Source organism: Tissierella sp. (assembly GCF_032104385.1).
Taxonomy (GTDB): Bacteria; Bacillota; Clostridia; order Tissierellales; family Tissierellaceae; genus Tissierella.
Genome location: NZ_DAMCHJ010000003.1, coordinates 1 through 94339 on the forward strand (window position 1 = coordinate 1; position 94339 = coordinate 94339).

General features: G+C 30.1%; 104 protein-coding genes, 3 tRNA genes and 3 pseudogenes. 101 read left to right on the forward strand and 9 right to left on the reverse strand.

Annotated features, from left to right (window positions below):
• The 9 genes from RT714_RS03830 to RT714_RS03870 form a co-directional block, all read left to right on the forward strand.
• Positions 1-246, forward strand: a 246-nt coding sequence (locus RT714_RS03830; RefSeq protein WP_313756279.1) for a hypothetical protein, incomplete at its 5' end; no start/stop codon positions are given.
• 530 nt (positions 247-776) lie between these two features.
• The gene (locus tag RT714_RS03835) at positions 777-968 is read left to right on the forward strand and encodes a hypothetical protein (RefSeq protein WP_313756280.1); all 192 of its coding nucleotides are present in this window, start codon (positions 777-779) and stop codon (positions 966-968) included.
• Positions 965-1717 (forward strand): copper amine oxidase N-terminal domain-containing protein, encoded by a 753-nt coding sequence (locus RT714_RS03840; protein ID WP_313756281.1) that lies wholly within the window; start codon positions 965-967, stop codon positions 1715-1717. The genes RT714_RS03835 and RT714_RS03840 overlap by 4 nt, the downstream gene beginning before the upstream one ends.
• Before the next feature lies 1 nt (position 1718).
• The gene (locus tag RT714_RS03845; RefSeq protein ID WP_313756282.1) at positions 1719-2177 is read left to right on the forward strand and encodes a hypothetical protein; all 459 of its coding nucleotides are present in this window, start codon (positions 1719-1721) and stop codon (positions 2175-2177) included.
• Positions 2178-2480: 303 nt separating this feature from the next.
• Complete coding sequence (locus tag RT714_RS03850; protein WP_313756283.1) at positions 2481-2801, forward strand: hypothetical protein; 321 nt, start codon at positions 2481-2483, stop codon at positions 2799-2801.
• A gap of 72 nt (positions 2802-2873) precedes the next feature.
• Positions 2874-3242: a DUF4316 domain-containing protein gene (locus tag RT714_RS03855; protein ID WP_313756284.1), complete on the forward strand. Its 369-nt coding sequence runs from the start codon at positions 2874-2876 to the stop codon at positions 3240-3242.
• A gap of 69 nt (positions 3243-3311) precedes the next feature.
• Positions 3312-3530 carry a transposon-transfer assisting family protein gene (locus RT714_RS03860; protein ID WP_313756285.1) on the forward strand — a complete coding sequence of 73 codons (219 nt, stop codon included), beginning with the start codon at positions 3312-3314 and terminating at the stop codon, positions 3528-3530.
• Positions 3531-3673: 143 nt separating this feature from the next.
• The gene (locus RT714_RS03865; protein WP_313756286.1) at positions 3674-4261 is read left to right on the forward strand and encodes a hypothetical protein; all 588 of its coding nucleotides are present in this window, start codon (positions 3674-3676) and stop codon (positions 4259-4261) included.
• 249 nt (positions 4262-4510) lie between these two features.
• Positions 4511-4843 (forward strand): hypothetical protein, encoded by a 333-nt coding sequence (locus RT714_RS03870; protein WP_313756287.1) that lies wholly within the window; start codon positions 4511-4513, stop codon positions 4841-4843.
• Between the two features lie 176 nt (positions 4844-5019).
• Here RT714_RS03870 and RT714_RS03875 read toward each other — a convergent pair whose 3' ends face one another.
• Complete coding sequence (locus tag RT714_RS03875; RefSeq protein WP_313756288.1) at positions 5020-5238, reverse strand: hypothetical protein; 219 nt, start codon at positions 5236-5238, stop codon at positions 5020-5022.
• A gap of 32 nt (positions 5239-5270) precedes the next feature.
• On the opposite strand from RT714_RS03875, the pseudogene RT714_RS03880 reads away from it, so the two are divergent.
• Together RT714_RS03880 and RT714_RS03885 are read left to right on the forward strand one after the other, a co-directional pair.
• Positions 5271-5399: pseudogene (locus RT714_RS03880) on the forward strand (TnpV protein); the annotation flags it as partial.
• Between the two features lie 356 nt (positions 5400-5755).
• The gene (locus RT714_RS03885; RefSeq protein ID WP_313756289.1) at positions 5756-5917 is read left to right on the forward strand and encodes a hypothetical protein; all 162 of its coding nucleotides are present in this window, start codon (positions 5756-5758) and stop codon (positions 5915-5917) included.
• A 90-nt stretch (positions 5918-6007) separates the two neighbouring features.
• On the opposite strand, the gene RT714_RS03890 is transcribed toward RT714_RS03885, so the two are convergent.
• Positions 6008-6166, reverse strand: a complete 159-nt coding sequence (locus RT714_RS03890) for a hypothetical protein (protein WP_313756632.1) — start codon at positions 6164-6166, stop codon at positions 6008-6010.
• A gap of 95 nt (positions 6167-6261) precedes the next feature.
• On the opposite strand from RT714_RS03890, the gene RT714_RS03895 reads away from it, so the two are divergent.
• The 4 genes from RT714_RS03895 to RT714_RS03910 are packed head-to-tail and all read left to right on the forward strand — an operon-like array spanning position 6262 to position 9294.
• Positions 6262-7128, forward strand: coding sequence for an AraC family transcriptional regulator (locus RT714_RS03895; RefSeq protein ID WP_313756290.1), 867 nt, complete (start codon positions 6262-6264; stop codon positions 7126-7128).
• A gap of 3 nt (positions 7129-7131) precedes the next feature.
• On the forward strand, positions 7132-7587 hold the full coding sequence (locus RT714_RS03900; RefSeq protein WP_313756291.1) for a GyrI-like domain-containing protein: 456 nt from the start codon (positions 7132-7134) through the stop codon (positions 7585-7587).
• Between the two features lies 1 nt (position 7588).
• Positions 7589-8539, forward strand: a complete 951-nt coding sequence (locus RT714_RS03905) for an ABC transporter ATP-binding protein (RefSeq protein WP_313756292.1) — start codon at positions 7589-7591, stop codon at positions 8537-8539.
• Complete coding sequence (locus RT714_RS03910) at positions 8539-9294, forward strand: ABC transporter permease (protein ID WP_313756293.1); 756 nt, start codon at positions 8539-8541, stop codon at positions 9292-9294. Before RT714_RS03905 ends, RT714_RS03910 begins: the two co-directional genes overlap by 1 nt.
• Positions 9295-9306: 12 nt before the next feature.
• Here the strand turns inward: RT714_RS03910 and RT714_RS03915 are convergent, their stop codons facing one another.
• A complete protein-coding gene (locus RT714_RS03915; protein ID WP_313756294.1) occupies positions 9307-9501 on the reverse strand; it encodes a hypothetical protein in 195 nt (64 codons plus the stop codon).
• A 500-nt stretch (positions 9502-10001) separates the two neighbouring features.
• Here RT714_RS03915 and RT714_RS03920 point away from each other — a divergent pair, with 500 nt between their 5' ends.
• From RT714_RS03920 to RT714_RS03930, 3 genes and pseudogenes are all read left to right on the forward strand, one after another.
• Complete coding sequence (locus RT714_RS03920; RefSeq protein ID WP_313756295.1) at positions 10002-10277, forward strand: sigma factor-like helix-turn-helix DNA-binding protein; 276 nt, start codon at positions 10002-10004, stop codon at positions 10275-10277.
• Positions 10270-10498: pseudogene (locus RT714_RS03925) on the forward strand (helix-turn-helix domain-containing protein). The gene RT714_RS03920 and the pseudogene RT714_RS03925 overlap by 8 nt, the downstream one beginning before the upstream one ends.
• A gap of 264 nt (positions 10499-10762) precedes the next feature.
• Positions 10763-11650 carry a phage integrase SAM-like domain-containing protein gene (locus RT714_RS03930; protein ID WP_313756296.1) on the forward strand — a complete coding sequence of 296 codons (888 nt, stop codon included), beginning with the start codon at positions 10763-10765 and terminating at the stop codon, positions 11648-11650.
• 305 nt (positions 11651-11955) lie between these two features.
• Here RT714_RS03930 and RT714_RS03935 read toward each other — a convergent pair.
• Positions 11956-12041, reverse strand: a tRNA-Leu gene (locus RT714_RS03935).
• Between the two features lie 127 nt (positions 12042-12168).
• Between RT714_RS03935 and polA the strand changes: the two genes are divergently transcribed.
• From polA to RT714_RS04130, 39 genes are all read left to right on the forward strand, one after another.
• Positions 12169-14841, forward strand: coding sequence for a DNA polymerase I (polA, locus tag RT714_RS03940; protein ID WP_313756297.1), 2673 nt, complete (start codon positions 12169-12171; stop codon positions 14839-14841).
• Positions 14828-15445 (forward strand): dephospho-CoA kinase, encoded by a 618-nt coding sequence (gene coaE, locus RT714_RS03945; protein WP_313756298.1) that lies wholly within the window; start codon positions 14828-14830, stop codon positions 15443-15445. Before polA ends, coaE begins: the two co-directional genes overlap by 14 nt.
• A gap of 19 nt (positions 15446-15464) precedes the next feature.
• Positions 15465-16115, forward strand: a complete 651-nt coding sequence (locus RT714_RS03950; RefSeq protein ID WP_313756299.1) for a lytic transglycosylase domain-containing protein — start codon at positions 15465-15467, stop codon at positions 16113-16115.
• Positions 16116-16130: 15 nt separating this feature from the next.
• Positions 16131-17867: a peptide ABC transporter substrate-binding protein gene (locus RT714_RS03955; protein ID WP_313756300.1), complete on the forward strand. Its 1737-nt coding sequence runs from the start codon at positions 16131-16133 to the stop codon at positions 17865-17867.
• 54 nt (positions 17868-17921) lie between these two features.
• Positions 17922-18009, forward strand: a tRNA-Leu gene (locus RT714_RS03960).
• A 143-nt stretch (positions 18010-18152) separates the two neighbouring features.
• Positions 18153-18671: an adenine phosphoribosyltransferase gene (locus RT714_RS03965; RefSeq protein WP_313756301.1), complete on the forward strand. Its 519-nt coding sequence runs from the start codon at positions 18153-18155 to the stop codon at positions 18669-18671.
• 440 nt (positions 18672-19111) lie between these two features.
• The gene (rsxC, locus tag RT714_RS03970) at positions 19112-20440 is read left to right on the forward strand and encodes an electron transport complex subunit RsxC (RefSeq protein WP_313756302.1); all 1329 of its coding nucleotides are present in this window, start codon (positions 19112-19114) and stop codon (positions 20438-20440) included.
• 18 nt (positions 20441-20458) lie between these two features.
• Complete coding sequence (locus RT714_RS03975; RefSeq protein WP_313756303.1) at positions 20459-21469, forward strand: RnfABCDGE type electron transport complex subunit D; 1011 nt, start codon at positions 20459-20461, stop codon at positions 21467-21469.
• A complete protein-coding gene (locus RT714_RS03980) occupies positions 21470-22015 on the forward strand; it encodes an RnfABCDGE type electron transport complex subunit G (RefSeq protein WP_072971564.1) in 546 nt (181 codons plus the stop codon).
• Positions 22016-22035: 20 nt separating this feature from the next.
• The gene (gene rsxE / locus RT714_RS03985) at positions 22036-22641 is read left to right on the forward strand and encodes an electron transport complex subunit RsxE (RefSeq protein ID WP_072971567.1); all 606 of its coding nucleotides are present in this window, start codon (positions 22036-22038) and stop codon (positions 22639-22641) included.
• A gap of 17 nt (positions 22642-22658) precedes the next feature.
• The gene (gene rsxA, locus RT714_RS03990; RefSeq protein ID WP_072971569.1) at positions 22659-23231 is read left to right on the forward strand and encodes an electron transport complex subunit RsxA; all 573 of its coding nucleotides are present in this window, start codon (positions 22659-22661) and stop codon (positions 23229-23231) included.
• Positions 23232-23241: 10 nt separating this feature from the next.
• Complete coding sequence (gene rnfB / locus RT714_RS03995) at positions 23242-24051, forward strand: RnfABCDGE type electron transport complex subunit B (RefSeq protein WP_313756304.1); 810 nt, start codon at positions 23242-23244, stop codon at positions 24049-24051.
• A 112-nt stretch (positions 24052-24163) separates the two neighbouring features.
• On the forward strand, positions 24164-24562 hold the full coding sequence (locus tag RT714_RS04000) for a NusG domain II-containing protein (RefSeq protein ID WP_313756305.1): 399 nt from the start codon (positions 24164-24166) through the stop codon (positions 24560-24562).
• A gap of 14 nt (positions 24563-24576) precedes the next feature.
• Positions 24577-25092, forward strand: a complete 516-nt coding sequence (locus RT714_RS04005; protein WP_313756306.1) for a Gx transporter family protein — start codon at positions 24577-24579, stop codon at positions 25090-25092.
• A gap of 13 nt (positions 25093-25105) precedes the next feature.
• A complete protein-coding gene (locus RT714_RS04010) occupies positions 25106-25687 on the forward strand; it encodes a Maf family protein (protein WP_313756307.1) in 582 nt (193 codons plus the stop codon).
• Positions 25688-25703: 16 nt separating this feature from the next.
• Positions 25704-26411 carry a DNA repair protein RadC gene (radC, locus tag RT714_RS04015; protein WP_313756308.1) on the forward strand — a complete coding sequence of 236 codons (708 nt, stop codon included), beginning with the start codon at positions 25704-25706 and terminating at the stop codon, positions 26409-26411.
• A gap of 26 nt (positions 26412-26437) precedes the next feature.
• Positions 26438-27469 (forward strand): rod shape-determining protein, encoded by a 1032-nt coding sequence (locus tag RT714_RS04020; protein ID WP_313756309.1) that lies wholly within the window; start codon positions 26438-26440, stop codon positions 27467-27469.
• A gap of 11 nt (positions 27470-27480) precedes the next feature.
• Complete coding sequence (mreC, locus tag RT714_RS04025; protein WP_313756310.1) at positions 27481-28317, forward strand: rod shape-determining protein MreC; 837 nt, start codon at positions 27481-27483, stop codon at positions 28315-28317.
• A 15-nt stretch (positions 28318-28332) separates the two neighbouring features.
• Positions 28333-28833 (forward strand): rod shape-determining protein MreD, encoded by a 501-nt coding sequence (mreD, locus tag RT714_RS04030; RefSeq protein WP_313756311.1) that lies wholly within the window; start codon positions 28333-28335, stop codon positions 28831-28833.
• A gap of 11 nt (positions 28834-28844) precedes the next feature.
• Positions 28845-32183, forward strand: coding sequence for a penicillin-binding transpeptidase domain-containing protein (locus tag RT714_RS04035; RefSeq protein WP_313756312.1), 3339 nt, complete (start codon positions 28845-28847; stop codon positions 32181-32183).
• 43 nt (positions 32184-32226) lie between these two features.
• Complete coding sequence (locus RT714_RS04040) at positions 32227-32898, forward strand: septum site-determining protein MinC (protein WP_313756633.1); 672 nt, start codon at positions 32227-32229, stop codon at positions 32896-32898.
• 33 nt (positions 32899-32931) lie between these two features.
• On the forward strand, positions 32932-33729 hold the full coding sequence (gene minD / locus RT714_RS04045) for a septum site-determining protein MinD (protein ID WP_072972844.1): 798 nt from the start codon (positions 32932-32934) through the stop codon (positions 33727-33729).
• A gap of 11 nt (positions 33730-33740) precedes the next feature.
• Positions 33741-34019, forward strand: coding sequence for a cell division topological specificity factor MinE (gene minE / locus RT714_RS04050; protein WP_313756313.1), 279 nt, complete (start codon positions 33741-33743; stop codon positions 34017-34019).
• Between the two features lie 114 nt (positions 34020-34133).
• The gene (locus tag RT714_RS04055) at positions 34134-34940 is read left to right on the forward strand and encodes an FMN-binding protein (RefSeq protein WP_313756314.1); all 807 of its coding nucleotides are present in this window, start codon (positions 34134-34136) and stop codon (positions 34938-34940) included.
• Positions 34941-34997: 57 nt separating this feature from the next.
• A complete protein-coding gene (locus tag RT714_RS04060) occupies positions 34998-36092 on the forward strand; it encodes an FAD:protein FMN transferase (RefSeq protein WP_313756315.1) in 1095 nt (364 codons plus the stop codon).
• Positions 36093-36150: 58 nt separating this feature from the next.
• Entirely contained in the window at positions 36151-36447 is a 297-nt protein-coding gene (locus RT714_RS04065) for a hypothetical protein (protein WP_313756316.1), read from the forward strand.
• A gap of 114 nt (positions 36448-36561) precedes the next feature.
• Positions 36562-38409 (forward strand): TIGR03960 family B12-binding radical SAM protein, encoded by a 1848-nt coding sequence (locus RT714_RS04070; protein WP_313756317.1) that lies wholly within the window; start codon positions 36562-36564, stop codon positions 38407-38409.
• Entirely contained in the window at positions 38406-39101 is a 696-nt protein-coding gene (locus tag RT714_RS04075) for a TIGR03936 family radical SAM-associated protein (RefSeq protein ID WP_313756318.1), read from the forward strand. The genes RT714_RS04070 and RT714_RS04075 overlap by 4 nt, the downstream gene beginning before the upstream one ends.
• 15 nt (positions 39102-39116) lie before the next feature.
• Entirely contained in the window at positions 39117-40340 is a 1224-nt protein-coding gene (locus tag RT714_RS04080) for an Rne/Rng family ribonuclease (protein WP_313756319.1), read from the forward strand.
• 124 nt (positions 40341-40464) lie between these two features.
• Positions 40465-40776, forward strand: a complete 312-nt coding sequence (gene rplU, locus RT714_RS04085) for a 50S ribosomal protein L21 (protein WP_072971621.1) — start codon at positions 40465-40467, stop codon at positions 40774-40776.
• Positions 40777-40780: 4 nt separating this feature from the next.
• On the forward strand, positions 40781-41128 hold the full coding sequence (locus RT714_RS04090) for a ribosomal-processing cysteine protease Prp (protein ID WP_072971625.1): 348 nt from the start codon (positions 40781-40783) through the stop codon (positions 41126-41128).
• A 3-nt stretch (positions 41129-41131) separates the two neighbouring features.
• Positions 41132-41422, forward strand: coding sequence for a 50S ribosomal protein L27 (rpmA, locus tag RT714_RS04095; protein ID WP_072971627.1), 291 nt, complete (start codon positions 41132-41134; stop codon positions 41420-41422).
• A gap of 250 nt (positions 41423-41672) precedes the next feature.
• Positions 41673-42941: a GTPase ObgE gene (gene obgE, locus RT714_RS04100; protein ID WP_313756320.1), complete on the forward strand. Its 1269-nt coding sequence runs from the start codon at positions 41673-41675 to the stop codon at positions 42939-42941.
• Positions 42942-42961: 20 nt separating this feature from the next.
• Entirely contained in the window at positions 42962-43141 is a 180-nt protein-coding gene (locus tag RT714_RS04105; protein WP_313756321.1) for a hypothetical protein, read from the forward strand.
• An 18-nt stretch (positions 43142-43159) separates the two neighbouring features.
• Positions 43160-43453, forward strand: coding sequence for a ribosome assembly RNA-binding protein YhbY (yhbY, locus tag RT714_RS04110; RefSeq protein ID WP_072971638.1), 294 nt, complete (start codon positions 43160-43162; stop codon positions 43451-43453).
• A gap of 68 nt (positions 43454-43521) precedes the next feature.
• Positions 43522-44130 carry a nicotinate-nucleotide adenylyltransferase gene (gene nadD / locus RT714_RS04115; protein ID WP_313756322.1) on the forward strand — a complete coding sequence of 203 codons (609 nt, stop codon included), beginning with the start codon at positions 43522-43524 and terminating at the stop codon, positions 44128-44130.
• Positions 44127-44696 (forward strand): bis(5'-nucleosyl)-tetraphosphatase (symmetrical) YqeK, encoded by a 570-nt coding sequence (gene yqeK, locus RT714_RS04120; protein ID WP_313756323.1) that lies wholly within the window; start codon positions 44127-44129, stop codon positions 44694-44696. Before nadD ends, yqeK begins: the two co-directional genes overlap by 4 nt.
• Before the next feature lie 25 nt (positions 44697-44721).
• The gene (gene rsfS, locus RT714_RS04125) at positions 44722-45069 is read left to right on the forward strand and encodes a ribosome silencing factor (RefSeq protein WP_313756324.1); all 348 of its coding nucleotides are present in this window, start codon (positions 44722-44724) and stop codon (positions 45067-45069) included.
• Between the two features lie 14 nt (positions 45070-45083).
• A complete protein-coding gene (locus RT714_RS04130) occupies positions 45084-45464 on the forward strand; it encodes a RidA family protein (RefSeq protein ID WP_313756325.1) in 381 nt (126 codons plus the stop codon).
• 49 nt (positions 45465-45513) lie between these two features.
• Here RT714_RS04130 and RT714_RS04135 read toward each other — a convergent pair whose 3' ends face one another.
• Positions 45514-46782, reverse strand: coding sequence for a D-alanyl-D-alanine carboxypeptidase family protein (locus RT714_RS04135; protein ID WP_313756326.1), 1269 nt, complete (start codon positions 46780-46782; stop codon positions 45514-45516).
• A gap of 135 nt (positions 46783-46917) precedes the next feature.
• On the opposite strand from RT714_RS04135, the gene RT714_RS04140 reads away from it, so the two are divergent.
• From RT714_RS04140 to RT714_RS04165, 6 genes are all read left to right on the forward strand, one after another.
• Positions 46918-47529: a helix-hairpin-helix domain-containing protein gene (locus RT714_RS04140; RefSeq protein WP_313756327.1), complete on the forward strand. Its 612-nt coding sequence runs from the start codon at positions 46918-46920 to the stop codon at positions 47527-47529.
• 12 nt (positions 47530-47541) lie between these two features.
• Positions 47542-48576, forward strand: a complete 1035-nt coding sequence (gene selD / locus RT714_RS04145) for a selenide, water dikinase SelD (protein WP_313756328.1) — start codon at positions 47542-47544, stop codon at positions 48574-48576.
• Positions 48577-48595: 19 nt separating this feature from the next.
• Positions 48596-50017, forward strand: coding sequence for an L-seryl-tRNA(Sec) selenium transferase (selA, locus tag RT714_RS04150; protein WP_313756329.1), 1422 nt, complete (start codon positions 48596-48598; stop codon positions 50015-50017).
• Between the two features lie 3 nt (positions 50018-50020).
• Complete coding sequence (selB, locus tag RT714_RS04155; RefSeq protein WP_313756330.1) at positions 50021-51931, forward strand: selenocysteine-specific translation elongation factor; 1911 nt, start codon at positions 50021-50023, stop codon at positions 51929-51931.
• A gap of 27 nt (positions 51932-51958) precedes the next feature.
• Positions 51959-52654, forward strand: a complete 696-nt coding sequence (locus RT714_RS04160) for a response regulator transcription factor (protein WP_313756331.1) — start codon at positions 51959-51961, stop codon at positions 52652-52654.
• Positions 52655-52747: 93 nt separating this feature from the next.
• Positions 52748-52844: transfer RNA gene (locus RT714_RS04165), tRNA-Sec, on the forward strand.
• A 186-nt stretch (positions 52845-53030) separates the two neighbouring features.
• On the opposite strand, the gene RT714_RS04170 is transcribed toward RT714_RS04165, so the two are convergent.
• Together RT714_RS04170 and RT714_RS04175 are read right to left on the reverse strand one after the other, a co-directional pair.
• Complete coding sequence (locus RT714_RS04170) at positions 53031-53372, reverse strand: tyrosine-type recombinase/integrase (protein WP_313756634.1); 342 nt, start codon at positions 53370-53372, stop codon at positions 53031-53033.
• Positions 53373-53419: 47 nt separating this feature from the next.
• Positions 53420-53623 carry a hypothetical protein gene (locus RT714_RS04175; protein ID WP_313756332.1) on the reverse strand — a complete coding sequence of 68 codons (204 nt, stop codon included), beginning with the start codon at positions 53621-53623 and terminating at the stop codon, positions 53420-53422.
• Positions 53624-54495: 872 nt separating this feature from the next.
• Here RT714_RS04175 and RT714_RS04180 point away from each other — a divergent pair.
• The 10 genes from RT714_RS04180 (at position 54496) to RT714_RS04225 (ending at position 65495) form a co-directional block, all read left to right on the forward strand.
• Positions 54496-55206 (forward strand): gamma-glutamyl-gamma-aminobutyrate hydrolase family protein, encoded by a 711-nt coding sequence (locus RT714_RS04180; protein WP_313756333.1) that lies wholly within the window; start codon positions 54496-54498, stop codon positions 55204-55206.
• Between the two features lie 39 nt (positions 55207-55245).
• On the forward strand, positions 55246-56412 hold the full coding sequence (alr, locus tag RT714_RS04185; RefSeq protein ID WP_313756334.1) for an alanine racemase: 1167 nt from the start codon (positions 55246-55248) through the stop codon (positions 56410-56412).
• Between the two features lie 30 nt (positions 56413-56442).
• Positions 56443-57285 carry a serine hydrolase gene (locus RT714_RS04190; protein WP_313756335.1) on the forward strand — a complete coding sequence of 281 codons (843 nt, stop codon included), beginning with the start codon at positions 56443-56445 and terminating at the stop codon, positions 57283-57285.
• Between the two features lie 617 nt (positions 57286-57902).
• Positions 57903-59531 (forward strand): ABC transporter substrate-binding protein, encoded by a 1629-nt coding sequence (locus tag RT714_RS04195; RefSeq protein ID WP_313756336.1) that lies wholly within the window; start codon positions 57903-57905, stop codon positions 59529-59531.
• Positions 59532-59611: 80 nt separating this feature from the next.
• A complete protein-coding gene (locus RT714_RS04200) occupies positions 59612-60532 on the forward strand; it encodes an ABC transporter permease (protein ID WP_313756337.1) in 921 nt (306 codons plus the stop codon).
• A 15-nt stretch (positions 60533-60547) separates the two neighbouring features.
• Positions 60548-61435, forward strand: a complete 888-nt coding sequence (locus RT714_RS04205) for an ABC transporter permease (protein ID WP_216544047.1) — start codon at positions 60548-60550, stop codon at positions 61433-61435.
• Positions 61436-61450: 15 nt separating this feature from the next.
• Positions 61451-62431: an ABC transporter ATP-binding protein gene (locus RT714_RS04210; RefSeq protein WP_313756338.1), complete on the forward strand. Its 981-nt coding sequence runs from the start codon at positions 61451-61453 to the stop codon at positions 62429-62431.
• Positions 62432-62447: 16 nt separating this feature from the next.
• A complete protein-coding gene (locus RT714_RS04215; RefSeq protein ID WP_313756339.1) occupies positions 62448-63419 on the forward strand; it encodes a dipeptide ABC transporter ATP-binding protein in 972 nt (323 codons plus the stop codon).
• 80 nt (positions 63420-63499) lie between these two features.
• Positions 63500-64297 carry a M55 family metallopeptidase gene (locus tag RT714_RS04220; RefSeq protein ID WP_313756340.1) on the forward strand — a complete coding sequence of 266 codons (798 nt, stop codon included), beginning with the start codon at positions 63500-63502 and terminating at the stop codon, positions 64295-64297.
• Positions 64298-64433: 136 nt separating this feature from the next.
• Positions 64434-65495, forward strand: a complete 1062-nt coding sequence (locus RT714_RS04225; RefSeq protein ID WP_313756341.1) for an ATP-binding protein — start codon at positions 64434-64436, stop codon at positions 65493-65495.
• A 25-nt stretch (positions 65496-65520) separates the two neighbouring features.
• On the opposite strand, the gene RT714_RS04230 is transcribed toward RT714_RS04225, so the two are convergent.
• Entirely contained in the window at positions 65521-66723 is a 1203-nt protein-coding gene (locus tag RT714_RS04230) for a DHHA1 domain-containing protein (protein ID WP_313756342.1), read from the reverse strand.
• A gap of 210 nt (positions 66724-66933) precedes the next feature.
• Here RT714_RS04230 and RT714_RS04235 point away from each other — a divergent pair, with 210 nt between their 5' ends.
• Together RT714_RS04235 and holA are read left to right on the forward strand one after the other, a co-directional pair.
• The gene (locus tag RT714_RS04235; protein ID WP_313756343.1) at positions 66934-69378 is read left to right on the forward strand and encodes a DNA internalization-related competence protein ComEC/Rec2; all 2445 of its coding nucleotides are present in this window, start codon (positions 66934-66936) and stop codon (positions 69376-69378) included.
• Positions 69368-70399 (forward strand): DNA polymerase III subunit delta, encoded by a 1032-nt coding sequence (gene holA / locus RT714_RS04240; RefSeq protein WP_313756344.1) that lies wholly within the window; start codon positions 69368-69370, stop codon positions 70397-70399. The genes RT714_RS04235 and holA overlap by 11 nt, the downstream gene beginning before the upstream one ends.
• 36 nt (positions 70400-70435) lie before the next feature.
• On the opposite strand, the gene rpsT is transcribed toward holA, so the two are convergent.
• Positions 70436-70699 (reverse strand): 30S ribosomal protein S20, encoded by a 264-nt coding sequence (gene rpsT / locus RT714_RS04245; protein WP_313756345.1) that lies wholly within the window; start codon positions 70697-70699, stop codon positions 70436-70438.
• Positions 70700-70855: 156 nt separating this feature from the next.
• Here rpsT and gpr point away from each other — a divergent pair, with 156 nt between their 5' ends.
• The 26 genes and pseudogenes from gpr to RT714_RS04375 form a co-directional block, all read left to right on the forward strand.
• The gene (gene gpr, locus RT714_RS04250) at positions 70856-71830 is read left to right on the forward strand and encodes a GPR endopeptidase (protein ID WP_313756346.1); all 975 of its coding nucleotides are present in this window, start codon (positions 70856-70858) and stop codon (positions 71828-71830) included.
• 72 nt (positions 71831-71902) lie between these two features.
• Complete coding sequence (gene spoIIP, locus RT714_RS04255; protein ID WP_313756347.1) at positions 71903-72952, forward strand: stage II sporulation protein P; 1050 nt, start codon at positions 71903-71905, stop codon at positions 72950-72952.
• A gap of 68 nt (positions 72953-73020) precedes the next feature.
• Complete coding sequence (gene lepB, locus RT714_RS04260) at positions 73021-73566, forward strand: signal peptidase I (RefSeq protein ID WP_313756348.1); 546 nt, start codon at positions 73021-73023, stop codon at positions 73564-73566.
• A 49-nt stretch (positions 73567-73615) separates the two neighbouring features.
• A complete protein-coding gene (locus RT714_RS04265; RefSeq protein ID WP_313756349.1) occupies positions 73616-73915 on the forward strand; it encodes a hypothetical protein in 300 nt (99 codons plus the stop codon).
• A 40-nt stretch (positions 73916-73955) separates the two neighbouring features.
• Positions 73956-75767: a translation elongation factor 4 gene (gene lepA / locus RT714_RS04270; protein WP_313756350.1), complete on the forward strand. Its 1812-nt coding sequence runs from the start codon at positions 73956-73958 to the stop codon at positions 75765-75767.
• Positions 75768-75853: 86 nt separating this feature from the next.
• Positions 75854-76987: a radical SAM family heme chaperone HemW gene (hemW, locus tag RT714_RS04275; RefSeq protein WP_313756351.1), complete on the forward strand. Its 1134-nt coding sequence runs from the start codon at positions 75854-75856 to the stop codon at positions 76985-76987.
• A gap of 132 nt (positions 76988-77119) precedes the next feature.
• On the forward strand, positions 77120-78172 hold the full coding sequence (gene hrcA / locus RT714_RS04280; protein ID WP_313756352.1) for a heat-inducible transcriptional repressor HrcA: 1053 nt from the start codon (positions 77120-77122) through the stop codon (positions 78170-78172).
• 24 nt (positions 78173-78196) lie between these two features.
• On the forward strand, positions 78197-78733 hold the full coding sequence (gene grpE / locus RT714_RS04285) for a nucleotide exchange factor GrpE (protein WP_313756353.1): 537 nt from the start codon (positions 78197-78199) through the stop codon (positions 78731-78733).
• A 23-nt stretch (positions 78734-78756) separates the two neighbouring features.
• Complete coding sequence (gene dnaK / locus RT714_RS04290) at positions 78757-80571, forward strand: molecular chaperone DnaK (RefSeq protein WP_313756354.1); 1815 nt, start codon at positions 78757-78759, stop codon at positions 80569-80571.
• An 86-nt stretch (positions 80572-80657) separates the two neighbouring features.
• The gene (gene dnaJ, locus RT714_RS04295) at positions 80658-81773 is read left to right on the forward strand and encodes a molecular chaperone DnaJ (RefSeq protein WP_313756355.1); all 1116 of its coding nucleotides are present in this window, start codon (positions 80658-80660) and stop codon (positions 81771-81773) included.
• Between the two features lie 95 nt (positions 81774-81868).
• The gene (gene prmA, locus RT714_RS04300; protein ID WP_313756356.1) at positions 81869-82801 is read left to right on the forward strand and encodes a 50S ribosomal protein L11 methyltransferase; all 933 of its coding nucleotides are present in this window, start codon (positions 81869-81871) and stop codon (positions 82799-82801) included.
• Between the two features lie 10 nt (positions 82802-82811).
• Complete coding sequence (locus RT714_RS04305; protein WP_313756357.1) at positions 82812-83555, forward strand: RsmE family RNA methyltransferase; 744 nt, start codon at positions 82812-82814, stop codon at positions 83553-83555.
• A pseudogene (gene mtaB / locus RT714_RS04310) lies at positions 83555-84842 on the forward strand (tRNA (N(6)-L-threonylcarbamoyladenosine(37)-C(2))-methylthiotransferase MtaB). Before RT714_RS04305 ends, mtaB begins: the two are co-directional and overlap by 1 nt.
• A gap of 57 nt (positions 84843-84899) precedes the next feature.
• A complete protein-coding gene (locus RT714_RS04315; RefSeq protein ID WP_216541773.1) occupies positions 84900-85241 on the forward strand; it encodes a histidine triad nucleotide-binding protein in 342 nt (113 codons plus the stop codon).
• 106 nt (positions 85242-85347) lie between these two features.
• Positions 85348-85530, forward strand: coding sequence for a 30S ribosomal protein S21 (gene rpsU, locus RT714_RS04320; protein ID WP_072971785.1), 183 nt, complete (start codon positions 85348-85350; stop codon positions 85528-85530).
• A gap of 16 nt (positions 85531-85546) precedes the next feature.
• Entirely contained in the window at positions 85547-85990 is a 444-nt protein-coding gene (locus RT714_RS04325) for a GatB/YqeY domain-containing protein (protein ID WP_313756358.1), read from the forward strand.
• A 132-nt stretch (positions 85991-86122) separates the two neighbouring features.
• Positions 86123-87409 carry a nodulation protein NfeD gene (locus RT714_RS04330; RefSeq protein ID WP_313756359.1) on the forward strand — a complete coding sequence of 429 codons (1287 nt, stop codon included), beginning with the start codon at positions 86123-86125 and terminating at the stop codon, positions 87407-87409.
• Between the two features lies 1 nt (position 87410).
• On the forward strand, positions 87411-88388 hold the full coding sequence (gene floA, locus RT714_RS04335; protein WP_313756360.1) for a flotillin-like protein FloA: 978 nt from the start codon (positions 87411-87413) through the stop codon (positions 88386-88388).
• Between the two features lie 11 nt (positions 88389-88399).
• A complete protein-coding gene (locus RT714_RS04340) occupies positions 88400-88852 on the forward strand; it encodes a hypothetical protein (RefSeq protein WP_313756361.1) in 453 nt (150 codons plus the stop codon).
• Positions 88853-88923: 71 nt separating this feature from the next.
• Positions 88924-89202, forward strand: a complete 279-nt coding sequence (yqfC, locus tag RT714_RS04345) for a sporulation protein YqfC (protein ID WP_313756362.1) — start codon at positions 88924-88926, stop codon at positions 89200-89202.
• Between the two features lie 11 nt (positions 89203-89213).
• Positions 89214-90416, forward strand: coding sequence for a sporulation protein YqfD (yqfD, locus tag RT714_RS04350; RefSeq protein WP_313756363.1), 1203 nt, complete (start codon positions 89214-89216; stop codon positions 90414-90416).
• Between the two features lie 2 nt (positions 90417-90418).
• Positions 90419-91390, forward strand: a complete 972-nt coding sequence (locus RT714_RS04355) for a PhoH family protein (protein ID WP_313756364.1) — start codon at positions 90419-90421, stop codon at positions 91388-91390.
• A gap of 274 nt (positions 91391-91664) precedes the next feature.
• Positions 91665-92129 (forward strand): rRNA maturation RNase YbeY, encoded by a 465-nt coding sequence (ybeY, locus tag RT714_RS04360; protein ID WP_313756365.1) that lies wholly within the window; start codon positions 91665-91667, stop codon positions 92127-92129.
• A 4-nt stretch (positions 92130-92133) separates the two neighbouring features.
• Entirely contained in the window at positions 92134-92838 is a 705-nt protein-coding gene (locus RT714_RS04365) for a diacylglycerol kinase (protein WP_313756366.1), read from the forward strand.
• A gap of 11 nt (positions 92839-92849) precedes the next feature.
• Positions 92850-93902 (forward strand): DUF3048 domain-containing protein, encoded by a 1053-nt coding sequence (locus RT714_RS04370; protein WP_313756367.1) that lies wholly within the window; start codon positions 92850-92852, stop codon positions 93900-93902.
• Positions 93903-93957: 55 nt separating this feature from the next.
• The coding region (locus RT714_RS04375; RefSeq protein WP_313756368.1) for a cytidine deaminase at positions 93958-94339 on the forward strand (382 nt) is incomplete at its 3' end.

Below are 94339 nucleotides of genomic sequence, written 5' to 3' on the forward strand. Positions count from 1 at the left end.
TATATGGTTGATAAGGGTTACTTTTACGAAGAAAGTAGCTGGACTAAAGCATTTGCAGGCTCAATAATATATAATACAAAAAAGAGTCATGTTGGGTTAGTTACTGCTGGGGATGGGGCAAGTGTTTACTATGCTGATCACTCTGATGTGAAAAAATCTGGTAGAGAAACACTCCTTCAAACATCCAATGATCCTGCTTTTGAAAAATTTAAGTTCTACTTACCATATAGCAGCATACTAAAATAATAAGGAAATTGGAATAATACGCAAGGAAACCAAATAACTTGCTAAAGCTTTAGTGTTGGCCTCGTAAGCCATTTTTGCTTAGGACCGTATTCAACATTGCCATAAAATGTTGTAAGATAATAACTGTCCTTTAATAAAACGAGGGCAGTTATTTATTTGAAGATTTATGTATTTAGCTGAATTTCCACAAGCCTTGTTGATATTTAAAACTTTATTTTAGTTAAAAAAACTGCAACATAATTCACTGCACCAAGAAGTTGCAGAATGATTTCACTTTGGTCGGCGATACAGTCTGTACTCAGCATCAATAAAGTAGGCAGTATTTTGAAATAAAGGTTAATGAAATAATGATTAAAAAGCAAAGAAATAGAGAATATGAAAAAAACACAACACCTAAGCGTCATTATAAAGTGATAAAGACTTGCTATTATTTTTGTTACAAAATGTATTACAGAATATTTCACATTTGTAGAATCATAATATTATAACATTAATATTATGGATTGCTTTTTAAATGGTAGGCAAAATAATTGGAGGTAGTATTTATGAAAAAAGCTGTTGCGTGTTTAATTATGACAATGTTAATTCTTAGTACAAATATTAGCCTTGTAAATGCTTCGGATATAGAAAAAGGGAATCCGACAGCAACATACGCGGATAGAATTATTTTACCAAATGGCAATGAAGTTGATTTGAACGAATATTCTACGCTCTTATTTTGAACGGAACCATAATAACTGATTATGAAATAATTATTAGAAGTGACAAGGCATTGGTACCTGTAAGGTTAATCGCTCAGGAATTAGGTGCTTCTGTGGATTGGAACGGGAGTAATAGGGTAGTTACCATTACAAAATCTCAAAAAGAGATTGTTCTGGCGATTGATAGCAATGTCGCTTCTGTCAACGGAATAGAAATTGATTTAGATTATCCAGCGATAATATATCAAGATTTAACGTATGTGCCATTAAGGTTTGTTGCAGAAAACTTAGATGCTACGGTTCGTTATTCCCCACGGGAGCTATCTTCTGAATTCACATATTATTACGATACCCAGATGCCAGTATCTCCTCCCGGCACTATAGTTAGAGATTTTGCAAATATCATAATCGATGAAAAATATAATTTTAGCGATTCAATAACAAAAGAAGAAGCTATGAAAAAAACACAGCAAATATGTCTTGAAGGTCTTGAAAATTTTTCAAAAATCCTGAGGGAAAATCTTGTGAAGTCAAACGAAAATCCTAATCAACTTGACGATGATTTTAAAGGCATAAAAAAGGAAATAGATAGAATGATGTATATCGGTGAAGTATCAAGATTCTATAAATTCACTATAGGTCCTTATGATATTTTGTTTGACAGAATTAACCATAAAATATTTTTCGTGATATACTCATCCAGCACAACAGTTAAGGAAGTTAACATTAACGATCCTGGCTTATATTTGCCAATTTTCATTGTAGGTTAATATGTATTTTAGACAAGACAAAATCGGATATCTGATATATCTAATTTTGTCTTGCTATGCCTTTGTTCGAAAAGTCAAGCTGCATGCTCCACATTGTTCGGTTTTTTATGCAAGGTTGCGAAGTATTCTTCTTATCTCGTCAGCGGAACAGAATTTAGCAGGGATTGCCACAGAAGATAATAAAAAACTTGATATAAGTTTTTTATTATCGGCCAGAAAAGGTAAATCATATTATGATACAGAAAATATAGAAATAGAACAATTTGTTTTTAAAGAATCTAATGTTTATATATGGCAAATTGATGAAATGACTTATTTAATATTGTCTCAGGATGATGTTGAATGTCATATTTCAGCATCATGTGCTGCTCTTTATCCAGAGGTATACATAAATGCTAAAAGTCCTTCAGGCTCAATTAGCAGAACAATGTATTTAGAAGAATATACTTCTGGAAAGTAGGCAAATGAAATTTCATGGAATTTCGGTGGAACTGGCAATGTATTTTTATCAAAAAGTTATAACGGAACTTTAGGTACAAAATATCATGTCGGAGTCGTAGTGACTGTGGCTGGAGAGACGTTAGAGGCTGCTTCTGATATATGTGAAATTTGAACTTTGAAATGTAGCATCTAAGTGGCTTATGACTACATTTATTTTGTTATATGAGTCAAAAGGTGAATTTGATATTGCAAAAAAATAGGTAAGGGTAGAATATATTCTATATCTCTAATCATCACTCAATGGTATTGTCTGCTTGAAAATATGGATTTGTTGGATGAGTTAGACATTGAACCAATAAATAGTTATATTAGTTGGGATGAATTTTTATTTAGATTAAAAAATATAGAAGATCGAATTAAATCTGCAAATAAAGATTATAAACCATTATTTATTGAGGTTTACAATAGCATATTAGTAATGAACAAGGTAACTAATTATGAATTTACAGAGCCTGTAACAGGAGAAAACATTGATTTTAATGTACCAATACAAGAACATACCTATCCTCTGCCTGACCCTAATATAAGCATTACAGATCGAAACTCCTACGGATATTTAGATGATGAGATGCTACCACTATGAAGGGAACGTGCAGAAGAACTGTTTGAACAGGATTTGACTGTCTACCTACTCTATGAGGATGATACTGAAGCAATGATATTTGACCTTGAGGATATTGATAATCACAGTGGGATATTCGGGATTCAGCGTACAGATTGGATAGCCTTGCAAGACCATGATAATTATGGGCTTGTCTATACTGCTCCCCTAACCGATTTTAACGAAAATCAAAATCATACCCTAAATAAGCTCTATGAACAGTTTAATATAAATCACCCTCCCGATTTTAAGGAACAAGCTCATTTTCTCCCTGCACATAATTATTTAGAAACTGCTGAAAAAACCGTAGAGCAGAATTATAACCATCTGAACGGTATTATCAATAATAAGCCTACTGTAGCAGATATCGAAAAGACAGTAAAGGCAGAAAGAAAAGAAAGCTTCTGTAGTGGAAAAGCTTAAAACAAAGTTGTTCATTGATAAAGAAAAACAAAAAAAACCATCTCAAATAGCTGTGGAGGAGCGATGATTATGAGTATATTTACCTTAGAGGAAAGGAATTTAATCTGTATCTACAATACTGGCTCAAGAACAGGTTTACTTTCGGAACTTACTCAAATGAAAACTCATTTGGAGCAAGATGAAACTGAACTTTTGGAACTTGCACAATCAGTTATGGATAAGGTAGCCGCTATGACTGAAGGTGAATTTGACAGTATTACAGCAGAATTGATTGCTGATTTTGACTAGAAGTTTATTGTAAACAATTGAATTTTATAGTAAAATAGCATAAACAAATTGAATTGACGATTTTGCGAAGTTTACAGTTTAGCTATATTTAAGAATTGAGCTTTTCTATAATATGAAGCGAAAAATATTTATTGGAGAAAATCATGAAAAATAAAGATATTGTAACAGTTATTATAATTATTACCAGCTTAGTAATTTTAGATTATTTAAATATATTCTCTATTTTGGGTTTTAATATGCCCAATATAAATTTTGATTTTTGGATAGGTGTTTTAAATATAATTGTTATAATAATCCTTTATAAAATCACTTATAAAAAAATAGATGAAAAAGCAATTGAAAGAGAAAAGAATAAATATTCGATTTCTGTTCTATTATTGCAAGAAGTTTACAGAGAATGTAGAACTCACATGAACTTACTCAATCAAGAAACAGTTGAAAAATATATAGTACCTAAAATGGATTTTAATAGTACTGACTTTAATAATTCGATTATTGGCAATTTACAAAGCACCCCATTCTTGAATGAAAATACTATTATGGATTTTGTCAAAGATGGACAAATAAATAAAATGCAGATAGAAGGATATCTTAAAGTAAAAGAAAAATACAGACAATATATTAATATGAGAATTATATTATTTGATAGACCAGACATGTATGAACCACTAAAAATAGATTTAGACGAGGTGATAGAGTATGAAACTAAACAACTTGATACTCAAAGTTAGTAATTATTTTCGAATTTGACTTAAAAGATATAAAAATATTTTACAAATCTATAAAATCGTCTACTAGATGAATTATAGTTTGAGTATTGTATTCTCCATTAATTATGTCTTCGTGGGTTGATATATACTTTGCTTAGTGTTAATTATATAAAACTCAAAAATTTAAATTTACCAGCAAATTTTTTATAGGCAACCTTGTCATCTCGATAAGGTTGTTTTTTAAATTTGAAAAAAGAAAGGAGGAACAATATGTATACGAAATTGCAACTATTATCAGAACGGGCAGAAAATACCGCTAAGCAGATTACAGAAAGTCTTATAGAATGGACGGGTTTTCTCACCACTGTGGGACGGCTTTACAAATATCCTTATTATGAACAGCTCATGATTTCTGCACAACGCCCTGATGCTACGGTTTGTGCAGAATATGACTTGTGGAATAACAAAATCAACCGATATGTCCGTCGTGGATCAAAGGGAATTGCCCTAATAGACCCAACAGGGGACACTCCAAAGATACGGTATGTCTTTGATGTTTCTGATACAGGGGACAGGAAAAATTCACGCCGTCCATATCTTTGAGAAATGCAGGAATATCATAAACAACCGATATTAGCTATGTTAGAAGATAAATATGGTATAGAGGAAAACAATCTTTCCGATGCCTTTTATAACATTGCACAGGATTTAGCAAAAGAGTATTATGATAATCACAAGGTCGATATACCCTATCTCATAGAAGATAGTTTTTTAGAGAACTATGATGAGGATAATATTAAAGTGTCTTTTGAAAATGCAGCCACTGTCAGCATTGCACATACTCTTATGAAAAGATGTGGACTAAATCCAAATGAATTTTTTGAGCAGGAGGACTTTTTAAGTATATTTGATTTTAACACCCAAGATGCTGTTGCACTATTAGGTACGGCAGTAAGTGAACAGTCTGAACAAGTATTTAAGGAGATTGCAATTACCATAATTAAAATAGAGCGTGAAAGGAGAAATGAACATGAACGAAATCACTTACGTGAAGAACGGGGATTATCTAATACCCGACCTGACATTGACACAGGCAGAACAGCCTCTAGGGAAATACGGAAGAATGAGAAAGAGATATCTTCAGGAACACCGAAAAATTTACCAAAGGAAATCATGCTTTTTTTTGTAGCCACCCATATAGATAAGTCCCATATTCACAATCTAAAACTCATATTATTAACTATTCAAAAACTCGGGACATTTATACCGCTTATCGCAAGGCAGGATACTCTAAAAAATTCTACGAAGAACATACTGCTGATTTACTTTTACACAAAGCAGCAAAAGCTGCTTTTGATGAATTAGAAACTAAAAAAATACCCACGGGAAATGCTTTACAAAGAGAAAATTTAAAACTGCTTTCCGGAAAGAAAAAAGCTTATTCAAAGTATCATTCAACAAAAAAAGAAATGAAAAATATACTGACTGCAAAGGCAAATGTTGACCGTCTTTTAGGTGAAGATATATCCGAGAAAGAAAAAGAAAAACACAAAAAATAAAGGTAATATTGCTTATGATTTTTCAGCTCCCAAAGGGAGCATAGCCACACAATTTATTGTGTGTCCAATGGGGATTGGGGATATTCCCCAACAAGCAGATTTGGCAAAAATCCCGTAAGGGAATTTTATGCAAAATCGCAAGGTGTGTACCACCTTGCCCTGCTTGCCACTTTTGTTTGCAAATAAAGTATAAAACAAAAAGGACGGTTCAAATTTTCGTCCTTTTCCCTGATTTAGCTTCTTGTATTCCTTTTGCAGTAGCGGTCATAATGGTTAAATCTTTGTTATCCATTTCATCAATCAAGCTTTCAAGTTGTCTGCGTTGTGTTGACTTTTCCGTTTCTTTATTTGGAAAAAAGATTGATATAAAATTTTTATTACGTTACAGTTTACAAAAGAGGACACAAAAAGCGAGGAATAAATTTGCTTTACATAGTATGATTTTCATAAGGAGGTGAAGAGATGGAGTGGTTGAAGAAATTAAGTAGCGCTATTGAATATATTGAAAATAACTTAGATAACGAGATTTCCTATGATGAAGCGGCAAAAATCGCATGTTGCTCATCCTATTATTTTCAGCGCATGTTTACCTATGTAGCTGGTATTTCGCTGTCTGAATATATTCGCAATCGGAGAATGACACAGGCTGCATTTGAATTACAGTCCACGGATACAAAGGTATTGGATGTTGCACTAAAATATGGATACACTTCTCCAACATCCTTTAACCGTGCATTTCAGAGTGTTCATGGAATTACTCCTTCTTCGGCCAAATATCAAGGGAGTGTGCTTCATGCGTACCCCCCTATTAAATTTTCCGTTAAAGTTATAGGAGGTGATGCTATGCCATATCGTATTGAAGAAAAAGAGTCTATGAGGATTGTAGGTATCCGCATTCCATTAACAGAGGACATGGAGGAAAACCAAAAACTGGTTCCGCCTTTTTGGAACAGAGCATTACAGGATAACCGATTCATAAAAATCTGCGAACTGTCGAATCAAACTCCAGGTGTAGTGTTAGGGGTTACTGTTTATCAAAATCCAGATGAGATTTACTATTATATTGCAGCTGCAACGGATCAGCCTGTTCCTGCAGGAATGTTTGAATATGAAATCCCGGCAGCAACATGGGTGATATTTGAAAGTGATGGACATTTCAAAGAATCCATTCAAAATATTTTCAGACGTTTTCTTACAGAATGGATTCCGTTCTCAGGATATACTTATGCAGAATTTCCAGACATAGAAGTATATCCAATTAGTCAAGAAAGACCGCAAAAAGGGCATTCTGAAGTATGGATTGCTATAAAAAAGGAAAAGGAGAATTAAAAAATGGAATACCAAATTGAAATCAGAGATATTGAACCGATTCGAGTTGCTTTTCTGAGGTACAAGGGAATTGTAACCCAGGCCAACAAGGTTTTTCCTAGCATTTTTCAGTCTATTAAAGGAAAGACAAGCGGCGCACCGTTTTTTTGCTATTATTTGATGAACCCGGAAACAAAAATTGGTGAAATGGACTTGTGCGTACCCACTGAAGAAATACCTATTAAAAATGGAATTGAAATAAAAGAACTTCCACGTATCAAAGCAATCAGTGTTACACATATTGGCTCTTATGAAACCTTGCATAATGCTTATACAGCAATTGACCGATATGCTGCTGAACATAATCTGCAACTTAGCCCGCCATTTAGAGAGGTTTTTATCAAAGGGCCTGGAATGTTTTTAAAAGGAAATCCTGCTCAATATGTTACAGAAGTCCTGTTCCCAATCAAGGAGGAATAATATGATTGCTATTCGAAGCGAGAATTTAATAAAAAAGTATAAAAATGGCATACAGGCATTAAATGGCTTGAACTTGACAGTCAAAGAGGGAGAAATTTTCTCCCTCTTAGGAGAAAATGGTGCGGGAAAATCAACACTTATTCATATACTTACCACTTACCTAGCTCCTACATCTGGTCTTGTTACCATGTTTGGAAAAGACATTTATCGCGAAGCGACTGAGATTCGTACACAAATATCCTGTGTGTCACAGCGGACTTCCATTGATACGCATTTGTCTCTTACAGAAAATATGATGTTTCAAAGCAAGCTATACAAAGTGCTAAAATTTGAAGCAAGGAAACGTATGGAAACCTTGATTGATTGCTTTGGATTAGAGCGATATTTGAAACACCCTGTCTCCTCTTATTCCGGTGGAATAAAAAGACGGCTTGATATTGCACTGAATATGATGTCAAATCCAAAGGTGCTATTCTTAGACGAGCCAACCGTTGGTATGGATATTCAGTCTCGTATGGCAATGTGGGATATGATGAAAAAAATAAGAAACGACTTTGGAACTACTATTTTTTTGACAACTCACTACTTAGAGGAAGCAGATCAGTTAAGCGATACCATCTGCATTATGAAAAATGGAAAAGAAATACTGCAAGGTACACCTCATGCACTTCGAGAATATCTGCGAAAAGATATTCTGAAGATTAGCTTTTTATCAAAAGAAGAAGCAAAAAACTGCTTTCAGCCATTAAAAGGCATCCTTAATCTGGAAGAAACAGATTTACGCCATGATAAAATCATTACCGACTTAAAAAATGGGCATATGGATTTAGAAAAAGCAAATCTTTGGCTTCTGGAGCATGAAGTTCCATTCTTAGGTATAGAAATTATCCAGCCTACTTTGGAAGATGTTTTTATCAGGCTCACAGATGAAAATGGAAAGGAGGCATGCTAATGGATGTTTTCACTCTACTCCACCGCAATATAAAGTGGCGCTTTCACAACACTTTCACTATTGTAATGACAATTTTACAGCCTATACTTTGGCTTGTTTTATACAGTGCCGTTGCAGGACAGTCCATGCAGGGGATTGGGATTGAGAACTATACAGCATTCATTTTGCCCGGACTGATTGTATTAGTGAGTTTTGGAGCTTGTAGCAGCAGTGGCATTATGAATTATCTGATAAAAACAGACGGCAGCTTTTATCGGATATTGATTGCACCGGTGAAAAGAAACTCTATTGTGCTGGGTCAAATATTAGAAGCTGTGCTGTGTACGTTTCTTGAGGTTGCTATTATGTTTATAGTCAGTCTGTTTTTTGGAGTGAAAATTGCTTCTGGATGGATTGGATTAGTTCTTATCGTTTTAATCATATTCCTGACAGCCTTCTTCATGTCCGGATTGACTTACGCAATTAGTCTGTACCTGCCCAATGAGGTAGTATATGAAACGGTAATGAATGCAGTGGTTTTGCCCATCTTTTTTCTAAGCACAGCATTATTTCCGGCAGACACTTTGTCCGGTGGCTTGGAAATTGCAGTCAAGCTGAATCCTTTCACTCATGTAATCAATGCCTTACGTGATTTAATTGTACAGGGAAATATCGTGACAAAAGATATTCTGCTTGTTTTCATGCTACTCGCACTAATGTGCTGTATTAGTTTCATGTGGGCAATTAGAAGATTAAAAAAAGAAACCAGTTTATAATATGGATTGAGTTTACTCGGCAAATAAAAAAACGGTGTTTTGACGGGTTTTCTCTATGTCTGGAATACCTCGATTTTCAACAGATAAGCAAAAATGATATAAAACTGCCATATAAAAAAAGCCGTTAATTGGCAGGCGGATTTTTGTGACTAATAATAAAACTATAGTCAAGGGACGGTTTATAAAAACCGCCGTTTTTCTTTTCAAAAAACTTGAATTATGGAGGGTATATTAAATTCACCCTTTTTTAAGGACACGGTGGTATCGGAGGAGGTATCGCCGTGTCTATTTTTAATTATCATGTGGCACTTAAATATATCCATTAAAAAAAGTCTATATCTTTTAACAGGATATTACTGCTATCAATATGAATACACATATCATCTAATAAATGTTAATAGCTCTAAAAATGCTCGACTGTATTTTCAGTTGAGCATTTTTGCGTTTAATTTGAAATTTTTTAAAAAAACTTCTCAAAAGTTTGGCAGTTTTGCAATTCCCACCGTAGTAGTGGTGAAAGGGGAACAACGAAGTCACCACCCGAAAGGGGGTGAGAATGTGAAACCTAATAGTCATGAGCAAAGTAAGCGACACGTCTTTGACAGCTTTTAAAAAAAATCCTAAAACATGAAGCAAGGGATTATTACAATGAATTACAACGACAACGTAAAAGGGAAAAGACCTTTTCGGATTTGTCTGTAAAGGAAATGGAACAGCTTTACACAGTAGATAAATACTTTGTTACTGAACAGATTTTCAATGTGTTAGGTCTTGATGTCATTGTTACAGATGATATTATTGCAGATACATTACAAAGTTTGCCAGAACCCAAGCGTGATATTATTCTGCTTTCCTATTTCCTTGAGTTATCCGATCGAGAAATTGGGGACAAGCTGAATATGATGCGTTCTACTGTTCAGTACCAAAGATCAAGCACGCTTCAACAGTTGAAAAATCTTATGGAAGGAGATATATATGAATAACAAGACAAGAAATAATTATCTGCTTTCCTACCCCATTATCCTATTAGCCTCTGATGGCGATGTGGATGCAATCAATGCTGTTCTAAAGCATTATAGCAGCATTGTCTATGAGAACATTTTACGATGAAGGCAGTAATCTGCATTTATGCGTAGATGAAGTATTACGTCGTAGATTGGAAACTAAATTGATTACTAAAATTTTAACTTTTAATGCAGCCTAACAGATAGATCTATACGGGAAGTATGCTATCCCCTTTCCATACTTCCCGTTCATGGTTTTGCTGTTGTTCAATAAAAGTTCATTTATGAGGTGAGCTTTTATTGCCTAATAACTTAGGCGGATGTCCTTTGACAAATAAAGCAGGTTAGATAACGGCTTTGCAGTATAAAGTAAAGCGGATACATTCATTTATATTGAGCCAAGAGGCTGATACGCCAAGACCCCTACTTAGGGAGAGCGAACAATATAGGGTCTCAAAGCAAATATGGCAGTTTGTAGGCGAGGACATATAAATAGGACAATGATACTACATGAGGTAATTACTATAGCTCTTGACTATGCAGTGGAACTTGAATGGATTGATAGTAACCCTACAAAGGATATTAATCCAGCTACAGATGAGGTATCTATACTCTTTACAGACTTCATGCTTGAATGGTTGGAAATGATGAAATCATGTGTAGAAAAAACAACACTAGCATCTTACAACAGTACAGTGAAAAAACGTATAGTACCATACTTTTTGGAAAAGAAGTATACACTTATCGAAATGGAGGAAAATCCTAAGTATATTCAAGATTACTATCAATACGAATTAAATTTAGGGTTATCAGCGAAAACAGTGATTTATCGTTATGCAAATATACGAAAAGCATTGCAGTATGCCTTTAAAATTCAATTAATTAAATCCAATCCAGCTGATCGAGTGGAACGTCCAAAGAAAGAGCCCTATGTTTCAAGTTATTATAATGTAGAAGAACTTAATATTTTATTTCAAGGTTCCAAAGGTGACCCTATGGAGCTGGCAATCATTTTAGCTGCCTTTTATGGATTGCGTCGAAGTGAGATAGTTGGTTTGAAGTGGGATGCTATTGACTTTAAACGTAAAGCAATAACAATACAATATACGGTTACAGAAGTAAATCTTGGCGATGGTAATGGAAATATAATTGTAGAAAAAGAGCGTACAAAATCCAAAACAAGTAGACGTACATTACCACTTGTAAAACCTTTAGAAGATTTACTTATCAAAATGTATTTTGAACAAAAAAGAAACAAAAGACTGTGTGGTGATTTCTATTACCAAGATTATTTGGAATTTATTTATGTAAATGAACTTGGTGAAAGAATAAAGCCAGGGTATTTGACATAACATTTTCCAATATTATTAAAGAACAACAATTTAAGGAAAATTAGACTTCATGATTTAAGACATAGTTGTGCAAGTTTGTTATATGCTAACGGTGTAAGCTTAAAGCAAATACAGGAATGATTAGGTCATAGTGATATTTCAACAACTTCAAATATATATACCCATTTAGACTATAGTAGCAAGGTTTCTTCTGCTAATGCAATTTTGCCTGTATTTCCATTGGGAGAACAGATAGAGATTCAAAGTGATGAGGAAATTAAGGCAATAAAAAAACTCTATAGTATAAACTAAAGAGTTTTTAGAAATGGTGCCGGTAGTGGGACTCGAACCCACACACCATTACGGTACTCGATTTTGAGTCGAGGTCGTCTGCCAATTCCGACACACCGGCAAAACTACTACAAAGAATATAATAACATAGAATTAATAATTAATCAATATTTTTATTTCCATTTTGTTTACTCAAACCATCTTTTAAGATATACTAGAAGATATGGAGTATAGAATGGAGTGATAAAATGGATAAGAAAAAGTTAATGATTATAGATGGAAGTTCCTTGTTATATAGAGCATTTTATGCTCTTCCACTACTGTCCACTAAGGATGGGATATATACAAATGGAATATATGGATTTTTGACTATGTTATATAAAGTGCAAGAAGAGAAAAAGCCTGACTATATTTGTGTAGCCTTTGATAAGAAAGGACCTACTTTTAGACATGAGGAATACGATAAATATAAAGCTCATAGACAATCCACACCATCAGAATTAGCACAACAATTTCCAATTATAAGAGAAATCTTAGATGCTATGAAAATTCGTTATATAGAATTAACTGGCTTTGAAGCTGATGATATTGCAGGGACTTTAGCTAACAAAGGAGAAGAAAATTCATTAGAGGTTGTTTTAGTTACTGGAGATAAGGATTATCTTCAATTAGCAACAGATAGAACTAAGGTTTTGATTACAAGAAAGGGAATTACTGAATTAGAAGAGTTTGATAGGAATATAATAATAGATAAATATGGAATTACTCCAGAGCAACTTATAGACCTGAAAGGTTTAATGGGAGATCAATCTGATAATATTCCAGGAGTTCCAGGAATTGGAGAAAAGACAGGGTTAAAGCTATTGAGAGAGTTTCAGACAATTGAAAATATCTATGAAAATATAGATAATATTAGTGGGAAAAAGTTAAAGGAAAACTTAATTCAAAACAGGGATATTGCATTTTTAAGTAAAAAACTTGGAGAAATAGTGACTACTGTGCCTATGGATACAAATCTTGAAGATTTAAAAATTAAAGATCCAGATTGGGAAAAATTAAGAAAGCTTTATAGGGAGTTAGAATTTAATAGTTTACTAGGCAAGGTTTTTGATAACTCAGCATCTAATGCTGAAGAATTAAATGAAACTCTAGAGTTCAATGTATTAGAAAAGATAAATTATAACGATTTAATTGATACTATTAAAAAAGAAAAAAAATTTGGATTTAAATTTATTACATCTGATAATAATTATATTGAAGATGAAATAATAGCATTAGGCATCAAAACTCATGATGCTCCAACTAATATTATTTATCTACAAGATAATCAAAAAAGTTTTATTGATAGTTTTAAACCTATTTTTGAAGATAAAACTATTGATAAAATAGGACATAATCTAAAATCTGATATAGTAATATTATCAAGATTAGGAATTAAGGTTCAAAATATTACTTTTGATTCCATGATAGCTCAATATTTAATTAATCCCTCTCAGTCTTCATACTCTATAAATGAAATTGGTAGAGAGTATTTGAATACCTATGGTGTAGATGAAGAAAGTTTGTTTGGAAAAGGAAAGAATAAAAAAAGGTTTATAGATTTAAGTAAAGAAGAGCTAGGTAATTATCTTTCCTTTATGCTACATACAGTATTAAACTTAGAATCTAAAATGAAAGAAATCATTAAAGAGCAAGAAATGCTGGAACTTTATTATAATGTGGAGTTACCTTTAGTAGAGGTATTAGGTAGTATGGAACATTATGGTTTTAAAATAGATATAGATGAGTTAAAAAGGCTTGGTAAAGAATATGATGAAGAAATAAATTCGCTGACTAAGGAAATATATACTTTGGCTGATATGGAGTTTAATATTAATTCACCTAAACAATTAGGAGAGGTTTTATTTGATAAATTGTCATTGCCAGTTATAAAAAAAACTAAGACAGGATACTCTACAGATGCAGAAGTTTTAGATAAATTGAAAGAACAACATCCTATTATTGATAAAGTCCTTAGATATAGACAAATAGTAAAATTAAAATCAACTTATATAGATGGACTTTTAAATTTAATTAATAAAGATACGAATAGAGTTCATTCAAGCTTTAACCAAACTATAACTACCACAGGAAGAATAAGTAGTACAGAACCTAATTTGCAAAATATACCAATTAGGACAGATGATGGTAGAAAGATTAGAAAAGCTTTTGTTGCAGAAAGCGAGAACTATGTTCTTGTTGATGCTGATTATTCTCAAATTGAACTAAGAGTATTAGCTCATATATCTAAGGATCCAAAATTAATAGAAGCCTTTGTTAATAATGAGGATATTCATAGAAAGACTGCATCAGAAGTATTTAATGTACCTAAAGAAGAAGTCAGTTCTGTAATGAGAGGTAGGGCAAAGGCTGTAAACTTTGGAATAGTTTATGGAATTTCTGACTATGGATTATCTAGAGATTTGAGTATTTCAAGAAAAGAAGCTAAGGAGTATATTGATAATTATTTAAAAAACTATAAGATGGTTAAAGAATATATGGAAAATATAGTTGAAGAGGGTAAAGAGCAGGGATATGTGGAAACTATCCTTCATAGAAGAAGATATGTTCCAGAACTTAAAGCAAAAAATTTTAATATCAAATCTTTCGGTGAGCGTATAGCTATGAATACTCCCATACAAGGTTCAGCAGCAGACATAATAAAGATGTCTATGGTTAAAGTATATAATGAGCTAAAATCAAGAAAACTGAAATCAAGACTGATATTGCAAATTCATGATGAATTAATAATTGAAACACAGAAAAATGAAGTTGAGGAAGTAAAGGATATGATGAAAAATATAATGGAAAACTCAATAAAATTAAATGTGCCTCTTATAGTAGATTTGGAGATAGGTGACAGTTGGTATGACACAAAATAATTGTAGATTGGTAGGATTAACAGGTGGAATATCTACTGGAAAGTCTACGGTTTCTAAGATTATTATGGAAAAAGGATATACTGTAATTGATGCAGATAAAATTGCTAGGGAAGTTGTTGAAGTTAATAAGCCTGCATATCTACAAATAGTTGAAGAATTTGGAAAGGAAATATTATTAGATGATAAAACTATAGATAGAAAAGCATTAGGGAAGATTATCTTTAGCAATAAAGAAAACAGAGAAAGATTGAACAATATCACTCATTCATATATATTTGAAGCTATAAGATTGAAAATAAATGAATTATGTTTTGATAGAGCTATTATATTCTTAGATATTCCTTTATTATTTGAACAATATGAGCTATGGGAGAAATATAATATTATATTTGATGAAATATGGTTAGTATATCTTGATAAAAACACTCAAATAGAAAGATTAATGAAAAGAGATGGTATATTAAAAGAAGAGGCTCTAGGCAAGATAGAATCTCAAATGGATATAAATTATAAAAAAACAAAGTCTTCCAATATAATTGATAATAGTGGAGATATTGAATATTTAAAAGAACAGATAGATAAATTATTAAAAGGATTAATCTAATCTTGGAGGGGTTATTCTATTGTTTAAAATAATAAAAGAAATTAAAAAGCTTATTATATTAACTACTTTTCTGTTCTTGATAATTGTTGTAGGACTTACTTTTTTAACTATAAGGTACCCTATAGGATATAAGAATATTATAGTAAAATATTCTAAGGAATATAAGTTAGATCCATATTTAGTAGCTTCAATAATAAATGTTGAAAGTAAATATGATAAAGACGCTATATCTCAGAAAAATGCCAGAGGGCTGATGCAAATATCACCTTCTACAGGAAAATGGGCTAGTGAGGTTTTGAAAATAGAAAATTATAGTGAAGATATATTATTTGAACCTGAAATAAATATAAAAATAGGTACTTGGTATCTTAGTACTTTATTTAAAGAGTTTAATGATAATGTGGATTCTGTATTAGCAGCATATAATGCAGGAAGTGGAAATGTAAGTAAGTGGTTAAATGATGAAGAATATAGTTGTGATAATAATACCCTGTCAATGATTCCTTATAAAGAAACAGAAGACTATTTAGTAAGAGTTAAGAAAAGCTATAATGTATATAGTAAAATATATAAACAATATATAATGAATTCAAAGGGTAGTGATTCTTTTTATATAAATATACTGAATAATATTAGAAAAATTATAAAAGAAATAATAAGAAGTGTATAATAAGGTGGAATAAAAATGAACTTAAAAAAATTCTGGTATTTAACTCTAATTACTTTGATAATGATTGTAATGATAGGCTGTGATAAAAATGATTTAACTATAGAAAATGATACTAATAGTGAAAATAAAGATGAAGTTGTGGAATATACTCCAGAGGAGGGGGGGCAAATAATTGTTCCTCTAACTAATTTTAACACATTAAATCCGTTAATTACGGAAAATAGTAGTTATTATTTTCTATCTAAGTTAATTTTTGAGGGTTTGTTTGAGTTTGATAAAGATTTAAATGTAAAAAATCAATTAGCGGAGTCTTACAATATAAAGGACGATGGTAGAATCATCGAAATTAAACTAAAAAACAATATTTTTTGGCATGATGGTGAGAGATTTAAACCAGAAGATGTAGTTTTTACAGTAAATACTATTAAATATGCTAGTGCTGATAGTACGTATAAGCAAATGTTTACAAATTCTATAGGTTCAAGGGTTATGTCCGATACAAGAAAGATATTAGACGTAAGTATCAAAGATAGTGATAGCATAGTAATTACATTTGATAAAGGATTTAGCAATAATCTTGAAGTGCTGACTTTTCCTATAATACCAAAACATATTTTTACTTCAGGGAAAGCTGGTAATAATTATTTTGCTAAAGCATTAGAAACAAGTAATTATAGACCGATAGGGACAGGTCCGTTTAAATTTGAAAGTTATGAAAATATGAAGGAAATAAGATTATCTGCTAATGATAAATATAGGGATGGCAAACCGTATATTAATGAGATAATAGGAAGAGTATTGGAAAATGAAGAAGATATTTTAACAGCATTTGAAACAGGACAGATAAATATAGCTACAACAGTAGACGTTGATTGGGATAAATATAGTCAAAATAGTAGGATTAAATCATTGGAATTTGTATCTGGAAACTATGAGTTTTTAGGTTTTAATTTTAGAAAGGAATTATTTTCAGGAGAAAAAGGACAAGGATTAAGACGGGCTATGGCTTATGGGATAAATAGACAATCAATTATTCAGAAACTTTATCTAGGACATGGAACTCAAATAGATGTTCCAGTTCATCCAGACTCTTGGTTATTATCTGAAAAAGCAAATACCTTTGGTTATAATTTAGAATTAGCAAAAGAAGAATTAAAAAAAATAGGATGGAAAGATATTAATGAAGATGGATTTTTAGAAGATGAAAATGGTAAGACTATTTCAATTAAAATTTTAACTAATTCATATAATTTGATGAGGTTTAGAACTGCAGAGATGATAAAGGATGATTTGAAAAAATTAGGGATTAATGCTACTATTTATCCAGAGAATAAGAAACAAGATAATATTACTATAGAAGATATTAAGAAACAATGGACAGAAATAAATCAATTTATAAATGGGAGTGACTATGATATAGCCATTCTTGGCTGGCAGTTATCTGTAATACCTGATTTGTCCTTTGCTTTTCATAGTTCACAAATCCCATATAATACAAACTTTATTAGATATTCTAATGAAAATATGGATAAATTACTTCAAAATACTTTTTTAGTGACAACTAGAGAAGAAAAGTTAAAGGCATATGATGAACTGCAAGGTTTTATAGTTGAGGATTTACCTTATTTAAGTTTATTCTTTAAAAATAAAGCATTATTAATTGATAATAAAATAATAGGGGATTTTGAACCAACTTTCTTTAATATATATAAAGGTATAGAAAAATGTTATATACCTAAGAGTTTACAATAAATTTGATATTGTAAAAATTCTAGATATGTAGTAAAATGTACTGGTAATTTAATTGCAGAGGTGGCGGAACAGGTAGACGCAATAGTTTGAGGGGCTATTAGTGGGAAACACTGTGAGAGTTCGAGTCTCTTCCTCTGCACCAAACAAAAACCAATATATGAATAAAATAGAAGCGAATACCATTTTACATTTGAGTATTCGCTTTTTAAAATAAAAATAATAGAAAAAAATTCTAGATATGATAAACTAATATGGTAAATATATTAATAGAATGGGGAGATTTACTTGGAGCTTAAATCTAAAATAAGGATAATTGAGGATTTTCCTGAGAAAGGTATTAGTTTTAAGGATATAACAACTTTGCTAAAAGATGGTAAAGCCTTTAAAGATGTTATAGATAGGATAGTAGAAGATTTAAAAGGTAAGGAAATAGATTATATAGCTGGGCCAGAAGCTAGAGGGTTTGTAATTGGTTCAGCAGTTGCTTATGCCTTAGGAGTTGGATTTATTCCTATTAGGAAACCAGGCAAATTGCCGGCAGAAATAGTTAGTCATAAATATGAATTAGAATATGGTAGTAATACTTTAGAATTACATCTTGATGCAATTGAAAATGGCAAAAAGGTAGTTGTAGTAGACGATTTATTAGCAACAGGAGGGACTATATTATCTGTAATTAATTTAATAGAGTCTATTGGAGGAGAAGTAGTAGCATTAGAATTCTTGATTGAATTAGAATCTCTAAAAGGAAGAAAAAAACTACAAGATTATCATATAAATTCATTAGTTAAATATAATATATAAAGTATTATCGTAAGCATGAAAGTAAATATAAATTTTTTGTAACAATTTCTAAAAAAATAAAGTTTAGTTAAATATTGACAAACATTAGACAAATTGAAAATTTAGTGAATTCATTATAATTTTAACTAGTTAAAATTATTTCAGAAATTGAGAACATGTGTATAATCATTATAATCATGTTCTTTTATTATACCTATAATTACATTAAAGTTATGTCATGATAAATCTTTACTTGCTTTACTGAACAATAAATAAAATGCAAAAAATTACAGAAAAATTAACAATGATTGTGTACTAATTGACAGTCTTTTACAGGGAGCATTTGTGTACAATACAAGCTTTTAATGTTATAATGGAATAGGTTGTATGTTAGTTCAAATAAATTATGACTTAGATATTTAATGTAAATTATTAAAATATTAATAGAGAGGTGGAAGCGAATGAAACTTGATAATCTCACTTTTAAGGGTGGGGTAAATGTACCACATAACAAAGAGTTGACAGAAAAACAAGCTTTAGAATATGCAAAAGAACCAAGCATAGTATATATACCGTTGCACCAACATACAGGAGCACCTTGTGAAGCTATTGTTAATGTTGGGGATAGGGTTAAAGTAGGACAAAAAATTGGGGAGTCCCAAGCCTTTGTATCTGCACCGGTTCACTCTAGTATTGCTGGTACAGTAAAAAATATAACGACAATAACTACACCTACAGGAATAAGTTCTAAATGTATAGTTATTGAATCAGATGGTAGTAATGAAAAGGATGAAACGATTAAGCCTAAGGGAAACTTAGACAAGCTTTCTTCTAAAGAGATAATTGAAATTGTCAAAGAAGCGGGAATAACAGGTATGGGTGGAGCTGGGTTTCCTACTCATGTAAAATTATCACCACCACCTGATAAAACAATAGACACAGTTATTATTAACGGTGCAGAATGTGAGCCATTTCTAACTTCAGACCATAGATTAATGTTAGAAATGCCAGAAAAAGTTATATTTGGTTTAAGAGCAATAATGAAAGCATTAAATGTAGAAAAAGGGTTTATTGGAATTGAAAGCAATAAAATGGATGCTGTAAATGCATTGAATTCAGTAATTAAACCTGAATATAACATAGATATAGTTACTTTAAAAGTAAAATATCCGCAAGGTGATGAAAAAAGACTTATTAATGCTATTACTGGAAGAAAGGTGCCTTCTGGAGGATTGCCAATGGATGTTAGTTGTGTAGTAAATAATGTAAGTACAGCTAAAGCTATAGCAGAAGCCATATTAGAGGGTAAACCTTTATATGAAAGGGTCGTAACTGTTACAGGAAATGGGGTTAATAATCCAAAAAACCTTGTAGTGAAAATAGGAACACCATTTCAAGAAGTAATAGGCGAAGCTGGAGGATTTAACGGTGTACCAGGCAAAGTAATAATGGGTGGACCTATGATGGGATTAAGCCAATTTTCTACAGAGGTACCGGTAATTAAGGGTTCAGGAGGAATTCTTGTACTTACAGAGAAAGAAGCTCTCCCTGAAAAAGCTTCACCATGTATAAAATGTGGAAAATGTATAGATGCCTGTCCAGTACATTTACAACCCTTATTTATCTCAGCTTATGCTCTTAAAAAGGACTTTCAAGGGGCTGAGAAGTGTGGAGTTTTAGATTGTGTAGAATGTGGTTCATGTTCTTTTATATGTCCTGCAAAGCGACCATTGGTAGAATCTATAAGATTTGCAAAAAGAGAAGTCCTTTCTAAAAGAAAAAAATCATAGTAGTTAGGAGGAAATTTAATGGAAGGTAAAGTGATAAATACTACAAAGACAGATTCATCAATCTCAGAGATGTTGATAGTATCTTCTTCACCTCATATTAGATCTAATGAATCTGTTAAGAGGATAATGTTAGATGTAATAATAGCTTTAATACCAGCAATAATTGGCTCAGTTTATTTTTTTGGGCTTAATGCATTAAAACTAATATTAATATCTATATCATCAGCTGTATTTTTTGAAGCAGCGATACAAAAATTATTTAAAAAGGAAATTACTATAAATGATTATAGTGCAGTAATAACAGGTATTTTAATAGCTTTTAATTTACCAGCTAACGCTCCTTGGTGGATTCCAGTATTTGGTTCTGGATTTGCTATTATTGTTGTAAAACAATGTTTTGGTGGAATAGGTTGTAATTTTATGAATCCAGCATTAGCAGCGAGAGCTGTACTACTTGCTTCATGGCCAGATATAATGGCTAATTATGTATTGCCAGGTGCAGATGCAGTAACTGGAGCAACTCCATTAGCCATTATGAAATATGGTGCAGCAGATGCAGGAGCTTCTGCCACAGTGTCAGAAGCAGCAGCAAAATTGCCATCATTGATGGATATGTTTCTTGGAAATATAGGAGGGGCAATTGGAGAAACTTCTACATTATTGTTACTTATAGGTGCATTATATTTAATAATTAGAAAAGTTATAAATTGGAAAATTCCAGTTGTTTATATAGGCACAACAACCATATTATTATTAGTATTAGGTGTTGAAACAAATCAACTTATATATCATATTTTAGGTGGAGGATTAATACTAGGGGCATTTTTTATGGCAACAGATTATTCAACTACCCCTGTCACACCTCTTGGTCAAATAATATTTGGATTAGGTGCTGGAGTTTTAACTGCTATTATTAGGGTAAAGGGAGGATTCCCCGAAGGTGTTTCATATTCAATTCTTTTAATGAATGTTGCAAGCCCACTAATAGAGAAATTTACTGCACCAAAGATATTTGGGAGGGCGAAATAAATGAAAGAAACTATAAAATTAGGAATGATATTATTTTTAATAACAGTAATATCAGCTGGGGTTTTAGCTGTATCAAATAATTTAACTAAAGGAAAGATTGCTGAAATAGAAATGGCAGGAAGTATTGGTGCGTTAAAAGAGATATTTGGAGAAGAATATAGCTTTAAACCTTTAGATGAGGAAAAAATTAATGAAATTACTGAGTCGAACTCATCAGTAATAGAAATATTTGAAGCTTATGATGGTGAAAATTTATATGGATATGCTATAAAGACAAAATCTAGCGGATTTGGTGGAGATCTTGTTACATTAACTGGATTTGCAAGTGATGGAAATGTAATGGGGATGAGGTTATTAGAACACTCAGAGACTCCAGGGATAGGTGCTAAAGCAGCAGAGGCAGACTTTTCAGATAAATTTGTGGGAAAAGGTGCATCAGAGGAAATAAAAGTTGAAGCTATATCTGGAGCTACCATAACTTCTAAGGGTGTTATGGCTGGGGTAAATATAGCTAGAGAAGTATTTAATACAGAACTTTCAAATTAGTGTGAGTGGAGGTGTAAAGAATGAAATTATCTAAAATATTTAAAAATGGTATTGTTAATGATAATCCTACATTTGTACAATTAATAGGTATGTGTTCAACATTGGCTGTTTCAACAAGTGTTGAAAATAGTATAGCTATGGGATTAGCAGTAATTGCTGTATTAGTAGGTTCGAACTTAGTAATATCCTTACTTCGAAATGTAATTCCTAATAAAATTCGTATTCCAGCATTTGTTGTGGTAATAGCAACTTTTGTTACTATAATTGAGATGTTTATGAAGGCTTATGCTCAACCTATTTATCAATCATTAGGTATATTCCTTCCATTAATAGTAGTAAACTGTATAATACTTGCTCGTGCAGAAGCTTTTGCATTTAAAAATGGTATTATACCTTCAATAATAGATGGACTTGGAATGGGGCTTGGATATACTATTGCACTTGTTATTCTAGGAGCCATAAGGGAAATATTTGGTGCTGGAACTTTTTTGGGGAAACAATTATTTGGTGCTAATTTCCAGCCAGCAGGTATATTAATAGCACCCCCAGGAGCATTTATTGTACTTGGATTATTAATAGGTATCTTTAACGTAATTAGAAGGAAAAAAGCTTCTAGCGAAATTTAAATAAGGAGGAAAATAAAATGAGCATACCAGCTATATTAATTAGTACGATTTTTGTAAATAACTATGTATTAGCTCGTTTCCTAGGGATTTGTCCATTTCTTGGAGTATCAAACAAGATGGAAACTGCAACAGGCATGGGTGCCGCTGTAACCTTCGTAGTTACATTATCGTCTATAATTACTTATTTTATACACAAACATATTTTATATACATTGAAACTTGAATATCTACAAACTATTGTATTTATATTGGTTATAGCAGCATTAGTTCAATTTGTTGAATTAGCAATGAAAAAAATATCGCCTACATTATATAATGCATTGGGAGTTTATTTACCATTAATTACTACAAACTGTGTAGTATTAGGTGTAGCAATCCTAAATATAAAAGAAGGCTATGATTTATTAAGAACTATTTTTAATGCAATAGGATCTTCAGTTGGATTTACATTAGCTTTAGTACTTATATCAGGTATTAGAGAGAAACTCGAATTAGCTGATGTCCCTGAGGCTTTAAAAGGCTTCCCTATAGCTTTAATTACTGCAGGATTGATGTCTATAGCCTTTTTAGGTTTTAATGGACTTGTTTAGGAGGGAGAATATGATTGATATATTAAAACCAGTTTTAGTATTAGGTGGATTAGGACTTGCATTTGGGATACTTCTGTCCATTGCATCTAATGTTTTTGCAGTAGAAGTTGATCCAAAGGTAGAAAAGGTTAGGTCTGTACTACCTGGAGCTAACTGTGGGGCATGTGGATTTCCAGGATGTGATGGTTTAGCAAATGCAATAGCAGGTGGAAATGCACCCGTCAATGCTTGTAGTGTCGGAGGGAAGCCAGTTGCTGAAAAGATAGCAGATATTATGGGAGTCAATGCTGCAAATGTAGATAAGAAGGTTGCTACAGTTCTTTGCCAAGGTAATTGTAATAATGCAAAAGAAAAATATAAATATGAAGGTATTAAGGACTGTAGAGCGGCTAATATTTTACAAGGTGGCAGTAAAGCTTGTTCATATGGATGCTTAGGTTGTGGAACTTGTAAAGAAGTTTGTGCTTTTGGTGCAATTGAGATAGTTGATGGGGTAGCTTTTATAGATAAAGACAAATGTACATCTTGTATGAAATGTATTGAAGTATGTCCTAAATCTATTATTGAGTTAGTTCCATATGATAATCAATTTGTTGTAAAATGTAAGAGCAACGATTCTGGTAAAGAAGTAAGAGGTAAATGTAGTATTGGATGTATAGGGTGTCAGATATGTGTTAAAAATTGTCCAGAAGGGGCATTTAGTTTTGAAAATAATTTAGCAAAAATTAACTATGAGAAATGTGTAAATTGTGGAATATGTGCTGAAAAATGTCCTACTAAGGCTATACACGCCAATTTAGCTAAGGATGTAGCAATTTAATATTTAAGAGCCTATAAGGCTCTTTTCTTTTTATTAAATTGTAACTTGTAAATAAAAAATATAAATGGTAAACTAATAATGTATGAAATTAGCTTAATAATGTAAATGAAGGATGGTTAGATTGACAAAGGGTGATAAACTTTTAATAATCATTATTATATTGATTAGTTTAGTTTCTTTAGGTTTTATTAAGAATAATGCAATTAATCATAAAGAAAAATATATTAGTATTCAAGTAGACGGTAAAGAGTATAAAAAGATAATATTTGATAAATCAGTAATAGGAAAAACCATACCTATTGAAACTAAATTTGGATATAATTTGGTCGAAATAGGAGAGGACAAGGTCAGAGTAATAGAGGCAGATTGTCCAGATAAAATAGATGTGTTACAGGGATATATCTCTAAACCAGGTGAAATTATAGTATGTTTACCAAATAAGCTGGTAATAGAGATAAAAGGAATAGATAAATCCAAAGAAAAAAAAGAAATTGATTATATAAGTCATTAAGGATGATAGAAATAATGAAAAAATTAAATAAAATAATATTTTTATCCCTATTAACATCCATAGGTCTTGCTTTATCAGTTTTAGAATCAACGATTCCTTTGCCAATAGCAGTACCTGGTGCTAAACTAGGGCTTTCTAATATGGTTATTTTAGTTTCTTTAGTTATATTTGGATTTAAAGAAGCATTTGTAGTAGGTGTACTAAAAAGCATAGTACTTGTGCTTATAACTGGTAGTATATCTAGTCTTATCTATAGTCTTTCAGGCTCCATACTATCTTGTATAATTATGTTTATTATATATAAATACTTTACTAAGTTTTTTAGTCTTATAGGGGTAAGTATATTTGGAGCAGTAGCTCATAATATTGCTCAAGTTAGTGTAGCTTCGGCTATGATGTATAACTATAAGATATATTCTTACTTGCCAATTCTTTTGCTTATGAGTTTGTTTACTGGATATTTTGTGGGTCTTTCGTCAATGTATATATCTAAAGGTTTGAAAAGAACTTTAAGTTCATATTTTAGATAAGTAAGGAGATAATATGGAAAAGATAATATTAGCATCTTCTTCTCCGAGAAGAAAAGAGATTTTAAATAGATATAATTTAGAACCAATAATATTTGGTGCCCAAATTGAAGAAAAAGTAACAAAAGGTGAATTTCCAGAACAAGTAGCAATGTCTTTAGCATTTGAGAAATCCTTTTGGGTAAGCAAACATTTTAATAAAGATGAAATCATCATTGGTGCTGATACAATAGTAGTTTTAGAAGATATAATACTAGGTAAGCCAAAAGATGAAAAAGATGCGTTTGAAATTTTATCTTTTTTAAGTGGAAAAGACCATAGTGTAATTACTGGTATTTGTATCATGAAAGCAAATACCAATATAAAAATAATAGATTATGAAAGTACAACAGTTAGATTTAGACATTTATCTGAGGAAACAATAACAAGATACATTCGTACAAAAGAACCTATGGACAAGTCAGGAGCCTATGGAATTCAAGGATATGGTCAGATTTTAGTTGAAAAAATAGATGGATGTTATTCTAATGTGGTGGGCTTGCCTCTTGCAAAGCTTGACTACTTATTAAATAAGTTTTTTAATGTAGAAATATTATAGATAAGTAGGTGGAGGTATGGATATTAATTTGGAAATTCAAAGGAATTACACTATTAAAGAACTTCCGATGACTGAAAGACCAAGAGAAAAGCTTTATAGTCATGGACCTGGAGCATTATCAAATGAAGAATTATTAGCCATTATAATTAGAACAGGTAATAAAGATGATTCAGCCATAGACTTAGCTAGAAAAATTTTAAGTAAAGACAATAGGGGATTGGTATATTTAAGAGACACTACAATTCAGGAATTAATGGAAACTAAAGGGGTAGGTGAATGTAAGGCAGCTCAAATATTAGCAGCTATAGAAATAGGTAAGAGAATAAATTTTAGGGAAGCTTTATCCAAGGTTAAGATAACTGAACCTAGTACCATAGCAAATCTATATATGGATGAAATGAGATATTTACAAAAAGAACATTTTAGAATTGTGCTATTGGATACAAAGAATCAAATAATTGTAACAGAAGAAATTTCAGTGGGGACATTAAATGCCTCCATAGTACATCCTAGAGATGTTTTTAAGGCGGCTATAAAAAGAAATTCTAATTCTATGATTTTGATACATAATCATCCTAGTGGTGATCCTGCTCCAAGCAATGAAGACATAAATATAACTAATCGTTTGGTAGATGCTGGAAATTTAATTGGAATAAAGGTGTTAGATCATATAATAATTGGAGATAATAGATATATAAGTTTTAAAGAGAAAAATCTAATTTAAGTTTTATTAAGGAAGGAGCAAATAGTATGGGATTATTAAGTGGATTTGTAAAAGATATGGGTATAGATTTAGGAACAGCAAATACATTGGTTTATATAAAAGGTAGAGGAATTGTGGCAAGGGAGCCTTCCGTTGTTGCTATACAAACTAATACTAAGCAGGTGCTGGCAGTTGGGGAAGAGGCAAAAAAGATGATAGGTAGAACACCTGGAAATATTGTAGCCATTAGACCTCTAAAAGATGGAGTAATAGCTGATTTTGATGTGACAAAAAATATGTTAAAATATTTCATAAGAAAGGCTACAAAGAAAAGAACTTTCCTTCAACCTAGGGTTGTAGTATGTGTTCCAAGTGGAGTTACAGAAGTTGAAAAAAGGGCAGTTGAAGAAGCAGCCATACATGCAGGTGCCAGAGATGCGTATTTAATTGAAGAGCCAATGGCAGCAGCTATTGGGGCAGGACTGCCTGTTCAAGAAGCAACTGGCTCTATGATAGTTGATATCGGTGGAGGTACTACTGAGGTAGCCATAATTTCATTAGGGGGTATAGTTACATCAAAGTCTATTAGAGTAGGTGGAGATGAGTTAGATGAATCTATAGTTAATTTTATTAAGAAAGAATATAGCTTAATGATAGGAGAACGTACGGCAGAAGAGGTTAAAATTACAATAGGTTCAGCTGACGGAAACTCAGAAATATCCACAATGGAAATTAGAGGAAGGGATATGATTAGTGGACTGCCAAAAACTAGAAGCATAAGTTCAAAAGAGATTTATGATGCAATGAAAGAACCAATTCATAGTATATTAGAAGCAATAAAATCCACATTAGAAAAAACTCCACCAGAATTAGCTTCAGATGTAATGGAGCAAGGTATAATGTTAACAGGAGGAGGAGCTCTTTTGGAAGGTTTAGATAGACTAATTATTGAAGAAACTGGTATGCCTGTTCATATTGCAGAAGAACCTTTAGACTGTGTTGCAATTGGTACAGGAAAGGCATTAGATAGTATAGAAATACTTAAAAAAACCATTTCAAATAATAAAAAAATAGGTTAAGTGGTGATATTATGTCTTTTTTCAATAAGAATAAAGAAAGAATGATGGTAACAGCTGTTGCTATCATTCTAATTGTTCTAATAGGAGTTACTAGTACTGAGCGAATAGCTTTGAGTAAGTTTGAAAAATTAGTTGGAAATATTTTTACTCCTATAGGAAGGGTATCTAATTCAATAGGTAAGGGGTTATCTGATTTTTTTAATAATATCAAAAACATTTCTAAATTAAAAGAAGAAAATGAAGAATTGAAGAAACAAGTTGCAAAATTAGAGGAAGAGAATAGAAATTATATAAATATCATAGGTAAAACTGATTATTTAAAAAATGAAATTAAGCTTTTAGATAAGACAAGCTTTAACCTAATTTCTGCTCAAGTAGTCGGAAAAGAACCTGGAAATTGGTTTGATAGATTTACCATAGATAAGGGTATTAAAGATGGAATAAAGAAGGGGAGTACTGTTATTCAAGGAATTGAGATGGAACAAAATACTATAATTGAAGGAATTGTAGGACGTGTAGTTGATGTAGGCGATAATTGGGCGAAAATAATTACTGTTGTAGATGAAATTAGCAGTATATCATTTAAAATTTTAAGAACTCAAGATGGCGGAATAATATCAGGTAGTATAGATGGAGAAGTTTCAGGATATCTATTTGACAATAAGGCAGATGTTATTAAGGGAGATAAATTATTTACCTCTGGACTTGGTGGTGTTTTTATCAAGGATATATATATTGGAGAGGTAGACGAAGTAGTTAGCGATGATGAAGATTTAATGAAGAAAATAAAGGTTAAACCAGCAATGAATTTTAAGAAATTATATAAAGTATTTGTAATATCTGATTAAGGTTGAGGGATGTTTATGACGGTGTTAATGATGATTTTAATAATTTTACTAAACTTTTTTTTACAAAGTGCTATACTTCCATATATTAATATCCTAGGGGTTGTACCCAATACAGCTCTTCTTATAGTGATATCAATAGCCTTATTTAAGGGAAGATATTATGGAGGATTTATAGGGCTTACAATAGGTCTTCTTCAAGATATTGTATTTAGCCCTACTATAGGTGTAAATGCATTTATATATTTCTTTATAGGATATTTAGTTGGGTCAATTGGGAATAAGTTAACAAAGGAAAATATCTTTATACCAATATTGCTTTCTACTCTTTGTACGATACTTTATAATTTTTCTTACTATGTATTTATGTTTTTCCTATCTCAAAATATTCCATTTTTATCATTTGCAAAAGATGTATTAATGATTGAAATTATATATAGCGGCATTTTATCTATTCCTATATACAAAATATTTTCTAAAGTTTTTATTGTTCCAAAAATAAGATTTGGAAATAGATAGAGGTGAAATGAATGAAGTGGTTAGAAAAAATATTCAATAGATATAATATTGTTACATATATTGTTATCTTACTTATGTTTGCATTATCATTTAGATTAGCAACCTTAACTATTGCCCAAGGCGATTATTATAGGGATATATCGGATAATAAGAGATTAAAGGAAATATATATTTCTGCACCTAGAGGAGAGATACGAGATAGATATGGAAGGCTTTTAGCAGGTAATAATCCTAGTTTTACTGTACAGATCTTAAAAGATGAATTAAATATAAAAGATAAAGAAAAGAAAAACACTGCTTTATTATCTCTAATTAGGTTGTTAGAAGAAGATGGAGTCAGTTATGTAGATGACTTTCCAATTAATTTGAATGTATTTAAATATAAAAATGTAGAGGATTATTTCAATCAGGAGATTATGCCAAATGATAAGGTTGTTGATATTATAATTAATCAAGGAATTTTGTCAGAGGTATTGCAAACCTCCTATATTCATAAAGAATATAAAGAACACTATAGATTTGCAACAGCTCAAAGAGCCATTAATGCATTAAAAAACAAGGGAATTGACGTACCTATAACTATAAAAGAGATTGGTGATACGATAGAAATAGTATATGGTTCCTCAGAAGATCTTAATAAATGGATGAATAATTATAAAATACCAAACAACTATTCACCAACTGATGCATTGATTAAATTAATAGATAATGACAGGACTATTATAAGGAAAATAATAGATCATCCTATTTCACGAAAATTGACATATGAGATTATGGAAAAAAAAGGATTATCTGATAATATCATTATGGAAGAATATTCTTTATCTTATGATGAAGAATATAAAAACCAAAAAAGAATTTTAATGAGTTCATACAAGGAAATAACAGAGAATACAACAGCTAAAGAAGACTTTATTACTATTGTTTCTAATTCATCTATTTACAATCTTTTAGAAAAGGTAGTAACTAAAGATAATCATAAGGGTAAAACTGAAATTTTAGTACCAGGGAAAATATTATTGGATATGGTATTAGAAAAAAATCCTAAAGTACCTATAAAGGTAGAATTAAGCGAAGATAGGGCTAATGTAATATATAAATATACAGGAAGCTCTAATATAGGTGATAAATCTCCAATAGAAATCTTATTAGAATACAGTAAAGAAACTGGTGTATTAGGAGATTTTATTACTGGTGACAATATAAAATCATTGGCACAAGAGCAACTTTTAGCAGATGGAATAAATACAAAAATTTCAATCGCAAATGATATTGAATATGTATTTATCAATAATAAGAAGAATTGGTATACTGATAATAAAGTAGATGAGAATAGCAGTACTAAAGAAGCTTTCGAGAGCTTGAAGAAAAAATATGAGATATCTAAGTATTTGAGTAACTATGAAGCGAGGGCTGTTTTATCATTATATGAATTACTTAATAAACAGGGGCACATGGCTTATCAACCTATAAATATTGCCTATGGAATACAAGATTCTACTGTAGCCAAAATTGAAGAAGGATTGGCAGAACTACCAGGAATACAAGTATCCATAGAGCCCGTAAGATATTATCCAGAGGGAACTACAGCAGCACATATATTAGGATATTTAGGAAAGATTAGCCAACCAAATGAAATAAAGAAATATGTAGATGAGAAAAAATATTCACCTAATGATATTATAGGGAAGTCTGGAATTGAGGAAAGTTTTGAGGATACTTTAAGAGGAGAAAATGGAATTAAACGAGTAGAGGTGGATGCAGTTGGAAATACAACAAATACCATTGATGAAAAAAAGCCTATTCCAGGAGATAATATTTACTTAACAATTGATTTGAATCTGCAAAAATTTGCTGAAAATGCTTTGAAAAAAACCTTAGAAAAGATACAGGTTGGTGGAGTTTATGATAGTACTTGGGGAGATTATAAATTCGGTATTAATAGGAAAAAAAACAGACCTTATAAAAATGCTACATCTGGTGCAGTAGTTGTCATAAATGTGAAGACAGGTGAAGTTTTAGCTAGTGTTAGTGAGCCTTCTTATGATCCTAATTTGTTTGCGACAGGGATATCTAATACAGATTGGATTAGTTTATTTCCTCAAAATGACAAAGATCCATTGGCACCAAGACCATTATACAATGTTGCTACCCAAACAGCTGTACAACCTGGTTCAACATTTAAGATGGTAACGGCCTTAGCAGCTTTAGATAAAGGACTAAGTCCTACTAAAGGGATAAGAGATATGGGTTATGTTGAATTAGGAAATTATCGTCCTGCCTGTTGGATATGGAATCAAAATAGAGGTACTCATGGATATGAAAACTTATATGAAGCCATTAGGGATTCTTGCAATTATTATTTTTATTCCTTGGCTTTTGGTAGGAATCCAAGAACTGGAGAGAATATAGGAGTTAAATTAGAGATAGAAGATATAGTAAATCTATCTAAACAATTAGGATTAAATGATAAAACCGGCATAGAAATAAATATACCAGCTGAGACTTCGGGGGGAGTACCAGATCCTCAAAGGAAAATAATTATTACCAAATCATTACTAAAGTCATATCTTCAAAAGAACATACGAAATTATTTGAAAAAGGATATAGTTTTAGATGATTATGATATTACAAATATCATAGAAGATATAGTTAGTTGGACAGAACTAGAGGAACCTTTGACTAGGGGAGAAGTTATTAGAAGATTAGAAGCTTTTGGTATTGAGCCAGAAAAAAAACTATCTGGTGAAAGAGAAGGGTTAGCAGATAAGATAAAATACACATATTTAAATCAAGCAGGCTGGAATATTTCAGATACATTGAATGTAACTATTGGGCAGGGTCAAAGTTCCTATACCCCTATGCAAATGGCGAACTATATAGCAACTATATCAAATGGTGGTTATAAACATGAGGTAACTTTAATTGATAATATTAAGAATTATAATAATTCAAAACTTTTATTTAATAATGAGTCTAAATCTGCAAGAATAGAATTAAATGATTATAATAATTTAGAGCATGTAAAAAAAGGGATGGCGTTGGTGTCTAGTGATGGTTCAATGAGAAGGGTATTTGGTAACTTTCCTGTTAAGGTAGGTTCAAAAACAGGTACTGCACAAAAATCAGGAATCAACCCTTATACAGGAGATACTTATGATGATTTTTCATGGTTTGTTGCTTTTGCACCTTATGATGATCCAGAGATTGCAGTGGCTTCAGTAATATTTCAAGGTGGTAGTGGAGGTTATGGTGCTCCTATGGTAAGAGATATTATAGCAGAATACTTAGGGTTAAATGCAATTGGTACAAAGGGAGCATTACCTTTTAAAAATAACTTGGTAGAATAAATGTGAATAGTTATTAAGGATTATAGTGGAGGTAATTTTGAAAGTGAAGGAAGAATTACTTAATTTTAGAGGTATAAAAGAAGGAATTTTTTTAGAAATTAGTGGTGATAATCTTTTATCTATTAAAGAAGAATTAGACAAAAAAATGAAAAAATCTTCTAAATTTTATTATGGGGCAAAACTTTTGGGTGTTAAATCTGAAAAATTATCTCCAGAGGATTTAATGGAGTTAAAGTTAATTTTGAAGTATAAGTATGATTTAATAGTTTCTCAAGAAGAACTTCCTAATCATGTATTAAATTCCTATTCACCTAAAGATGAAAATGAAAATGGAGATAGCATCATTAAGGATAATATTTTTTTTGAAGGTATTGAATGTGGTATGACAAAGTTTGTAAATGGTACACTAAGGTCTGGGCAAATTGTAGAATATGATGGTAATATAGTTATAATAGGAGATGTAAATCCAGGTGCAATCATAAAGGCTAGAGGAAATATAATAGTAGTGGGTAGCATTAAAGGAGTTGCTCATGCTGGATTTGATGGCAATTATAATGCTATAGTTGCATCCTATGATTTACAACCCACTCAATTAAGAATTGGAGATAAAATTTCCAGACCTCCAGATGAATGTATGGGAACATATGGAATTCCAGAGGTTGCCAAAATAAAGAATGGAGAAGTAGTGATCGAACCTTATTTACCTAAGAAATAATTAAAGGGAGGATAATAAATGGATAAAGAAAAACTGGGAACTGCTATAGTTATTACTTCAGGAAAGGGTGGAGTTGGGAAAACAACTACGTCTGCAAATATTGGGACAGGCTTAGCTATCTTAGGAAAATCCGTAGTAGTAGTTGATGCCGATATTGGATTGAGAAATTTAGATGTTGTTATGGGGTTAGAAAATAGGATAGTCTATGACATAGTAGATGTTGTAGAGAAAAACTGTAGATTGAAACAGGCTCTAATAAGGGATAAGAGACATGAAAAATTATATCTTTTACCAGCAGCACAAACCAAAGATAAGTCAGCCATAAGTCCAGAGCAAATGCTTGAATTAGTTAATGATTTAAAAAAGGAATTTGATTATATTATTATAGATTCTCCTGCAGGAATAGAGCAAGGTTTTCAAAATTCCATAGCTGGTGCTGATATAGCTTTAATAGTAACAACTCCTGAGATATCAGCTGTAAGAGATGCAGATAGAGTTATTGGATTACTAGAGTCTAAAGGCTTATATAATCCTAAACTAATAATTAATAGAATTAGACAGGAAATGGTTAAAAGAGGAGATATGATGAATATGGATGATATAATAGATATTTTAGCCATTGACCTTTTGGGAATTGTACCAGATGATGAAGCTATAGTTATATCTACAAACAAGGGAGAGCCAGTAGTAGGTGATGAAAAGGCATTATCAGGAAAGGCCTATAGAAATATAACTAGAAGGATAATAGGGGATGAAGTTGAGTTACTAAACCTAGATGTAAATGAAGAGGGGAAGTTGAGTAAAATCCTAAAATTATTATTTAGTAAATAGGGGGGAATTTCTTGGATCTTTTTAAAATGTTTGGTAAAAAAGAAGAAAAAAGTAAAAATGTTGCTAAGGAAAGGCTTAAATTGGTATTAGTTCATGATCGAGCAGATCTTTCACCTAAATTTTTAGATATGATTAAAGGTGATATTATTAGGGTAATATCTCAGTATGCAGATATTGATGAAGAAGGACTAGACATTAAGTTAACGAGAATGAAGAAGGATATGGATAGTTCTACTATTTCTGCTTTAGTGGCAAATATTCCCATAGTAAAAGTAAAAGATAATCAATAGCTATAGAAAAAGATTATAATATTAAATTAATTATTGCTATATTTTATATCATAAGATATACTAAATGGGTATAAAACAAATGAAAAATTATATTTAATTTACGGGGGGAAAAAAATGAAAAAAAGAATTATAGTTTTGATGTTATCATTAGCAGTGATGGTTACTATTTTTACTGGTTGTGGTAAGAAAGACAATACATTACCAATTGATGAAAGTAAACCAACTTCTAATACTACAACAGAAGAAGTAAAAGGTAATTTAGTTGATGGTATTTATTTAGTTAAAATGCCAGTTAGTGACCATGGAAATTATCCTATGGCAAAATTAGAAGTAAAGGATGGAGAAGTATTATCTTTAGACTATAATGAATATTTGGCAGATTCAGGAGAAGCTAAATCAGAATCAAACTATTCTTATGCAGATGGTCTTGCTGTAATTAAAGATTTAAATGCTCAATTTAATGATAAAAAGGATCTTGCAGTAGTAGATTTTGATGCAGTTTCTGGAGCGACTCATACAAAAGGTAGTTTCAAGGAAGTAACTCAAATGTTATTAGATAAAGCTGCCAAGGGAGAGGTATATACAAAATTATATAAAGATGGAGTTTATGAATCTAAAGCGAAGGAACCAAGTCACGGTTGGTTATCAGAAGTTAAAGTAAGAGTTCAAGATGGGCAAATAGTAGGTATTAATTATGTGGAAGTAGCAGTAGAAGATGCAGATGGAGTTAAAAAAGGCGACATAAAATCAACTGATAACTACTCTTATGCAGCTCCATTTGAGGTAATTCCTGCAGTTCAAAAATTAATTATCGATAATAATGGAACAGAAAATCTTAATCTTGATGGAATTACAGGAGCAACAAATACAAGAAATACTATTATAGAACTAGTAAATGAAGCATTAAGCTCAGCAAAATAAGAAAAATCAAACCCTAACTAAAAGTTAGGGTTTTTTCAAGTGATATGGAGTGATAAAATGAAAAAGATAAAGGATATTAGATTAATTATAATTTTAGCTTTAATAGTGGGTGTTACTGGATGTACAAATAAACATCAATCAAAGGACACAAAACTCCCTTCAGAGTCTAATTTAATATCTAAGACCGAGCCTATATCTAGGACAGAATTTCTTATGAATACAGTAATGACCATTAAAATATACGATAATAATGATGAAAGTATTTTAGATAAGGTATTTTCAAGATTAAAAGAGATAGAAAATAGGATGAGTGTTACATTAAATGGCAGTGATGTAAATAAAATAAATGAGAATGCAGGAATAAAACCTGTTACAATCAATGAAGATACTTATTTTGTAGTAAATAAGGCAAAGTATTATGCAGAGATTTCAGACGGTGCTTGTGATCCTACTATTGGACCTTTGGTAAATTTATGGAATATTTCATCAGGAGAAAAAAATAGAACATCTATACCAAAGTCTGAAGAAATAGAGGAAAAGAGATCCTATGTTAACTATAAGAACTTAGAATTATTAGATAATAATCAGGTGTTTTTAAAAGAAAGAAATATGAAGATAGATTTAGGTAGTATAGTAAAGGGCTATGCTGCTGATGAGGTAAGCAGGATATTAATAGAAAATGGAGTAAAGTCGGCTATAATTGATTTGGGTGGCAATATTTTCACTCATGGAGAAAAACAAGATGGCTCCTATTGGAATATTGGAATACAAGATCCATTTAAATTTACAGGAAACTATTTAGGAATACTTAAAGCAAAAAACAACTCAATAGTTACTTCTGGTGACTATGAAAGATTTTTTGAGTACAATGGAAAAAGATATCATCATATTTTGGATACTAAAACAGGATATCCTACAGAAAATGAACTTTCAGGTGTATGTATTATTTCTAACAAATCAATAGATGGTGACGCTTTATCTACAACATTATTTGTATTGGGTTTGGATAATGGAATAGATCTAGTAAATTCATTGGAATATGTAGAAGCCATATTTATCACAAAAGATAAATCTATTTATATAAGTGAAAATTTAAAAGATAAATTTACTTTAGGAAAAGAAAATACATCTTTTATTATAAAACAATATTAATTTGGTATAAAATCTACCTTAAATAAATAAAATACTATTAGTTGAGGTAGGTGATTATATGGATAGGGGAAAATATAAATTAAATAAGAGTTTTCTTAAAAATAATAAATACTATAATAAACTAGTAAACAGGATTATTTTTGTTTTAGTTATTTTATTAATTATTTTAGTAATAAAGATGATGAATAATAAGATATCCAATAGTATTATTAAAATTATCGAAAAAAATATATATTATGATTTTAGCATAGAAAAAGATGGAAAAATGGTAAAGGATTATTTAGTAAAAGTAGTAGATAGTTCTAAAGGAACTATAGAAGGATTAGTAGAACAATTTAGCAAAGATATAAACTAAATTAGAACCTCGGGGAATTCCCCGAGGTTCTAATTTGATAAGAAAATTTTCCTACTAATATCAATAGAAAAGTGATAAGATAATATCTATAGTATTAATGAAAGGTGGAAACAAATGATAAATAAGAAAATTCTAGATAGGGTTCTAAAGAAAGTTGAGAAGCCTGCTAGATATATAGGAATGGAACAAAATTCAATAATAAAAGATTTAGATGAAGTGAAGGTAAAATTTGCCTTTTCTTTTCCAGATATATATGATGTAGGAATGTCACATTTAGGACTTCATATTTTATATAATTTAATAAATCAAGAAGAAGATTTTGCTTGTGAAAGAGTATTTGCACCTTGGACAGATATGGAAGAGGAAATGAGAAAGGAAAATCTTCCGCTTTTTACTTTGGAAAACAAAGAAGAAGTAAGAAACTTTGATTTTTTAGGATTTACATTGCAGTATGAGATGAGTTATACCAATATATTAAATATTTTAGATTTATCTAAGATTCCATTATTTTCAAAAGATAGAAATGATGAAGACCCAATTGTTATGGCAGGAGGACCCTGTGCTTATAATCCAGAACCTATAGCAGAATTTATAGATTTTTTTGTAATAGGTGAAGGAGAAGAAGTAACATTAGAAATTCTTAAATTATATAAAGAACATAAGGAAAAAGAATGGAATAGGGAAAGGTTTTTAAGAGAAGTAGCTAAATTAGAAGGAATATATGTACCAAAGTTGTATGATATAATATACAATGACGATGGAACTATTAAAGAAATGTTAAGGTTAGATGAAGTGGCTCCAAAAGTAATAAATAAAAGAATGATAAAAGATTTAGATTCTATGTTTGCACCTGAGAAAATGATTGTACCATTTATTGAAACAGTCCATGATAGGGTTGTTATGGAAATTTTTAGAGGCTGTACTCGGGGGTGTAGATTTTGTCAAGCGGGTATGATTTATAGACCTATAAGAGAAAGGTCAGTTGATAAAATAGTGGAGTTAGCAGAAAAGCTAGTTGAAAGTACTGGATATGAAAATGTATCTTTATCATCTCTTAGTTCTTGTGATTATTCTGAATTATATCCATTAATTTCAAAATTAATGGATAGCTTTGAACAGAAAAAAGTAGGGGTATCTTTGCCGTCCCTAAGATTAGATTCTTTTAGTATAGATATATTAAAAGAAATTGAAAAGGTTAGAAAATCAGGATTAACTTTTGCTCCTGAAGCTGGTAGTCAAAGGCTTAGAGACGTAATAAACAAAGGAATAACTGAAGATGACTTGGTAAATACGATTTCTTATGTGTTTAAAGAAGGATGGTCTACTGTTAAGCTTTATTTTATGATTGGATTACCTACAGAAACTGATGAAGATGTGTTAGGTATAAAGGAATTGGCATATAAAGTTAAAGATATTTTCTTTGATATGCCAAAGGAAGAAAGAAAAGGAAACTTAAAAGTAACAGCTTCAGCATCTTGTTTTGTACCAAAACCTTTTACTCCTTTCCAATGGATAGGGCAAGATTCCATGGAGGAATTTTATAGAAAGATATATTTAGTTAAAAATAGTATAAAGGATAATAAGGTTACATTTAATTATCATGATCCAAAACTAAGTTTCTTAGAAGCAGTAATTGCTCGTGGAGATAGAACGATATCAAAACTGATATTAAGAGCGTGGGAAAGAGGGTGTAAATTTGATGGCTGGTCAGAGCATTTCAAATATGAAACTTGGACTCAAGCTATGAATGAAGTAGGTATAGACAGTGATTTCTATGCCCTAAGAAATAGAGAATTAGATGAAGTCTTACCTTGGGACTTTATAAACCCAGGAGTATCTAAAGAATATTTAATTAGAGAATATAAAAAATCTTTAGAAGAACAAACAACAGATGATTGTAGGCTGCAATGTAGGGGTTGCGGAATAAAGGGATGTACGATGACTGGTGGTGTAAATAAATGATTTTAAGAGTTGCATTTAATAAAACAAATTATTTAAAATACATTGGGCATTTAGATTTAATGAGATTATTTCATAGGGCTTTTAATAGAGCTGGTGTTCCGATAAGATATTCTGAAGGATTTAATCCTCATCCAAAGTTTTCAATAGCAAGTCCACTATCTCTTGGGATAGAATCTGAGGAAGAATATATGGATGTAGATATTGATTACATTCCAGTGGATGAATTTATACAGAAGGTTAATAGTGTGTTACCCAAAGATATTCAGATAACAAGAGGTCTGTATCTTGAGAAAGAAGAAGCCATAGCATCATTAATAGCATGGGCTTTCTATGAAATAAACTTTGAAATAGAAGAGCATAAAGAAAAGATAAATGTAGAGGACATATTTAATAAATGGTTATCTCAAGATGAAATAATGATTACAAAATTAAAGAAAAAAGGTAAGAAAAAGATTGAAAAAGAAGAAAATATTAAGAAATTTGTTGGAAATATAGTTGTCAAGGACATTATGGATAAAAACATAAAGATAGATGCTTTATTGAAATCTGGAAATAATGGAAATTTAAAACCTATAGATTTTATGGAAGCTTTAAAGAGAGATACATGTCTTAATATAGATATGGATTCTATAAATATAAAAAGGCTAGGTCTATATGCAGAAAAGGATAGCAATATATATAAGCCGTTATAAGATGGGAGAATTATTATGAATTATATTTTTATTGATTCTTTAAATGGAGTTAATAGGGTAGGTATTGTGGAGGATAATAGACTTATAGAATTTTATTTAGAAGAGCAAGAAAAAAGGATAGTTGGAAATATATATAGGGGAAGGGTAGCTAATGTATTACAGGGAATGGAGGCAGCTTTTGTAGATATTGGTGAATCAAAAAATGCTTATTTATATGTTAAGGAAGCCTTACCAAAAGATATTTTATATAATGGTAGAATATATAAGATATCTGAAATCATTAAATCTGGTCAAGAAGTAATAGTACAGGTAGTAAAGGAAGCTTCGGGCAATAAGGGAGCAAAATTAACGACTCATATTGAAATGCCAGGTAGATATCTAGTGTTTACTCCTTTTTCTAATAAAATAAATATTTCTAAAAAAATTAAATGTTCTGCTGAAATGGAAAATTTGAAAAACATAGGCAAAAAGATTATGAAAGATGATATGGGACTTATCTTTAGAACAGCTTCGGAAGGAATGGAAGAATCTGTTTTAAAGGAAGAATATGATACTTTGTATAATATATATTCTAAAATTGAAAAAGAAAGAAATTTTTTACCATGTCCTAAACTTCTCTATAAGGAACCGAGTTTAGCATATCAAATAATAAGGGATAGTTATAATGAATCTATAGAGAAAATTATAGTAAATAATAAGGAAATATATGATAATTTAATTTTAATTGAGAACCTTTATCCCTTTAAATTTTCAGATAAAATGGAGTTAGATACTGAGTTTTCAATATCCTATAATAATGAGATTCAATTAGATTTAAAAACTGCATTACAGAGAAAAGTATCATTTAAATCTGGAGGATATATAGTTATAGATGAAACAGAAGCCCTTACGGCAATAGATGTTAATACTGGAAAGTTTGTTGGTACTAGTTCTTTAGGAGATACAATACTAAAGACCAATATAGAAGCAGCTGAAGAAATAGCAAGACAAATCAGGCTTAGAGATATTGGAGGTATTATAATAGTAGATTTTATAGATATGAAAGATAAAGATGATGTTTCAGCAGTTTTATCTATATTTAAAAAGCATTTACAAAAAGATAAGATAAAGACAAATATCATAGATATTACAAAGCTTGGTCTTGTTGAATTAACGAGAAAAAAAATAAGAAGACCTTTATCAACAGACTTTTATAAAAAATGTCCAATCTGTGAAGGACGGGGAAATATTATAGAGTAAAATTAGCTATTGACAATAATGTAGATATTTGTTAGAATATTTGGGTGTAGAGCCGCTCAATCTGGGTTTAAGTCCTAATGGCACCCTGTATTGGCGAGACTGGGTTAGAGGAGGTGCAATCATAATGTACGCTGTAATAGAAACTGGTGGTAAACAATATAGAGTTCAACAAGGTGATGTTGTTTTCGTAGAGAAAATAGATGCAGAAGAAGGCACAAATGTAAATTTTGATAAAGTTCTTTTAGTGTCAAAAGAAGGAGATATAGTTGCTGGGAAGCCTTATGTTGATGGTGCTAAAGTTGAAGCTGTTGTTTTAGAACAAGGAAAGGCTAAAAAAATCGTTGTTTTCAAATATAAAGCTAAGAAGAACTATAGAAAGAAACAAGGACATCGTCAACCATTTACTAAAGTAAGAATTGAAAATATTGTTGGCTAATATCATGATAGTAGCTAAAATATATAGGGATAAAAATAATTACATTAAAAAATATACCATAGAGGGACATTCAGATTATGATTCCTATGGTAAAGATATAGTATGTGCTGCTATATCAGTACTTTCTCAGACTACATTGTTATCCTTAGTAGAAGTTTGTGGGCTAGAGGAAAATAATATTAAGTATTCCATAGATGAAGAAACTGGATTTCTTGATGTAGAATTACCTAAGAATATAGAAAAGTTTAAATTAGATAGAACACAAATCCTATTAGAATCATTAGTAGTAGGAATTAATTCAGTGATAGAAAGTTACCCAGAGTATGTAGCACTCAAGAATGGGGAGGTGTAATTGATGATTAAATTGAATTTACAATTATTTGCTTCTAAAAAAGGAGTAGGTAGCTCCAGAAATGGTAGAGATAGTGAAGCTAAAAGATTAGGCGTTAAAAGAGGCGATGGACAATTCGTTTTAGCTGGAAATATTTTAGTTAGACAAAGAGGCACTAAAATACACCCTGGAAACAATGTAGGTAAAGGTGGAGATGATACTTTATTTGCAACAGTTGATGGTGTAGTTAGATTTGAAAGAAAAGGTAAAGATAAAAAACAAGTTAGTGTTTATCCTGCAGAGGAGTTAGCGTAAAATTTAAGCTTGCCATTAATGGTAAGCTTAAATTTTTTTCTAAATCAATAGGTATTTGTATCTGGTATGAAAATTACTTATTGTGTAAAGTATAGTATAAATTTTTTTATATCTAGACAAAATAAATAAGAAAATCATTAGTGTTATCTGAAAAAGTTAATATATTAATTGACAGACTAAATAAAATTGATATAATAAATTTATCGGATTTCTAAATATAGGAAAAGTAATTGGTAAGGATGATGAGATTATGTTTATAGATGTGGCAAAGATACATGTCAAAGCAGGTAAGGGTGGAGATGGAATTGTAGCTTGGAGACGGGAAAAATATGAACCTGCTGGAGGACCTTATGGAGGAGATGGAGGAAACGGAGGAAGTATAATTCTAAAAGCAGATGAAGGAATTAGAACTTTAATGGACTTTAGATATAAGCGTTCATATATTGGTCAAAATGGGGAAGATGGAAGGACTAAAAAACAATTTGGAAAAGCAGGAGAAGATATTGTATTAAAAGTACCCGTTGGAACTTTAGTTAAAGATGGTAATACGGAAGGTGTAATAGTAGATTTAAAGGAAAAAGGTCAAACTTTTGTTATAGCTAGAGGTGGTAGAGGTGGTAGGGGAAATGCAAAATTTGCAACTGCTACACGTCAAGCGCCTGGATTTGCCGAGCCTGGTACAAAAGGTCAAGAAAGGGATATAATATTAGAATTAAAGCTTCTTGCAGACGTAGGACTTATAGGGTTTCCAAATGTTGGAAAATCAACTATACTTTCAATCGTTTCAGCAGCTAAACCTAAGATTGCAAACTATCATTTTACAACTTTAAAACCAAATTTAGGAGTGGTCAGGATAGGCGAAGAAAAATCTTTTGTTATAGCAGATATTCCAGGGTTGATTGAAGGAGCACATCAAGGTGCAGGGCTAGGACATGATTTTTTAAGACATATTGAAAGAACCAGAGTACTCGTACATGTATTAGATATATCTGGGAGTGAAGATAGGGATCCTATAGATGACTTTTATAAGATTAACGATGAGTTAAGTCAATATAATATAAGATTAGTTGATAAACCACAGATAATAGTGGCAAACAAGATGGATATACTAGGAGCCAAAGAAGGGCTAGATAAGATTAAAAGAGAATTTGAGCCAAAAGGCTATAAGATATATCCAATTTCTGCTGCAACATTAGAGGGGATAGATGAGCTTAAATATGCTATGTGGGACTTGCTTTGCAATACGGAAATTAGTTATGAAACATTTGATGACCAATTTATGCACGAAGAAGAAAGTGATGATGCAATAATTGTCAAGAAAGAAGATGATAAATTTATTGTAGAAGGAACATTTATTGAAAGACTTTTAGGTTCAACTTATTTTGATGACGTAGATTCTTTAAGATATTTCCAAGATATGCTTAGGAAAAAGGGAGTAATAGATGAACTTAAGGAGTTGGGAATACAAGAATATGAATCCGTATTTATTTGTGGATATGAATTTGAATTTTTTGATTAAATGGAGGTAAAGGGAGTAAAATGGACTGCTTAAGTTGTGGAAACTGTAAGGAAAATCAACCAACATATTATTGTTTAATGAAAAATGAAGTAGTAATAAATGAAAATTATAGACCAGGAGAAAAATCAAGAACAGGTTGGAAGAAGGGGAATACAGACTACGAAAAGCATAGAAGGCAAAGGAAAGAAGTAGAAGTTTAGATTAGAGGAGTGGAATAGTTGTTAACAGGAAAACAAAGATCGTATTTAAAGAGCATTGCAAATACCATGGAGCCAATATTCCAAGTAGGTAAAAATGGAATAACTGAAAATTTTATTAAGCAAGTTGACGATGCATTAGAAGCAAGGGAGCTAATAAAAATAAAAGTATTAAATAATAGTTTATTAGATGCAACTGAAGTTGCTAATCAAATATCCGAAGAAATAGATGCAGAATTTGTACAAAGTATTGGTAATAAATTTGTTTTATATAAGGAATCAAAAGAAAATAAAAAAATCGAATTGCCAAATTAAAGAAGTTATAAACTTCAGAATCTTATATATTTCTGAAGTTTAATTCTTGTTAGTTACGGAGGAAATTTATGAAAATTGGAGTAATGGGAGGTACTTTTGACCCTATACACAATGGACATTTAATAGGGGCGGAATATGCTAGAACTTCCTTAAATTTAGACAAGTTAATTTTCATACCATCAGGTAATCATCCTTTTAAGAATAATAAAAATATTAGCGAACCAAATAAAAGGATGGATATGATTTCATTAGCTATAAGTTCAAACAAGTATTTTGAAATATCACCTATAGAAATTAATAGAATGGGTATTACTTATACCATTGATACTATAATGGAATTAAGGAAAGAGTATAGAAAAGATGAAATATATTTTATAATAGGTTCCGATATTCTTTTCGAGCTAGAAAAATGGAAAGGTTTTGAGGAACTTATTAGTTTATGCAAATTTATATTACTCTATAGACCTGGGAAAGAGGATAATATAGATAAAAAGATTAAAGATTTAAAAATATCTTATAATATCAAGATTGAAAAAGTTAAGGCACCACTTATTGAAATTTCTTCCACAGAAATCAGAAATAGAGTAAAAAATCGATTAAGCATAAAATATCTTGTACCAGAACCAGTTGAACAATATATTTTTAAATATGCTTTATATAATGGAGAGAATATATGAATAAATCTTTAGAGAATAGATTAATAAAAGATATTGGGGAGAAAAGATATAATCATTCAGTGAGAGTGATGGAAGTAGCAGTTGAATTGGCTGAAATATATAATGCTGATATAGAAAAAGTTAAGATTGCGGCAATGTTACATGACTCTGCTAAGATAATGGATGACACATACTTGTTGAAAATGACATCTGACTTTGATATAATTTTAGATAATTGTATGAAATATAATCATGAGCTTATACATGGACCTCTTGGTGCTAAAATAGCTAAAGAAGAATATGGAATAGAAGATAATCAAATATTAGATGCTATTTATTATCATACTACAGGTAAAGAGAATATGAATATATTAGAAAAGATAATTTATATAGCTGATTATATAGAGCCATATAGAAACTTTCAAGGGGTTGAAGAAGTGAGAAAGTTAGCTTTTGAGGATTTAGATAAAGCCATATTATTGGCCATGGAAAATACTATAACTTTTTTAATTGAAAAGAATAAACTAATTCACCCTGATACTATAAAAGCAAGAAACCATCTAATAATTCAGTTAAATAAAAGATAAAAAATAAAACTTAGGGGGTAAATTTATGCTAGATTTAGAAAATAAATTATCCATCATTACTAAAGCTTGTGAGGACAAAAAAGGGATAGATATTAAATTGTTAAATATATCAAAACTAACTTCTATTGCAGATTATTTTGTCATTGTAAGTGGAAACTCATCAACACAGGTAATGGCAATAGCGGATGAGGTAGAAAGTAAGATGATTGAAGCAGGAGAACTAGAATTTTCAAAAGAAGGGTATCAAAGTGGCAGATGGATACTCTTAGATTTTAACGATATAATAGTTCATGTATTTCATAAAGAAGAAAGAGAATTCTATAACCTTGAAAGACTATGGTCTGATGGAGGGGAAAGAAATAATCTAAATTAAAGGAGGAAAATATAATGACATCAAGATTTTTATCAACAGAAAAAGCACCAGCAGCAGTAGGACCTTATTCACAAGGAGTAAAGGCTGAAAATATAATTTTTACATCTGGTCAATTACCAATAGATCCAGCAACTGGAGAGTTATCAAAAGGTGATATACAAAAAGAAACGAGATTATGCTTAGAAAATGTAAAAGCAGTTTTGGAAGCAGCTCACGCAAGTATAGAACATTTAGTTAAAGTTACAGTTTTTGTAACAGATATAAATGATTTCTCTAAAATCAATGAAGTTTATGCGGAATTCTTTGGAGACCATAAACCTGCTAGATCCTTAATACAAGTAGCAGCATTACCTAAGGGTGCAGATATTGAAATAGAAGGTATTGCAGTAATATAAATAAAAAGCCTAGTTCTAATTAGAACTAGGCTTTTTATTTTATGCTTTCTTATATTTTATATATACTCGCTCTTCTTCGTTTCATTCTTTTTCTCTTTTTATTTAGAGATACTATTCTTCCAAGTATAAGAAAAATAGGTAAGATTATATACCATTTACTTAAAGTTCTTTTAAAGAAGCTAGGATTTGGTAGAGCTTCTATATCCATAGTGGAAATAATATCTGTTTCAGAAATAACCTTACCATCCAAAGCATATTCAATTTTACCAATCACTTCTCCTTTTGATATTGGTGCTTCTAAACTATCTATTATGAGTTTTTCCTGTATTTTATCCTTTTGTCCCTTTCTAATTAAAAAACTAGAATCAGTCTTAGTAACTCCAGATACAAAAGGTACAACTCCATTACTTACCTTAAAATTTTCAATAAATTTATTGGCAAAACCAAATTTTACATTCTCGAAATTTGTAATTCCATAATTTAATAATTTATGAATATCAGAATAAATATTTTTACCATTAGATTTTAATACTACAGCTATGAGTCTATGCCCATCTTTTTCTAGAGATATAACCAGACATTGCTGTGCAGCAACTGTATATCCTGATTTTACACCATTTACTCCATCATATTTAATAGGTACGAGTTTTCCGTCTACATCAATTTTTTCATTGCTATATAAAAGCTTATTAGCTGATTTTAAGTATCTAGGTTCAGATTTTTTATTTGTTACAGGAATAATGTAAGTATAATTTTTGACTATAGATTTAAATTTTTCATTTTGCATTGCATATCTAGCAATTAATGCTAAGTCATATGCTGTTGTTTTATGATCTTCATTAGGTAGGCCATTTGGATTAATAAAATTAGTATTTAATGCACCTATTGATTTTGCCTTTTCATTCATAAGTTTACTAAACTCTTCTATACTTCCTGAAATATGCTTTGCTATGGCACAAGCTGCATCATTAGCAGATTCTATTAATAAAGCATTTAATAATTGTTCTAAGGACATTTTTTCTCCAGTTTCTAGGGCTATATGACTACCACTAGTTAGATTAACAACTTCTTCATCAATGGTAACTATATCTTCCATATTACCATTTTCAATAGCGAGTATAGCAGTAATAATTTTAGTAGTGCTAGCAGGATAAAGTTGAGAATGGGAATTTTTTTCATATAAAATCTCTGATGTATCCATATCAATTAAAATAGCTCCTTCTCCAGATAGGGTTAAGTCCTCCCCGTATGAAAAGGAATATGTACTAAATAGAAATATAAAAATAAATAAAGCTAAAACTTTTTTCAAACTATCCACCACCTTATCTTCATAATAAGATTATACCAGAAAAAGAATAAATAATTAAGTATAAATATTTTTTAAAAAAAGAAGGAAAAATAAAAAGTAAATCGAATATTAACAGATAATAATATATTTAGGGGGTATATAAATATGGATTCCTTTACAAAGAGAGAACAAATAGTTATACTATTAATAGTTTTTATAATTATTATTACCTTAGGTTTCAAATTTTTCATGAAGGATATAATTAAACCAAAAGATGATATCATGGAAATTACCAGTTTTGGAGAGACAATAAATCTAGAAGAAGATAGGGTAAGTGATAATGAAAATAAAATTATTATGGTTCATATAAGTGGACAGGTTTACAACCCAGGAATAGTAGAGCTAGAAATAGGTGATAGAGTAATAGATGCAGTAAAATTAGCTGGGGGATTGAAAAAAGATGCTGATATAGATAAAATAAATTTAGCAAAGAAATTAGAAGATGAAGAAAAAGTACATATACCTAAAATTGGAGAAGAATTAACCAGTGATATAATTCATAGTAATGATTTTAAAGAAAAGTCTCTTAAAACAAATATAAATACTTGTGCTAAAGAAGAATTAGTATCTTTGCCGGGTATAGGGGATGTTATTGCAGATAGAATAATTGAATATAGAAAAGGAAATACATTTAAAAGTATTGAAGATATTAAAAATGTTTCAGGTATAGGTGATAAAAAATTTGAGGGTATAAAAGAATTAATAACAGTAAAATAAAGAGGTGTAGTTATGGAAAAAAAATTAACTCAATTAACAAAAAGCTCTGGTTGAGCGGCTAAAATCGGTCCCGATATATTGGCACAAGTTTTGTGCCATTTACCAAAAACATATGATGAAAATTTATTAGTAGGGCTAGATACATCAGATGACGCAGCTGTATACAAAATAAATGATGAGTTGGCAATGATTCAGACTTTAGACTTTTTTACTCCAGTAGTAGATGATCCATATACATTTGGACAAATAGCGGCAACAAATTCCTTATCGGATGTTTATGCTATGGGTGGAGAACCAAAATTAGCTATGAATATAGTGTGTTTTCCAAACTGTTTAAGTCCTGATATATTAGGAGAGATATTAAGGGGTGGATATGATAAGGTAAAGGAAGCAGGAGCTATTACAGTAGGAGGTCATACTGTAGAAGATGATGAGCCAAAGTATGGGTTATCAGTTGCTGGTTTTGTACATCCAGAAAAAGTGCTTACAAATAGTAATGCTAAACCAGGAGATGTTCTTATACTAACTAAACCTTTAGGGTTAGGGATAATAAATACAGCTATAAAAGGCGAAATTGCAGATAAATCTACTTATGAGGAAGCAGTCATGGTAATGTCTACCTTAAATAAGTATGCAAAGGAAGCTATGGAGCGTGTAGGAGGTGCAAATAGCCTTACAGATATAACAGGCTTTGGCTTATTAGGTCATGCCTTAGAAATGGCTCAGGGTAGTTCTGTAACCATAAAGATAAAACATAAAAATATTCCAGTAGTTTCTAATGCATTGGAATATGCCCAAATGGGATTAGTACCTGCAGGTGCATATGCAAATAGAACTTATACAGGGGATAATGTGTATATTAATGAATATGTAGCAAAGGATATAGAAGATATATTATTTGATCCTCAGACGTCAGGAGGGCTTTTGATATCTATTCCAAAAGAAAAGCAAAATGAGCTATTGGAAGAATTGAAATCAACACCTACTAAATATGCAGTAATAGGAGAAGTATGTGATAAAGCAAAGTATTATGTCATAGTAGAATAGAGAATAAGGAAGGGATTATATGACGGAAAAAAATCTGTTTACTTTAATACCTAAAGTAGATGAAATACTAGATAAGGCTACTATAAAAGAATTGTTAGAATATATACCAAGGAAAACCGTATTAGATAGTATAAGGACAGAAATAGAAAAAATTAGAGATGAAATTAAAGAGAAAAAATATTCAGAAGAAGATATAGTAAAAGCAATAGAATCTATTGATATGAAAATAAGACATAGGGCAGAAGAAAAAAATGCATATAAATTAAAAAGAGTAGTAAATGGCACTGGTGTAGTAATTCATACTAATCTGGGAAGATCACTGATTAATGAAAAGATTATGGACAATGTTAAAGAAATAGCTATTAACTATTCAAACTTAGAATATGATTTGGAAACAGGTGCAAGGGGCTCTAGATATAGTCACTTAGAAGAAATAATATCTGAAATAACAGGTGGAGAAGCAGCTATGGTTGTTAACAATAATGCAGCTGCAGTAATGCTTGTGTTAAGTACTATGGCTAGGAATAAGGAAGTAATAGTGTCACGTGGTGAATTAGTTGAAATTGGTGGTTCTTTTAGGATACCAGATGTAATGGAGCAAAGCGGTGCATCTTTAGTCGCGGTTGGTACAACAAATAAAACTCATTTATGGGATTTTGAAAATGCTATAAATGAAAATACAGGGGCTTTACTTAAAGTTCATACTAGTAATTACAGAATATTAGGATTTACATCAAATGTTGACTCACAAGAACTATTTTCATTAAAGGAAAAATATAAACTACCTCTTATAGAGGATTTAGGTAGTGGAGTACTTATAGATTTATCTAAATATGGGATAGAGCATGAGCCAACAGTTCAGGAATCTCTGAAAAAAGGTGTGGATATAGTTACTTTTAGTGGAGATAAGCTTTTAGGAGGGCCGCAGGTAGGCGTTATAGTTGGAAAAAAAGAATACATCCAAGCTATGAAAAAGAATCCATTGACCAGGGCATTTAGGGTAGATAAATTTACAATATCAGCTCTTGAAGCAACCTTAAGATATTATCTTGATGAATCAGTAGCCATTGAAGAAATTCCTACTTTAGCTATGTTAGCTATGAGTTTAGAAGAAATAGATAGAAAGGCTATTGAGCTTAAATCAAGAATAAATGGAAAAGTTTTTGATGATGAATTAGAAATACAAATAGAAGATAATTTTTCGGAAGTTGGAGGGGGTTCTCTACCTTTAGAAAAATTACCTACAAAATGTATAGTATTAACTTTAGATGGTTTAAGTACCCAAGAATTTGAAAATAATTTAAGAAAATTCAATATACCAATTATTACTAGGGTATATAAAGATAGGATATACTTAGATTTAAGGACTATTAAAGAAGAAGAGTTTGATATTATTGCAGAAGGGATTAATTTCGCTTTAAATAAGGTTAAAGGAGTTTAATAAATGAAACATGTAATTATAGGAACAGCAGGTCATATAGACCATGGTAAAACAACTTTAATTAGAGCTATTACTGGAAGAAATACAGATAGACTGAAGGAAGAGCAGGAAAGAGGAATATCTATTGAACTAGGTTTTACTTACTTTGACTTACCATCAGGACAAAGAGCAGGAATAATAGATGTGCCAGGCCATGAAAGGTTTATTAAAAATATGCTTGCAGGTGTTATAGGTATAGATATTGTTTTATTAGTTGTGGCAGCAGATGAGGGTATAATGCCTCAAACCATGGAACATTTATATATTTTAGATTTATTAGGGATAAAAAAGGGATTTGTTGTTCTTACAAAGTCTGATTTAGTAGATAGTGAGTGGGTTGATATGGTGGAGGAAGAAGTAAGAGAAGAAATAAAGGGAACATTTCTTGAAAAGAGTCCTATAGTAAGGGCATCCTCTACTACTAAAATGGGTATTGACGAAATAATACATCTTATTGATGAAAAGGCAGAAGAATTGGAAGAAAGAGATATAGATGATATGCCTAGACTTCCAGTAGATAGGGTATTTTCAATATCAGGTTTCGGCACTGTAGTAACAGGTACTTTATTATCTGGACAAATAAAAGTAGGGGATGAAGTTGAGATATTTCCTAGCAACAAGAAAGCTAGAATAAGGACATTGCAGGTTCATGATCAAGATGCGGCTACTGCATATGGTGGTCAGAGAGTAGCTGTTAACTTAGCAGGATTGAAAAAAGAAGATGTTGAAAGAGGAGATACCCTTGCTCCAATTAACTCTATGAGTGACAGTATGATGGTTGATGTAAAGATTAAGTTACTTAAAAACATAGATAGATATGTAGAGAATAGAACTAGACTAAGACTATATATAGGGACAAAGGAAATTTTGTGTCGTATTGTTTTACTTGATAAAGAAGAAATAGGGCCTGGAGAAGAAGCTTATGCACAGCTCAGATTAGAAGAAGAGATAGTAGCTAAAAGAGGAGATAAATTTATAATTAGATTCTATTCTCCTATGTTTACAATAGGTGGAGGGGAAATATTAGAGCCGAATCCAAAGAAGAAAAAAAGATTTGATGATAAAGCCATAAAAGAATTAGAGATTAAAGAAATGGGTTCAGCAACAGATATTATTGAAAATATAATTGAAGAAAAATCTAAAGAATTTCCAACAACTAAAGAAATAGCAATTTTTACTGCAATGTTAGAAGAAAACTTAAAAATTGAGATAAATAAGCTGATAGAAGATAAAAGAGTAATATCCTTTCCCCTGACTAAAGATTTGCATATAATTCATATAAATTATTTTAATAAAATTAAGAACCAAATATTAGAGGAACTTAGCAAATTTCATTCTAAATATCCTTTGAGGGCAGGTATGCCAAAGGAGGAAATTCGTAGTAGATTTTTAAGTAATGCAAAACCAAAGGTGGCAGAAGCATTTATAGAATTGTTAGTTGAAAATGATTATTTGAAACAAAGGTTTGAGAATATTTCTATAAAAGAATTTGAAGTAAAATTTAATCATGACCAATTAAAGATTAGTCAACAAATTTTGAAGAAATTTAATGAAACTCCTTTTCAACCACCGAGAAGAGAAGATTTAGCAACCATTATTCATGGAAAGAAGGAAGAACTGGATGAAATTTTTCTTTCTCTATTGAATAAAGGAGATATTATAAAATTAAATGAAGAAGTATATATCTCTAAAGAAGCATATGATTTAAGCTTAGATAAGTTAAAGGAGCATTTTGAAAATAAAACTTCAGTATCAATAGGTGAATATAGAGATATGTTAAATACTAATAGAAAGATAGCCCTTGCCATTCTTGAACACTTTGACCAAGTTAAAATAACAAAGAGAGATAATGATATTAGAATTTTAAACAAATGACAAATGCACAAGTACAGGGGTGAAAGAATGGAGAAAAAGATATTAATATTAGACAGTGATAAATCCTTTGTAAAAGGACTAAAATATAGTCTTGAGCAAGACGGATATATTATAGATATGATTTCTAATGGCAAAGACATTTTGGAAAAACTTAAAATAAATAATTATGATCTTATATTACTTGATTTAATATTACCAGATTCTAATGGCTTGAATGTTTGTCAAGCCATTAGAAATGTTTCTCAAGTTCCAATTATAGTAATAACTGAAAAAGATGAGGATATTAATAAAATTTTAGCTCTAGAATATGGTGCAGATGATTATATTGTTAAACCTTTTAATATTTTAGAATTAAAGGCAAGAATTAAGGCAATATTAAGAAGAGTAGATTATAAAGCAATGGAATTTAATAATCAAGTAATAAAAATACAGGATTTTACCATTAATACTGTAGGTAGAAAGGTAATTATAAAGGATAGAAATGTAAATTTAACTGGGAAAGAATTTGATTTATTTTTTATTCTTATATCAAATCCTAATAAGGTTTTTAGAAGAGAAGAGTTATTGGAATTAGTATGGGGATATGCATATTATGGTGATCTAAGGACAGTAGATGTTCATATAAGACGAATTAGGGAAAAGATTGAGAAAGATTCATCAGAAGCAGAGTATATTATGACCAAATGGGGAGTAGGCTATTATTTTAATGGTTCTAAATTATAAGTAAATTAGATTTTTGTAGAATTATAGGCGATTTTTCTTGACAGAATTTGTCGATATGATATACTATAATAGTTGCAAAATTGCATATATCTTGGGGGTAGATGAGTCCTGGTGGGCTCTCTGGTCTTCAAAACCAGCGCGAGGGGTTAGGAACTTCTTGGGTGGGTTCGATTCCCACATACTCCCGCCATAGTAAATTAGCGACTTTTGTCGCTTTTTTTATTTTTGTTTTATTTTACAACCTTTAAATTTTCATCTTGTGTGACACTTCGTGTGCCATTTGATAAAATGTTTGAAAAAACATTGGATGCATCCTTGTCAATTCTTGGTATGGCATGAGCATAAATATTTGCTGTTGTAGATGCGCGAGAATGTCCTAATCGCTCTGCAACATTCTTAAGAGGTTATCGCTGGCTAAAAGCATTGTAGCGCTTGTATGACGCAAGCCATGGAATGTAATACGTTTTAATTTATTTCTAATTAAGAATCGTCTAAACCAATCAGAAATAGTTTTCTTTGATATGAATCCACCAGTAATTCCTGTGAATATTAAATTATTTTCTACCTCTAATTGTTGCTTTTTAAGGGATTCAATTTCTAAATGTTTATCTAGTAACTGTTCTAGCTCTTCTGGATAATATTCTACTCTTGTTTTTGACACAAAAATAACCTCCTTTCTTAAACTTATGTTCTTTATTGATTTATATAAAAGAGCCAGTTAAGGCTCTAGTATTACAAAAATATTAAGAAACTTAGATGTAAAAGCTATTCTATATCGTAATCATCATCAGTTGTTTTTTTGAATATTTTAACATTCCTTAATACATAAATTAGAAATACTCCTACTAATAAAGCTAATATTTGCAAAACCAGTAATCCATAATCTTTACTAATAATGCTAGTAATTCCTGCTATAAGAGAAATTACTATAATAAAGTATCCAAAAAACTTTGCTATCTTCTCTAACATAATTTTCCTCCTCCTATTTATTTTTCTCAAGCTTTAATTTAATTAATTCTTATATAGACTCCTATTTTTAAGGCACATTGGCAATATAAGTAATGTTATAGCATATACCAAAAAATTAATGGATAGTTTTGCATTAATACCAATAGCAATAAACGTAATAGTAATTAGAAAAAGTGTAATCAAAGGTTTAATGATATTTACGAATTTGTTATACATAAGAAAGCCCCTTCTTTATTCATATTCTTTATTTATAATATTTTATCATATTATAGTGAGAATATCTAATTTCTTTATTAATTCCTTATTCTCACAGTATGGTTTAAATCCTATGAATATTGTACTTTCATCCTATTTTGTTTTTAAAAGTATTAATTAAAGCTTAAATCTGGCTATTATTTTTAAATGTATATAATGACCTTATATAGATTTCAATTATTCCAAAGTGTTTCTTATTGTGTAGAAAAAAGTTAGAAATTTGGATTGTGCCTTGCTAACATTCTGCAAACATAAACTATAATTAATGATAGTATCAACTTTTTCAGTGGGTTTGATTTCCACATACTCCCCAATAGTAAACTAGTGACTTTGATCGCTTTTTTGGTTTATTTATGAAACTACATTTATATTACATAATAATATTCATAAAATAGTGCGAAAATTAGGAAACTTTCCTCAAAACAGGAAAAAAAGAGTTGGTTTATTTTATAGTAGTAAATAAATTATATAATTAATAAGATTACATATACTTTGAATTATTGTCAAATCAAGTTAATGTGATATAATTTACAATATCAAAGAACAAACAATATTTTTTATGGCATAAATTTTGCTTATATTAAATTTTATAATAATATTAATTAGGGGGGAAGATATTGAAACCAATTATCGGAATAACAACATTTGAGTCAGAACAGAAAGGCTTTCATACTGTCAACAGTTATTATATTAATTCAATATTTGATGCAGGTGGAATACCAATAAATATACCAATTATTTATGATGAAGAAGATTATGACTATTATTTAAATTTAGTAGATGGTATTCTTTTTACTGGAGGATTGGATATTTCACCTTTATCTTATGATGAAAATCCTTTAAGAGAGGTAAATGATATATCTGCCATAAGGGATAAATATGAGTTTGGATTATTTGTAAAAGCATATGAAAGAAAACTACCTATATTGGGAATATGTAGAGGACATCAATTGGCGAATATTGCTTTAGGAGGTAGTCTATATCAAGATATAGGTGTGCAAATACCAAATACATTAGGTCATAGTCCAATTGGAATCTCAAAGGATGAATTATATCATTCAATAGATATTAAGAAGGATAGTAAATTATATAGTATATTCGAAACAGAAAGAATATTTGTAAATTCCAATCATCATCAGGCAATAAAGAAACTAGGAAATAATTTATCTATTTCTGCTTTTTCTGAGGATAAAATAATAGAGGCTATAGAGGCAACAGATGAAAGATTTTTAATAGGGGTACAATTTCACCCAGAATGTTTAGCAAAACGCTATTCTCAATTTTTAAATTTATTTAAAGCATTTATATTAGCTGCGAAATCTAAATAGAAATATGGAAAGTAATATAATTAAATTAGGAGGGATATTATGTTTAAGAACTGCACTGACTCATTAATGCGAAATACATGGGTAGAGATAGATCTCTCTAATTTAGAATATAATTTATCTCAAGCAAGAAAAATGTTAAAATCAAAGACAAAAATAGCTGGAGTTGTAAAGGCAAATGCATATGGACATGGTTCCATACATATAGCAAAAGTCCTTATTGAAAATGGAATAGATATGTTGGCAGTAGCCTGTCTTACGGAGGCAATTGAACTTAGGAAATACTATTCAGATATTCCCATATTGATAATGGGATATACTCCTAGTGATAAATTGAAATTTGCTGTTCAAAATAATATAACCATTACAATTTTTAGTTTAGAGCAAGCTATAATATTATCTGATATAGGAGAAATGTTAAATAAAGAAGTTACAATTCATATAAAAATCGAAACAGGGTTTAATAGACTTGGATTAAAAATTGATTCTAATACTATAAGTATAATAGAAAAGATATACAATTTAAAAAATATAAGATTGGAAGGTATATTTACACATTTTGCACTAAAGACAAAAGAAACTGATAAAATACAATATGAATTACTAATGAATGTAATTCATAAACTTGAAGCCAAGGGAATTTATATACCTATTAAACATATCTGTGATAGTATAGGTATGGTAATCTATCCTGAGTATCATCTTGATATGATAAGATTAGGTTCTTTTATGTATGGTGTACAAACATCATCCAAGAAAGAAGGAAGTTTAAGATCAGTAATGACCTTTAAAGCTAAGATATCCCAGGTTAAAGAAATACAAGCAGGAGAAGGAGTAGGATATGATTACTCTTTTGTTGCCAAGAAAAAAACTATAGTTGGAACATTACCAGTAGGATATGCAGATGGATATATGAGAGCTCTTACTGGTAAAGGAGAAGTAAACATAAATGGTAAAAGAGCTCCTATAATTGGCAAGATATGCATGGATCAATGTATGATAGATTTAAGCAATATACCCTATGCTAAAGTAGGAGATGAAGTTATTTTATTGGGAGGAAATTCTAAAGATGGAATAACCTTAGATGAAGTTGCTGAAAAAATAAATACTAATAGAAATGAAGTTCTTAGTGTTATTAGTAGAAGAGTTCCAAGAGTATATATAAAAAAATCAAAACCAATATGTATTGTAGATTATTTATTAGATTAAATATATTTGAGTTATAATAAGGAGGTAGCCATGGATAAGTTGTCATTAGAGTCAAGAATCAATGCAGAAGTTTATAATTTTAGTGGGAAAATGGGAATTTATTTAAATGACTTTAAAGGAAATATAATAGAGATTAATTCTGACACTAAATTTGAAACGGCTAGCACAATTAAGGTTTTTGTATTAGCAGAATTATATAGACAAATACATGAAAAGAAAATTAATCCTAATAAAATTTTAAAATATGAAAAAGAAAATTATGTGGTCGGAAGTGGAATATTAAGAGATTTAGACTATGGAGTAGAGATGACGGCTAAGAGTTTTGCAACACTTATGATTGTGATTAGTGATAATATTGCTACCAATATTTTAATAGATTTACTTGGAATAGATAATATAAATAACACTTGTATGGATTTAGGTCTTAAAGATACAGTACTTCATAACAAGATAGATTTTGAAAAATATAGTAAATTAGGAACTACTACTCCAAGAGATTATGGAAAATTTTTTGAATTATTATATAGGAAAGAATTGTGGAGTAAGGAAATTTCTGAGGAAATGATAGAGATATTTAAAAATCAACATTATAATACTATTTTAACAAGAGACTTACCACAGTATTTCTTGGATTCGGAAAATACTGGTGATGAGGAATTAGTTTCTATTGCTTCAAAGAGTGGCAGTATGAATGAATGTAGAAATGATGGAGGGATTGTATATACACCTTATGGTGGATATGTTATATCTTTGTTTACCAAAGATTTTGTTGATAATTTGTATTATAATGACCATGAATCATATAGATTTGGTGGGAAGGTAAGTAGATTGATATTTGATCAATATATATCATTAAAAGGGAGTTTTAAATAAAATAAAAAATAAAATTCTAAATAAAATTTGATTAATAAAAATAACCTCTTTTGTTTAATGGAATTATTTATAAGACCATGTATAAAGAGGTTTTTTTATATGTAAATAATACGCAGATGTTTTTTGACAATCTTGGATAACTAATTAATGGAATATTTAAATATAACTATTAAAATATAATTATATTATGAAGATAGTATTTTATGCTGCTTTCTTATTAAATAAATATAAATGGGATAAAATGAAAGCTAAATAGGCAATAATTATGCCTAAAAATTAATTTAATTTATTTAAATATGAAGATATTGCGCTTTTAAGGATGGCATATAAATTGCAAGTATATATTATTATATAATGAAATAAAATCTGTAAGTTTAGAACATAAACAAGAATTTCAAATAACCTAAATCACTTCTTGAATTATCATAATATTCTGTCTGGAGCTAGGATCTGAATAAATATATTAATACTTTATAAATATATGGCATAAAATTAAAAAGTTGAAAGGAGTGATAATAAATATAGAATAAAACCTTAAATATTTAAAGAGAGGATTGATGTTTAGGAAATAGGATCAAGTTTTAAAAATGTATAAATAACAATAAGGAGGTCAAGGGATGCTAAAATCAAAAAACAAAATATTAATGTTAGTGATTATATTTGTATTGATTGTTAGTTCAATGACTGGTTGCAAATCAAAAAGTGGCAATACTAGTTCCAGTATCGATGGTGAAAAGATGATTAGAATCTTAAACACTGAGGATCCAAGTACTGGAGATCCCCAAAAATTAACAGACACATACCTTATTGCACTAAATGTATTTGATTGTCTTGTAGACGCAGCCACAGTTGAGGAAGGAAAATCAGAAATTGTTCCTAGATTAGCAGAAAAATGGGATGTATCTGATGATGGTCTTAAATATACTTTTTATTTAAGAAAGAATGTAAAATTTCATAATGGAGAAGAGTTAAAAGCAGATGATGTTTTATTTTCCTTTGATAGGATGTTAGATCCTAAAACACAAGCATTAAATACAGACTTTCTTGATATGATTGCAGGTGCTAAAGAAAGAATGGAAGGAAAAATAGATGTTGTTAGTGGTATTAAAGTAATTGATGATTATACTGTAGAAATTACATTAGAAAAACCTTTTGCACCTTTTATAGCAAATCTTGCTGCTCCGCCATGTTCAATATTTAATAGAAAAGCAACAACTGAAGCAGGAGAAGAATTTGGATTGGTTCCAGAAAAAACCATAGGAACGGGGCCATTTATATTTAAAGAGTGGAAATTAAATGAACAATTTGTCATGGTTGCAAATTCTGATTACTTTAGAGGGGCACCTAAACTTGATGGTATTATTGTAAAAATAGTACCTGACGCAGAAACAATCAGGATTATGTTTGAAACAGATGAAATAGATGTATTTGATGTAGATAATGCAAGAAGCCAATATGAAGCATTTAAAAACAGTGATAAATGGAAGGAGCAAATTGTTAGCGGTTCAAAAGCTGGAACGTACTATTATTGTTTAAACCAAAGTATTAAGCCATTGGATGATGTAAGAATAAGAAAAGCAATACAGATGGGGATAGATCGTAAAACTATACTTGATAAATTATATAGTGGTGAAGGTAGATTAGTTCATGGTATTATTCCACCGGGAGTATTAGGATTTAATTCTAATTTACAAGAAATTCCCTATGATCCTACAAAAGCAAAAGAGTTAATTTCAGAAGCGGGATATCCAAATGGATTTGAAATGGAATTAGCTATGACAACTGATAGCCCTTCAACATTAAAAATAAATGAAGCTGTTCAGGCTATGTTAGGGGATATAGGAATTGATGTTAAAATTACACAAATGGATAGCGCAAGCTATTTTGGAATAAGAGCACAAGGAGAACTTCCTTCATATTATAATGTATGGATGGCAGATTATAATGATCCTGATAACTTTTTTTACACGTTTTTCTCAGAGAAAAATACATTTGCAAGATCTTTTTGCTATAATAACTCAGAAGTCCATGGAAAAATAGAAGAAGTAAGGGCAATGACTGATCAGGATCAGAGAATGAAGTTATATCAAGAGTTAGAAAAGACCATAGTACATGAAGATGCTGCTTGGATACCATTATTCTCTCTTAACAAAATATTTATTGTTCAACCTAGAGTTAAAAATCTTAAGGTTTCATGGAATGGCTGGGGAGATATGCCTTATTATAATGTAGAGATAGTAGAATAAGATATATTATTAATGTATAATGACTACTGCTTTGCAGTGGTTATTATACATTAATTGATAAATAGCTATGGAGGTGCCGTATGAGCAGATATATAGTTAAAAAAATACTTCTCGTTATACCAGTATTAATTGGAATATCTTTAATTACATTTATATTATTAAATGTTGTTCCTGGAGATCCTGTTACATTGATGATGAAAGAACATGTGAAACCAGATGTTATTGAAAGAGTAAGACAGCAGATGAATCTTGATGATCCTGCTTATATAAGGTTTTTTAGGTTTTTATGGGGTGCGGTTCAAGGGGATTTTGGAGTTTCATATAAATTAAAACGACCAGTGGCAGATTTGCTATTTGATGCATTTCCTAACACGCTTAAATTAGCTGTGTCAGCAGCCGTTGTATCTTGGATTATTGGAATTCCCGCTGGGATATTTTCCGCAGTAAAACGAAATTCTTTTGTGGATAATATCTTTATGGGATTTTCTCTTCTTGGAGTTTCTATTCCAGTATTTTGGGCGGGATTACTCTTTCAATATATATTTTCTTTAAAACTTGGATTATTACCTGTATCAGGTTTTACCAGTTTTAAGCATTTGATAATGCCATCTATAGTTCTTGGGTGGAGCTCTGCAGGTACTATTGCAAGATTAACTAGATCTAATCTTCTAGAAGTTATGAGGAATGATTATATAAGAACTGCTAGGGCAAAAGGCAATGCTGATATAAGAGTTATTGTAAAACATGCTTTAAAGAACTCAATGCTTCCAGTAGTTACAGTTATGGCTCTCCAAGTAGCAGGTCTTCTTTCGGGAGCAGTTATAACTGAAAGTGTATTTGGAATACCTGGAATAGGAAGAATTGCTGTTAATGCTATTCAGAACAGAGATATGCCACTACTTCAAGGATCAGTTATTTTTACAACATTTATAGTTATTTTAGGCAATCTTGTTGCAGATATTTTATATTCATTTATAGATCCACGGATAAAATATAACTGATGGAGGCGTTAATATATGGATATTATTAAAGAAGATATTAAAGATATGGAAGAAATTATTGAATCTAATTTATGGAAAGAATTATTTACATCTTTCAAAAAAAACAAGTTAGCAGTAGTTGGTTCTATAGTAATACTAATGTTTATTTTATTGGCTATATTTGCACCAATTATTGTTCGACATGACCCATATAAAGTAGATTTAGATGCTCAATTTTTGAAACCGAGTAGAGAAAATTTAATTGGGACAGATATGTATGGAAGGGATGTCCTAACAAGAATAATTTATGGTTCTAGGATTTCTTTAGTGATAGCCTTAGTTCCCCCTACAATCTCTATGATTATAGGAATTATTATGGGGATATTATCTGGGTATTATGGAGGGAAGACTGATATTATAATTATGACAATTGCAGATATTGTACTATCTTTTCCCTCTATACTTTTGGCAATGGTTGTTATGTATACTTTAGGAGCAAATTTGCTTAATATATTTATTGCATTAAGTGTAGTTGGGTGGGCTGGAACAGCTAGAGTAGTCAGATCACAAACTCTTTCTTTAAAAAACAAAGAATTTGTTGAAGCGGCAAAAGCCATTGGTGTAAAGGATTATATTATTATGTTTAGACATATATTACCAAATTGCATACCCCAGCTTCTTGTATTATTCACTTTAAATATACCAAGTTCTATTCTTTCAGAAGCAAGTTTAAGCTTTCTAGGAGTAGGAGCCCAACCTCCAGCATCAAGTTGGGGATTGATGGTATCTAATGGAAAAGAATATTTATTTAATGCACCATGGGTAACAATTTCTCCAGGAATAGCAATATTGATTATTGTGTTAGCATTTAATTTTTTAGGTGATGGTTTGAGAGATGCTCTAGATCCATATTTAAAACAATAAAGGAGGAATTGTGAAATGGTGGAAAATCAAATTTTGAATATTAGAAATTTAAAAACTTATTTTTATACTGATAAGGGAGTTGTTCCAGCAGTTGATGACGTAAGTATACAGGTAAACAAAGGACAAATAGTAGGTATTGTAGGGGAATCTGGATGTGGTAAAAGTGTGACATCTTTGTCGATATTACAATTAATAGATTTACCTGGAAAAATTGTAGACGGAGAAATTATTTTTAATGGAGAAAATCTTTTAAACTATTCCAAGGCCAAAATGAGATCTATTAGAGGTAATAAGATTTCTATGATATTCCAAGAACCAATGACATCCTTAAATCCTGCATATACTGTAGGGAAACAAGTGGCAGAAGTCATGCTTATACATAATAAGAAAATTACAAAAAATGAAGCAAAAAAAATAGTTATTAATATGTTTGAACATGTTGGTATTCCTGAACCAGAAAAAAGATACAATTCCTATCCTCATCAATTATCTGGAGGGTTGAGACAGAGAGTTATGATAGCCATGGCTCTTGTTTGTAGGTCAAGGCTACTAATAGCTGATGAACCTACTACTGCTCTAGATGTAACAATTCAAGCTCAAATATTAAATTTGATGAAAAATTTGCAAAAGCAAATTGACACCTCAATAATTTTAATTACACATAACCTTGGAGTAGTGGCTGATATGTGTGATTATGTATATGTAATGTATGCTGGAAAGGTTATGGAACAAGGAGATGTCTTTGAATTATTTGATAGTCCCTTACATCCATATACTGAAGGTCTGTTAAAGTCTATTCCTAAAGCAAATAATGATGATGTAAAATTAGAGAGATTATATAGTATTAAGGGAATTGTGCCAAATTTATTATACTTACCAAAAGGATGTAGATTTAGTCCAAGATGTGATTATGCAATGGACATATGCAGAGAAAAAGAACCTGAACTAGTAGATAGTGGTAACGGTCATTTGGTAAGGTGTTTTAAATATAAATAATAAGGGTGACGAAAATATGGATAATGTAATTATGAGTGTGAAAAATTTAAAAAAGTATTTTACTGTTGAAAAAAGTGGATTGGGCAAGACTTCTGGAACTATACGTGCTGTTGATGATATAAGTTTTGATATACATGAAAAAGAAACATTAGCACTTGTAGGTGAATCGGGATGCGGGAAAAGTACCCTTGGTAGGACAATTCTTCGCCTATTAGATGCAACTGCAGGAGAAGTTTATTTTGAAGGTAAAAATATTTTTGAGTTAAACAAAAATGAGATGCGTGAGTTGAGAAAAGAGATGCAAATAATTTTTCAAGACCCTTATGCTTCTCTTAACCCTAGAATGAAAGTAGTTGATATAATTGGTGAACCCTTTATAACTCACAATGTAGCTGTAGGTAATGAAAAATTAGAAAGAGTACAAGAGTTAATAGAATTAGTAGGATTGAGAAAAGCCTATGCATCAAGATATCCTCATATGTTTAGTGGTGGGCAAAGACAAAGAATAGGCATTGCAAGAGCTATTGCATTAAATCCAAAATTTGTTGTATGCGATGAACCAGTTTCTGCATTAGATGTTTCAATACAATCTCAAATAATTAATCTTTTACTTGATCTTCAAGAAAGAAAGAAATTGACATATTTATTTATTTCTCATGATCTTGATGTAGTTAGGTATTTATCAAATCGAGTTTGTGTAATGTTTTTAGGCAAAGTTATGGAATTAGGAAATACGGATGAAGTGTATAAATATCCATTGCATCCCTATACTAAATTTTTAATTGCAGCATCGCCAGTACCAGATCCTCATACTAGATATAAGGAAAAGCTTATATTAGAGGGTGATATACCAAGTCCAATGAATCCACCTTCAGGTTGTAGATTTCATACAAGATGTCCATATGTAAAGGATTTATGTAAAGGAGAAGAACCAGAAACGAAAAATATAGATGGAAGGCTAGTTACATGTCATTATCCACTTATATAATTAGTTTATTATTAAATAGTTACAAATAGATAAAAAGTTTAACAATTATAAACAAAAACTTTAAATAAGGGGGAAAACTTATGAGGGTATTTATGAGCGTTGATATGGAAGGAATTACTTCTACTACAAAATGGGATGAGTGTAATCCTGATAAAAAGGATTATGCCTATCATGCAGAACAAATGACTAATGAAGTTATAGCTGCCTGTGAAGGAGCTATTGCTGCAGGTGTTGATGAAATTGTAATTAAAGATGCCCATGGTTCAGCTACAAATATTGATGTAACCAAATTACCTGAATGTGCAAAATTAATAAGAGGATGGTCTGGACACCCGTATAGTATGGTTGAGGGGTTAGATAATACATTTGATGCAGTTATGTTCATTGGATATCATTCAGCTGCAGGTAGAGAAGGGAATCCTATGTCTCATACATTTACATCAAGACCTTTATATATAAAAATCAATGAAGAGTATGGAAGTGAATTTTTATTATATAGTTATGCTGCAACTTATGAGGGAGTACCAACAGTATTATTAACTGGAGATAAGATGCTATGTGAAGATAGTCAAAAACTTCATCCAAGCTTATATACTGTAGCAGTAAAGGAAGGAGTCGGCTCATCTACAGTAAATTTATCTACTAAAAAATCCTTAAAGCTTATAAGAGAGAATGCAGAAAAATCTTTAAAGCAAGATTTAAACAAAGCAAAAATAGAGTTGCCTAAAAACTTTAAAGTAGAGATTTGTTTTAAAGAACATACTTATGCAAATAAGATGTTCTATTATCCAGGGATGGAAAAAATAGATAGCAATACTCTATTATTTAATACAGATGATTATTTTGAAGTATTGAGGATGACATATTTTTTATTGTAAAATTATACCATGAATAGAAAAAATATCATATAAATTTTATCAGAAGAACTCTTTCAAGAGTTCTTTTTTATCAATATGCACATAATAGTCCTAAAAGAATAAATTATATTATATAATCTTTTTAGGAGGTTTTTATATGGCAAAAATACGAAGAATATTTCCAGGAGGAAATACGTCTAATGGTTTTTACTCTTTTCACGATAATATCATAGGTTTAAATAGAAATGCATTATATATATTAAAGGGCATGCCAGGAGGTGGGAAATCTTCTTTAATGAAGGAAATAGGTGAAAGAATTTTCAATGAAGGCTATAGTATAGAGTACCACCATTGTCCATCAGATCCCAACTCTATAGATGGGATGGTTATATGCGAACTTGGTATAGCTATTGTAGACGGCACTCCTCCACATACAATTGAGCCTTTATATCCAGGATTAACAGATAAAATAATAGATTTAGCACAATTTATAGATTCTCGTTCTTTAGAATCTAATAAGGCAGAGATAGTTAAGGCTAAGATAAATAATAAATATGCCTATAGAAAGGCATTTAATTATTTTAAGGCTGCAAAAATCATATTTAGGGAAATAGAAGATGATAATAAATTAAAACTAGATATTAAAGAGATAAATAATGAAAGTAGAAAAATTTTAGAAAAAATTTTTTCTAAAAAAGAGAAAAAAATAATATCTAATGGATTTGGAGAAAGACATTTATTCTCTACGGCTTATACACCTTATGGATTCGTGGACTATACAAATACTATATTGGAATGGGTAGAAGATATATATTATATAGATGGAACTATAGGAACAGGAAAAGATACTTTACTAAGTAGAATATTAGGAGAATCAAAATTAAGAAACTATGAAATAGAGATATATCATGATGCTCTGATACCAGAAAAAATTGAATCTATATTTATTAAGGAATTAGATACAATAATAACTTCAAATAAATATGGGGAAAAATTTGCAAAAACAAAAATAGATTTAAATAAATATTTAGATAATAGCAAATTAAATAGAGAAGATTATAAGATGTTTAATATTTTAGTAGATAAAGGGATTGAAAGTTTAAATGGAGCAAAAGAAAATCATTTTATTTTAGAAAAATCTTACAAACCATCTGTTGATTTCTTAGGAGTTACTAAGGTTAAAGAAGAAATATCTAATGAGATTCTAAGTTATATATAAAACTAAAGGTTAGAGGGATTTCTCTCTAACCTTTAGTTTTGCTTTTTATATTTTCAAAAAAAATATTTAGTAAGTTATCTAAGTCATCAAGAGAACATCCACCTTGGATAGTTTGAGGGCTACCTCCACCTTTAATCTCAAATTCCTCTGATACCTCTTTGAATATATCTTTAAGGTTAATATTTAAGTCTTTTGACACGCTAATCAAAAACTGTCCTTTATTTTCATATTTAGAACCATAAATTTGAATAGATTTCTCTATATTATTTAAGTGAACTGATATCTTATTAATTGTCTTTAAATCTCTATCATCAAATATTTTAGTAACAAATGAAATTCCATCTATCTTTATAGCATTTTTTAATAAATCTTCTCCTTTATATCTAAGGAGTTCTTCTTGAAGATTTCTATTGCTTTTTTCTAAATCTTCTTTTTGGTTATAGAGAATTTTAACCTTTTCTAATACATCAGTATCTTTTGAAGATAATAGTAAGCTAATATCTTTAATCATTTTACTTTTCCATCTATAGTCAAATAATGCTCTGTTACCACAAACAAATTCAATTCTAATATTACCCTTATATTTTTCCCATTTTCTTATCTTTATAAGTCCTATTTCTCCAGTGTTTCTTAAATGAGTACCAGCACAAGGGGAAAAATCTATATTATCAATTTCGACTATACGAATATTAGAATTTACAGTTGGTTGCTTTCTAATTGGAAGTTTATTTATATCATTTTTTTCAATATAATAGGATTTAATCTCGAAATTTGAAAATATTATTCTATTTGCATACATTTCGATTTTTTCAGAATCCTCTTCAGATAAATCTGGTAAAGTAATATCAATATATACATAATCTTTTCCTATATGGAAACCAATAGTTTCACCATTATAGAGTTTATAAAATGCAGCAGATAGTAGATGTTGACCAGTATGTTGTTGCATATTATCAAATCTATTTTCCCAATCTATATTTAGGATTACTTTATCACTATAAATATTTTCTTTCGTTACATGGATTATATCAGAATCTTCTTCATACACTTCTAATACTTGAACACCATTTATAGTACCTCTATCTCCAGGTTGCCCTCCAGATAAATGAGGGTAAAAGATTGTCCTATTAAGCTTTATATAATATTTTCCATCTTTATATATTTTATCAACTATCCTTGAATCAATTTCTCGTAAATAAGGATTATCTAAATAAAGTCTATTTGTCATTTAGTTATCATTCCCTTCAACATTATATATTATATATTACCATAAAAAAACAAAAACAATAATAAAATATTAGGTCACTATGTTATAATAATATAAAATGAATTGAGGTGGTATATATGCCAGATGGTAGCATATTGGTTTTATTGGGAGTGATACTTATGATTTGGAGCTTAAATAGGATGCATAGAAAAAAATAAGCTGGAGGGTTTTATGAATAGGCCTTTTGTGTTTATAACAATTCCATTAGCTTTAGGAATAATCATATCTTATTATTTAGAGATTAATAAAACTGTAAGTTTTATTTTAATTGTATTGACTATAGGAATTTATATTTTAAATCTTATAATGGAAAAATCAAACACTATATTATTATTTTCAATTCTTAGTTTATTAGGTGTGATACTTGGGAGTCATAGTTTAAATAGCAGTATTCTTTCAACAGAAGTAGATAGAGATATTGTGTTTAATGGTATTGTTGATGAAATAATTTGTAAAGATGAAGAACAAGGGAAATATATTATTAAAGTTAATAAAATAGTAGATAATTCAATATATACTAGAGTAAAAGAAAAAATGGTATTAAAAGTCATAGGGGATAAAAATATTGAGTTAGGTGATGAAATAAGTTTTATAGGGAAATTAAAAATTCCACAAAAAAATACTAATCCAATGCTTTTTAATTATAGATTAAATTTACTATCAAATAAAATACATACAATAATGACCATAAAAGATTATTCCATAACAGAAATCAAAAAAATAGATAAACCTTTTAGATATAGGATAAAGGCTAGTTTTATAGAAAGTATAGAAAATTTATTTGATAATAATTTAAATGAGGACAACAGCTCCATGATGAAAAGTATAATATTGGGAGAGTCCTCATATTTGGAAGAAGAGAATTTGGAGAAATATAGAAACCTAGGATTAGCCCATATATTGGCTGTATCAGGATTACATATAGGAATAATAGCTGGATTTTTAAATTATATATTATCTCATTTAGGTATAAAAAGAAAATTAAATATAGTTATAACACTTAGTATTATCTGGATTTACGGGTATCTAATAGGATTTCCACCTTCTTTACTTAGAGCCAATATAATGTTTAGTATAATTTTTTATGGGGAGTCTCTAAGAGAGCCCTATGATTCTATCAATACTTTGTTCTTTGCAATGTTTATTCTATTAATAGCAAATCCAATTTGGATTTTTAATATTGGATTTCAACTTTCATTTATGGCAGCGTTTTCAATAATTTATTTTACACCTAAGATACAAAGAAAATTATACCCCTATAATAACAAAATAGTCTATGGATTATCTGGTATATTAGGAGTTCAGATAGGATTATTGCCAGTACAAGCCTATTATTTTAATAAGATATCAATATTAAGTATACTCTCTAATCTAATTATAGTTCCCATGTTATCTTTATCCTTAATCCTAGGGGGAATTATGGTATGCTTATTTTATACAATACCAATATTGACCTCATTAATAGGTAATATATTAAACTTGACTTTATCAATACAATTTAAACTGGTAGATATTTTATATAAGATACCCTTTGGTATATTAAACCTTCATTCGCCAAACATTTTTGAGATTTTTCTATATTATATTTTGTTGCTTATAATATTTAAAGTTATAAGAATAGATAGATTTAGTTTTAATATTAAAAAATCCATTATATATTATTTTGTTATTTTAATATTATTTAATTTTTTAGTACTACTTAATGATAAATCTATTGACATACATTTTATAGATGTAGGTCAAGGTGATTCAGCTTTAATTAATACTAAAAAAGGAAGCTATTTAATAGACACTGGTGGAAACATAATGGACTCCTTTGATATAGGAAAGAATATTACATTTCCCTATTTACAGAAAAATGGCATAAATAAGCTTAGGGGTGTTTTTATAACTCATTTTGATGATGACCATTGTAAGTCATTGCCGCTTTTAATGGATAATATAGATATAAGTAATATTTTAATATCCTACAAAGACAATGAAAATCCAGTGTATAATAAAATAAAGGAAAAAGACATACCTTTAACTATATTAAAAGAAAAAGACTTAATATGGTTAGATGAAAACACATCTATAGAAGTTTTAAGTCCAAATGAAGATTTAAGAAAAGCAAAATTAAGTCCTAATAATTTATCCTTAGTATTTTTACTTTCATATTATGATAAGAAAATATTATTTACTGGGGATATAGAGAAAGAAGCAGAGGTCATATTGGCAAATAAGCTTAAGGAAAATATTGATATAATAAAAGTACCTCATCATGGAAGCAATACTTCCTCTACAGAAGAACTTTTAAATAACATAAGACCATCAATAGGAGTTATTTCAGTGGGAAGAAATAATTTTTATGGACATCCAAAGGAAGAAGTTCTAGATAGATATAATAAATTAGGTACCAGATTATATAGAACAGATACTATGGGATTGATTACAGTAAAATTAAATAAACAAGAAATAGATATTAGACCATTTATACGTGATAAATTGAAATTAACGGCTTTATTAAAAGAAAACTTAATGGATATTATTATATATATAGTATATTATTTAATAACTTATGTTTTAATAAAGATTTATTTACATCTAGAAGAGGGGTTGGCAGTTAATGAATTATAGTGAATTTATGAATCTTATAAATAAGGATAATCTATTATCGGTATATTTATTTACAGGAGCCGAAGAATATCTTATGAATGAGGCAATAGAATCTTTAAAGGAAAGGTATATTGATGAATCTTTGGAAGCATTAAACTATATGATAATAGATGGCAAAGAAATGAAATTTGACAATATTTTAAATGCATGCGAAACGCTACCATTTATGTCATCTAAAAAATTAGTCATTATAAAAGATATCAGTGAAATTATAGAAAATGAAGGTGATGATTTAGAAGGAAAAATTAGCTCATATGTAGAAAAATTAGATAGTTACCTTTGCTTAATTATAATGGATAGGTCAAATAAACTTAAAAAAACAAATAAATTATATAAAGCTATTAATAGATTAAATGGAGTAGTAGAATTTAATAAATTAAAAGGAAAAGAACTAAATATATGGGTGGAAAATAGATTAAAGAATTATAAAAAAAGAATATCAAATGCAAATTTAAACTATTTTATTCAGGAAATGGGATATAGTGACTATACTAGCATTAAGACTCTTTATGATTTAGAAAACGAATTATTAAAATTAATTAACTATGTATCTAATAATGAAATTGTAAAAGAGGATATAGATATGGTTTTAGCTAGGACATTAGATACTAATATATTTAATTTGCTTGCTAGTATAAATAAGAGAGATAGTGATTCAGCTTTAAAGATATTTAATGAAATGTATATATCAAACGAGCCAGTTCAAAGGATACTTGCTATGATAATAAGGCAATTAAGATTAATGTTAGGATATAAATTATATAGGGCAAAAGGATATTCTGAAGGAGAAGTTCAAGAAAAATTACAGATAAAACCCTATGAGTTCAAAAAAATATCTAAAGAATCCTATAATTTCACTGAAAACCAACTTGAAAAAGTATTGAATTACATTTTAGAATTAGATATAAAACAAAAAACTAGCTCCTATGACGAAAAACTAGCTCTTGAAATGTTAATTATTAAATTAGCTTATTTGACATAAAAAAACTTCGGCCTCCCGAAGTTTTATCTACTTTAATTACATTGCGCTATTTAATTTCTTCGTTAAGCGGCTAACTTTTCTAGATGCATTATTCATATGCATAACATTTTTATGAGCAGCTTTCTTTAACTTCTTGTCAATAGCTTTAAGTAATACTTTTGCCTCATCAAAATTTTCGTTTTCAATAGCTTTATCAAATTTTTTAATATATGTTTTAATTTCAGATTTTCTAGCTTTATTTATAGCTGTTTTTTTCTCTGTAATAAGAATTCTTTTTTTAGCAGATTTAATATTTGCCAATAGTTTCACCTCCTCTAATCTAACAAAAAACATTTTATCATGAAGAACTATAAAATGCAAGGATATTTAACATTATAATGGATAAAATTATAATAAAAGCTTTTATTGAAGCATTAAAACATTTAAGGAAACTTTTATCAAGAGAGGAGAATTAAATTGTATCAAATTCGTACTGATTTAGCTATAGAAAATAGAGAAATATATAAAAATGAAAGGAATGAGGATTCTAAAGGTATCAATTTAGAAAAAGAAGAAAATGAATCTTATATAATTACAAGAATAAAAGTATTAAATAAAGAAGGTAGTGAAAATTTGCATAGGCCAATAGGCAATTATATAACTATTGATGTGCCTAAACTAAATAAATCCGATGAAGATCTAAAGGACGAGATATCCCAAGTGGTAGCTAAAGAAATAAAAGGGTTAGGTAAGAACAAGGAAAATAGCAAGATTTTAATTGTAGGACTAGGAAATTGGAACATTACTCCAGATGCTCTAGGTCCAAAAGTTGTAGAAAGAGTTTTAGTTACTAGACAATTTTTTGTTAATTATAATAAAGAAATAGATGAAACTGTTGCTAATGTAGCAGCATTATCTCCTGGGGTTATGGGGATAACAGGCATAGAAACAGGAGAGATAATAAAAGGAGTAGTGGAAAAAGTTAAGCCGGATTTAGTAATAGCTGTGGATGCCTTAGCTTCAAGAAAAATGGATAGGGTGTCTACTACAATACAAATATCAGATACAGGAATAAATCCTGGAGCAGGTGTTGGAAATAACAGAATGGAATTTAATGAAAACACTCTTGGAGTTCCAGTCATTGCAATAGGGATACCAACTGTTGTAGATGCAGCCACTATTGTAAATGATACTCTGGATTTAGTAATAGATTCATTAAAATCTGAGTCCGAGGAGGGGTCAGAATTTTACAATTTATTATCAAAAGTATCATCTGAAGAAAAATATTCTTTAATTCAAGATGTATTAAATCCTTATATGAAAAATGTAGTGGTAACACCTACTGATATTGATGCATTAGTTGACGATTTATCTATAATAGTAGCTAATGGTTTAAACATTGCCCTACATCCAGGAATAGATCTAAAAGATGTAAATAGATATATCAGATAAATAATTTTAGTATATTTGCTCCCCAATGAGAATATAATTTTTGTATTGAAAGTATATTAGGGAGTGTTCAACATGAGAAAATCTAGAAAATCTGATTACATTATTTGGGCATTGCTATGTTTAATAATCTTAAATATTGGTGCAATAGGTATTGGATTATATTCATCAAAACTGCATAATTTAAATAGAAAAGAGTTTAAAACAATTAATATTCCATTTGGGAAAATAAAAGATATGTTAAATATAAATATGGAAATAAGAAAAACCATAAATTCTTTTTTTTCTATGACAAAAAGATTAGATGATAAAAGAAATTCGATTGAAGCAAAGCTTACGTTACCAGAGGATGAAGAATACAATTCGGAAAAGGATATAATCATAGAAAACTTAGATGAATATGAGTCATTAATAATAGTTAAGGATTCAAATGAATTAAATACAATAGACAGTATTCCAGAACCTCTAACTGCTAAAAAATTTAAGATAGATAAAGAAAAGCCGTATATTTTAATATATCATACACATGCAACGGAATCTTATTTGACAGCAAAGTCCAATAATTATCGAAGTCAAGATAAAAAAAATAATATGATAAGTATAGGTAATATAATAGCAACTGTTTTAGAAGCTAATAGTCATAAAGTAGATCATGTTGAAACTGTTCATGATTTACCTTCATATAATCAATCTTATTCTAGGAGTCTTAATACAATAAAAAATAAAATGGCAGAGTCTAGTAATATAAATGTGTTATTGGATATACATAGAGATGCTATTGTAGACGAAAGCCCTAATATGGAAACTATAAAAGCAAAATCTAAAATTGATATAGGAGGTAAATCAGTTGCTACTTTTTCTTTAGTAGTAGGTCCGGATTCTGTTAATAAGGAGCAAGTACTAGGCTTTGCTAAATATGTTAAAGCTGTTTCTGATACCTTATATCCTGGATTATGTAGAGGTATACTAATAAAGCCTAGAGGGAAGTACAATCAATATTTATCAGACTATTCAGCATTAATAGAAGTAGGATATAATTTTAATACAATAGAAGAAGCAAATGAAGGGGCTAAATTAGTTGGAGAGGTTTTGTCTATGGTTATGAGTAGATTACTAGAAGAATAGTCTTTTATAATTTTTACAAATCTGATATAATGTAAATTACTTAAGATAGTACTGGGAGGTAATACTTAATGGAAGAAAATAATAAAGATGTAAAAAATGAAACTATAGAATGGGTTAAGAGTATTGTAACAGCTGTGGTTATTGCAATTCTAATTAAAGCTTTTATTTTTAATACTACTTATGTATTAGGTAACTCCATGTATCCTACTTTACATGAAAAAGATAGACTTTTTGCAAATAAAGTTTCCTTATATTTCAAAGGACCATCAAGAGGGGATGTAATAGTTCTCAAAGCTCCAGATGATCCAGTTAAAGATTATATAAAAAGAGTAATAGGTATAGAGGGTGATTTGGTAGAGATTAAGGATGGAAAGGTATATGTTAATGGTTCCCTATTAGATGAGTTATACTTAGTTAATGATTCATATACTCACATATATGATGAAGATACTTGGAAAGTTCCAAAGGGACAGGTCTTTGTTTTAGGCGATAATAGAGCAGAGGGAGCATCTAAGGACAGTCGTTACTTTGGATGTGTATCGGTTAAATCTATTAAAGGAGTTACAGGATTTAGATATTTTCCAGTAGATAATAGATTTGGAAAAATTAATTAATATTTGTATAATATATACAGAAATTGGATAATCTAATCTGGGTGATAATATGGAAACTAGGTTAGAAAGAAACAAAAGATTGAGAAAAGAATTTCGAAAGAAAAGAGCGAAGAGGTTTTATATTTTAATTTTAATTTTATTTTTGATATTAGGAATAGAAATTGTAAATCAAAACATCATAGAATTAAATTGTTTAGACAATCCAAATATTTTTAGAATTAATATCAGTACAAGGAGATTAGATATTTTGGGAGAATCCTATATAATTGATTTATCTCTTTTGAAAAAAATTATTAAAAGACCAGTTTCTGGTCTTTTAGTTTTACATAATAGTAAATTTCTGCTATAATTGTCTAGAGTTATCTTGAAACTTCATAAGGAGGAAAAATATGCAAAGAATTAAACAAGAAAATATTAGAAATTTTTCGATTATTGCCCATATTGACCATGGAAAATCTACTTTGGCAGATAGATTAATAGAGAGAACAGGAATGTTGACTTCAAGAGAAATGCAAAATCAAGTTTTAGATAATATGGACTTGGAAAGAGAGAGAGGTATAACAATAAAGTTAAAGGCTGTAAGATTGGTTTACAATGCTAAAGATGAAGAAGAATATATATTAAATCTCATAGATACTCCAGGGCATGTGGACTTTAACTATGAAGTCTCAAGGTCCCTAGCTGCATGTGAAGGAGCAATACTTGTAATAGATGCTACTCAAGGAATAGAAGCACAGACTTTAGCTAATGTATATTTAGCATTAGATCAAGACTTAGAAATATTACCTGTAATAAATAAAATAGATTTACCAAGTGCAAGACCAGATGAAGTAAAAAAAGAAGTTGAAGATATTATTGGAATAGATTGTGAGGAAGCACCTCTTATATCAGCAAAGGAAGGCTTAAATATTGAAGATGTATTAGAAAGTATAGTAAAGAATGTACCTGCACCTAAAGGAGATGCCAAAGCACCTTTAAAGGCACTAATATTTGATTCCTATTATGATAGCTATAAAGGTGTTGTTTGCTATATAAGAGTATTTGAAGGTACAATAAAACCTGGTATGAACATAAAAATGATGTCTACAGGAAAAACTTATGAAGTAGTAGAAGTTGGTGTAAATACTTCAAAGCATATATCACTAGATAAACTGGAACCAGGAGAAGTAGGCTTTGTAACTGCTAGTATTAAAAATGTAAAAGATGCAAGGGTTGGAGATACCATAACTGATGATAATAATCCCACTGAGAAAGCTTTGCCAGGATATAAAAAAGTTATTCCTATGGTTTATTGTGGTATTTATCCAGCAGAAGGTGAAGATTTTAATACAGTAAGAGAAGCCTTAGAGAAATTGCAAGTAAATGATGCGGCCTTAGATTTTGAGCCTGAAACTTCAGTGGCTTTAGGATTTGGCTTTAGATGTGGGTTTTTAGGCCTCTTACACATGGAAATTATTCAAGAAAGACTAGAAAGAGAATTTGACTTAAATATAATAACTACAGCACCTTCAGTTATATATAAGGTAACGAAAACTACTGGAGAAGTCCTTCATATACAAAATCCTTCTAATCTTCCACCTACTACAGAGATAGAGTATATGGAAGAGCCTATTGTAACTGCAAATATTATGACTCCTACAGATTATGTCGGCACCATAATGGAGCTTTGCCAAAATAAAAGGGGTACTTTCTTAAATATGGAGTATTTAGAGGAAAAAAGAGTTGTATTACATTATGAATTACCTTTAAATGAAGTTATTTATGATTTCTTTGATGCACTTAAATCAAAAACAAGAGGATATGCTTCCTTAGATTATGATTTAAAGGGATATCAGCAATCGGAGCTTGTAAAAATGGATATACTAATTAATGGAGAATTAGTAGATGCCTTCTCACTAATAGTACATGAAGAAAAAGCATATGAGAGAGGAAGAACTATAGCAGAGAGACTTACAGATGTAATACCAAGACATCAATTTGCAGTGCCTATACAAGCGGCTATTGGTTCTAAGATAATAGCTAGGGAAACCATAAGGGCACTTAGAAAAGACGTACTTGCTAAATGTTATGGTGGAGATATTTCAAGAAAGAAAAAGTTATTAGAAAAGCAAAAAGAGGGTAAAAAACGAATGAGACAAATTGGTTCAGTAGAGGTTCCGCAGGAAGCTTTCCTAACAGTATTGAAATACGATGAAAAATAATTTGCTTATAAATGACATATCTGTTATTTATATAAAACTGTAGGGAACGACCACTAAGTCGTTCCTATTTTGTTGGGAGGAATAAAATGAAAGATTTATCCTTGTATATTCATATACCTTTTTGTATAAGTAAATGTTATTATTGTGACTTTTCATCTTTTACTAATATAAATCATAAAATTGATGAATATATAAATAGCTTGATAATTGAATTAGATTTATATAAAGATAGAATAAAGGATTATAGTATTAAAACTATATTTATAGGCGGTGGAACTCCTTCCTGTATAAATCCAAGGGATATTAATAGAATATTAGAATTTATATATAAGAATTTTAATACCAGTGATTTAGTAGAAGTAACAATAGAAGCTAATCCTGGTACTTTAGATAAAGAAAAAGTACAGATATATATGGAATCTGGAATAAATAGAGTAAGTATGGGTATGCAAACCTTAGATGATACTCTATTAAAATCTATAGGTAGAATACATAACACTAAAGATTTTTACAAAAGTTATGAAATATTAAGAAATGGGGATATGAAAAATATCAATGTAGATTTAATATTTGGACTTCCGAATCAAAGTATAGATCAAGTAATAAGCTCATTAAAAAAGGTAGTAGAGTTGGGAGTAGAACATATATCCTATTATGGACTTATACTAGAAGAAAATACAAAGTTTCATAAATTATACAGTGAAGGAAAAATATCTTTACCTGATGAAAATATAGAAAGGATGATGTACCATAAAGCTACTGAATATTTAACTAATCATGGATATAAACATTATGAAATATCTAATTACGCTTTACCTACATACGAATGTAAACATAATTTGGTATATTGGGAAGTAAAACCATATCTTGGATTAGGTTTGAGTAGCCATTCAAATATGAGAGGAAAAAGATTTTTTAATACATCAAATATAGATATATATATTGACAAGTTAAATATGAGTAAACTTCCTATGGAAGGTGAAGAAATAATAGATAAAGATACTGAAATGGAAGAATTTTGTATTCTTGGTATAAGGAAAATAGAAGGTTTAAGTAAGATAGAATTTAGAGATAGATTTGGAATTGAAATAGAAAAAATATATGGTGATATAATAAATAAACATGTAGACAATGGCTTGATATTAAATAATCATAATATTAGACTAACAAAGAAAGGACTTGATTTATCTAATTTAGTTGAAGTGGATTTCTTAAGATAATGAAAAATTTTCAATAAAGGTATTGACAAAATTTATAAGTAGTGGTAACTTTAAATCGTAAGTGTTAGCACTCGATGATATAGAGTGCTAATAAGAATATCTAGTATGTAAAGGATACTGAGGTGATTGAATATGCTAGATGATAGAAAACTCAGAGTTCTCTATGCAATTATTAATTCTTATGTAAATAGTGCAGAGCCTATAGGATCTAGGACAATAACTAAACAATATGATTTAGGTGTAAGTTCTGCTACTATAAGAAATGAGATGTCTGATTTAGAAGAGTTAGGATATTTAAATAAACCCCATTCATCTTCGGGAAGGGTGCCATCAGATAAGGCATATAGATTGTATGTAGATGAAATTTTAAAAAAGAAAAAACCTAAGATAGATTTAATAAAAAAGGATGAAATAAAAAGGATATTGGCTAGGGAGTCTAGGGAAATAGAACAATTGATACAAAACTCGGCAAAGGTTTTATCATCAATAACTAGCTATACGGCACTTGCCATATCTCCACAATTAAAGGGTTCTAGAATAAAACATATTCAGTTAATACCAATTGACAATTTACAAATACTGATGGTATTAGTCACTAATACTGGAGTAGTTAAAAACTCTATTTTTAAATTAAATAAAGCGATACCAGAAGAACAAACTATAATAATATCTAATTTTTTAAATGATAAACTAAAAGGATTATCAATAGATGAGATAGGAGAGGAAATTTCTGATGGAATTATAAGGGAAATCTATGATTATAAAACTATCATAGATGGAATTATTCCTATTATAAGTCAATCTATGGATGACGTAGATAATGTTGATTTATATGCTGATGGGATAACAAAGATACTTGATTTTCCAGAATATAGAGATTTAGAAAAAGCTAAATCTTTTATATCTTTTATAGAAGATAAGGATTTAGTAGTAGAGCTTCTATTGAATAACTCTTTATCTCAAGATATAGAGATAACCATAGGTAATGAAAATATTTATGATGCAATAAAGGATTGTAGTTTAATTACAACTACTTATAAATTAGGAAATAAAACTATAGGGAAGATAGGAATAATTGGTCCTACAAGAATGGATTATTTAGCATTGATGAATATCATGCATTTATTTTCTGTAAATATTACAGAGATTATAAATATGTTAATGAGTAAACATATATCAAAGTAACCATAACATTTAAGAGGTGATGTAATGAGTAACAATAATGAAGGGAATAAAGACAATCCAGATTTAATGGAAGAAGATATCCAAGGGAAAGATATGGAAAGTAAATCTGAATCATTAGAAGATAATTTGGAATCAAAGGACAAGGAAATTGAAGAGTTAAATAACAAATTGTTAAGACTCCAAGCTGATTTTGTTAATTTTAAGAAAAGAACTGAAAAGGAGAAGGAAAGTACTATTTCCTATGCGTTAGAATCTTTTGTATGCAGTTTATTGCCTGTAATAGATAATTTTCAGAGGGCTATGGAGTCAGAAGATAACAAAGAAAGTAGTTTTTATCAAGGTATAGAAATGATATATCAACAATTAATAAAAGTTCTTAATGAAAATAATATTGAAGAGATTAAATCTCTAGGAGAAAATTTTGATCCTAATTTTCATCATGCCGTTTTTATGGAAGAATCTGATGAATATGAGGAGGGAAAGATAACAGAAGTTTTACAAAAGGGTTATATACTAAAGGATAGGGTTATCAGACCATCTATGGTTAAAGTTGCAAAATAAGATTATTTTAAGGAGGAAATTTTATGGGAAAAATAATTGGAATTGATTTAGGTACTACAAACTCATGTGTTGCTGTTATGGAAGGTGGAGAACCTAATATAATATCTAATATAGAAGGTAATAGAACAACACCATCTATAGTAGCTTTCACAAAAGATGGAGAAAGGCTTGTTGGGGAAACAGCAAAAAGGCAAGCTATTACAAATCCAGATAGAACTATATCATCAATTAAAAGAAAAATGGGTTCTGATTACAAAGTAAATATAGATGGAAAAAATTATTCACCAGAAGAAATATCTGCTATGATTTTACAAAAGATAAAAATGGATGTGGAGAGCTATTTAGGTGAAACTGTTACAGAAGCTGTAATTACAGTGCCAGCATATTTTACAGATAGTCAAAGACAGGCAACAAAAGATGCAGGAAAGATTGCTGGATTGGAAGTAAAAAGAATTATCAACGAACCGACAGCTGCTGCATTGGCTTATGGAATGGATAAAGAAGAAGGACAGCATAAGATAATGGTATTTGACCTTGGAGGAGGTACTTTTGACGTATCTATCCTAGAATTAGGAGATGGAGTCTTTGAAGTATTAGCTACTCGTGGAAATAACCACTTAGGTGGAGATGATTTTGATGAAACTTTAGTAAATTATATAGCAGAACAATTTAAGAAAGAAAATGGTATTGATTTAAAACAAGATAAAATGAGCTTGCAAAGATTAAAAGAAGCTGCAGAAAAAGCAAAGAAAGAATTATCTTCTACTATGTCAACAAATATAAATTTACCATTTATTACTGCTACTCAAGCAGGACCATTGCATTTAAATATGGATATAACAAGAGCTAAATTCAATGAATTAACTTCTGACTTAGTAGATAAGACTTTGGAGCCTGTTAAAGAGGCGTTAAAAGACTCAGGACTACAAGCATCTGATATAGAAAAGGTTCTTTTAGTTGGAGGTTCCACGAGAATACCAGCAGTACAAGATGCAGTTAAAAAGTTGATTGGTAAAGATCCACAAAAAGATATTAATCCTGATGAATGTGTTGCATTAGGAGCATCTATTCAAGGTGGGGTACTTGCAGGGGAAGTAAAAGACATATTATTATTAGATGTAACACCTCTATCCCTTGGTATTGAAACCTTAGGAGGCGTAACTACTAGATTGATTGAAAGGAATACTACAATACCAACTAAGAAAAGCCAAACATTTTCAACTGCAGCAGACAATCAAACATCAGTAGATATTCATGTATTGCAAGGTGAGCGCCAAATGGCAAATGACAATACTACTTTAGGTAGATTCCAGTTAACTGGAATACCGCCAGCACCAAGAGGAATTCCACAAATAGAGGTAACTTTTGATATAGATGCTAATGGTATAGTAAATGTAAGTGCTAAAGATTTAGGAACAGGAAAAGAACAAAAAATAACTATTACAGCATCGACTAAACTTTCAGATGACGAAATAGAAAGAAAAGTAAAAGAAGCAGAAAGATTTGAAGAAGAAGATAAGAAGAAAAAAGAAGGAATTGAAATAAGAAATAATGGAGATAACTTAGTTTACCAAACTGAAAAAACTCTAAAAGAATTAGAAGGAAAGATTTCAGAAGATGAAAAGTCTAAGGTTGAGTCTAAGTTAGAAGAACTTAAGAAATCTTTAGAAGGTGATAATCATGATGAAATTAAACAAAAAACTGAAGAATTAACTGAGGTCTTTTATTCAATATCTCAAAAAATGTATGAACAGGCTGGAGGAAATCCAAATGAAGGCAGCTCAGGACCAAAAGATGATGTAGTAGATGCGGATTATGAGGTCGTGGATGAAGACTAGATATAAATAATAATTAAGCTAAATCATTTGATTTAGCTTAATTATTTGATATAATTGTATAAGCAAATTTGAAGGTTGGTGAAATGATGAGGGATTATTATGAGATCCTAGGTATAGAAAAAAATGCATCAGATGATGAAATAAAAAAAGCATATAGATCTTTAGCAAAAAAATATCATCCTGATTTAAATCCAGATAATAAAGAAGCAGAGGCAAAATTCAAAGAAGTCAATTCTGCTTATGAAATATTATCCGACCCAGAAAAGAGATCTAGATACGATAGATTTGGGCATGCAGGTGTAGATCCGCAAGCAGGAGGATATAGTGGTGGTTTTGGAGGTTTTGGTGATATATTTGAGGATATCTTCGATATATTCGGAGGAGGATTCAGTCAAGGTGCAAGAAGGTCTGGTCCAGTAAGAGGCTCAGATTTAAGATATAACTTAAATTTGGAATTTAAAGAAGCTGTTTTTGGGACAGAAAAAGAAATACAAATTAGAAGAACTGAAAATTGTCATACATGTGGTGGAACAGGAGCTAAACCAGGAACTGAAAAGGAAACTTGCTCAACATGTAAAGGTAGAGGAGAAGTAAGATATGCTCAGCAAACCCCTTTTGGACAATTCGTTAGAACCTCAACTTGTGATGTATGTAATGGGACTGGTGAGGTAATTAAAGATAAATGTACTACCTGCGATGGTACTGGTAAAGAAATTAAGATAAAAAAGATGAAAGTGAAAATTCCAGCAGGTGTAGATACTGGCTCTATTATTTCCATGAGAGGAGAAGGAGAGGCAGGAGAGAAAGGTGGGCCTAATGGTGATTTATATATTTATATAAATGTGGCTGAAGATCCAATATTTAAACGCTCAGGCAATGATATATATCTATCAATGCCGATTTCCTTTACAGAAGCAGCACTAGGAGCAGAAATAGAGGTGCCAACTTTAGAGGGTATAATAAATTATACAATTGAAGAAGGGACTCAAACGGGAACAGAATTCAGACTTAGAAATATGGGTGTACCCAATGTTAAAGGCTATGGTAAAGGAGATTTATTCTTTACTGTAGTGGTGCAGGTTCCAACTAGATTAACTGATAAACAGAAAGAGCTTCTAAGGGATTTTGCAAATGAAAAAGGGGAAAATATAAAGGAACATAAAAAAGGTTTTTTTGATAAAGTAAAAGATGCTTTTAATTAACAATCACTCTAAGAGTGATTGTTTTAAAATTAAGGTAGTTTTTCTTTAGTGTTTAGGGTATAATTATTTTAGATTTTGAAAAAGGATGTGTATTTATGAATTGGACGGAGGTTCAAATAAAAACTACTGCCGAATTAGAAGACTTAGTATCAAATGTTTTATATGATGCAGGTGCTACAGGACTTGCTATAGAAGATCCAAGGGATATATTAGAATTATCTAAATCTAAGGAAAGATGGGATTTTGTTGATCCAAGTTTAATAAATTCGGATTTTGATGGTGTATTAATTAAAGCTTATTTTTCAGAAGCTGATGATTTAGAAAACAAAATTGAAGAAATAAAAAATAGAATAAAGAATGATCCCATACTAAATACAGGAAATAATGAAATTAAAATAAATATAGTAGATGATAATGACTGGGCTGAAGCTTGGAAAAAATATTATAAGCCAATAAAAATAGGCGAAAGGATTTTAATTAAACCCTCTTGGGAAAAATATGTTTTAGAAGAAAATGATATATTAATTGAATTAGATCCAGGTATGGCTTTTGGAACTGGAACTCATGAAACTACTATGATGTGTACGGAAGCTTTAGAAAAACATGTAAAATCAGGAGATATAGTATATGATATTGGTTGTGGAAGTGGGATACTTAGCATAGTCGCAGCAAAGTTAGGAGCTGAAAAGGTAGTAGGAGTAGATTTAGATGAATTATGTGTAAAAGTATCAAATGAAAATATAAAATTAAATAATGTGAATAAAATTGTTGAAATTAAAGAAGGTAATTTATTAGATGTAGTTGATGGAAAAGCAAATATAATAGTTTCCAATATAATAGCAGAAATAATTGCAGGAATGACAAAAGATTTAAGAGCTTATTTAAAAGATGATGGTATATTTATTACTTCTGGTATTATTGTAGAAAAAATTGAATTAGTAGAAAAAGCCTTACTAGAAAATGGGTTTAAAGTACTTGATATCAAAAGGTTAAATGGTTGGGCTTGTATTATAGCTGCTAATAATTAGGTGGAAAGATATGCATAGATTTTTTGTTGGAGAAGAACAGATTTTTGATGATATAATAGAGATAATAGGAAGCGATGTAAAGCATATAAGGGATGTACTGAGGCTTAAACCAAATGAAAAAATTGAAATTTCTTCAAATGGAGTTACGTATACTTGTAATATAGAATCTTTATTAAAGAATAAAGTTATTACAAGAATAATAAATAAGACTAAGGGGATTAATGAATCTCAAATTGATATTATATTATATCAAGGGTTGGCTAAGGGTAGCAAGATGGATTTGATTGTACAAAAATGTACAGAAGTAGGAGTAAAAAAATTTTATCCAGTAATAACTCATCGTTCAGTAGTAAAAATAAAAGACATAAAAAAAGAACAATCTAAAGTTGAAAGATGGAATAGTATAGCAGATGAAGCTGCAAAGCAAAGTAAGAGAGATATTTTACCAAAGGTACAAAATATTGTTTCTTTTGATGAAATGATAGATTTATTAAAAGACGAAGATAATATAATAGTTCCATATGAAGATGAAAAAGGAACTGTAATAAAAGAGAAATTGAAGGGAATTAGCGATAAAAAAATACATTTAATAATAGGACCTGAAGGCGGATTTGAACCTAGTGAAATAGAAAAGTTAAAAAATGTAGGAGCTAATATAGTAACTTTAGGGCCACGTATACTGAGAACTGAAACAGCAGGAATTGTTGCAGCTACAATAATACTTTATGAACTTGGAGATTTGGGAGTGATTTAATGGACAAAGTAGCTTTTTATACCTTAGGATGTAAGGTAAATCAATATGAAACAGAAGCTATGGAGGAGATATTTGAAAAAAATGATTATGTTATAGTAAATAGTGATGAAATAGCTGATATATATGTAATAAATACTTGTACCGTTACAAATTTATCTGATAGAAAGTCTAGACAATTTATATCTAGGGCAAAAAAGTTAAATAAAGATGCCATAATTGCAGTTGTAGGATGTTATTCTCAAGTATCTCCTGATGAAGTGGAAAAAATAGAAGGAGTAGACGTTATAATTGGCACCACTGAAAGAAATAGAATTTTAGAACTATGTGAGAAAGCTAAGGTAGAAAATCAAAGGATAAATATCGTTAGAAATATAAAGTCACAAAAAGAATTTGAACCTATAAATATAGATGATATAAAGTCTAAAACAAGAGCTTATATAAAGATACAAGATGGATGTAGTCAGTTTTGTTCTTATTGTATTATTCCATATGCAAGAGGACCAATTAGAAGCAGGTCATTGGATGAGATTGTAGAAGAAACTCAAAAATTGGCTAATGCTGGATTTAAAGAAGTTGTTTTAACTGGTATTCATGTTGCATCCTATGGGAAAGATACAGATAAAACTCCTTTAGTTAAAGTTTTGGAAGAAGTAGGAAAAGTAAAAGGTATAGACAGAATTAGACTTAGCTCTTTAGAGCCAACATTGATAGATGAAAATTTTATGAAATCAATACTTAAAATAGGTAAAGTATGTGATCATTTCCATCTATCATTACAATCTGGTTCTGATACAGTTTTAAAAAGAATGAATCGAAAATATACAACATCTGAATATAGAAATATTGTAAGCATTATAAGAAAATATATGCCTAATGCAGGAATTACAACTGATATAATCGTAGGATTTCCTGGGGAAACAGAAGATGAATTTAATGAAACATTAGATTTTGTAAAGGAAATTGGGTTTTCTACATGTATTTAAGTATTCTCCAAGAAAGGGAACTCCAGCATCTAAATATGAAAACCAAGTAGATGGAAATATTAAAAATCAAAGATCGGAATCTCTAATAGCTTTAGGAGAAGAATTAATGTTAAAGTTTAATTCGAAATTTATAAATTCAACTCTATCTGTATTATTTGAAGAAGAAAGCAAAGGAGAAAAAGGTAATATAGAAGGATATACTACTAATTATATTAGAGTTAAGTCTAAAAAAGATATTAATATGATTGGGCAGATAGTAGATGTTAGAATTAATAAAATAAAAAATGATTTTTTATTAGGATAGTAGATGACTTTAATATAATAATATAATAAGATAGTATATAGCAAGGAGGTGGATGAATTGACAAATTGCTTATTTTGTAAAATTGTTAATGGTGAAATACCTAGCAATTTAATATATGAAGATGAAAGAGTAGTAGCATTTGAAGATATTAACCCACAAGCACCTATCCATTACTTAGTAATTCCAAAAAAACATATACAATCAGCAGCTCATTTAGAAGAAAAGGATAAAGAGCTTATAGGACATATTTTTTTTATAGCATCTCAAATAGCAAAAGATAAGGGTTTAGATGAAGGATATAGGATAGTTAATAATTGTGGTATAGATGGAGGTCAAACTGTAGAGCATATTCATTTTCATATACTAGGAAAAAGGAAAATGTTATGGCCACCAGGCTAAATACTAGTTGAAATATTATATATTATAATGTATAATAGTCTAGTGCAAACCCCTTATTAGGGATAGTATGAAGTACTCTTGCAGTAGAGAGAGGAGGGAGAAGTCGATGTCAGAAATTAAGGTAGGAGAAAACGAATCTCTTGATAATGCGTTAAAAAGATTTAAAAGACAATGTGCACGTGCTGGCATTTTAGGTGAAGCTAGAAAGAGAGAACATTATGAAAAGCCAAGTGTAAAACGTAAAAAGAAATCCGAAGAAGCTAGAAGAAAGAAATTTTCTAAGTTTTAATTGAGAAGGTGAAAGAATGTCCCTTAAAGAAAAACTTATGGAGGATTTAAAAGACTCCATGAAATCTAAAGATACAATAAAAAAGAATACTATCACTATGGTAAGGGCAGCGATAAAGCAAAAAGAGGTTGATGAAAGAATAGAAGTATCAGAAGAAGCCATACTAGACATTATATCAAAACAATTAAAAGAAAAAAGAATGGCGATTGAAGATTTTAAAAAAGGACAACGACAAGATTTAGTTGAACTAACAGAAAAAGAAATAGAAATTCTCTTACAATACTTACCTAAACAGCTTTCTGAAGAGGAAGTAGAAGAAATTGTAATTGAAACTATAAAGGAAATAAATGCTACATCTATGAAAGATATAGGCATTATAATGAAGGCTGTAATGCCAAAAGTAAAAGGTAGAACTGATGGCAATATTGTAAATAAAATAATAAAAAAAGTATTTGATTAACCTGGGTCAACTCCCAGGTTTTTTGATAAATAAAATTGTTAGTTATTTTACAATTATATGGGTAATAGTATAAATAAAGATATTATCTATAAGGATATATTATATTAAGTACATATAATTGGAGGTGCTTAAATGAAAAAAACTAAATCAATTATACTATTAATATTTATGGTAATATTAATAGTATCAAATAATGGATATGCAGATGAAAAAAGAGATGTATATATAGTTCCAATAAAAGGTGAAATTAATAAAGCCACTTATAACTTTTTAAATCATACCATGAATAAATTGATTAAAGAAGACCCTGCAGCAATAATATTTGAAATAGACACATATGGAGGATTAATTAATGAGGCAGAAAAAATAAAGTCTCTAATTATGTATTCTCCGATACCAACTATTTCTTATGTAAATAGTAAGGCGGAATCAGCAGGGGTATTAATTACCATTGCTGCAGAAAAAGTTGTTATGGCAAATTCAGCTACTATAGGATCTGCTGAGACCATACCAAATACAGAAAAAATACTCTCAATGTGGCGAGGTCTTTTGAGGGATACAGCCCAATATCGAAATAGGAATTCGGAAGTCATAGAGGCAATGGCAGATAGAGATATTGAGATTGAAGGGTTAGTAGCTAAAGGTAAATTAGTAAACTTAACTTCGTCAGAAGCAGTTCGGTATGGGATAGCTGACTTAACAACAGACAGCTATTATGAAATGCTTAATTATTTTAATCTAGAAAATGCAAATGTACAAAGAATAGATGAAAGTCTTCAAATAAAATTAGCTAAATATATATCCAATCCTTATATAAGTAGTTTATTATTAACTTTAGGGTTTATCGGATTGGTAGTTGAAATATTAACACCAGGTTTTGGAATCGGGGGAACAGTTAGTATAATTGGCTTCGGATTATATTTTGGAGGAAATATTTTAGCTGGGAATTCACATTGGACATCATTGGCTTTATTTGTGACAGGACTAATTTTATTAGTCATAGAGGCAATAGTGCCTGGATTTGGATTCCCCGGAATTAGTGGTATAATATTGGTAATAGTAGGTACTATCTTAGCTATGGATTCATTAGGAATAGCAATATTTTCTTTAAGTATAGCCATAATAATAACAACAATAGTTACTATAATACTAATAAAGATGGGCTTTAAGTCTAAAATGCTCAATAAGATTGTTTTAGATACAGAATATAAAGATGAAAAAGGATATTTATCTGTTGATTCTATGAATCAATATATGAATAAAGAAGGAATTAGTATAACAGAACTTCGCCCTGCTGGGTTTATAGATATAGAAGGAATAAAATTAGATGCATTGTCAGATGGTGGTTTTATTCCAAAAGGTATAGCTATAGAGGTTGTAAGGGTAGAAGGTTCAAAAATATTTGTTAGGAGGTTGTAATATGCCATATTTACCAATAGGGTTTGCCCTGATCATTATTATCCTTGTAATGCTTTTTTTCTCATTTGTACCAGTAGGACTTTGGATCACGGCTTTTTTCTCAGGAGTTAAAATTTCTATGTCAACTCTAATAGGAATGAGACTTAGAAGAGTATCTCCATCTAGAATAGTAAACCCAATGATAAAAGCAACAAAGGCAGGGCTAATTATTAGAATCAATGAACTGGAGGCACATTATTTAGCAGGAGGAAATGTAAATACCTTAGTAGATGCTTTGATTGCAGCACAAAGAGCTAATATTCCACTAGAATTTGAAAGAGCAGCAGCAATTGATTTAGCAGGTAGAAATGTACTAGAAGCAGTACAAGTATCTGTTAATCCAAAAGTAATTGAAACACCACAAATTGCAGCAGTAGCTAAGGATGGCATTGAAGTTATAGCTAAAGCAAGAGTTACTGTTAGAGCTAATATTGAGAGATTAGTTGGGGGAGCTGGAGAGGAAACTATCATTGCTAGAGTAGGTGAAGGTATTGTAACTACTGTAGGAAGCTCCAACTCACATAAAGATGTATTGGAAAATCCCGATAGCATATCAAAGACTGTACTTAACAAAGGGTTAGATTCAGGAACAGCATTTGAAATACTCTCTATTGATATAGCTGATGTGGATGTTGGTAGAAATATAGGTGCAAAACTACTAATGGAACAAGCAGAAGCTGATAAAAGAATTGCTGAGGCGAAGGCAGAAGAAAGAAGAGCAATGGCAGTAGCTAAAGAGCAGGAAATGAAGGCCGACGTACAGGCTATGAGAGCTAAAGTAGTAGAGGCAGAGGCAGAAGTGCCGTTAGCATTAGCATCAGCTCTTAAAACAGGTAATTTAGGAGTCATGGATTATTATAATATGAGAAATATATTAGCAGATACAGATATGAGAACATCTATATCCAAAATAGCTGAAGATGATAAGAAACAGAAATAAGGGGGGATAATATGCCCGGTCCTTTATTATTTTTTATAATAATAATATTAGTAGATACAATTTTAAAATCTGTCAAGGATAAGCAAAGGATACAAAAAAAACAACCTACAGTTTCTAGGCCTATGGTAGATCTCAAGAAAATATTAGTAGAAGAAATTGAAAAAGAAAAACAGAGGGAAATAACAAAAAAACAAGGAAATTCTGCTCAAAGGAAGAATCATTCTTTTGAGGGGAAAAAAGCGAATAAGAATACTATCAATGAAGAGATAAATAAAAAAGATTTATCTTGGGAGATAATAAAAGAAGAAAATGTTGTACAGGAAACTAAAAAGATAGATGTACCAGTGCAAATTAAAAAAGAAAACCAAGAAAGAGATTTAAGAAAAGATGTATTAAGGGGAATAGTATTTTCTGAGATATTATCAGAACCAAAGAGCTTAAAAAATCAAAAAAGAAGTCTGTAAAATTTACAGACTTCTTTTTTGATTGGAATAGTACATATATTTTGGGCATAGAATTAATTGGAGGGATGAGGATGAAACGACAGATAGAAAATGTAAAATACAATATTTCAGAAGCTTTAGAATTACCTATAGATATTATGATGGATTTACCAAGATTGACCCTTATAGGAAATATTGAAGTTTCATTGTTAAATCACAAAGGAATTATCGAATATACAAAAGAAATCATTAGAATAAATACAAAAATAGGAATATTTAAAATAACAGGAGAAGAATTAGAGATAAAAACCATACTTTCTGAGGAAATAATTATTGCTGGATTAATAAATGATATAGAAATAATAAGCTAGGGAGTGTTGTTATGCTAGCTATAAAAATATGGAATTATTTTAGAGGATATGTTATTATTAGGGTTGAGGGGCTAACTTTAGAAAGATTATTGAATTTAGCTGCAAACTATAATATATATCTATGGGATATAAAAAGATATAATAATATTGTTATTGAGATGAAATCTACAACCAAAGGATTTAAAGAACTTAGAGAGATAGTAAAGAAAGTAGGATGTAGAATAGAGATAAAAGAAAAAGTAGGATTTCCTTTTTTAATATTAAAACTAAGGGAAAGAAAGATGTTATTAGCAGGATTTTTACTATTTTTGGTAACGATTTTTCTATTAACATCAACTATTTGGAAGATAGAAATAATAGGAAATGAACAAACTCCAAAAGAAGAGATAAATTCCCTACTAAAGGATAACAATATATTTATTGGCAAACTTAAATTTAATATAAATAAAGAAACCATAAAAGATATTTTAATAGATAACTATGATTACTTTTCATTTACTTCAGTAAATATAAAGGGAACAAAATTAATTATAGAAATTAGAGAACAAGATTTACCACCAGAAAAGATAGATAAATCCTATCCGTGTCATGTAGTAGCAAAGAAAAAGGGTGTAATAGTTAAGGTAATTCCTAAAAACGGAAAGGCAGTTGTAGAGAAAGGTCAAGTAGTTAATGAGGGAGAAGTCCTAATTACGGGTATACTAAACAATGAAAATACTCAAGAAAATATATTAATTCATGCAGAAGGGGAAGTATTTGCCCTAACGCGATATAGTAGTATTGTTAAAGAACCTATAATAAAAAATGAAGAAACTTATACAGGAAAGGTTTATAAGCAAAGAGGAATAAAAATTAAAGATAAAGGCATTATTTTTATGAAAGGTAATATTCCTTTTTCTAGCTATAGGGAATTTGAAGCAGAAAAAGATTTAATTACTCTTGGGAAATTAGGTATAGAATTTCCTATTAAAAAAGTTGAGTATGAATATAAGGAAGTTGAAACAAAAGAAATAAAGCAAAATATAGATTTTCTAAAACAATCCACTCAAATTAAAGCAGTAAAAGAAATAAATAAAGAATTGTCACAAGATGCACAGATACAGTCAAAAAATACTAGATATCAAATAGATGAAAATACATTGATAACACAGGTTGTAGTTGAAACTATAGAAAATATAGGAAGAAAACAAATAATCGAAAATAGGGAGGATTAAATTTGCCAAACAATATAGAAGAAAATAGTATAACAATAGAAAATCACGAGATTATTAGAGAAATATTTGGAGAACTTGACGAGAATATTAATATAATCAAAGAAGAATTAGGTATTAATATTGCCATTAGAGATGATAAAATAAAATTATATGGTAATAAGGTATCTATAGACTTAGGAGAAAAACTGATTTATAATTTAATAGAGATAGTAAAAGAACAAGGTAAACTAGATGAGCATAATTTAAGATATTCCATAAAACTTTTGCTTGACGGACAAAAAGAATATGTAAAAGAGCTACTTAAGGAAGTAATTTGTGTAACATCCTCAGGAAAAAGTATTAAACCCAAAACATTAGGTCAAAAAAGATATTTAGATTCCATAAGAAAAAATGATATAGTTTTTGGTATTGGACCAGCAGGTACTGGGAAAACTTATTTAGCTATGGCTATGGCAGTTCAATCATTTAAAAACAAAGAGGTAAATAGGATAATTCTTACAAGACCAGCAGTTGAAGCAGGAGAGAGCTTAGGGTTTTTGCCAGGAGATTTACAGGAGAAAGTTGATCCGTATCTTAGACCAATTTATGATGCTTTATTTGATATACTAGGAGCTGAATCCTATGCAAAATACATGGAAAAAGGTCTAATAGAAGTAGCACCATTAGCCTATATGAGAGGCCGAACCCTAGATTCTTCCTATGTAATATTAGATGAAGCACAGAACACTACTAATGAGCAAATGAAAATGTTTTTAACTAGACTTGGATTTGGTTCAAAAGCAATAATTACAGGTGATATAACTCAAATTGACCTTTCTAAAGGAAAGGAATCTGGTTTGAAAACAATATCGAATATATTAAAGGATGTAAATGGTATAGACTTTATATATCTTTCAAAAAATGATATAGTTAGGCATCCCTTAGTTCAAAGGATAATTGAGGCATATGATAAATATGAAAATGTAAATGTATAAATCTATGAATAATAAAAAGTTTTGCCAGTAAAATCGAAGATTGTATATTGGTTATTGCTTGTAAATTTTACAGCAATCCTTTTTTTTATAACGAATAGAAAAGTTCTGCTTTGATTTATTATAAAAAAGAACTTTCTGTCAATAAGTTTTAAAAATGGTATTTTATAATGTTTCGATAAAGGGTAATTTATAGTGTTTTATAAAGAAAGACTATAAATTTTAGGACAAGATTAAAGATAGATGAGAAGAAATGAGAATTTGGAGGAATAAAATAATGGAAGTATATATAGATAATAGACAGGATAAAGTTCAAATTGAAGAAGAAATCAATATAATAATTGAAAAGGTAGCTAGAGAAGTTTTAAGTCTTGAAAATGCATCTTTAGATTGTGAAATTAGCGTATCTTTTGTAGATAATGAAGAAATAAGAGAGTTAAATAGAGAATATAGGGGAGTAGATAAGGATACAGATGTATTGTCCTTCCCTATGGAGGATGAGTTTGTTGTAGAGGGTTTAATATTGCTTGGGGATATAATTATATCTCTTGAAAGAGCTCTAGAACAATCAAAAGATTTTGGACATTCATTATATAGAGAAGTAGCATATTTAACAGCTCATTCAATCTTTCATTTATTAGGATATGATCATATGGATGAAGAAGAAAAGAATATAATGCGAGAGAAGGAAAAAGAAGTAATGAAAAGATTAAGGATTTTCAAAGATAATAAAGGGGAATAATGTAATGAGGAAAAAGACTCTCATTGATAGTTTTAACTATGCAGTATCAGGTATTATTATAGCATTAAAGACTGAGAAAAATATGAGGATACATTATTTAATTGCTATTGGAGTTATAATCTTAAGTCTTTTCTTTGACTTTTCAAGGACAGAATTTTTACTTCTTTTATTTGCAATATCTTTAGTAGTAGTAGCAGAGATGGTCAATACTGCTTTGGAAAGAGTAATAGATTTGATTACGCAAGATTATCATCCTTTGGCAAGATTAGTAAAGGATGTAGCTGCTGGTGCAGTTCTTATTGCAGCCATAAATTCTATAATAGTAGGATATCTTTTATTTTTTGATAGATTAAATTCCAGTACAGATATATTATTTTCAAAAATTAGAGGTTCACCTATTCACTTAACATTTGTAGCTCTACTGGTTGTCATATTGGTAACCATAGGATTGAAGGCCAAATTTTACAAAGGGAGAGGTACACATTTTCAAGGTGGAACAGTAAGTGGTCATGCTGCTATATCTTTTTGCATAGCTACTATAATAGTATTTTTAGCAAAAAATATGTTAGTAACAACTTTGGTTTACAGTTTAGCTATTCTTGTGGGAGAAAGTAGGATAGAAGGCAAGATACATACTTTTATGGAAGTCTTATTAGGAGCTATACTAGGAACAATAGTAGGAATTTTAGTATTTCAAATCATAGGATAAGGGGGAAAAAAATGAAACTTAAATTTAAAATCATTTTAGTTGTAGTTTTTGTAGCATTATTATCTAGTAGTTGTAAAAAGGAAAAAATAGAAGAACCAGTTGCAGTAGAAAATCCTAAAGAGGAAGAAAAAGTGGATGAAGATGATTTAGCAGAAGAGGTTCCAGTAAAGATAGGAATACCTTCTCCTTTAAGTGGAATATATGCAGTAGAAGAAAAGGTGAATAGAAGACCAGTAGCTATTATGTTTGATAACCATCATGGTGCTAGATGGCAAGCTGGATTAAAGGATGCTGAAATAGTCTATGAATTTTTAGTAGAAGCTCCTTATACAAGATATATGGGTATCTATTTAATAAATGATCCATCTTCCATAGGACCTATTAGATCGGCTAGACCATATTTTATAACAACTGCATTAGAATATGATGCTGTTTATGCTCACGTTGGAGGTAGTGAGCAGGCTAAATCGGATATTAAAACATTAAAAATAGCTGATATTGATGGATTAACTAGCTCTAACAAAGTATTTTGGAGAAAGAAGCATAAAAAAATGCCACATAATCTTTATTCTAGCATGGAAGTTCTAAGAACTACCCAAGAGGAGAGAAAGTATAAAATGGCTGGAGAATATATCCCATTTAAATTTAAAGAGGATGATTTAGATATAGATGGAGATATAGCTAATAAAATTATAATAGATTATAGAAAAAATAATACTACGGAATATAATTATGATGATGAAAAGAAAAATTATACTAGAAAGAAAGATAGTAAGCTACATATAGATGAAGTAGATGAAACTCCAATTGTAGCTAAAAACATAATAATTCAAGAGGCAAAGACTAAAGTATTAGATAAAGATGGCAGACTAGAAATTCAATTAGTAGGTGAAGGAAAAGGAAAATATATAACAAATGGCAAAATCATAGATATAAAATGGGTAAAAAAATCAAGAAAAGATAAAACTAAATATTATAATCCAGAAGGAAAAGAAATAATCCTTAACCCAGGAATAACATGGATTCAGGTGGTAGAACCAACAACTAATATTATTATAGAGTAAAAAATAATTCATGGTGCGTAGTTAAATGTCAGTTGATTTTAAGAGGAGGTATTTTATGGATACAAAGAAATTGATTAAAAAAGCTTTAGAAGCACAAAAAAAGGCATATGTACCTTATTCTAATTTTCATGTTGGTGCAGCGTTAATTACAGAGGACGATGAAATTTTTACTGGCTGCAATATAGAAATATCATCTTATTCACCTACATTATGTGCAGAAAGAACTGCTATTTTTAAAGCAGTATCAGAAGGGCATAAAAAGATTAAAGCTATAGCAATAGTTGGAGATGCAAATTTTACTTATCCTTGTGGAGTTTGCAGGCAAGTAATTAGAGAATTTGGAAAAGATGCTACAATAATTATAGCTAATTCAGAAGATGAATATAGAGAATATAAATTAGATGAGTTATTACCATATAGTTTTGGACCAGAGTATT

Coding starts and splice junctions, on each gene's coding strand:
- RT714_RS03845 (WP_313756282.1), top strand. CDS start 1,719: ATGTATTTTAGACAAGACAAAATCGGATATCTGATATATCTAATTTTG.
- RT714_RS03850 (WP_313756283.1), top strand. CDS start 2,481: ATGGATTTGTTGGATGAGTTAGACATTGAACCAATAAATAGTTATATT.
- RT714_RS03855 (WP_313756284.1), top strand. CDS start 2,874: ATGATATTTGACCTTGAGGATATTGATAATCACAGTGGGATATTCGGG.
- RT714_RS03860 (WP_313756285.1), top strand. CDS start 3,312: ATGAGTATATTTACCTTAGAGGAAAGGAATTTAATCTGTATCTACAAT.
- RT714_RS03865 (WP_313756286.1), top strand. CDS start 3,674: ATGAAAAATAAAGATATTGTAACAGTTATTATAATTATTACCAGCTTA.
- RT714_RS03870 (WP_313756287.1), top strand. CDS start 4,511: ATGTATACGAAATTGCAACTATTATCAGAACGGGCAGAAAATACCGCT.
- RT714_RS03875 (WP_313756288.1), bottom strand. CDS start 5,238: ATGGTAATTGCAATCTCCTTAAATACTTGTTCAGACTGTTCACTTACT.
- RT714_RS03895 (WP_313756290.1), top strand. CDS start 6,262: ATGGAGTGGTTGAAGAAATTAAGTAGCGCTATTGAATATATTGAAAAT.
- RT714_RS03900 (WP_313756291.1), top strand. CDS start 7,132: ATGGAATACCAAATTGAAATCAGAGATATTGAACCGATTCGAGTTGCT.
- RT714_RS03905 (WP_313756292.1), top strand. CDS start 7,589: ATGATTGCTATTCGAAGCGAGAATTTAATAAAAAAGTATAAAAATGGC.
- RT714_RS03910 (WP_313756293.1), top strand. CDS start 8,539: ATGGATGTTTTCACTCTACTCCACCGCAATATAAAGTGGCGCTTTCAC.
- RT714_RS03920 (WP_313756295.1), top strand. CDS start 10,002: ATGGAACAGCTTTACACAGTAGATAAATACTTTGTTACTGAACAGATT.
- RT714_RS03930 (WP_313756296.1), top strand. CDS start 10,763: ATGGCAGTTTGTAGGCGAGGACATATAAATAGGACAATGATACTACAT.
- polA (WP_313756297.1), top strand. CDS start 12,169: ATGGATAAGAAAAAGTTAATGATTATAGATGGAAGTTCCTTGTTATAT.
- coaE (WP_313756298.1), top strand. CDS start 14,828: ATGACACAAAATAATTGTAGATTGGTAGGATTAACAGGTGGAATATCT.
- RT714_RS03955 (WP_313756300.1), top strand. CDS start 16,131: ATGAACTTAAAAAAATTCTGGTATTTAACTCTAATTACTTTGATAATG.
- rsxC (WP_313756302.1), top strand. CDS start 19,112: ATGAAACTTGATAATCTCACTTTTAAGGGTGGGGTAAATGTACCACAT.
- RT714_RS03975 (WP_313756303.1), top strand. CDS start 20,459: ATGGAAGGTAAAGTGATAAATACTACAAAGACAGATTCATCAATCTCA.
- RT714_RS03980 (WP_072971564.1), top strand. CDS start 21,470: ATGAAAGAAACTATAAAATTAGGAATGATATTATTTTTAATAACAGTA.
- rsxE (WP_072971567.1), top strand. CDS start 22,036: ATGAAATTATCTAAAATATTTAAAAATGGTATTGTTAATGATAATCCT.
- rsxA (WP_072971569.1), top strand. CDS start 22,659: ATGAGCATACCAGCTATATTAATTAGTACGATTTTTGTAAATAACTAT.
- rnfB (WP_313756304.1), top strand. CDS start 23,242: ATGATTGATATATTAAAACCAGTTTTAGTATTAGGTGGATTAGGACTT.
- RT714_RS04000 (WP_313756305.1), top strand. CDS start 24,164: ATGGTTAGATTGACAAAGGGTGATAAACTTTTAATAATCATTATTATA.
- RT714_RS04005 (WP_313756306.1), top strand. CDS start 24,577: ATGAAAAAATTAAATAAAATAATATTTTTATCCCTATTAACATCCATA.
- RT714_RS04010 (WP_313756307.1), top strand. CDS start 25,106: ATGGAAAAGATAATATTAGCATCTTCTTCTCCGAGAAGAAAAGAGATT.
- radC (WP_313756308.1), top strand. CDS start 25,704: ATGGATATTAATTTGGAAATTCAAAGGAATTACACTATTAAAGAACTT.
- RT714_RS04020 (WP_313756309.1), top strand. CDS start 26,438: ATGGGATTATTAAGTGGATTTGTAAAAGATATGGGTATAGATTTAGGA.
- mreC (WP_313756310.1), top strand. CDS start 27,481: ATGTCTTTTTTCAATAAGAATAAAGAAAGAATGATGGTAACAGCTGTT.
- mreD (WP_313756311.1), top strand. CDS start 28,333: ATGACGGTGTTAATGATGATTTTAATAATTTTACTAAACTTTTTTTTA.
- RT714_RS04035 (WP_313756312.1), top strand. CDS start 28,845: ATGAAGTGGTTAGAAAAAATATTCAATAGATATAATATTGTTACATAT.
- RT714_RS04055 (WP_313756314.1), top strand. CDS start 34,134: ATGAAAAAAAGAATTATAGTTTTGATGTTATCATTAGCAGTGATGGTT.
- RT714_RS04060 (WP_313756315.1), top strand. CDS start 34,998: ATGAAAAAGATAAAGGATATTAGATTAATTATAATTTTAGCTTTAATA.
- RT714_RS04065 (WP_313756316.1), top strand. CDS start 36,151: ATGGATAGGGGAAAATATAAATTAAATAAGAGTTTTCTTAAAAATAAT.
- RT714_RS04070 (WP_313756317.1), top strand. CDS start 36,562: ATGATAAATAAGAAAATTCTAGATAGGGTTCTAAAGAAAGTTGAGAAG.
- RT714_RS04075 (WP_313756318.1), top strand. CDS start 38,406: ATGATTTTAAGAGTTGCATTTAATAAAACAAATTATTTAAAATACATT.
- RT714_RS04080 (WP_313756319.1), top strand. CDS start 39,117: ATGAATTATATTTTTATTGATTCTTTAAATGGAGTTAATAGGGTAGGT.
- rplU (WP_072971621.1), top strand. CDS start 40,465: ATGTACGCTGTAATAGAAACTGGTGGTAAACAATATAGAGTTCAACAA.
- RT714_RS04090 (WP_072971625.1), top strand. CDS start 40,781: ATGATAGTAGCTAAAATATATAGGGATAAAAATAATTACATTAAAAAA.
- rpmA (WP_072971627.1), top strand. CDS start 41,132: ATGATTAAATTGAATTTACAATTATTTGCTTCTAAAAAAGGAGTAGGT.
- obgE (WP_313756320.1), top strand. CDS start 41,673: ATGTTTATAGATGTGGCAAAGATACATGTCAAAGCAGGTAAGGGTGGA.
- RT714_RS04105 (WP_313756321.1), top strand. CDS start 42,962: ATGGACTGCTTAAGTTGTGGAAACTGTAAGGAAAATCAACCAACATAT.
- nadD (WP_313756322.1), top strand. CDS start 43,522: ATGAAAATTGGAGTAATGGGAGGTACTTTTGACCCTATACACAATGGA.
- yqeK (WP_313756323.1), top strand. CDS start 44,127: ATGAATAAATCTTTAGAGAATAGATTAATAAAAGATATTGGGGAGAAA.
- rsfS (WP_313756324.1), top strand. CDS start 44,722: ATGCTAGATTTAGAAAATAAATTATCCATCATTACTAAAGCTTGTGAG.
- RT714_RS04130 (WP_313756325.1), top strand. CDS start 45,084: ATGACATCAAGATTTTTATCAACAGAAAAAGCACCAGCAGCAGTAGGA.
- RT714_RS04140 (WP_313756327.1), top strand. CDS start 46,918: ATGGATTCCTTTACAAAGAGAGAACAAATAGTTATACTATTAATAGTT.
- selA (WP_313756329.1), top strand. CDS start 48,596: ATGACGGAAAAAAATCTGTTTACTTTAATACCTAAAGTAGATGAAATA.
- selB (WP_313756330.1), top strand. CDS start 50,021: ATGAAACATGTAATTATAGGAACAGCAGGTCATATAGACCATGGTAAA.
- RT714_RS04160 (WP_313756331.1), top strand. CDS start 51,959: ATGGAGAAAAAGATATTAATATTAGACAGTGATAAATCCTTTGTAAAA.
- RT714_RS04175 (WP_313756332.1), bottom strand. CDS start 53,623: ATGTTAGAGAAGATAGCAAAGTTTTTTGGATACTTTATTATAGTAATT.
- alr (WP_313756334.1), top strand. CDS start 55,246: ATGTTTAAGAACTGCACTGACTCATTAATGCGAAATACATGGGTAGAG.
- RT714_RS04190 (WP_313756335.1), top strand. CDS start 56,443: ATGGATAAGTTGTCATTAGAGTCAAGAATCAATGCAGAAGTTTATAAT.
- RT714_RS04195 (WP_313756336.1), top strand. CDS start 57,903: ATGCTAAAATCAAAAAACAAAATATTAATGTTAGTGATTATATTTGTA.
- RT714_RS04200 (WP_313756337.1), top strand. CDS start 59,612: ATGAGCAGATATATAGTTAAAAAAATACTTCTCGTTATACCAGTATTA.
- RT714_RS04205 (WP_216544047.1), top strand. CDS start 60,548: ATGGATATTATTAAAGAAGATATTAAAGATATGGAAGAAATTATTGAA.
- RT714_RS04210 (WP_313756338.1), top strand. CDS start 61,451: ATGGTGGAAAATCAAATTTTGAATATTAGAAATTTAAAAACTTATTTT.
- RT714_RS04215 (WP_313756339.1), top strand. CDS start 62,448: ATGGATAATGTAATTATGAGTGTGAAAAATTTAAAAAAGTATTTTACT.
- RT714_RS04220 (WP_313756340.1), top strand. CDS start 63,500: ATGAGGGTATTTATGAGCGTTGATATGGAAGGAATTACTTCTACTACA.
- RT714_RS04225 (WP_313756341.1), top strand. CDS start 64,434: ATGGCAAAAATACGAAGAATATTTCCAGGAGGAAATACGTCTAATGGT.
- RT714_RS04230 (WP_313756342.1), bottom strand. CDS start 66,723: ATGACAAATAGACTTTATTTAGATAATCCTTATTTACGAGAAATTGAT.
- RT714_RS04235 (WP_313756343.1), top strand. CDS start 66,934: ATGAATAGGCCTTTTGTGTTTATAACAATTCCATTAGCTTTAGGAATA.
- holA (WP_313756344.1), top strand. CDS start 69,368: ATGAATTATAGTGAATTTATGAATCTTATAAATAAGGATAATCTATTA.
- spoIIP (WP_313756347.1), top strand. CDS start 71,903: ATGAGAAAATCTAGAAAATCTGATTACATTATTTGGGCATTGCTATGT.
- lepB (WP_313756348.1), top strand. CDS start 73,021: ATGGAAGAAAATAATAAAGATGTAAAAAATGAAACTATAGAATGGGTT.
- RT714_RS04265 (WP_313756349.1), top strand. CDS start 73,616: ATGGAAACTAGGTTAGAAAGAAACAAAAGATTGAGAAAAGAATTTCGA.
- lepA (WP_313756350.1), top strand. CDS start 73,956: ATGCAAAGAATTAAACAAGAAAATATTAGAAATTTTTCGATTATTGCC.
- hemW (WP_313756351.1), top strand. CDS start 75,854: ATGAAAGATTTATCCTTGTATATTCATATACCTTTTTGTATAAGTAAA.
- hrcA (WP_313756352.1), top strand. CDS start 77,120: ATGCTAGATGATAGAAAACTCAGAGTTCTCTATGCAATTATTAATTCT.
- grpE (WP_313756353.1), top strand. CDS start 78,197: ATGAGTAACAATAATGAAGGGAATAAAGACAATCCAGATTTAATGGAA.
- dnaK (WP_313756354.1), top strand. CDS start 78,757: ATGGGAAAAATAATTGGAATTGATTTAGGTACTACAAACTCATGTGTT.
- dnaJ (WP_313756355.1), top strand. CDS start 80,658: ATGAGGGATTATTATGAGATCCTAGGTATAGAAAAAAATGCATCAGAT.
- prmA (WP_313756356.1), top strand. CDS start 81,869: ATGAATTGGACGGAGGTTCAAATAAAAACTACTGCCGAATTAGAAGAC.
- RT714_RS04305 (WP_313756357.1), top strand. CDS start 82,812: ATGCATAGATTTTTTGTTGGAGAAGAACAGATTTTTGATGATATAATA.
- rpsU (WP_072971785.1), top strand. CDS start 85,348: ATGTCAGAAATTAAGGTAGGAGAAAACGAATCTCTTGATAATGCGTTA.
- RT714_RS04325 (WP_313756358.1), top strand. CDS start 85,547: ATGTCCCTTAAAGAAAAACTTATGGAGGATTTAAAAGACTCCATGAAA.
- RT714_RS04330 (WP_313756359.1), top strand. CDS start 86,123: ATGAAAAAAACTAAATCAATTATACTATTAATATTTATGGTAATATTA.
- floA (WP_313756360.1), top strand. CDS start 87,411: ATGCCATATTTACCAATAGGGTTTGCCCTGATCATTATTATCCTTGTA.
- RT714_RS04340 (WP_313756361.1), top strand. CDS start 88,400: ATGCCCGGTCCTTTATTATTTTTTATAATAATAATATTAGTAGATACA.
- yqfC (WP_313756362.1), top strand. CDS start 88,924: ATGAAACGACAGATAGAAAATGTAAAATACAATATTTCAGAAGCTTTA.
- yqfD (WP_313756363.1), top strand. CDS start 89,214: ATGCTAGCTATAAAAATATGGAATTATTTTAGAGGATATGTTATTATT.
- ybeY (WP_313756365.1), top strand. CDS start 91,665: ATGGAAGTATATATAGATAATAGACAGGATAAAGTTCAAATTGAAGAA.
- RT714_RS04365 (WP_313756366.1), top strand. CDS start 92,134: ATGAGGAAAAAGACTCTCATTGATAGTTTTAACTATGCAGTATCAGGT.
- RT714_RS04370 (WP_313756367.1), top strand. CDS start 92,850: ATGAAACTTAAATTTAAAATCATTTTAGTTGTAGTTTTTGTAGCATTA.